The organism is Hoylesella loescheii DSM 19665 = JCM 12249 = ATCC 15930 (assembly GCF_000378085.1).
GTDB classification, from domain to species: Bacteria; Bacteroidota; Bacteroidia; order Bacteroidales; family Bacteroidaceae; genus Prevotella; species Prevotella loescheii.
Window position 1 is genome coordinate 57,672 of record NZ_KB899217.1, and the last position, 103,168, is coordinate 160,839.

The window sequence follows — 103,168 nt, forward strand, 5'->3', positions numbered from 1 at the left end:
TCACCTCGTTCGACGAGAAGCTATACTCGCTACCCGGACTGAAAGTGAAGGTGAACAACAAGGAATACGAGGCTAACATCTTGGCCCTTAAAGTGGTTACGATGGACGTAGACACGTTGCATCCCAACCAGTTCTTCCCCCCGAAAGACGTACAAAACAACCCGTTCTCGTGGACCGAAGAGCCTTGGGCGTCCATTTTCTACCTTAGCGTGCTGATGTTGCTGCTCGCCGCACTCGGTGTCTACCTCCTTGTGAGGCTCAAACAAAACAAGCCGGTTATCACCCGCATACGTATTGTGAAGAAAATACTGCCCCACCAGAAAGCCATGACGGCCATCGAGCGCATAAAAGCTGAGAAGATGACCGCGTCGGAAAACCAGAAGGAGTATTACACTCAACTAACCGACGCCCTGAGGCAATATATCAACGAGCGTTTTGGCTTTAACGCCATGGAAATGACTAGTGCCGAGATCATCGAACACCTGAACGCCAACGGCAATCAGGAAATGATGAACGAGCTGAAGGAGATCTTCCAGACCGCCGACTTGGTGAAATTCGCCAAGTATGCCACGCTGATCAATGAGAACGACCTCAACTTGGTGAACGCCATCGAGTTCATCGACAAGACCAAGATTGAAAACCAACCCGACACGGAACGCATCGTACCCGAGCTAACCGAGGCCGACAAGCGAACCAAACAAACGCGCGTGGTGCTCAAAACAGTGATTTGGGCCATCGCCGTATGCGTAGTAGCCATCATGGTTTACATCGTGTATAGCCTCTACGACGTGCTGGGTTAACAAACCTTCAAGGATAAATACCATTATGGAATTTGCAAACAAAGAATATTTCCTGCTGCTTGCGCTCCTAGTGCCTTATATATTTTGGTACTTCATCTATAAGAAAAGGGGCGAGCCCACCTTGCGCATGAGCGACACCAGGGCATACCGCTACGCACCAAAAAGCTGGCGAACGCGACTGATGAACTTGCCCGTGCTACTTAGGTGCGCCACTTTTGTGCTGGCTGTCATCATCTTGGCCCGTCCGCAGACATACACCTCGTGGGGCAACAAGCAAGTAGAGGGTATCGACATCATGCTAGCCATGGACGTTTCTACGTCAATGCTGGCCGAAGACCTCACGCCTAACCGTATGGAAGCTGCCAAAGAGGTGGCTGCGGAGTTTATTGCCGACAGACCAAACGACAACATCGGACTCACAATCTTTGCTGGAGAGGCGTTCACCCAGTGTCCAATGACCACCGATCACACGTCTTTGCTCAACATGTTGCAGACCGTCAGGACCGACATTGCAGCCAAAGGGCTCATCCAAGACGGTACGGCTATCGGCATGGGACTCGCCAACGCCGTGTCGCGACTTAAAGACAGCAAGGCCAAAAGCAAGGTGGTGATACTGCTTACTGATGGTTCGAACAACATGGGAGACCTCTCGCCAATGACCAGCGCTAACATCGCCAAGAGCCTAGGCATAAGGGTGTACACCATTGGTGTGGGAACTAACAAGGTTGCTCGTTACCCTATGCCCGTAGCGGGAGGCGTACAATACGTCAATATGCCTGTGGAAATAGATACCAAGGTGCTGAAAGACATTGCAGCCAGCACCGACGGAAACTTCTATCGTGCAACAAACAACCAAGAGTTGAAGCAGATTTACAAGGACATCGACAAATTGGAGAAGTCGAAGATGAGTGTAAAGAAGTTCTCTAAGCTCTACGAGGCCTACCAGCCTTTTGCCATTTTGGCCATCATTACACTGCTTACCGAGATCTTGTTGCGCACCACCGTGCTCAGACGAATACCTTAAAGATAGGCGAAAGAGTGGAAGAGTAAAAAGGTGAAAGAGTGAAAAGGTGAAATAATGGCTTCGCTTAAAGCCTGGCCAACTCGTTAACTTGTCAACTTGTGAACATGCAAACTTCTGAACTTGCGACCTTGTCAACTCGTCAACTTGTGAACTTGTAAACTCACCTACTTGCAACCTTGTCAACAGACAAAAACCATTTTAATTGGAAAAGAAATGTTTAGATTCGAAGACCCTATATACCTATGGTTGCTGCTGCTAGTGCCGGCGTTGGCATTGGTAGTCCTTTTGGGCCACCGCAAAAAAAGAAAGCAGCTTAAAGCCTTTGGCGACCCCGAACAGCTTAAAGACCTCATGCCCGATGTTTCCACATATCGCCCGTGGGTGAAGTTGGGCTTAGCCATCACTGCCTTCGCCCTTTTGGTGGTGATGCTGGCACGTCCACAGATGGGTACGAAGATAACCCACGACAAGCGAAACGGCATCGAGGCTGTTATCGCCGTAGACATCAGCAACTCGATGATGGCACAAGACGTGGTGCCTTCACGTTTAGAGAAAAGCAAACTACTCATCGAGAATCTCGTGGATCACTTTACACACGACCGCATCGGATTGGTGGTGTTCGCAGGAGATGCCTTTGTGCAATTACCCATTACCACCGACTACGTTTCAGCTAAAATGTTCTTGCAAAACATCGACCCCGCTCTCATCGCCACACAAGGTACTGACATCGCCAAGGCCATTAACCTTTCAATGCGTAGCTTTAGCCAACAAAAAGGCATTGGCAAAGCGGTTATCGTGATTACCGATGGCGAAGACCACGAAGGAGGTGCACTCGAAGCGGCCAAAGCTGCCAACGAGCGAGGCATTCGCGTGTTTATCCTAGGCATCGGTAGCACCAAGGGTTCGCCCATTCCTTTGGCCGAAGGTGGCTATCTAGCCGACCGCAGCGGACAGACGGTGCTCACCGCGCTAAACGAAAGCATGTGTAAACAAATTGCACAAGCCGGAAATGGCACCTACATCCACGTAGATAACACCAACGATGCCCAAGAAAAGCTGAACAACGAATTGGCTAAACTGCAACGTGCAGACACACAAGCCGTGATATATAGCGAGTATGGCGAGCAATTCCAAGCAGTGTGTATCATCGTTATCATCTTGCTCATTGCCGAAATACTGATGCTTGACATCAAAAATCCAAAGCTACGCAACATCCAACTCTTTGGTTCGAAGAAGGCTGCAACCATGTTATTGCTGCTCATCGTGCCCACATTGGCCTTCGCACAAAACGACAGGCACTTCATTCGAACGGGAAACAAGCTCTATCGCGACCAAAACTACCCCAAGGCCGAAGTGGAATATCGCAAGGCTATTTCACAAAACGGCAGCAATCCACACGCCGTTTACAACCTGGGATGTGCGCTGATGATGCAGCAAAAAGACTCGGCAGCTATCGTGCAGCTAGAAAACGCGGGCAAGATGGAAACCAACAAAACACGTAAGGCTATGGCCTACCACAACATTGGCACCATCTGTCAAAGGCATCAACTATACGGTGATGCCATCAAAGCCTACGAAGAAGCCTTGCGCAACAATCCCAACGACAACGAAACACGTTACAACCTTGCCCTATGCAAAAGGTTGAACAAGAACAACAAGGACCAACAGAAGCAACAACAAAAACAAGAACAAAAACAAGAACAGCAAAAAGAGCAAAAAGAGAAAGAAAAGCAACAGCCCAAACCTAAGGAGCAAATGAGCAAGGAAAATGCCGAACAGTTGCTCAACGCTACCATTCAAGATGAAAAAGCCACACAGCAAAGGCTGAAAAAGGCTATGCAACAGCCGTCGAGAAGAACGGTTGAAAAGAATTGGTAACGACATTGGTAACCTCACTCACCCAACAAAACAATTGGTTCTATGAAGCGAATGAAAAGACATATCCTACTGATGGTGGCCTTGGCCTACGCCATGCTCGGGGTAGCACAACGCCTAACGGTGTCAGCTCCCTCGAAAGTGGCCGCCGGAGAGAACTTCCGAATAGCCTATACCATCAACACACAAGACGTGGCGGACTTCAAGGCGGGTAACATCCCTTCTGCTATCGAGGTGATAGCAGGCCCTTATACCTCGTCGCAATCGAGCTACCAAATGACGAACGGACACACAAGCTCCAGCTCGTCAATAACATACACCTACACACTTTACGCCACAAAAAATGGCACTTACACCATTTCACCGGCTAAGGCAGTGGTACATGGTAAGACGATTACGTCGCCCGCACTTAAGATTAACGTAGTAGGAACGGCCAAGCCCACAGCTAGCGGAGCGCCAAAGATGCACGATTACAGCAACGACGAGGATGCCGTGCGGGCTGCCGGCAGCAAAATATCGGGTAACGACCTGTTTATTAAGGTGAGCGCAAGCAAAAGAAGGGTTCGCGAACAAGAACCCGTGCTACTCTCTTACAAGGTGTACAGCCTCGTAGAGCTAACCCAACTCAACGGTAAGATGCCCGACCTCAACGGCTTTCACACCCAAGAGGTAAAGCTACCCACGCAAAAAAGCTTCCATTTGGAAAGACTTAACGGCAAAAACTACAAGTGCGTTACGTGGAGCCAATATGTGATGTATCCGCAGATGAGCGGCGAACTGAAAATACCCAGCATCAAGTTCGATGGCATTGTGGTGCAAAGAAACCGCAGTGTAGACCCCTTCGAGGCCATCTTCAATGGTGGCTCTGGCTATGTTGAACTAAAAAAGGAGATCGAAGCACCAGGCCTTACCTTACAAGTAGACCCATTACCCACACGCCCTGAAAACTTCTCGGGCGGCGTGGGCAACTTCACCATTTCGGCGCAGCTCAACAAGAAAGAAGCCAAAACAGGCGAACCGCTCAACCTACGCATTGTGGTTAGCGGCTCGGGAAACCTCAAACTGCTCAAGGCACCTATCGTAAACTTCCCCAAAAGTTTCGATAAGTACGATGTGAAGGTAACCGATAAGACCCACCTTACCACCAACGGTATTGAGGGAAACATGATTTACGACTTCCTTGCCGTGCCGCAGCAGATTGGGAAATACGACATTCCGCCCACAGAGTTCGTGTTCTACGACACCAAGAAACAGCAATACCGCACCATTCGCACCCAACGCTTCAGCTTGAAAATAGAAAAGGGCACGGGTACGAGTTCTGAAATGAGTAAGTTTGAAGAAGAACAGAACAAAGACATACGCCCCATCATGCAAGGTCCTGCCGTAATGATGAAGGCAAAACGCATGTTCTTCACTTCGGCCTTGTGGTTCATACTGCTATTCGTTATCGTTGCCGTTACCGTGGCAATCTTTGTCGTACTTCGTCAAAGACAAGAAATCTATTCCGACTCGCGTCGACTTCGCGGTTCGAAAGCCAACAAGGTGGCCACACGCCGTCTGAAACTCGCAGGCAAACTGATGGAAGAGTGTCGCCAGAACGAATTCTACGACGAGGTGCTACATGCCCTTTGGGGATATGTTAGCGACAAGTTAGGTATCTCGGCAGAACAGTTAACGCGCCAGAATATCGCCGAAACGCTGAACCGTAGAATGGTAAATGCCGAAACGGTAGACAGCTTTATCGCCGCTATCGACGAATGCGAGTACGAACGATATGCACCAGGCGACTCGCAAGGTAACATGAGTAAGACCTACGACATGGCCGTCAAGGCTATTATGGACATTGAAGCCACTATGAAATCGAACAAGAAAGCCTCCGCCCTTGTGCTGCTCGCATTGGCAATGAGCACATTGCCTTTGGCCACAAACGCAGCCACCAAGACCTCGGCCGACCAAGAATACAAGCGCGGAAACTATCCGCAAGCCATCGCCGACTATAAGTCGTTGCTGAAAAAAACGCCCTCGGCCGAGGTGTATTACAACCTGGGCAATGCTTATTTCCGCTCGGATAGCATTCCACAGGCCATCTTGGCTTACGAAAGAGCCGCACTTATCAATCCCGGAAACAGCTATATCAGGTTTAACCTGCAATTCGCGCGGGGCAAAACCATCGACAAGGTGGCCGAACCCGATGAGATGTTCTTCATCAGTTGGTTTCGTTCTGCGGCCAATTTGGCCACGGTAGACGGATGGGCCACTATGGTCTTGTTCTCGGCGGCATTGCTTGGCTGCTGCATCCTGCTGTATTTCTTTAGTTCGCGCATACTCGTTCGCAAGGTAGGCTTTGGCTGCGCAATAGCCTTTGCCATACTTTTCGTACTGTCTAACATCTTTGCCCTGTACCAAAAAGATGCGCTTATCAGTAAGGAAGGGGCAATCATCATGGCGCCAGCAGCCAACCTTAAAAAGACCCCCATACGTTCGGGAGCCGATGAAGCGGTGCTGCACGAAGGCACAAGGGTAGACATTGCCGACCGCTCCATTAAAGGTTGGCTCGGTGTTAAGCTTGCCGACGGTCGCGAAGGATGGATTGAAGAAAACACGGTGGAAGAGATATAAGGCTATAACAAGTCGCCTAACAAAACTCCGCAACACCGAACCCAACATCTCGCAAAGCACGATTTGTTGTGCCACATACACCTTATTATATATAAGGAGTACGTGGGCGAGATAATAAGAGCGGGCCTATTAGATATGAGCGACACACCTATTTATATATAAGGAGTGTATAAACTTCGCATAAATGCGCTTCGGGATTTCAGGGTTTCTAGTGTCTATCGCTTTCAATCCTAAGCCCAAAACTTGCCGTCTTACATTATACAGGATGTGTTCGAGGGCTGAAATAGTTCAAAACTCATGAGCATGCAAACGCACAAGCTCACCGATATGAGCCGTAAGGAGCATGCCACCAAAGCCCATATTCGCAGAGGACATGCCCTCGTCATCAACAACAGAACAACAGTAAAAAGGAAGAATGAACCTCACCCACATATTGGAACTAGACCGAATGGTGCTTGCCTGGTTCAACGGGAGCAACTCGCTCTTCGTCGATTCCTTGGCAACGACTCTCACTTCGGGCTTCACGTGGATACCGCTCTACGTGATACTCATCTATGTTATCATCAAGAACAACGACACCATGCCGCAAATATTCCTCACCATCGGATGCGCCGTGCTTGCCGTTGTGGTGGTGAGCGTGTCTGTTGAACTTATCATCAAGCCGCTCGTTGGCCGATGGCGACCCAGCAACGACCCGCTCATTAAGCACACCATCAAGATTGTTAACGGTATGCGCGGTGGCCAATACGGCTTTTTCTCTGCGCATGCCGCCAACACTTTCTCGCTGGCCGTGTATCTTAGTCTGCTTATCAAGAGCCGTCCCTTGGCCGTTATGCTCTGCCTTTGGTCGGCCGTTAACTGCTGGACGCGCCTCTATCTCGGTCTCCATTACCCACTCGACATCCTCTTCGGACTACTTTGGGGCACAATCGTGGGTTGGTCAGCATACACACTTTACCGCCGTTGGGGCAAGCCTTTAGAACTTCCCCGCACACAAGTAACACCCCAAACCACCCCAACAGCCTACCTCAAAGCTGATGTTGGCAAGGTGTTACTCACCATGGCACTGTGGATTTGCGCCATCATCATACACTGCTTATTCAACGCATAACAATGAACACAAAACACATCAGGATAAAAGATTACAACTACGACTTGCCCGACAAGCGCATTGCGAAATTCCCCTTGCCCGAACGCGACAAGAGCAAACTACTTGTTTACAACCATGGCGAGGTTTCGCAAGACGTGTTTAGCAACATCACCCACTATCTTCCACAGGGCGCTCTCATGGTTTTCAACAACACTAAGGTTATTCAGGCCCGCCTGCATTTCAGAAAAGAGACGGGCTCGCTTATCGAAATATTCCTCCTCGAACCAGCTTTGCCCGCCGATTACGAACAAATGTTCCAAACAACGGGTGCATGTTCGTGGTATTGTCTGGTAGGAAATCTCAAGAAATGGAAGGGCGGACCGCTAACAACTACGGTCGAGATGCCTGGCCAACCATCTGTGCAACTCAGCGCCGAGCGCGATATGTCGTGCGAAACGGCACTGAAAATAGACTTCAAATGGACAGGCGATGACAAGCTCTCGTTTGCCGAATTAATCGATAAAGTGGGCGAACTGCCCATCCCACCCTATCTTAATCGTAACACGCAAGAGAGCGACAAGACCACCTACCAAACGGTCTACTCCAAGATTAAGGGCTCGGTGGCTGCCCCAACGGCTGGCTTACACTTCACCCAAAAGGTTCTAGCCGACATCGACCAGCACGGCATCGACCGCGAAGAGCTTACCCTACACGTTGGTGCAGGCACCTTCAAACCCGTAAAAAGCGAAGAGATTGAGGGGCATGCCATGCACACCGAATATGTGTGCATACGCCGATCCACACTCGAAAAGTTGCTACAACACAACTGCGAGGCTGTGGCCGTGGGTACAACCAGCGTGCGAACCCTCGAAAGTCTTTATTATATGGGGTGCAAGGTGAAAGCCAATCCCAACGTTTCCCTTGATCAATTGCACGTTAACCAATGGGAACCCTACGCGTCAACAACCACAACCATCACGCCCGCAGAGGCCATTGGCGAACTAATTGCCTACATGGACCGCAACAATTTGCCGTCGCTCCATTCCAGCACGCAAATAATTATCGCGCCCGGCTACCAATATAAAATCGTGAAACGCCTCATCACCAACTTCCACCAACCGCAAAGCACACTGCTTCTGCTGGTTAGCGCATTTGTGGGAGGCGATTGGAAAAGCATCTATCGCTATGCACTCGACAACGATTTCAGGTTTTTAAGCTACGGCGATAGTAGCATTCTCATTCCCTAGCAACGTGTTCTAAAACTTTTCGAGAAACAAGAAAAGAACCTGCTTAGCAGATTTATGCCGAAGTAGAGGCATTTTAGAACACGCCAAACAACAAACAGTAAGACAATGAAAAAAGGAGATAAAGTAAGATTTCTAAGCGAAACGGGCGGCGGTATCGTGGCTGGTTTCCAAGGAAAAAACATCGTGCTGGTACAAGATGCCGATGGTTTCGAGATACCCATGAGCATCAACGAGGTGGTGGTTGTAGACGAAGAGCTAGACCGCAAGCAAGGCCGAACATCTACCGTAACCAACGATAAGAAAACGAACACCACGCAACAAGACACCTCTGGCAAGCAGTCTATCAAGGCTTTGCTAAGTGGCGGATACGAAAATGAGGGCACCGATAACGAAACGGAACACGAGACAGATCCTGCCGACAGCGAGATAACCTTCCGCAAGCCCGTTGAAGAGCGTGTAGGAGGAAACAGTTTGAACGTGTATTTGGCTTTCGTGCCCGAAGATGCCCGACAGCTGAGCCACACCAAGATGGCTGTAGAACTGGTAAACGACAGCAACTATTATCTGCGTTACACCTTCGCCACAGCCGAAGGAGAGAGTTGGTCATTGCGCAATGAGGGCGAAATGGAACCCAACACCAAGGTTACGCTCGAAACCATTGCCGCCGAAGACTATAATAGCCTTGAACAGGCGGCCTTCCAAGCCATTGCGTTCAAAAAACAAAAAAGCTATGTGCGCAAGTCCGCCATTGACGTAAAGCTGCACATCGAGCCACTAAAACTCTTCAAGCAACACCTCTTTGCCGAAACGCCTTTCTACAACGAGCCGGCCATGCTCTATACCATCGTCGAGGGCGACGAGCCTGCCGAAGCACCCGTTAGTAAGATTGACGCCAACAAATTGAAAACAGAAATGCTTTCTAAGTCTGCCATACAGAAGATAAAACAAGATGCGCGACAGGCTAAAGGCAACGTTTCTGCGACAGGCAAACATGCCCATGGCGACCGCAAAGCTAACGAGCCGCTAGTGATTGACCTACATGCCCACGAGATTTTAGAAACCACGCAGGGCATGGATTCATTGGATATTCTTCAATATCAGCTTGAAGTCTTCCGCCGAACGCTTAAAGAGCATGCCAACGAACGTGGTCTCAAAATCGTGTTTATCCATGGCAAGGGCGAAGGGGTACTGCGAAAGGCCATCATCAACGAACTGAACAGACACTTTAGAGGCTGTACATATCAAGACGCTTCGTTCCAAGAATATGGGTATGGAGCAACGCTGGTAAAGATTGGGTAAAGGTGAAAAGTGAAAGGGTGAAAAAGTAAAAGGATGAAAAGGTGTAAGGGTGAAAAGATGAAAAGATGGCTAACGCCCATTAAAGATGAAAGAGTGAAAAGGTGAAAAGATGGCTAACGCCTTTTTATTATGAATGAGTGAAAGGGTGGTTGATGTTCCAAACTTCATTGCAACTCATAAACTTAGAAGCTTATAAACTCAAAAACTTACAGGCTATTGGCTTAACTCCATAACTCCTTAACTCCTCAAAAAGGACTCTTTAACTCCTCAAAAATAAATTATGCAATACGGATATATCAAAGTGGCGGCAGCTATTCCAGCTGTAAAGGTGGCCGACTGCCATTTCAACGCCAAACAAACAGAACAGCAAATCAGGCTAGCCAATGAACAGGGGGCAGAAATCGTGGTATTTCCAGAGCTTGGCATCACGGGCTACACTTGTCAAGACCTCTTCACGCAGCAACTACTCATCGAGCAAGCCGAACAAGCCGTTGGCTCGCTACTCGAAAAAACGCAGACGCTAGACATCATTGCGGTGGTTGGCGTGCCTGTTGCCGTAGATAGCATCTTGCTCAATTGCGCCGTGGTTTTTCAGAGGGGGCGCATCCTTGGCATCGTCCCCAAGACCTATCTACCCAATTATAGCGAGTTCTACGAAAAAAGATGGTTCGCCTCCACCCATCATCTCAACGACACTTCCATTCTTTACGCTGGGCAGCAAACACTACTCACGGCGCAAAGTCAAATCTTCGTTACCGCCGATGGTGTGAAATTCGGCGTCGAAATATGCGAAGACGTGTGGGCGCCCAATCCTCCTGGCACCTATTTGGCGCTTGCTGGGGCCGACATTGTTTGTAACCTCTCGGCCAGCGACGAGCTTATCGGCAAGCACACCTACCTTAAAAGTCTGCTTGCACAGCAAAGTGCGCGTACAATGGCAGGCTATGTGTACAGCGGATGCGGGTTCGGCGAAAGCACACAAGACGTGGTTTACGGTGGCAATGCCTTGATTTACGAAAACGGGAAGCTGCTGGCGCAAAGCAAACGCTTCGATTTCGAGCCTCAAATTGTTATCTCCGAGATAGACATCTTTAAGCTTCGTGCCGAGCGCCGCACCAATAGCACCTACGTTAACGCCCAACACGGACACACCGCCTTCCTGCATACGGCCCAAGAACCCCTCATCAACAAGCCTTTCAACCTGCAACGCACCATCGACCCCTTGCCTTTCGTGCCGCAAGACGAGCAGATGCACGACAGCTGCGAAGAGATTTTCAACATCCAAGTGTCGGGGTTGGCACAACGTCTTAAACACATCCACGCCTCAAAAGTTGTGTTGGGCATCAGTGGTGGATTAGACTCCACGCTCGCCCTGCTGGTATGTGTGCGCACGTTCGACAAGCTTGGTCTTCCACGCGAGGGCATCATCGGCGTAACCATGCCAGGCTTTGGCACCACCAACCGCACCTACCGAAACGCCATCAACCTGATGCGCGAACTAGGGATAACCATCCGCGAGATTAGCATTGCCAAGAGCGTAACCCAACATTTCGAAGACATTGGTCACGACATAGCCGTGCACGATGTGGTTTATGAAAACGGACAGGCACGCGAACGCACACAAATTCTTATGGATTTGGGTAACAAGCTTGGTGGAATTGTTGTGGGAACGGGCGACCTTTCCGAACTGGCATTGGGCTGGGCCACCTACAATGGCGACCACATGAGCATGTATGCCGTAAACGTAAGCATACCCAAGACCCTCATCAAGCATCTTGTTCGACACGTTGCACAAACCATGCATAACGAATCTGCCTGCCAAACGCTCTACGACATCATAGACACGCCCATCTCGCCCGAGCTTATCCCAGCCGACGAAGCAGGCAACATCAAGCAGAAAACCGAAGATCTCGTTGGCCCATACGAGCTACACGACTTCTTCATCTACCATTTTTTGCGCCATGGTTTCACGCCTCAACGCCTCTATATCATGGCTCGCCATGCATTCGCATCACCACAACAACGTGCCAAGCACTATTCCGACGACGAGATAAAACACTGGCTAAGGGTTTTCCTCCGTCGTTTCTTCACCCAGCAGTTCAAGCGTTCGTGCCTGCCCGATGGACCGAAAGTGGGTAGCGTTAGCCTTAGTCCTCGTGGCGATTGGCGAATGCCCAGCGATGCAACGGCCAAAATGTGGCTTGACGAATGCGAGAAGCTATAAACAATAACTTTGTACACAAGAGGAGTGTTTATCTTGGTTTTGCATCACAAAGATAATAAACTCCTCTCAATTTATAAAAATATTAAAAGTCAAGACGACTTCATCATCTATTATAATTGACATAGAAAACATCTAATAACGATGAAACAACTTTTGGGAATATTATTATGCATGATGCTGGCTTTGCCTCAGCAATCATTTGCACAACAGCATTCAACTACTTCTAAAAAAACACGCGAAATGAAAATGTACGGGCGCGTGGTAGACAGTTTTACAAGCCTTGCTATCGTCGATAGTAAGATAACCTTGATGGCTCCTGATAGCACGGTGGTTGATTCTTGTTCCACACAGACTTGGAACAGGAATGCCATTCACCCAGAAGCCTATTTCTTTATGACACCCAAGGTATCCGAAGGCAAATATATCATCAAGGTGGAAAATCCCAAATACGAAACCACTTACTACAATCTTGAGATTAGCTTCAAGACTCGTGCAACGGTGATCGACTTGAAAGACCTTACCCTGAAACGAAAACGAATGGAAGATGTAGAACATAACTTGGGCGAAGTAGTGGTGAAGAGTACCAAAATCAAAATGATTAACAAAGGCGACACCATTGTCTTTAATGCCGAGGCCTTCAACCTTCCCGAAGGTAGTATGCTCGATGCGCTCATTCGACAACTGCCTGGAGCAACGATGAACAGCAATGGTGAGATATTCATCAATGGCCGTAAACTCGATTACCTCACACTCAACGGAAAGGATTTCTTCAAGGGTAACAACAAACAACTCATCGAAAACCTGCCCAATTACACTGTAAAAGACCTCAAAGTGTTTGAAAAGAGCACCGAAAAGAGCCAAGCTATGGGCATTGACGTAGAGAAAAAAGACTACGTGATGGATATTCAACTGAAGAAACAATACGAAAAAAACTTCATCGGTAATGCCGACATTGCGGGTGGAACCAATAGTAGATACGCCCTCAAGTTGTTCGGCTTGTATTTTACACCACGCATACAAGTCTCTACCTTTGCCAATATCAACAACGTAAACGAAGACCGAAAACCAGGCGAGAAGGGCGACTGGAATCCTACCAAGTTGCCAAAAGGACAAGTAACCCGAAAGACCATCGGCCTCAACCTTGCCAACAGTAACGAGAAGAACACGGTAAATAATAGTCTATCGACAAGTGTTTCATGGCTCAGCACCCATAACATCACACACACGGCAGCTGAATCTTTCTTGGGTACTGCTAACAACAACTTTACACGACGCATTAACAATAGTACCACCAAGAATACTATTTATGAACTAAATGATCTGTTTCGTGTCGATAAGTCATACCAACTTATGGCTATGCTGTGGTTGAATTATAACAAGTTTGATAACTTCAGTACAGACAAGTCTGCCGTTTTCCAGACAGACCCCAAGAGTTTAGGGTCAACAGAAGCTATCCTTGACTCTGCTTTTACGCTTCCCCTTCCACAACTCTCCACCTATAAAGGCATAAATAGGCAATTATCTCAAACGCTCGGCAATGGTCATACACTCAGTTCAGCATTGGATATATACTTGGGAAAGCCTTTAAAATCGGGTGACAGAATAGGAGTTCAAGTCAAAAGCACATACGAAAACATCAAGAATTATAACTTCAGCAAATACCAATTAGACTATCTTCAGGAGGCGGGAAAGAAAGATTCTCGCAATCGATATGATAAATCACCTTCTTATATCTATTCATATACTTTTAATCCTCAGTACATATTTGTTCTCCCCTCAGGCTTTAACATCATCACCGGGTATGAATACAGGCAAGCTGGCAATTATCGAAACAACAATAAATATCGATTAGACCGCTTGCAAGAGTGGAAAAATGAAGATCATAGTATTGGAAGTTTGCCTTCTACGCGAGATTCCCTCTTACGTTCGTTAGACCTCAATAATAGTTATACAGGCTACTATATGAGTAAACAACATATGGGAGTACTTGGTGTACATTATATGAAAAGAAAAGGAAAAAACTCCTTTACATTTGGCGTATTTACGCCTCTAGGCTATAAAAAAGAACAATTGGATTATAGAAGTGAACCGGTAACAAAAGCCATTTCTCAGAGTAATTGGATCAAACAAATAAACTTTTCAGGTCAATTGATTCATAATGAATATGAATTTATGGCGTGGGGTAATTCGACAACCACTACTCCCGATATGTATTCTTTGATTGATCGCCGCGACGACTCCAACCCTTTAGCCATCTCATTGGGAAATCCGAACTTAAAAAATGGCAGACAGAGTTCATTGGGAATAAGATTTAGCGATAAGCATAATAGACGATACAATTTACCTTCCATCTACTTCGGTATTCAAGAAACGCACAATGCCGTGGCAAACGGGTTCATCTACGACCCACAAACGGGGGTATATACTTATAAACCCGAGAACGTAAACGGCAACTGGTCAGCACATAGCGAAATTTATTATAATGTTCCGTTGGATAGCATGAAATACTTCAACTTATTCACCGAAACAGAATATAACTACGACCACAATGTAGACTTGACGGGAGTTGCAGGACAAACGAGTAGCGTATTGAGCAAAGTGAATAACCACACTACCCGCCAATACCTGGAGGTGAAATACCAAAAAGAAACCTTAAGCTTGAGTTTGATGGGACAACTCTCATGGCGAAACGTCAATAGTACCCGTAAGGGCTTTACACCCTTCAACACCTACGACTACGAATATGGCTTCATCGGTTCGTATAGTATGAAAACGGGATTGGAAATGGGAATGGACCTCAAGATGTTTAGCCGAAGAGGCTATGCTGATGAGCAGATTAATACCAACAACTTGATGTGCAATGCATACGTTACTCAAAGCTTCATGAAAGGTAGATTTGCCGTGAAACTCGAAGCGTTCGACCTTTTCCATCAACTTAAGAGCGTAGATTATCAAGTGAACGGTCAAGGAAAGAGCGAGATACGCTACAACACAATCCCCCACTACATCATGCTACATGCTATTTATAAGATGAATGTGGGAGGTAAGAAATAGGGATACCTCACCCACTTACCTATTTCCTTTATATTCAATAGCGCATCAGTGATTTAGACACGACCTCCGGCTGGTAAACTATTTCATACAACCTGAGTTCGGCATTGTTGTAGGACATCCGAATTTGCTCTTAAAAAGAGAATCTTATAAATTCGCACTTGCTACTTTATACATAAAGCGTTAAACAATGTTGCCCCATGCTTTATTTCAAACACTTTTCTTATTTTTGCATCAAATATAACATATCCGCAATTTAGCTCTTGAGCTTCATAACCTATTATAAATCGAAAATATAATTCATGAATCGCCTACTAATAAATACACCAATTACTGCAAATTGGGATTCTGATACAAATATTGATAAAAAAACTATTATGGATGCCGACAATATTCTTCGCTCAAGTCAGGCAGACATCGCATATCCTTATAATGGAATTGTTTATCAAACATCAGATATTTTGCAGATATATTATTTAAATACCAAAGACATCAAAGTCCTCTATAAAAACCTTAATATACTTGATTATCTTTACAATCAGCCAATGTATGGAGGTGCCGTATTTGTAAATAGTAATAAATATATTGATGCGGGCATCGAAAATGAAAGACATTATGGATGGGGGAATGAATATTATGACTGCTATAATAGATTCACCAACCTTGGATACAATGTATATAGGGTTAATGCTCATTTATTCCATTTATATCATCCGAGAAAAGAAAATAGTTCTTTCCGCCCAAAAACATTTCACTATATATCTTCCAATGAATTATTTAGAATATCAAATAGCTCTAAATAAGAGCTACTGAATAACATTAAATCATTTAAATACGAATATTTTTAAAAGTTAGTGTTGATTATGAATATACTTGAAACTAACCATCTCACTTTTAACTACAGAAATCATTCTGTATTAGAAGACATTAACTTGAAGATTCCTGAGGGTTCCATTTATGGATACTTAGGCAAGAATGGGGAGGGTAAATCTACTACGATAAAGATACTTTTAGGATTGGAGCAAACTAAAACGAATACGATATTCTTCAATAAAAAAGAATTCAATTCCAACAGATCGTATATCCTTCAAAATATAGGATGCCTGGTAGAACAACCATTCTTCTATGCAGATTTGAGTGCCTATGAGAATCTAAACTATCTGGATATGCTATATCATTGTGGACAAAAGCGCATTAAAGAGGTTTTAGAACTTGTGAATTTGACTAAAGATAAAGACAAAAAAGTTAGAAAATATTCTACAGGAATGAAACAACGCTTGGGAATTGCGATGGCAATGTTCCATAATCCGAAATTACTCATTCTTGACGAACCACTCAATGGCCTAGATCCGCAAGGTGTTTATGAAATGAGAGAGCTAATGCTCAAACTTCAAAGCGAAGGAAAAACGATTTTCATATCAGGACATATCTTAGCAGAACTGGAGAAAATATGCACACATATTGGAGTATTAAATAACAAAAGATTATTGTTTCAAGGAGAAATTAACAGTCTACTCAATCAGAAAAAGCTTTCATATTTAATATATACTGACCAGCCGGAACGAGGCATGGAGATATGTAAAGAGCACTTGATTCCCGTAAATAGGATTTCTGACAGAACGTTTGTCATAGAAATAGAACAAGATGGCTCTTTTGACAGTTTTAGAAATTTAATGCAACAAAACAATATTCAAATTATATTTGCAGATAAATGCCAAGAAAAATTGGAGTCTGTATTCCTTCATCTAATAAAAACCGACTTATGAAACCAGTATCATTCTTTACCATTCTTAAAAGTGAACACTATAAATTAAGATTTAATATTGCCATTTGGCTCTTCTTGTTATTTCCTTTTTTCATTACTTTATGTATTGATGTATATATCTTGTTTAAACATGCTGATGCTGTCAATAATCCGGCAATAACTTTTGATTATAATCCTTGGGTATGGTTATTGGGTAGATACATCTTTGAATTCTATGCTCTGCTTTATCCAATTCTTGCTGCCGTTTTGAGTTATTCTTTATGCGATGTAGAATATAAGAATTATGGATTTAGACTTCTTTTTACAAGACCTATGAGCAAGGTGACAGTTTATTCGAGCAAAATTGTCTTCCTTTTGGAGATTATCTTTATTTCTTCCCTTATAGGTTATCTTACTTTCCTTCTGTCTGGTTTTGCTCTGGATAAGTTATTACCTGGATATAAATTCTCCAGTTATAATGTTAATACCCTAATGGTTTCATATTTCTTGTATTTGTTTATAGCCCTTTCTGCTGTTTCATTTATACAATATAATCTTAGTTTGATTTTTAAGAGTTTTGTTTTACCTATTGGGTTTGCTGGCTTCATGACGATCTTTGGTATTATTGCTCAAAATAAAGATTATATCTATCTTATACCCTATAGTACATTGTGGAGATTAAACTATGGTTTTTATAACGGGACAATAAGCTTTTCGAAAGGCGAATACGTAAACATAGCATTTGTGCTATTCTTTATCATTATCTCATTTTTTGTATTTATAAGGAAAAAATAAAAGATACACCTGCTGCAAAAAAGAACCAAACAATTGAAGTCGCCTTGACTTTTAATGTTTCTATAATTTGAGAGGGGGTTATAGTCTTTGTGCTGTAAAGCGAAGACAAACACTCCTCTTCATGTACGAAATACTAGACAAGGATACGATAATATTAAAATTCTAACCCATTTTTCTGTTGCAAAACGCAGTTAAATCTTGAAAAATGATATAAACTTATTAATTTATAAACTTGCTAACTCATAAACTTACCAAATTATAAACTCACCAACCTATGTCCACTTTTAGCAAATTCTTAACATTACGAGTGCCATTTTTGTCCGTCTGTCACCCGTCCAGTCGCAAATAATCAATTCTCTCGAGTGTTGGTTTTAATACAAAACGGAACATTGTGTATAACCGAAGGAAAAACATTTGATGGCGCTTTAAAGTACATCTTACACAAGATGACGTGCTATTTGTCGCAAAATGCAAGACTATCCGTTGCTAATTGCAAGTTTAGATACGCCCAAATGCAGGGTATATTGCGACTTAAAGCTTTTCCGTTCAATTGAGAACGCGTGCCGAACAAGGTGAAAAAGGCACTTTATGGAATGTTTTTTAGTGGCAAAAAGCAGGTAATTGGGATTGGAAAAGACATGAGCCAGCAGCAAACTAGAAAGGCTAATTAGTGCTAAATACAGGTGGTATGTTCAGAAATGGACTAAAAAAGAAACGCGTAAGGCCCAAATGTGGCTCGACGAATGCGAGAAGCTATAAGCTGCATAAGGATTTTCGGTAATTCAAACAAGCACAACAGTCGCCAACACACACGTATATTCGGGATGAGGCATCATGCCCTTTAAGTAGGGCTTACATGCAACATGCACCTCTAATGCCAATACTTCCCGCACCTATACATTGGCTGTCATGGATTGTTTGTTATCCTAAACAGATGAATATAAAGGTAAACGTTGCAGGGGTACACATTCATAAGTCCCTGCAACGTTTACCTTTCATCGTTTCACCAAGTAGTTTCCTCGCACCAACATACCTGCTTCCATGAGGCCATTAACAAGCGCTTACAATGAGCTTGATAAGAAAGCGGTTTGTTACAGTTAAGATGGAATCCTACTCCATATCATCTGGAACATTGTTACAGCTAAGTTGGAACATCATTCCATGTCACATGGAACATCAGTCCCAATCGTAAAACACCCCATTAGGGTTAAAAAACAGTGAATTAAAAGCTTATTATGCGTGTTGCGTTAACGATGAAAACGCACAGCCTTACCTTTGGAAATAGCGTGCCATTAACCAAAGAACACCCCAGGCGTTAAACCTTTTGGGGGGAGGTAATGATGCTAACTACCACATATTGACTGTCGTAATAGATATTTGTTGTATGTTGGTTCTAGTTAGAAAAGATAGCCTGTTGCTCTCAAGGCCATACTCTTCCGCTAGCAACCGCAAAAGCCATAGCATTTTATTTTTCGCTTATCATGGTTGCGGTTCTCAATGATTAGGAAAGCCACAATATAATTATAGTCGCGTTTGGCAGAAAAACGGGTGCCGGATATTTTAACCGTCAACTTATAATCCTTGTTCACATACAGATAGTTTTCATCGTTATTGGCCACAAGCGAAAACTTTTCTAGCTTGCCATTTACCATCACATACGCGTTTTCCGCCGAGTCATTAGTCAGTACATACCGATCTTTCTCCACATCATCAAGACTCTTGTAGAACGTACAAAGTCCGCCATCAATCTCCGCGGGAAGTGAATCTAAGTAACCAATTTCAATCCCCACCCTTCCTTTCTTCGTTGCAAAGCTGTCGACAAAAGCCCATGCGACAAGACAAACAATAAAAAGCACTCTTAATTTGCACATAACTACACCCTAAAAATGATAAACAAACAAACCAATAAGCCAAACAGATAGCTGAAAAACTTAGAAACGCACAAACCTATAAACTAAAAAACAACTCATAGACTCACCCACACAGGCAAACTATGGCTCTATTAAGAGATCGTCTTTCGTCACCAATTTCAGCGTTGTCTTTTCTCCTTTAATCACGGCACGATACATACCATCCCGCTTAACGCATATCAGCACCAACTGTTTAGCATCCTTGTTTTGGCATCTATCCGCTTCTATCACGCAATCGAACCTATTCGCTTGCAGCGTCTCAGCAATGGCGCGGTCGTCTTTTGTGCCTAAATAAGACTTCCTTTCATCACCTCCTTCATCTCTATTTGCAAGATTATCAACCAAAAAGTATCGCAATTGGTCATCGTAAACATACACCTTGTGCCAACACTCGTACACTTTGCGAAGCCAATCGCTAACTGTAAGCGAAGTGATACTGTCTGTGGGGACGGATTTTTTCTTGGTCGTGAGGTCGCATACGTAAATATACGCTGTTGCATAGAGCTTCACCCACTTCGGAATCTTGAATATCCTACGCATCTTAAGGATGGTTTTTTCTCCCATTCGCTGAAATTCCCCAGTGTTCCACGTTTGTGCCGAAACACCTATTGTAAACAAAACAAGCAACAATAAGATTATCCTTTTCATACGCCAATCTATTTCGTTTTATGCGTTAATTCCATAAAAGAAGCTTCACTACAACAGTATTGAAAAACCAATGCTATGCCATTGCGCCATTATAAACCAACCAACGCAGTGGATTAGCTCTTAAGGCATATTCTAAAAATTCCCCGCAAAAGGTTCAATCGTTGTTCCTTGTATTGCTCTTCACTGTCTTTTTGCTTTTATCTGGCATCTTTCGCTTACTCTTTCAGTCGCATAGTCCACGATGCTCCTTCAAGAAGTAAGCAAAACCTGCTCAGCTAAAAGCTAAAATACAGCAAAGGTAATTTTTAGAACCTGCCTTAAAAAGGCACGCGCGCACCAAACACCCGCTTTACATTCTCATTGGTTTGGCGGGCTATTTCGTCGGTGGTTGTGGCATAGGCACTGGCCATTACCTCCACAACATGGGTGAGATAACTGCTCTCGTTGCGCTTGCCTCGCATGGGAACAGGGGCCATATAAGGGCCATCGGTTTCGAGAACGATGCGCGAAAGGGGAATATGGGGTAACACGCTAGGCAAGTTAGACTTCTTAAAGGTAAGTACGCCACCAATGCCTAGCACAAACTTGTCGAACTGCAAAAAGGCATCGGCCTCGCGTTCGTTACCCGTAAAGCAATGGAAAACACCACCAGGCAGTTGGCTTTCGTACTTTTTGATGATGTGCACCATCTCGTTTTGCCCCTTCCTACAATGAATCATCAAGGGCAAACCATATTCTGCCGACCAGCGCACTTGCTCCTCGAAGGCTTCAAGTTGTTGCTTTTCGAACTCGCGACTCCAATAAAAGTCTAGTCCAACTTCACCAATGGCGATGAAAGGATGCGGCATATCAAACCGCCGTTTCATACGTTTCAGCACCTCGGCATAGTCGGCCTTCACCTCTTCCGGATGCAAACCCATCATCGCAAAAGCATAATTGGGGTAGCGTTGAGCCAGCAAGAGGGCCGCATCGCCACTTGGTTCGTCGATGGCAGGAATAAAAACCTTGCTCACTCCCGCCGCTTTTGCGCGCGCAATAACCTCGTCAAGGTCGTCGCGATAGTCATCCACGTCTAGGTGGATGTGCGTGTCTATTATTTCTGTTGTCATGTTCTCGTTTACAATCTGTTGGCTTTTGCCCTGTTACAAAGGCTCAAAAGCACTTTCTCCCCATAACGATGGGGAGAAAAACCGCCAACATACAAGCACCGAAAGCGAACTAACCCAATCCTTTTGCATTGGGATAGCAGTCCGTTCGGGTCTTAGGCTCACGCTAAAAACTGGGCAAAGCCACATTGAACAGTGGCACAGCGTTTATAGAAGCAGCCTTTAACGAGAAATAGTTAATACAGATGTTCCTCGTTGCGGCGGTAATAATATATCACCCCCAGCTTTCTACATTCGGCGAAACGCACTTCGGGCGGTTCGTGTTCGAAATGTTTCTCGATTTGATTCCACAAGTCGAGGATGATGTTATCTGTTTCCGGGCGCAGCGTGTGCAACTTATCTACCGTCTTGTTTGTTCGGGCTTGCAGTGCCTTTTGCTGCTTATAGGTCTCCATAAAGATGTCGTAGTGTGTGGAAACCATCCCGATAGAGGGGTTGTAGATAGGTCTTCCGCCCTGATTGATGCGCTCTTTTTCGCCCTCAATCACCCGTTTACCATATTCGGCCAACCCTTCTTGGGTTTTGAGATTGGGTAGTGATGTAGCCTGCTCGCTAAGTCCGTAGAGTTTTAGGGCCGACTTCTTTATCTCTCCGCGCTCTACGCTCATGAAGAGCACTTGCAAAAAATGACTTACATACATCACGGCATTGCGCTGCACGCGGTCAATCTTGCCCGTTTGCCTAGCCTGCGCCGTTAGCGAGGTTCGGTATTGTTGGGCCGCAGTAAGCAGTCGATCGTAGGCGGGTCGAGCCCTGTTAATTACGCTCCAATCGATAAATCGATTTCTTGCCGCATACACACTCTCGTTTTCGAGAAGCATTTTCAGCGCCTTAAGGCGGGCGGCATCTGTCTTAGGTAGTCGTCGGTATGGCATGGTATTGCTATTTTATGGTGTGTTCTGAAAGTTATTTTCACGTCATGGCAATGATCATTCGGCTTAACGGAAACGTTATCGGGCCTCGGCACAAGGCCGTTTTTCAGGTTTCAGGACCCACCGAAGGTAAGATGTCTAGTATTTTCTGTTCATCATTTTCGAGGCATAGTTAATGAGGTTTACTTTTCTTTCTGCTGGCACGTTCACCTCGTCGAGGTATCGTTTGCCACATTCGAAGTAATGTTCTATTCGTCGTTCGGCCATCTTATCAATACCCATGTCGTTATAAAGATGGGTGATGGCCGCTATCTTTTCTTGCACATTGCACTGTTCTTGGCTAACCCATCGTTGCAATTCGGCACGTTGCGAGGCGTCGGCCTTATTGAAAGCGTTAATCAGCATGTAGGTTTTCTTGTTGCATACGATATCGCCCCCGATGGTCTTTCCAAACACCTTGCTGTCGCCGTACACGTCTAGGAAATCGTCTTGCAGCTGAAAAGCCAGACCGATTTGTTCGCCAAACTTATACAACAGGTCGGCATCTTGCTGCGGAGCATCGGCCAACAGCGCGCCCATTTTCATGCCACAAGCCAATAATACGCTGGTTTTGAGGCGTATCATTTCGATATACTCGTCTTCAGTTACATCGTTGCGATGTTCGAAATCCATATCGTATTGTTGCCCCTCGCCTATCTCGAGTGCCGTCTCGGTGAAGAGTTCCATCACGGGTTTCAGTTTCGAGGAATCGCATTGTGCCACAAGTTGATAAGCCAGAACCAACATCGAGTCGCCCGAAAGTATGGCCGTGTTGGCGTCCCAACGTTTGTGCACGGTGGGCATACCACGTCGCAGGGCTGCATTGTCCATCAAGTCGTCGTGCAGAAGCGTGTAATTATGATAGGTTTCCAGTCCGCAAGCGGGTGCAAGAATGCTCTCGGGGTTGTCCTTAAACAAGTTATAAGCCAGCAAGGCAAGTGTGGGCCTGATACGTTTTCCCCCGATAGAGAGCACGTAACGTATCGGTTCGTATAGCGATTGCGGCTTGCGATTGAAAGGCAAGTCCTCAATGTAGTCGTTAATTTTACTGAGAATGATATCGTCTGTCAACATACTGACTTCATTTTAAAGTTTAAATACGATGGGGATGGCAAAGAGTGTGCGACATGGTTTGCCTTTTTCTAGGCCTGGCTTCCATTTTGGCATGTGACTGATAACACGCAAGGCTTCGGCATCCAGTTCTTCGTTTACGCCCCGCACAACCTTTTGGTCGGTAATGGTTCCATCGACATTGACGATGAACGACACCATCACAATACCCTGAACACCCTGCTCTTGGGCTGCGGGTGGATAGCGCAACGTGCGTTGCAACCACTTCATAAACTCCACGATACCTCCTGGATACTCGGGCATTTGCCTTGCAATGCGTGGTGCATTGTCGGCAGCAATCGGTTCGGGAACAGGCTGCTCGATGGCCGTGGTTGGCGTTTCGTTCTGTTGCACAGTAGCTTCGGCGCCCTCTTTTTCCTCATCGTTGCGTTCGTTCAGCTTGTCGGGGATAGCTACGGGCGTATCTACTGCCTTTATTTTCGTAGTGATTGAGGGTGCAGCAGTGGGTGTTGCGGCGGCCACCATCTCGCTCTTCTCCACGTCGGGCAATATTTCCATCTCCTCGAAGAAGTCGTCGGGCACGTCGTCGTCAAAACTAAAAGTGCGCGAATTGCTGTTATACTCCAGCGCCACGAACAGGAACGAGAGCACTACAACGAGCCCAAGCAGATAATTGGTTGCGCGCTTGTTCTCCAAATTGGCACTATACGTCTTCTTTATCTCCACCTTATAGATGCTGATGTATCAATCTTTGAGCTTTCATGGTGAATGAAACTCAATTCACCTACAAATATAATGATTTAATTGGAAAAAGATGTAACTTTGTAGATAAAATGGAAAGAAGTTGATGAAAAAAGTTATTTTCGCCCTCGTATTGTTCTTTAAAGCGGGTGAAATGGCGGCGCAAGAGAGCCAAACGGCCTACAATTTCTTGCGATTGCCTGTGAGTGCGCATGCCGCTGCATTAGGTGGCGACAACGTTACGCTCATTAACGACGACGCTTGGTTGATGTTCAATAATCCCGCGTTGCTGTCGTCGGTGAGCGACAAGACGCTTGCATTGAACTACATGAACTTCATGCGGGGCGTTAACATGGCTGGTGTGGCCTACAACAGGGTGATAAAAGAGCGCGCTTCGGCTGCCCTTTCGGTTAATTATGTTGACTACGGAAAGATGCGTTACACCACTGCCGAGAACCAAGACTTGGGTGAATTTGCCGCAAGAGACATCGCCGCGACGGCCTATTTCTCGTATATGCTTACCGACCGACTGGCTGGCGGTATTGCGGCAAAAGTGTTGTCGTCGAGCATCGGGAACTATCATTCGATTGGTGTAGGCGTAGATCTAGGCCTGAACTATTACGACCCCGACCGCGAATTGTCGTTATCGGTGGTGGCCAAAAACCTTGGCGGACAGCTCAAAGCCTACGAAGACGACTACGAAGCCATGCCATTGGACGTACAGATGGGCGTTAGCAAACGCTTGCAACACACGCCTTTCCGACTGTCGGCTACGTTGGTAGACCTCAACCATTGGCACTATGCACTGATGAAGCATTTTGTTTTCGGCCTAGACGTAGAGCTATCGCAAAACATTTGGGTGGGAGCAGGATATAGTTTGCGCCGTGCCAACGAGATGAAAGTGGGCGATGCCGAGAACGCCAGCAGTCATGGGGCGGGTCTGTCGCTTGGTGCAGGCTTGCAGTTAGAACGCTTTAAGCTGAACCTGGCTTACGGCAAGTACCACGTTTCCAGTTCATCGGTGGTGCTTAACGTTTCGTTTGCATTGTGATTCATGAGTTTATGAGGGGGCGAGTTTGTAAGAACGCGAGGGCGTTAGCTCGTCAGTTTATCAGTTCATGCTTAGCGCTCACACAGAAAGGGAACACCGAAAGGCACTTGCACCCTCACCACTACAGAAGCCCAAAGGCATCATACACCTTATTATATAGCAAAAAAAGATAATCGAATAACAGCAAAGAATGAAGAAAATAACCATCGCCATCGACGGATTTTCGTCGTGTGGAAAGAGCACCATGGCCAAAATGCTGGCCAAAGAAGTGGGCTATATCTATGTAGACACTGGCGCAATGTATCGCGCCGTAACCCTTTTTGCCATGCGAAACGGCATGATTGCGCCCAATGGCGACGTTAACCGTGATGCGCTAAAAGCGAAAATGGACGCGCTGCACGTAGAGTTTAAACTGAATCCACAAACGGGAAAGGCCGAAACTTACCTCAACGGCGAGAACGTGGAGCACGAAATTAGGGGCATGGAGGTATCGGCTCACGTGAGTGCCATTGCGGCAATAGACTTTGTTCGCACGGCTCTTGTGGCCCAGCAACAACGTATGGGACACGATAAAGGTATCGTGATGGATGGGCGCGACATTGGCACGGTGGTGTTTCCAGATGCCGAATTGAAAGTGTTTGTCACTGCTTCGGCCGAGGTTAGGGCACAACGCCGCTTCGACGAGCTTGTGGGCAAGGGCATGAAAGCCAACTACGACGAAATTCTTCACAACGTTCAAGAGCGCGATTACATTGATAGTCATCGTGAAGTAAGCCCCTTACGCAAAGCAGAAGATGCCATCGAACTGGACAATGGACAACTAACCATCGCCGAACAACTGCAATGGCTGATGGACAAGTTTAGAGAAACAACGGAAAGTGCATAGTAACAAGAGGGGAAAGGGGTAAGAAGTGCCCCCACAGGAGGCAAGAAATTGAGCCAAACGCTTGTGAGTTTTTGAGTTGACGTGTTTGTAAGTTTATGAATTGCAAAGATGTTCGAAACATCAAACACCTTGTCACCCCTACGTCCCCAAAGGGCGTTAGCCATCCTTTCACCCTTTCACTCTTTCACCTCTAATAGGCGTTAGCCATATTTTCACCCTTTCACCTTTTCACTTTTTCACCCTTCCCCCTTTTCGCTTTTTCATCCTTTCGCCCGTCGCAACATCGTGGAAAAGTATCCAAAAAAGAATTAATAAATATAAGAAACCACGATTTTTGCCACAATAAAGTTTGTTCTTTCGAAATTCTTCCCTATCTTTGCAACGACAAGTTTAGGTCACAGGGATACCAACTGTAAGTTTTCCCCCTGTAAATTAATAATGAATATCCTAATTGTCAGTAAAAATAGATTATAAATTTTGAGTTAATTACTGTTTTTGGAGGAGATTCTTCGCGATGAAGGGGCTCCTTTTTTCATGCCCTTTGGCTAACGCCACCTTACCCCCGCACATATTTTTTACGTGAGTTCGGGATAAGAGACGAAACTTTTTGAGTAAGATTTTACGCACACTTTCTTGATAAGAAGCTCTCTGTTTTGAACAAGGCTAGGGTGTGAGAAATAACTATTATGTCACCCACTGGGCAGTAGTTAGCGCAACGGCTCTTGTCTATATGCACCCGATTGACTGTTGTGAACCCAACGTGTTCTTTGAAATTAGCACCGACAACCTTAATTCAGCATAAGGATTTTTCCCGTCAACAGAAGGGATTATTAACAACAAAAGCGACCAACTAATATCAGGATACATCACACCTTTTATCACGCCATATCAGTACAAGTCGTTTGTAGTGCCACTACAAGCGAGTTGTAGCGCCACTACAACTTAATTGTAGCATGACTACAAAAGGTTTGTAGTCGCCGTACAAGCAGTTTTGTAGCCACCGTACAAACAGCTTTGTACGACAGAATTAACGACAAAACGCCAAACAAAAGCATTGACGGCGTATAGGAAAAGATGTGATAAAGCCTGCAAAATGTAAAACAAAAGCCACAAGCACAAGGCGTTATGGGCAAACCCATCACTTGAGTTTGCACATTATTCCCTCCCTGCAACCCCAACACATAAAAAAAGCACAGCCTGCAACATGCTGCAGACTGTGCCTCTTATGTTATGTTTTGGGCCTAGGCCCTACATTCTATCTTATTGTGCGCGTTCGATGTAAGCCACCACGTCGCCCTTGTTTACCTTGCTACCTTGCTTGGCATTGATTTCAACCAGCTTGCCACCCAATGCGGCAGGCACGGTAACAATCTCGCCCCAAGTGGCAACAATGTAGCAGAACACTTCGCCTTCCTTATACTCCTTACCGATGTAAGGCTCTACGGTAGGTGCACATTCGCCGTCGCCATTGAACTCCCAGAAGAGCTGTCCCTTAACAGGAGCCACCAACGCATCGGCCTTAGCGTGCTTAAAGGCTGCTAGTTCTTCAACCGACAACTTGCTGCCCATCTTGGCATCCTTAGCCTTTTGCAGGTCGGCCAAGAAGTTCTTCTTAGCCTGTCCACTCTTATAGTTGCGGTATTGTTCAGGGTGCATAGCCAGTTCGAATAGTTCTTCGTTGTCTTGACCATACTCCCAGCCGTTCTCGTCCATTTCTTTCTTGAACTCTTCGAGGTTGTTTGGCAGCAGCGTATGTGGGTCGGCATCGGTAAATTCGAAACCTTTTTCCTTGGCCAAGGCCACCAACTCGGGTGCGATTTCTCCAGGAATCTTGCCACTCTTGCCAAGAATCATACCCCACATGGCATCGTCCATCATCACGAAACGTCCCTTGCCCTGCTCCATTGTAAGGAGGTTCATCAGCGCAATGTTCTTCACATACTGCGAGAAAGGCGTTACGAGGGGAGGATAACCCACACGTGGCCATACGTATTCTACCTCGTTGAAGAGGTTGATAAGCATGTCGTCGGTAGACAATTCAGGTTCGCCCTTCTTCGCACGAATGCTATTGATGGTGCTATGTATACCTGCAAGGTCGGCCATCATACTGCCCATCATACCGCCAGGCAGACCGCAGCCAAGGAGCAACGAGCTCATCAGCTTGTTGGAAGGATTGATAAAGTAGCCCAACCACTCGTCGATGAACTCTTGGGTCAATGCGCGCGCCTTCATATAAGCGCTCATATTGATTTCAGGAACATCGAAACCTTCGTTCTTCAGCATGCTTTGCACCGAGATAACGTCGGGATGAACCTTACCCCAAGACAATGGTTCGATGGCCGTATCGATGATATCGGCACCGTTGTTGCACACTTCCAATACCGAAGCCATCGACAAACCGGGGCCAGTATGTCCGTGATACTCGATGATTATTTCAGGATGCTTGTCCTTAATAGCCTTCGTTAGCTGTCCCAACAACGCTGGCTGACCGATGCCTGCCATGTCTTTAAGACATATTTCCTTAGCTCCTGCCTCTATAAGTTGATCGGCAATGCCGCTATAATATTCCAGCGTGTGCACGGGCGAAGTGGTAATACAGAGCGTTCCTTGTGGAGTCATGCCTGCTTCTGCTGCCCATTTGATGCTGGGGATGATGTTACGAACGTCGTTCAGGCCATCGAAAATACGGGGGATATCCACACCCTGGGCGTGCTTCACCTTGTACATCAGCGCACGAACATCGTCGGGCACAGGATACATACGCAAGGCGTTCAGTCCACGGTCTAGCATGTGGGTCTTTATTCCCACCTCGTTGAAAGGCTTACAGAAGGCCCGAACGCCCTCGTTGGGGTTTTCGCCGGCCAGCAGGTTCACTTGTTCGAATGCACCGCCGTTAGTTTCAACACGCGAGAAACATCCCATCTCAATGATCACGGGAGCAATACGCTCCAACTGGTCTTTGCGTGGCTGAAACTTCCCAGAGCTCTGCCACATGTCTCGATATACGAGGCTGAATTGTATTTTCTTTTTCATAAGTTGCTTATACCAATACTATAAAGGATAATATAGCGGTGCAAAATTAGATAAAAAAAATCAAATACGGCCCATAGATTTGAAGTTTTTGCAGATAGTTAGCATTGCTTGGTTGGCGAAAGGGGATGACAAGTGTGCACACCATCTTATACATCGGCTTGTTGACAACTGTTGAGGCACCTCAAAAAAGCAGCGCGAACAAGTGTTAAAAAGGGATAAGAGCAAGAAGGTTCATCATTTATTCTTTAATTTTGTAGCCTAGAATGCGAAGAAAATCGTTAATTGCCCTGTTGCTGTTTGCCGTCATTTTTGTGACGGCAGGGGTTTATACACCCTTCGTGCAACGAAAAAAGACGTCTAAGACGGCCGCTGAAAGGCAGGCCGACTCCATTCGGCGCGACTCGTTGGCACGCATTGCCAACGACACTACACGCATGGATTCGCTACAACGAGCCATCTATCGCCACAACAAACAAGTGGACGACTCCATCCGTCTTGACTCGATTAACCGACAAAAGAAGAACGGTATCGATGCGCCCGTGGTTTATTCGGGTAACGATTCGCTGGTTTACAACGCCGATACGAAGATGGCTTACCTCTATGGTACGGCCAAAGTGAAGTACGAAAACATGGACCTGGCCAGCGAACGCATACGTATCAGCACCGACAGTAGCGTGGTTCATGCCACTGGTGCACCTGATAGCACCGAGAAAGGGGGCATAAAAGGCAAGCCCGTATTTAACATGGGGTCCGACAAATACAGTAGCGACACCATGGCCTTTAACTTCAAATCGAAGAAAGGGCTTATCAAAGAAGTGCACACACAGCAGCAAGAGGGTTTTCTTTTCGGTCAAAAGGCCAAGCGCGATGCCAACGGAGACATCTATCTTCAACACGGACGATACACCACTTGCGATAAAGATTGTCCCGACTTTTACATCGCTCTCTCTCGTGCAAAAGTGCGTCCGGGTAAGGATGTGACGTTCGGGCCCGCCTATTTGGTGGTGGCCGACGTGCCGTTACCCCTTGCCATACCCTACGGTTTCTTCCCTTTCACTAAGAAATTCAGTAGCGGCTTCATCATGCCTACTTACGGCGACGAGAGCGAACGCGGGTTTTATCTACGCGATATGGGTTATTATTTCGCCCTCGGCGACAAGTGGGACTTGAAGCTTCTCGGAGAAATCTACACCAAAGGTTCGTGGGGTTTCTCGGCCGCAACAAACTATCGCAAGCGCTATCGCTATAACGGCAGCTTCTATTTTAGCTACCAAAACACCAAGACGGGCGACAAAGGGCTACCCGATTACTCGTCGCAAACCAGCTTTAAGTTGCAATGGAGTCACCGACAAGACCCAAAAGCCAACCCTTTCAGCGACCTTTCGGGAAGTGTTAACTTTGCCTCCACCAGCTACGAGCGCAACAACATGAACAGCCTTTACAACCCGCAAGCGCTTACACAGAGTACCCGAACATCGTCGGTAAGTTGGAGTACGCGCTTTTCGAGCATCGGACTAACGCTCAGCGCAACGGGAAACCTATCGCAAAACATGCGCGACTCGAGCATCGCCCTTACCCTACCCGACCTCAATATCTCGATTGCACGCTTCAATCCCTTTAAGCGCAAGCACGCCGCAGGTAAGGAACGGTGGTACGAAAAGATTGCGGTGAGCTACACAGGACAATTAAGTAACTCGATAAACACGAAAGAAGACCGCCTGTTACGTTCGAATTTGGTAAAGGATTGGCGTAACGGAATGATGCACAACATACCTGTTAGCGGGTCGTTTACCCTCTTCAACTATCTCAGTCTTAACCCCTCGCTGTCGTTTACCGACCGTATGTACACCAATAAGATCAACCGCTCGTGGGACATCGCTCAGCAAACAGAACGTCGCGACACAACTTACGGCTTCCATAACGTGTACGATTGGCGCATGAGTGTTTCGGCCAACACCAAGCTTTACGGCTTTTGGACACCCAGCCGAAAGCTGTTTGGCGATAAGATAGTGGCCATTCGCCACGTCATCACCCCACAAGTGAGTTTCAGTTACGCACCCGATTTCGGTTCAGCGCGTTACGGATACTACGCCACTTACCAAAAGACAGATGCGGCGGGTAACGTTTCGCTCGTTGAATACTCACCTTTCGAGGGTTCACTCTTCGGTGTACCCGGACGGGGAAAGACTGGAAGCGTTTCGTTCGACATTGGAAACAACCTCGAAATGAAACTACGCTCCGACAAAGACTCAACTGGATTTAAGAAGATAAGCCTCATCGACGAACTAGGAGCATCGATGTCGTACAACATGGCAGCAGAAAGCAGACCGTGGAGTGACCTTAGTATGCGTCTAAGATTAAAGTGGTGGAAGAACTATACCTTCAGTATGAACGCCGTGTTTGCCACCTATGCCTACGAGTTAGATAAGGACGGAAACCCATACGTGGGAACGCATACCGAATGGGGACGCGGTAGGTTCGGCCGATTCCAAGGCATGTCGCAAAACATTTCGTTTACTCTTACGCCCGAAAAGCTGGCTAAGCTGTTCGGCAAAAAGACGAAAGAAGACGACGATAAGAAACGAAACAAAAACGACGAAGGGCCAGACACGAACATAGAGAGTAACATTGACGACGACATGATTGAGGGACAACGTGGCGCAAGCAACCCTAACAATGGCGGAAAGACCGAAACCGACGAAGACGGATACATGAAATTCTCGATGCCGTGGTCGCTAACCTTTGGTTATGGAGTAACGATGAGCGAGAACACCGACCGTTCTAAGTTCAACTACAAAACCATGCGCTACCCCTATAAGTTTACCCAAACGCTCAACATGAGCGGTAATATACGCCTGAGCGAGGGCTGGAACATCAGCTTCTCATCGGGTTACGACTTCGAAAACAAGAAGATATCCATGACCACGGCCTCGCTACAACGCGACCTTCACTGTTTCAGCATGAGCTGTTCGGTGGTTTTGGCCCCATATACCAGCTATAATTTCACCTTCCGATGCAATGCTTCCACGCTTACCGATGCCCTTAAATACGACAAGCGTAGCGGCTATGGCAACGCTGTGCAATGGTATTAAGCTGGGTTAACAGCAGCAACTAAACATACAAAGATGAAGAAAATAACGCGCGCTATACACCAGCCTTACAAGCGACGCGATGCCTACGATGCTCTAAGCATGCCCGTTTACAACGCCGTGGCCTACGAGTTTGACAATGCACAAACAATGTCCGACGTGTTTTGCGGTCACATCGCAGCTCCCGATTACTCGCGAGTGAGCAACCCAACAGTTGAAAACTTCGAACATCGAGTGAAAGGTATCACTGGAGCTACAGATGTTATAGCTTTCAATTCGGGCATGGCAGCCATAAGCGCGGTATTTATCTCACTGGCCGAACAGGGTAAGAACATCGTCAGTTCGCATCACATGTTCGGCAATACCTACTCTCTGCTTACCTCTACGCTCAAGCGTTTCGGTGTGGAAGCGCGCCTTTGCGACCTCACTAAGCCTGCCGAAGTGGAACGCTTGTTAGACAATAACACTTGTTGCGTGTATTTAGAGATAATGTCCAACCCACAATTGGAAGTGGCAGACATACCCGTATTGGCTGCACTAGCCCACCAACGAGGCATACCTTTGATTGCCGACACCACACTTATTCCCTTTACAGAGTTCTCGGCAAAGACTCTCGGCGTGGACGCCGAAGTGGTTTCTAGCACCAAATACATTAGTGGCGGGGCAACGTCTTTGGGCGGATTGGTAATTGATTACGGCACATACGAGCGCTTGGGACGCACCCTTCGTGGTGAATTGCTCTTTAATTTCGGCGCCTACATGACCCCACAAGCGGCCTATCTGCAAACAATTGGCCTGGAAGTGCTCGATGCACGCTATCGCATACAAGCAGCAAACGCTCTCGAATTGGCACGTCGCATGCAGACATTACCGCAGATTAAGCGAGTAAACTACGTGGGACTGCCCGACAATCCCTATCACGAGCTGGCGAAAAGACAATTTGGCAACACGGCTGGCGCAATGATAACCATCGATTTGGAGAGTAAAGAGGCATGCTTCGATATGATTAACAAGCTTAAACTCATTCATCGCGCCACCAACCTTTTCGACAATCGCACACTCGCTATTCATCCTGCTAGCACCATTTACGGTTCGTACTCGGCCAAAGAACGCCAAGAAATGGACGTATTGGACACAACTATCCGACTTAGCATTGGATTAGAAGACGTGGACGACTTGATGGAAGACATCAGACAAGCGTTGGACTAACTCGTTGGTAAAGGAGTCAGAAGGTTACGATTGAGGTGTTAAGCCAGATGCCTAGCTGCAATATTCAATGCTTCTGCTAGTAAACTAGAAAGGCTAAAAAAGACAAGTAAAACTTGCTAACTCATTAGTCCACAAACATAATTATTAATTCATAACGACAACAACAAAGCATATCACTCCCCTCTCCTCTTGGAGAAGCACTGGGGGTGAGGCCGATAATCATTATGCAAAACTACAACTTCGACCAAATAATCGACCGCAAAGGAAGCGGCTGTATCAAGCACGATACCCTAAAACCACGTTGGGGACGCGACGACCTTTTACCCCTTTGGGTGGCCGATATGGATTTTGCCACGCCACCTTTTATCGTCGATGCCTTGCGCAAACGACTGGAACATCCCATCTTCGGCTACACCGCTACACCCGATGAGCTATGGCAATGCATCATCGATTGGCAACAACGCCTGCACCAATGGCAGGTGCAACGCGAATGGCTAACCTTCATTCCCGGCATTGTTAAGGGCATTGGCTTCGTGGTTAATGTGTTTACGCAGCCTGGCGAAAAGGTCATTATACAGCCACCCGTGTACCATCCGTTCCGCCTTACGCCACTAGCCAACGGACGCGAAGTGGTACTTAACCCTCTAAAACGCAATGTCGACGGCTATTACGAGATGGATTTCGACAACCTTGAGGCCGTATGCGACGAGCAATGCAAGGTCTTTGTGCTGTGCAACCCTCACAATCCAGCGGGTCAAACATGGTCTAAAGCCACGCTGCAACGCCTTGCCGACTTCTGTTACGAACACAACCTCATCGTGATTAGCGATGAGATACACGCCGACATGCCTTTGTTTGATAACCGCCACACACCCTTTGCCACCGTGAGCGACCGTGCAGCAGACATTTCCATCACCTTTGGCGCACCCTCTAAAACCTTCAACATAGCAGGCATTGTCAGTTCGTTTGCCATCGTTCCCAATGCGCAATTGCGCACCAAATTCTTCCGTTGGCTCTCGGCAAACGAGTTAGACGCCCCCACCATCTTTGCTCCCATAGCCACCATTGCGGCCTATACGCAAGGCGACGAATGGCGCAAGCAGATGTTGAAATATATTGAAGGCAACGTGCTTTTCGTAGAAGAGTATTGCAAAAAGCATATTCCTGGGGTTAAACCGCTACGTCCGCAAGCCAGTTTCTTAGTGTGGCTCGACTTCACCGAACTGAAACTGAACCACGCACAATTGCTAGACCTATGCGTAGACAAGGCCTGTTTGGCCATGAACGATGGTGAAATGTTTGGCCCTGGTGGTGAATCGCACATGCGATTAAATGTGGGTACAACTCGCGCCATACTTCAACAGGCTATGGAACAATTGGCCGTGGCCGTGCATAACATTTAGAAAACCATCCTAAAAAAGGTACAGATACAAAAGTGGAGAGTTGCCAACGCAACCCTCCACTTTTCTATATCAACCCTTAACACGTCACCCTTTGCGCATAAAGTGCTTACGTTCTTCGGGCGAAAACTTCTCGATGGCATAGCGCAACATGGTTCGTGGCATCTCCAATCGATGTTTTTCCACAAACAAGCGAAGTCTTTCCACATCGCGTTTGCCTGCTTCGCGCAACATCCAACCGATAGCCTTGTGCATCAAGTCGTGCTTATGCCCCATCATTTTCTCAGCCATGGCGTAAGTATCGTCTAGTTGTTCTTGCCTGATAAAGGCATAAGTAGACACCATCGCGATGCGATTATCCCATAACAAAGGGCTTTCGGCTAGTCGATAGAGCAAGTCGCGGGGCTTGTCTAGCAAGTAGGTGCCGATGGTTTCCCATGCGGCGAGGTCCACGAGGTCCCAATTGTTGATGTATTGGGTATTGCTTAAATAGAAATCCACAAGCTCCTTGCGTTTCGTTTCATCGCCTTTATTAAACTGAATGGTCAGAATAAACAAAGCGCAAAGGCGCACTTCGTGCCACTCCGACTGAATAAGCCGTTGCAAATCGACCTTTTCCACGCCAGCATGAGCCTTAGCCACACGGCGTGTTTCAGGTACAGTAACCCCCAAAAAGCGGTCGTTCTCGCCGTATTGTCCCTTTCCTGTCTTGAAAAAATAGCTCAAATGCGCAGCCTTCTCTGCGCTCCCAAGGGCCTTCAATTCGCTGGTAATGGTGCCTGTTATGTTCATCGTGTGCGTGTATTTGGTTCACTATCTGGGTGAAAACATACAACAAAGTTAACGCATAAAACGCTAAATCACGAACATGGTTGGTTTTAAATAATCCCTCAGATCGTTTTTTAGGTTTTATTCATCCTGTCTTCTGTATATGTTTTCCCAATGTTTACCCCTTGTTATGGCGCTTGTCAACAGGCAAAACAGCGTTAAACATACACCCAAAGACTGGCAATACGCCGATTTTTAGCTATCTTTGCAACCATGAACATCGAAGAATTGCAGGGAAAAAAGATAGCCGTTCTGCTCTCGGGAGGGGTAGATAGCTCGGTGGTGGTGTACGAGTTTAACCGACTTGGACTGCATCCCGACTGCTTTTACATCAAGATTGGGCCCGAAGAAGTTGAAGAATGGGATTGCGCTTCAGAAGAAGACTTGGAGATGGCTACTGCAGTGGCCAAGCGTTTTGGCTGCAAACTAGAGGTGGTTGACTGTCATAAGGAGTATTGGGAACAAGTTACGCGCTACACGATGGATAAGGTGAAGGCGGGATTTACACCTAACCCCGACGTGATGTGCAACCGATTGATTAAGTTTGGCGCGTTTCATGAGAAGCGCGGACACGAATACGACCTCATCGCAACGGGACATTATGCCCAAACGGAATGGATTGATGGCAAGAAATGGCTGGTTACGAGTCCCGACCCAGTGAAAGACCAGACCGACTTCCTTGCGCAAATATACGATTGGCAACTGCAAAAGGCCATCTTTCCCATTGGTCATTACCAAAAGGGAGAGGTGAGAGAGATTGCCGAACGCGAACATCTTATCAACGCCAAACGTAAAGATAGCCAAGGCATTTGTTTTCTTGGCAAGATTAATTATAATGATTACATCCGCCGTTTTCTTGGCGAAAACCCAGGCGAAGTGCTGGAACTGGAAACGGAAAAGAAGATCGGCATGCACCGCGGACTGTGGTTTCACACCATTGGTCAGCGTCACGGACTAGGCTTTGGCGGTGGTCCTTGGTATGCGGTAAAGAAAGATGTAGAACGTAACGTGCTGTTCGTAAGCAAGGGTTACGAACCTGCCACAGCTTATAAGCAAGACTTTAAGGTGCGCGACTTACACCTATTGACAGCTCCCCTCGATGGTCTTGACGTTACTTTTAAGATTAGGCACACGCCCGAATATCATCGCGCACAGCTCGAACCACTGCCCGATGGTGGCTATATCGTGCATGCCGAAACGCCAATGCAAGGTGTTGCGCCCGGTCAGTTCTGCGTTATCTACGATAAAGAACACCATCGCTGCTTCGGCTCTGCTGAAATAGCATGGTGAGTTTATGAGTTTTTGAGTTTCTAAGTTTTTGAGTTTGGGGTGACGTTGTGATGGAAATGCTTACGCAAAGAGATGGTAAGCGTGGTGAGTTTATAAGGTTGTGAGCTTCTAAATTCGTGAGTTTCGGAGTGAAAACCTTTTTAGTTCGCGTGGATGTAAGGTTATGAGAACTAGGGCTCGTAAGGTTATCAGCCTTTAATTTAATGAGCCTGAAACCATACAAGTGTTGAAACAGCAAGGCATATCACTCCCCTCTCCCCTTGGAGAGGGGCTGGGGGTGAGGCTTTAATACGCCTCCCTATACTTGCCTTCGTCCTTATCTTCAAGCATGTTAAGGTACGATTGGTAGCGACTTTGGGCAATATAATGGTCGTTTAAGGCCTGCAACACCGCGCAACCTGGTTCGTGCGTGTGCGTGCAGTTGTTAAAACGGCAATCTTTGGAAAACGCAAATATCTCTTTGAAATAGCTGCTTAGCTCGGTGCGTTCGATGTCGAACGTGCCAAAGCCTTTGATACCTGGTGTGTCGATAACCCACCCACTCTCGGGCAATTCCAACATTTCGCTGAACGTGGTGGTATGCATTCCCGCGTTGTGAGCATTCGATATTTCGGCCGTTTTCAGGTTTGCCGTGGGCAAAAGGCGGTTAATCAGGGTAGACTTCCCCACCCCGCTATTGCCACTTAAAAGCGAAATGCGACCTTTAAGCAAAGCGCGCACCTCGTCAACACCTGCTCCCGTCTCGGCCGAAATGGCCAAACAGTGGTAACCAACCGTCTCGTAGAGGTTTATCACCATCTGTTGGTAGCGCATTTCGTCGTCGTCAAGCAAGTCGGTTTTATTAAACACCAGCACAACAGGTATGCGATAGGCCTCGGCCGAGGCCAAAAAGCGGTCGATAAAGGTTGTGGAGGTTTGCGGTCGGTTAATGGTTACGATGAGCAAAGCCTGATCGATGTTTGCAGCAAGAATGTGACTCTGCTTCGAAAGATTAGACGACTTGCGTATGATATAGTTCTTACGGTCATCAATCGCCGAGATAAAGGCCGTGCCCTCTTGGTTGGTTACAAGCTGAACACGGTCGCCCACCGCCACAGGGGATGTGCTACGTATGCCTTTAAGCCTGAAATTGCCCTTTATCTTACTGTCGACAATCCGCCCATCGTCGGTTTTCACCGTGTACCAACTGCCCGTATTCTTTATTACCAGTCCTTGCATGTTGTGCCTTTGGCGCGGTATTAAACCGTCATTATCTCCTTATTCTTGGCTTCAAGCAGTTCGTCAATCTTCTTGATGAACTTATCGTGCAGCTTTTGGAGTTTATCTTCGGCGTCTTTTTCGTTGTCTTCCGACAATCCGTCCTTGATGGCCTTCTTCAGTTTATCCTTTATTTCGGCACGCACATTACGCACTTCAATCTTGGTTTTCTCACCAATCTTGTTGCATTGCTTGGCCAGTTCGCGACGGCGTTCTTCGGTTGGCTGCGGTATTCCAAGGCGAATCACCTCGCCATTGTTCTCGGGTGTGATGCCCACATCACTGTCCATAATGGCCTTTTCAATGTCGCGAATGGCTTTCTTATCAAAGGGTTTGATGGCGATGGTACGTGCATCGGGTGCCGAAACGTTAGCCACTTGGTTCAGCGGAACGGTCATTCCGTACGATTCAACACGCACGCCATCGAGTATAGCCACGTTGGCTCTACCGGCACGAACACGCGACAATTGCTCTTCAAGATACATCGCCGCCATCTCCATGCGGTCTTGCGCATCCTGTAATGCTTCATTTACGTCTATCATAATACTTGGTTCTTAATTGTTTTAAAGCACAAATTTAGAGAATTATCGCCAATAACCCAAATTGTTTGACCCAAAAAAGCGGTTCAACACACGTTTTCTAGCATAACGCTTGTTTTTCGCTCGCATGTACAATATATATAGGCTGTGCACGTTTAAAAAGAAATTTAAGACCGAAACAGGACATGCAAACAGGTTATCAGGCCGTTATCGACAAATATTATCCGCACAACGATGAGCTGCGACACATTTTATTGACCCACAGCCGAAGTGTGGCCGACTTGGCTTTGGCCTTGGCTAAGCGCCTTCCCGAACAAGACCTCGACCTTCAATTCATTGAAGAGGCGGCCATGTTGCACGACATTGGTATCGTGCGTTGCGATGCACCGTCCATCCATTGCCATGGAACGGAGCCCTATATAGCCCACGGACGCCAAGGAGCAGAGATGCTTCGGGCCGAAGGAATGCCACGCCATGCCCGCGTTTGCGAACGACATACGGGCGCAGGCATCACTCGGCAATCCATCGAAGCACAGCAATTGCCCCTACCCTTGCAAGATTTCTTGCCCGAAACGCTCGAAGAACAGCTGATTTGTTATGCCGACAAGTTTTTCAGCAAAACCAAACTCGACCGCCAAAAGACAGTGGAACAGGCCGAGAAGAGCCTCGCCAAGTTTGGCGAAGATGGTCTAGTACGCTTCCGCGCATGGGTGGAAAGGTTTGGAGAACCGCCAATTGTGGTCCCTGCGACATAGGTTTTGAACTTTCGGCATATAGGTATCTCCACTGTTTTAATGCGTGTATAGGAACGAGCACACGTAAGGAGACACCATAAAAGCATCGTAGCTTATCCCGAATTTCCGTAACGCTTAATACTAGCTTGGCACGATCTAGGCAGTTCATTCCACAGCTTATCATCACCACTAACTCACCCTTCCGCCCTCCAAACGCCATCTTTCATTCTCCACCCGATAAGCTCTTGTAGTGAGCTTTTTCAGCTCCCGCCTTGTTATAGCTAAGTTGGACTCCTGTTCCGGATAAGTTGGAACAGGGTTCCAATTCAACTGGAACAGCATTCCAGTTAACATGGAACAGCCGTCCAAATGATATATAACACGGCGGTTAATGTAATTATGCATCATCAGGACTTAGCAAGCGCATTTTCAGAACGATGAAAATGCGAACGAGGGAGGGGTTTATTGGCAAGTTAGAGATTAGGTTACCATGCCTTTAAAACAAGACTAGGCAAGTAACGAAATGGCAATCTCGCCAACTCATACTACGCTGCGGTTGGCATAACGATTGTGCTTTATCGCGAACTGGCGTATTTTTCTATCTCACGATATTATTCTTCGAACATGGAGAAAGCTTTGATTTAACCTTTCTATTCATCTTTCCGAAACTCCCCAGAACCTTATGCAATACAGGAGAAGGTGACAGGAGCAGAGGCATAAAAAGAAAAGAACCTAGCATCACGCTAGGTTCTCTCTCAAAGAAAATTGATGACTAAATATATAACTTTTTGACAATATAAAATATGCTACTCCATTGTTTGCAGCCAGCTTTTCGGTTTTCATTCAGCCTATTGCCTACTGCTGGGGCTTTATCACCAATTTAATACAAGCGTGAAGTTACTTGTAAAACTTCAACTTCTCTATGCCGAAGTTCAACGACACTTCTTCTTTCGTATCGCGCAAGTTCAGCGGATTCTTGTCAGTATCATAAAGTTTTTCCACTTCTACACGACCAGTTCTCTTGCCTTCTCTTACCAAAGTCTCGAACAAAGGTATCTCAAAGACATACTCTTTCTTAAATCCGTCGTTCTCGTTTTTCCTATCAAACACCACGGTAATTTTCTCTCCACTCTTATAATTAGGGATATTATGTCGTGTACGCTTGCTCCAGTAATCGAAAAAGAACTCTGTGCGCTGCTTAGGGTTATCTCCTACCTGTATAAAACCTCTGCCTGCATTGAGCTTCCTACCCGACAAGGCCTTCAGTTCGTCTAAAACAATCAGGTCAAAGCTTATTTTCGAGAATTCGCCAGCATAGGGATCGTTCTTGGTGTACTTAGAATAGATCACCGTTTTAAATGTGCGGTTCGTCCCAAGTTCCTTCAATTTGTAGGCAATAGGCACTCCAGGGTTTTCAGTACTTAAGCGTGCGCCTTCCCCGATGAACTTCTTCACATCCTCCAAGCTGATTGCAGCCAACGAACCTAGCCTGGCATCGCCACCCAAGACACGTCCTTTGATGGTGGATTCTTTAAGTAAGTCGTTGTAAGCAGCCTCTGCTTTGGCGCCAATCTTTCCGCCCAACACAGACGCTTGCAGCTTAGCTTCGGCCTCTTTCTTAGTCATGTTAGTCTCAATACCCAAAAGCAAGATGCGCCCATACTTCACAGAAGAGACAAATAAAGGCTTTTCTGCTCCGAATTCCCTTTTGTATTCAAACTCTTTAGCAAAGAAATCCGATGGATTTTTGGGTAAGTCGATGCTCAGTTCATAGAAAACCTGCTGCACTTTCACAAGAAAACGGTTCTTTTCCTTATCAAAACTGAAACCAGCACTTGCCTCTACGCTGTTGGCAACACCCTTATAGTTGCCACCCATAGCCATTTTAAGGTGCGCTTTGTCGTAAACCTCCTCGATAGAATAGGTGAGATTAGCCCCAGGAGCATTGAAACCACGACTAAGTAAGTCGTTAATGGCCTTTCTAACGCTTGACAGCGAGGGGTGCTCAACCTTTATTGTGGGGTCGGAACTGCCAGGAAGGTCGGTTGAAAGTACAATTGGAGCGCGCTCGGTTTCAATGGGGTCATACTCTCCTTCAACCACACTCTTCGCCCGAAGCAGTGCACCAGGATAGAAAACGTTCTTATCATCCGAGAAAAGAAGTTGTTCTTCGAACTCTTTTGCTTGTTCATAGAACTCCTTATTTGAACCTGCTCTTGTATTTATTAAGGCATATTCGAAGGATGCAGGTTTGGGATCGGCCACTTTTCTCTCCGAGAAGGGGTCGATTTGTTTCACCGATGGCATGGTACGTACATACGAATTAATTGCTGTTTGGAAAGTTCCATTCCCTGTGTTTGTTCCCAAATCCCCGTCTTTATCATTGCCACAGGCACATACGAGGACTGAAAACATAATCATTAGTTCTTTTCTTACTGTTAACTTCTTCATTGTGTTTTGTTGATTAGTTACTATTTTTCAAATCAATAAGTGATTCGTGTCTGTCAATGTATTAATCAAAAACCCTAGTAAAGCTTGCTTCTTTGCTTCTATCATTATATTTTTTTTAACATTAATGAGTGTTTTACTGCGAACAATCCGATAAGAATTTACGGGAAAGAAGACATCCTCTAAAAGTTCCCAATGTGGTATTATCCTATCGCATTATTAATGATTTAGAATTGAAGCGCAATGTTCACTGCTCTTAGATAAGCCTTTAAAGGAATGCAGAACATCATTGCTTACTCTTTTTCCGCCACTACTCACTACCCCCGAAAGCATAATTGACAACTGCCAAAAAGAAAAAGGAAGCCTCAAAATCTCTCCAATACCAGTTAGCCCTATATAGTTATCTCCATCCCCAGACATACATTTTAACGCCAGCGACGATGGTCGTTCGCATGCATTTTCCTATCTTTGTAACAATAAACCACAATCATAAAACTGTAACAAAGATGCAATATTTCGAAATCGCCGTTAAGCTGATAACGGGCATGATAGGTATTCTGGTCTTTCTGCGCATTGCAGGTAAGGCGCAGATGGGTGCTTAACTAACGATGTGATAATGCTTTTTACAAACGACGAAAGGAGAAAACCAAACGGCACAAGGCAAAGAACGATAAGACTCGGCATAACTTTGTGCACGCTTACATTGGCGTTCGCTACAGCTTTTGCCCAGCAAGCAGATAGCGTTTCGCGATGGGGTGTAAGCCTTTCGGCCATGAAAGGGAAGGTGGTGGCTACCGACCAATACGTGAAAAAATGGCTGAAACGAGGCGACAACCTTTCTCTGGCCCTCGAATTGATGCGCGCACCGCTGCCCCAAGACAGCGATGCCTTTGCCGCCGACTATGGCAATCCCACTTTCGCTTTCGGCTTGCGCTACACCTTTAACAATGCGGTAAGACTTCATCGCGATGCGGATGCCGACTGGGGACAGATTGTGCCCGTGGCCTACGATTCGCCCTTGGGCAACACCCTCTCGCTCTACACCACCTTCTATCGACCCCTTCATCGCTCACGAACATGGGAAACGGCCTATTCGCTCAGTGGTGGCGTGGGCTTTTCATCGTCTATATATAATAAGGAGAACGCCATCGACAACGAGTTTATCGGGTCGCATGTCTCCATCTATTTTGCTGCGGGACTGCACCAAACCCTGCACGTCGCACCGCAATGGGGGCTGCGGGCCTCGTTAGAGTTTGTGCACCACAGCAACGGGGCTCTGTATCGGCCTAACAAGGGCAGCAACACCGTGGGCGCATCGTTAGCTTTGCTGTACACGCCTTACTACGAACAAACGTTGCGCGCAGAGCAAACGCTTCGCAAAAAGCCATTCGAACGGGGCATGTACCTCAACTTCACGGCTGGCTTTGGGGCGAAAACATTGCTCGAAGACTGGCTATTAACGCAGTTTGGCACACCACCCGACCACCCCGACTACCGCACAGAACACTTTCGCATCTATCCCGCCTATTCGATACAGGCCGATTTGATGTGGCGATATGCACGGCGTTGGTCGTCGGGTCTGGGCGTAGACGCGTTCTACGGAACATACGCACGACGCATAGAAGAACTTGACCAACAGGCGGGATCCACACTTCGCCACTCGCCTTTTTCACTAGGCTTGGCCGCCAAACACGAGGCCCACTATGGCCGTTTGTCGTTAGCCGTATCGCTCGGCGTGTACCTCTATCGCCGAATGGGTGCCAATGCCAAGATTAACGAGACACCTTATTACGAACGAATAGGCTTGCATTACGCCCTGCCTTGGCTCAATGGGCTAACCGTAGGCATGAACGTAAAGGCCCATAAAACAAAAGCCGACCTTACGGAGCTAGTTGTCAGCATGCCCATACGGCTGTAAGCAAGGAATACGAAAAAAGCATTTGCACCATAACAGCAAAGCATATAACTCCCCCTCTCCCCTTGAAGAGGGGGCGAGGTGAGGCAGATTGCGGGCGGAGGTATGGTCGATTACCATATTTCCCCCTTTTGTTTGGCGCATACCCAATTTATACTTACATTTGCATAACAAAAACAACAAAAACATCATGACATTATATCCCAAATTGATAAAAGACGCCCTAGCAACCGTAATGTATGCTGGCACGAAAAAGAATATCATCGAGAGCGGTATGCTTGCCGACGACGTGCACATCGATGGCATGAAGGTAAGCTTCACGTTGCTCTTCCCCAAGGAAACCGACCCTTTCTTAAAGTCGACCATCAAGTCGGCCGAGGCGGCCATACACTATCACGTAAGCCCAGAGGTAGAGGTAGAAATAAAGACCGAATTTGCTTCTAAGCCTCGCCCCGAAGTGGGTAAGCTACTGCCACAGGTAAAAAACATCGTTGCCGTTAGTTCGGGTAAGGGTGGCGTGGGCAAAAGCACCGTGTCGGCAAACTTGGCCATTGCTCTTGCCCGATTGGGTTACAAGGTGGGCCTATTGGATGCCGACATCTTCGGTCCGTCAATGCCTAAGATGTTCAACGTTGAGCAAGCGCGCCCATACGCTTCAAAGGTAGACGGTCGCGATCTTATCGAACCCATCGAGCAATATGGCGTTAAGCTGCTTAGCATTGGCTTTTTCGTAAACGCCGAGACAGCCACCTTGTGGCGCGGAAGCATGGCCAGCAACGCCTTGAAACAACTTATCGCCGACGCCGACTGGGGAGAACTGGACTATTTTATACTCGACACGCCACCGGGAACGAGCGACATACACCTCACCTTGCTGCAAACGCTGGCCATTACGGGTGCGGTTATCGTTAGTACGCCACAAAGCGTGGCCTTGGCAGATGCTCGAAAAGGCATCGACATGTACCGAAACGAGAAGGTGAACGTGCCTATATTGGGACTAGTAGAGAACATGGCGTGGTTCACACCTGCCGAATTGCCCCAAAACAAGTATTACATCTTTGGCAAAGAGGGCGTTAAACAACTGGCAGATGAAATGAATACGCCCCTATTGGCACAAATTCCACTGGTGCAAAGTATCTGTGAAAACGGCGACAAAGGCACACCCGCAGCCCTAGATGCCGACACCATGACGGGTCAGGCCTTTATCAACTTGGCGCAAGCGGTGGTTACGGTGACCAACAGACGTAACAAAGAGCAGGCTCCGACCAAGATTGTTGAAGTGAAAAATAGTTGAACGAAAGACACGTTAATAACAAAACACGCCAGCCAGGTTTAACTGGTCATGGCGTGTTTTGTTATCATGTAAATAGAAAGCATTGCGTTAACAAGCACCTAATATATGTTTGTTTAATTAGCGAACCCTACCGCATGTCCCGTAAAAAGTATCGGTTTAGGCATTAATTACCTTCAAATGGTGAAGCACATAGTTAGGGCTAGGTCAGTACAAGTTAGCTTGTAGTGCGACTACAAGACGTCTGTAGCGTGACTACAAGAGGCTTGTAGTTTGGCTACAAAGCGTTAGTAGTGTGACTACAAAAGGCTTGTAGCGGCAGTACAAAAGCCTTTGTACTGTTTAGTAGGCCACTAACTAGGTGAGTTCTAGCCCAAGCGCGTTACGCAGATTGTCTATCGCGGGATTGGCCTTGAGCATGTTTTCGTAAATCTCTTTTTTGGAAAGGATGCGTTTCATCTCTTCCACCTTGGCCAAGCGAATGTGAAGCCGTAGCTGCCCGTTGTGCAAATATTTGGCCAGCCCTCCCTCAATTCGGGTCTTAATATTGTTAACCTCCTCCAAAACAATCTCGTTATCGGCCAACACCTCTATGTTAGGAAACTCGGTGATACGAGGCGACATGTTCTTCATTCTCGTTGCAATGGCAATCATAGCTTGTGGCATGCGGTTGCAAAGCGCCATCCACTGCAGTTCGAGGTCTTCTTGCGAGAACACGTTGTTCTCCTCTTTATTGGTAATCTCGTCTTCTTTAACGTATCCAGGCTTTTCAGGACCACGCTTAAGATCGGCAAACGACGTGCCCACCTTACCCAATTTGAGTTTTCCAAGGGGCATAGCCGTGCGCAGTGGAGTAGTTTCTTGCTCGTTCGCCTTAGGCATTTCAACTGCGGGTTGAGAAGGATAAGGCGTTGTTTTCGCTTCAGTGGCGTTGGCCAAAGCCGTTTCGGGGCGCGTTGCCATAGGTGTGCGCACCAGTGGTTTCTCCCCACCGACCACCTGTTGAGCCGGTTTAGGTTGGGGAGTGGCAAGTTTTCTGAACAGGGATTTTAAGCTCTTGGGGCTACGCCCCGCAGCAGGTTCGTCGTCGGGTTGTGTCACCTGCGCCACCTGTATAAGCGTAAGCTCTACCAACAAGCGCTTGTTGCTACTCGCCCGATAATGTATGTCGCACTGGTTCATAACCTGCAAGGCCTTGTAAAGGAACTTTGTGGGGCATTTTTGTGCCTGTTCCTTAAAACGTTCGCGTTGACGTGCACTCACTTCCAGCAGTGGCAGGGTGCTCTCGTCTTTTGCCATCAGCACGTTGCGCACGTGCGTAGCCAGTCCGTTTACAAGATTTCCGGCATCAAAGCCCTTGGCAATGATGTCGTTGACCAGCACCATTATGTCACTCACCTTGTTTTCTAAGGCAAGGTCGATGATGTTAAAGTAATTATCGCTGTCAAGCACGTTGAGGTCGGCAATTACACTATCGTAGGTAAGGTTGCCTTGTGCGAAGCTGGCAGCTTGGTCGAATATGGAGAGCGCATCACGCATACCGCCATCCGCTTTCTCGGCAATCACGGCCAAGGCCTCCTCTTCGTAGGCAACACCTTCATTCTCGGCAACACGCTTTAGATGGTCGATGATGCCGGGAACGGTCATTCGCTCGAAGTCGTAGATTTGACAACGCGACAGGATAGTTGGTAAAATCTTGTGCTTCTCGGTGGTGGCCAAGATGAAAATGACGTGTGCGGGTGGCTCTTCAAGTGTTTTAAGGAAAGCATTAAAGGCCGCCGTGGAAAGCATGTGCACCTCATCGATGATGAAAACCTTATATTTGCCCACCTGCGGAGGTATTCGTGTCTGGTCCATCAGTGTCTTGATGTTTTCCACCGAGTTGTTACTGGCCGCGTCTAGTTCGAAAATGTTGTACGAACGTTGGTCGTTAAAGGCCTGACAACTTTCGCAATGGTTGCAAGCTTCACCCGTTTCGGTGGGCGTAAGACAATTTATGGCCTTGGCAAAGATGCGTGCGCAGGTGGTTTTCCCCACTCCTCGCGGACCGCAAAAGAGGTATGCGTGCGCCAATTTTCCACTTTTCACCGCGTTTTTCAGCGTGGTGGTAAGGGCCGATTGCCCCACCACCGAGTCGAAAGACACGGGGCGGTATTTGCGCGCCGATACGATATATTCTCCCATAAGTGATACTTTGTATTTCGTTATGTGTGTGGTGTGGCATTGGGGGACATGCCCCTCGCCGTATGGGTGTGGTATTTTGTAACCTGTCTTGCAAAGTTACGCATTATTTTTGGCTTTTCTTTTGCTTCACACTTTTTTATTGTTTCTGTCTTTTTTGCGCTTTGCTGGTGTTGTGTCGCTTGCCCATCTAAAGCAGGGTTATGAGCACTCGTAGAACGCAGATATAGCGTGTGCATTGGCCTAAAACACACTTACTTTTGCAATATTTACATAATAAGTGGGCTTGCGGTGCGTGGCGATTGAAAAAAAAGTTGTAAGTTTGCAACAGATAACAAAGCTACAATGAACAGCAAATGGAGTGAAGTGGGCAGGATGATTAACCACTACCGTTACCTTATCGTAGTGGTGGTGGGCGTGCTTATCGTTGGTTTCGTCGACGATAACAGCTTCATGCGCCGTTTGCAGTATGAGCTCCAGATAAGCGACTTAAAAAAACAGATAAAGGAATATAACGAACGCCACAGCACAGACACCGAACGGCTTCGCCAATTGAAGCGCGATCCCAAGGCCATCGAGAAGATAGCTCGCGAACGCTACTTTATGAAAGCCGACGATGAAGACATCTACGTGCTGAGCGACGATGAGAAACCTACACAAGAGCAAGATGAAACAACTGAATAGATTCCAATCCATCCTCTTCGCCATAGGTGGCATGCTGATGGTGATTGGTGCGGGTTGCTTTGCATTTATGTGGCAACAGCAAGTGGTATGCTGGCTTTTCCTTGCGGGGGCAAGCATGTTCACCCTGATGCAATCAATGCAAACCTACGAGGGTAGCAACTTTGTGATACGCCGACTAAAACGCATTCAAGCAGTGGCCAATATTTTCTTTATGCTTGCGGGCATACTGATGGTAGACACGGCCTACATGTTTTTCCGTCCACTTTTCAACAGTTCCATCGCCTACATAGACTTTTTGTATAACAAGTGGGTTGTGTTGCTGCTCATAGCAGCCTTCTTGGAGATTTACAGCATGCATCGTATAGACTCTGAGATGAAAAAAGACAAGAGCCAATAAGTGGCAAACAAACTTACACCTCTTTTATATATACCCGCGCAAAAGACTACATTTGGCAAATATAATATTTCTCAAAAAATACTTAAAAGTCGGCATGTTTGGATTAAATTGCATGAAAATAATTCGATAGCCCACAAAAGCGTATTATCTTTGTGTGACAAGACAGAAACACTCAACTTATGAATAAACTTCTATATACATTGCTCGCGTTGGCGTTGCTCACATCGTGCGGAAGCAGCTACAATATCGAAGGCACTTCTAACATTTCTACCCTTGATGGCCGAAAACTATACCTGAAAGTGCTAAAAGATAACGAATTCAAGAAGTTAGACTCGTGCGACGTGGTGCATGGCAAGTTCGGCTTCTCGGGTTCGCTAGACTCTGTGCGCATCGCCAACATCTTTATGGACGAAGAAAGCGTGCTGCCGCTGGTGCTTGAAAGTGGCAACATCGTGGTGAAACTAGACGACGCGCAGCAAAATGTATCGGGAACACCCCTCAACGACAAACTGTTTAAGTTCTTTAACAAGTACAACCAACTGAAAAACCAAGAACAAGAACTGGTGCATAAGCACGACCAAGCCATCATGAACGGTAGCAATATGGACGTGGTTAGCGCCCGATTGAACAGCGAAGCTGAGCGTCTGTCTGTACTTGAAGACAAACTTATCACCTCGTTCGTATGCGAAAACTTCGACAATGTATTAGGTCCTGGCGTCTTTTTCATGGTCACCATCGGTTACGATTACCCCGAACTAACACCTTGGATTGAAGATATCATGAGCAAAGCCACCGACAAATTTAAGAACGACGCTTACGTGAAAGACTATTATGCCAAGGCACAAGAAAACCAGCAGATAATGAACGGCATGAAAGACATTCCGGTGTCTGCCACCACGCCCACAGCTGGTATGCCACAGGCGACGCCTGCGCCCACACCAAGCGACTTGGCTAAGCCCGCAAAAAAATGAGAAAACTAATTTACGGTGCAACGATTGTGAACGAGGGAAGGAGCTTTAAAGGCAATCTGACCCTCAACAACGACCTTATCGAAAGCGTGGTTGAAGGCGACGTTTTGCCCGAAGAGCACTTCGACCAACGACTGGATGCTACGGGATGTTTGGTTCTGCCAGGCGTGATAGACGACCACGTGCACTTTCGCGAACCAGGTTTAACGGCCAAAGCCGACCTCGAAAGCGAGAGTCGCGCTGCTGCATACGGTGGCGTAACGACGTTTTTCGAGATGCCCAACACCGTTCCGCAAACCACCACACTCGAAGCGCTGAACCAAAAACTGGAACTTGCGCAAAGCAAGAGCCATGTTAATTATAGCTTCTTCTTTGGAGCCACCAACCAAAACGCCCATTTTTTTGAGCGTTTAGATACCAAACGCGTGCCAGGCATTAAGCTTTTTATGGGCGCTAGCACAGGAAACATGCTTGTAGACAGGCTCGAAACGCTTGAAAACATCTTTAAGCATGCACCGCTACCCATCATGACGCACTGCGAAGACACGCAACTCATCAACCAAAACATGGCCGAGGCCAAACGTTTGTATGGCGACGACCCTGCTGTGGAGCATCATCCAACGATTAGAAGCACTGAGGCTTGCTACCATTCGTCGGCCTTAGCCGTGGAGTTAGCCACCAAATACGGGGCGCAACTGCATGTGGCACACCTCACAACAGCACGAGAATTATCACTTTTTGGCAGAGATCCGCGTATCACAGCCGAAGCGGTGATTGCCCACCTGTGGTTCTGCGATGACGATTATCGCACGCTTGGCACCCAGATAAAATGCAACCCTGCCGTAAAAACTCGTTCCGACCGCGACGCTTTGCGAGCAGCACTAACGGATGGGCGTATCTCTGTGGTGGCCACCGACCATGCGCCGCACCTCGTTTCCGACAAATTGGGGGGCTGCGCCAAAGCTGCTTCGGGCATGCCGATGGTGCAATTTTCACTACCTGCTATGCTCGAGCTCTGCGAGAAAGGTGTATTGACGGTGGAAAGGGTGGTAGAACTGATGTGCCATGCACCTGCACGCCTATTCGCCATTAACAAACGTGGATTTATTAGGCCTGGCTATAAAGCCGACTTAGCCATCGTACGCCGCAGCGAACCATGGACCGTAACCAAGGATTGCATACAGAGCAAGTGTCAATGGAGTCCCATGGAGGGCGAACAATTTCACTGGCGAGTGGTACGAACTATTTGCAACGGACATCTGCTACTGGATGAAGACGGCACGTTCGACACCCATTATCGCGGTGAAGAGGTTGCTTTTTGCCATTAAAAGGGGAAAGGGTGAAAAGGTGAAAGAATGAAAGGATGGGAAAAGTGAAAGGATGAAAAGATGGGAAAGGTGAAAAAATGAAAGGGTGAAAAGGTGGAAAGGTGAAAAAATGGCTAACGCCAACTATTCATTTGGCTTAACTCCATAACTCCTTAACTCCATAACTCCTTAGATCCTTAACCCCCTCAAAGATACAGAATGATTTTAAAATACAAGGTCAACGACATACGTCCTTACATCAGCTGGCTGTACTTTTACCACACATGGGGCATGAGTGGTAAGCCTGCAGACGAGAAAGAGAAGTTGCGTAAAGACGCAGAAGAGATGCTCGACATGATGGAAACGCGTTATAGTACACATGCCGTGTTCGAACTTTTCGATGCCAATAGCGACGGCGACGACCTTCTTTTGGGCGACATGCGCTTGCCCCTACTACGTCAGCAGAAGCAAAAAAGCGCAGGCGCACCAAACCTTTGCCTCGCCGACTTTGTGCGACCGCTGTCCAGTGGCATAAAAGATAAGGTGGGCGCATTTGCCACGACGGTAGACGCAGGCATTGAACACGACTTCAAAAACGACGACTACAAGCAGATGATGGCCAAGGTTTTGGGCGAACGATTGGCCGAAGCAACGGCCGAACGCATGCACGAGGAGGTGCGGAAACATTATTGGGGTTATGCGCCCAACGAGCAATTCGAACCACAAGAGTTGCTTAATGAGCCCTATCAAGGCATCCGTCCGGCCATTGGCTACCCCTCGCTGCCCGATACAAGCGTCAATTTCTTGCTCAACGAGCTTATCGATATGGGCGCTATCGGCATACATCTCACACCCACAGGCATGATGCAGCCCCACGCTAGTGTGTCGGGTCTGATGTTTGCACATCCCCAATCGAAGTATTTCGATCTGGGAAAGATAGGCGAAGACCAACTGGCCGACTACGCAAAACGCCGCGGTGTGCCATTAAACATGATTAAAAGGTTTGTGCAATAAGCGCAGATCAGGGGCGTAAAAACAACATTTAGCAAGTGATTTCAAGAATACTCATACCTCTATTATTAGCCATCCTCTTGCCCGACCTCTACATTGAGCGACGCAATTGGAAAAGCAAACGCAAGGCGAAATGGCCTTTGCGCATACTCAGATGGGCGCTTAGCCTAGGCATGGTGGTGTTTACCATCATGATGGCAGATGCCAAAAACTTCATCCCCGACAGTGTTGAGATGCTCAATATCTACCTCATTTGCCTGGGATTATTGGTCGTACCCAAGTTTGTTTACGTGGGTTGCGCCATCATTGGGCGCGTGTTTGCCCGACTCAGACATTCAACCACCAACTGGGGAAAGGCCGTTGGCTACCTATTGGCTGGCATTTGCCTTTACGTTTTTGCTTATGGCTGGATATTCGGAGCCAATAAACTGAACGTAAATCACGTGGAAATATACTCGCCCGACCTGCCCGAAGGCTTCGATGGCTATCGTATCGTGCAGTTTACAGATGCCCATGTGGGTAGTTTCACTGGCAGTCATGTCCACCTTTTGGAACGTGCCGTCGACACAATCATGGCTCAACAGGCAGATGCCATCGTGTTCACAGGCGACTTGCAGAACGTGCAGCCCTCCGAACTCTATCCCGTTCGCGAACTGTTAAGCCGTCTGAGCGCTCGCGATGGCGTGTTTTCGGTGCTGGGCAACCACGATTACAGCATGTATTTCAATGGTCCTGAGGCCGTAAAGATCGCTAACGAACGCGAAATGATTACGCGCCAGCGACAGTTTGGCTGGGATTTGCTACTCAACGAACATCGTGTGATACGTCGCGAAGCCGACTCAATCGTTATCGCAGGTACTGAAAACGACGGCAAAGCACCATTCCCTTCGCGCGCCGACTTGCCAAAGGCACTCAAAGGCGTAAGCAAAAGCGCCTTCGTGGTGATGCTTCAGCACGACCCCTCGGCTTGGGAACGCAATATTTTACCACATAGCCACGCACAACTAACCCTCTCGGGGCATACCCATGGCGGTCAAATAAGTCTCTTCGGACTGCGCCCCACTCGCTTTAGCTATAAGCAAGACAAGGGATTATATACCCAAGGGCAACGCTCGCTCTTCGTTTCATCTGGTCTGGGCGGTGTTGTTCCCTTCCGTTTTGGTGTTCCGCCCGAAGTGGTGGTTATCACCTTACGGCGTGGAAAGGTGGCTGAGAGGTAGTAAAAGGGGTGTTTTGAGAAGTTAAGGAGTAAAGGAGTTATGGAGTTAAGCCAAATGAATAGGTGGCGTTAGTCATTTTTTCAACTTTTCACCTTTTCACCCTTTCACCTTTAGAGGTTATGGAGTAAAGGAGTTAAGGCAAATGAATAGGTGGCATTAGCCATTTTTTCACTCTTTCACCTTTTCACCCTTTCACCTTTAGGGGTTATGGAGTTAAGGAGTTAAGGCAAATGCTTTGTTACAAATATCCTTGCAAACTCGTTAACTGATCAATACGAACGATGATAATAAATCAATCAGTAAGGCAAGTAACCACCCTCACACTCTGGAGAGGCGTTGAAGGTTAGGCTATGCTTTTCGTCAATAATAAACAACAATGACAATTCTCTATCGCATCTACCAATTGTTTGTGGCCATCCCCCTAATAGTCTTGGCCACGGTGCTAACAGCCCTCGTCACCATCGTGGGATGCTTCATTGGCAACGGACACTTTTGGGGATATTACCCAGGAAAGTGTTGGTCGTGGTTTATTATTCGTATTTTGTTCCTGCCCATCAAGGTTGAAGGGCGTGAGAATTTACAGCCAGGGCAGTCGTATGTGTTTGCTGCCAACCATCAAGGTGCGTTCGACATCTTCATGATTTACGGCTTTTTGGGGCGTAACTTCAAGTGGATGATGAAACAATCGCTACGCAAGATACCGCTCGTGGGCAAGGCTTGCGAAGCCGCACACCATATTTTCGTAGACAAGCGTAGTGCTGCAAAGATAAAGAAATCTATCGACCAAGCCCGCCACACCTTACATAACGGCATGTCGCTGGTTATCTTTCCCGAAGGTGCACGCACCTTTACGGGGCATCTCGGCGTGTTTAAGCGTGGTGCTTTTATGCTGGCCGACGAACTGCAACTACCCATCGTACCTGTTACCATTAATGGTTCGTTCGATGTGATGCCTCGAACACGCGACCTCAAATGGGTGCATTGGCATCGATTAAAACTCACCATACACGCCCCGATAATGCCAATTGGACAAGGAGCAGACAATACGAAGTTCTTGGAAGAACAGAGTTACGAGGTGATTATGGGTTCGCTGGTACCCGAATATCAGGGATTTGTACCTAACCCCGACCAATAATCGCACCCAAGCAACCAAAAAATACGCACATATAGCATTGCACTTCTGAGAAATAGCCTTACCTTTGCATAAGTAGAACCAACACAGTTACACGGCATGAACACAAGCGACAGCATCGTTATCATACCCACATACAACGAAAAAGAAAACATCGAAAAGATTATTCGAGCCGTCTTCGCGCTTGAAAAATGTTTCCATATCCTCGTTATCGACGACGGCAGCCCCGACGGTACGGCAGCAATTGTTCGCCAACTGATGGACAGCGAGTTTGCCGACCGCCTGTTTATGCTCGAGCGTAAAGGCAAGTTGGGACTGGGAACCGCCTACATCACAGGCTTCAAATGGGCCTTAGAACGCGATTACCAATATGTTTTCGAGATGGATGCCGACTTCAGTCACGACCCTGCCGACCTGCCTCGCCTATACGCTGCATGCCACGACGAGGGCTACGACGTGGCCATTGGTTCACGCTATGTTAGCGGTGTGAACGTTGTTAACTGGCCCATCGGTCGTGTACTGATGAGCTATTTCGCCTCCAAATACGTGCGTTTCGTCACTGGCTTTAAAGTTCACGACACCACAGCAGGCTTCAAATGTTATCGCCGACGCGTGCTTCAGACCATCCCGCTTGATGAAGTGCGTTTCAAGGGCTATGGTTTCCAAATCGAAATGAAGTACACCGCCTATAAGATAGGGTTTAAAATTAAAGAGGTTCCTGTGATTTTCGTCAACCGTCGCGAAGGAACAAGCAAGATGAGTGGTGGCATCTTTGGCGAAGCTTTCTTTGGCGTTATGCGGTTAAGGCTCGATGGCTGGCTACGAAAATATCCCGAAATAAAACAATAAATACACCCGAATGTGGATGAAAAGGAGTGGAAAGCATTGGTGGCTTCCACTCCTTTTCATGGCATTATGAGTTTGCAAGATTATGAGTTCGTGAGTTTTTTAAGTTCACCAGTTACTAAGTCTGTAAGTGCTCAATACAATATTATGCAGTCACAACCCATAAACAGACGAACATTTATCCACAAACGCAGGAACGCTTAAATACATAAGCCCACGCAGTTAAGAACTCACAAACACATAAACTCACCACATCAGCCTCTCAAAAAATCGCATATTGATGAACCTACAACAAATATACGCAGGACAACCACAAGCTGCCGCGCTCGACAAGGCCCTTGCCGATGCTGCTGTTCGCCGTATTTTCCTCCAAGGGATGGTAGCTTCTGCTGCACCTGTTTTCTTCTCGGGCATGGCACAACGCCACCCGCAAACCATCCTTTTCGTATTGCAAGATGCCGACGAAGCTGGTTATTTCTATCAAGACTTGGTGCAACTGATGGGTCAGAACAATGTGCTTTTCTTCCCATCATCATATAGGCGTGCCGTGAAATACGGTCAGCGCGACGCAGCTAACGAAATATTGCGCACCGAAGTGTTGGCTCGCCTTGCAGCAGAGAGGCCAACTTACGTGGTTTGCGCTCCCGATGCGCTGAGCGAATTGGTTGTTTCAAAGCAACGATTAGACGAACGAACGCTGCGACTAAGCGTTGGGCAAACCATCGATACGGTGCAAATGGTGAAAAGCCTGCGTTCTTTCGACTTCCACGAAGTGGACTATGTGTATGAACCTGGACAATTCGCCGTACGCGGTAGCATCGTAGATATCTACTCGTACAGTCACGAATTGCCTTTCCGTATCGACTTCTTCGGCGACGAAATCGATACTATCCGCACCTTCGATGTCGAAAATCAGCTATCGAAAGACAAACGCGAGGCCGTTGAGATTGTTCCCGAACTGGCACGCCAATCCAACGAAAAGGTGTCGTTCTTAACGCTTTTGCCCCCCGATGCCCTACTTGTGATGAAAGATTTTGGCTATGTTCGCGACACCATCGAACGTATCTACGACGAGGGTTTTGCGCATCAGGCCTTAGAAGCACAACTTGATGGCGCCACCGAAGTGGAACAACAGCAGATACGCACAGCCATGCAGAAAGAGTTGCAGCTGCTTACGGCTGGCCAATTTGCCCACGATGCTGCTACCTTTCGCCACATTTACATCGGCAGCAAACCTGCCGATGAGGTTCAAGCCACCATTACCTTTCACTTCTCGGTTCAACCCCTGTTTCACAAAAACTTCGACTTGCTGCGTCAAACGCTCGAAGACTATCAGCTACAAGGCTATCAATTGGTGCTTCTGGCCGATAGTAAGAAGCAACAAGAACGCCTTCGCGACATCCTTTCAGCCGAACAAAAGTCGGCCGCTCCACTGCAAATGGAGGTGGCAGGCGACTTCACCCTACATGCAGGATACGTGGATAACGACCTTCGCATCTGCTTCTTCACCGACCATCAGATATTCGACCGCTTTCACAAATACAACCTCAAAAGCGACCGCGCACGTGCTGGTAAGCTGGCGTTAACGATGAAAGAACTGCAAGAAATGGAACCAGGCGACTTCATCGTGCATGTAGACTTCGGTATTGGTAAGTTTGGCGGACTGGTTCGTGTGCCTACTGGCAACTCGTATCAAGAGATGATACGCATCGTTTACCAAAACAACGACAAGGTAGACGTATCCATCCATTCCTTATATAAGATTTCGCGCTATCGTAAAGGTACAGCCACCGAGCAGCCAAGACTGTCGACATTAGGCACGGGAGCATGGGAACGACTGAAAGAAAAAACCAAGAAGCGCATCAAAGACATTGCGCGCGACCTGATTAAGCTCTATGCCAAACGGCGCACCGAACGCGGATTTGCCTTCAGTCACGATTCTTTCATGCAACACGAACTAGAAGCTAGTTTCCTTTACGACGACACCCCCGACCAGTTGAAAGCCACAACCGAGGTGAAGGCCGACATGGAACGCGCCCGCCCCATGGACCGTTTGGTGTGTGGCGACGTAGGTTTCGGCAAGACAGAGGTGGCTATACGCGCCGCGTTTAAGGCTGCATGCGACTCCAAACAAGTTGCCGTGATGGTGCCCACAACGGTTTTGGCCTTCCAACATTTCAAAACTTTCAGCAAACGACTTGAGAATCTACCCGTAAGGGTCGACTATCTGTCGCGCGCTCGTTCGGCTAAACAAACCCGACAAGTGCTCGACGACCTCGCGGCAGGTAAGATTGACATCATCATTGGCACGCACAAGCTTATCGGAAAGACCGTAAAATGGCACGACTTGGGTTTGCTCATCATCGACGAAGAGCAAAAGTTCGGCGTGTCTACTAAGGAAAAGCTGCGCACACTTAAAACCAATGTCGACACCCTCACCATGTCGGCCACGCCCATTCCGCGTACGTTGCAGTTTTCGTTGATGGGTGCACGCGACATGAGCGTGATGCGAACACCGCCCCCCAACCGTCATCCCATACATACGGAGATAGCTACTTTCGACGGGGCATTCATCGCCGAGGCCATCAACTTTGAGATGAGCCGCAACGGACAGGTGTATTTCGTGAACGACCGCATATCAAACCTGCCCGAGTTAGCCAACATCATACGCAAGCATGTGCCTGATTGTCGCGTGGTTATAGCGCATGGACAGATGAAGCCAGAGGACTTAGAGAATGCACTTATCGACTTCATGAACCACGAATACGACGTGTTGCTATCCACATCGATTATCGAAAACGGCATCGACATTTCTAACGCCAACACCATTATCATTAACCACGCCCACAAAGTGGGACTAAGCGACCTCCATCAGATGCGCGGCCGTGTGGGCCGAAGCAACCGCAAGGCTTTCTGTTATTTGCTCGCACCTCCCCTATCGGCCTTAACACCCGACGCCCGACGTCGTATGGAAGCCCTCGAAACCTTCTCCGACCTAGGCAGCGGCTTTAACATCGCCATGCAAGACCTTGACATTCGCGGTGCAGGAAACTTGCTCGGAGCCGAACAAAGTGGTTTTATGGAAGACTTGGGTTATGAAACTTACCAGAAAATTCTATCTCAAGCCGTCACCGAACTACGTAACGACGAGTTCGCCGACCTATATGCCGAAAGCATCGAGCAGGGAGAAGAGGTGGGAGGCGACCAGTTTGTGGAAGACTGCGCACTAGAAAGCGACCTCGAAATGTATTTCCCCGACAACTATGTGCCAGGAAGTAGCGAGCGCATGTTGCTTTATCGCGAGCTCGACAATATCGAGAGCGACGACGAACTAGATGCCTATCGCAACAGGCTTATCGACCGCTTCGGTCCTGTTCCGCCACAAGGCGAAGAGCTCATGCAGGTGGTAGCCTTGCGAAGAATTGGCAAACGACTAGGTTGCGAGAAAATTATGCTGAAACAAGGGCGCATGCTCATGCAGTTTGTTAGCAATCCCAACAGTGCTTACTACCGGTCGAAGGCTTTCGACAACGTGCTTACTTACATCGCCAACAACCCGCGCCGATGCGACTTAAAGGAAATAAAAGGCCGCCGAATGATGCATGTTTCGGACGTGCCAACGGTAGGCGACGCAGTGAAAGTGTTGCGCACCATCGAAAACAAGCCTGCTCCCACAGCGAAGTAAGACGATGCTCATACAACATACACCTTATATATATAGGACGCGAGTGTACCATATCCAACCCGCTAACAACATCCATGGCGCACCTTCACTGCGCCAACAAACATAAAGAAGACAGCAATAATGACAATCAATCACACCAACAACAAGCAGAACGGCGAGTTCGTGGCCTTTGAAGGCGAAGAAAAACTGGGCTATCTCTCCTACGATTGGGTAGATGCCAACCACTTCGCCATCATGCATACTGTGGTTTCGCCCGAATATAAGGGCAAGGGCATCGGCAAAATATTGCTCGATGCAGCCGCCGATTACGCCCGTAAAAACAACAAAAAGATACAAGACGTATGTTCTTTCGTCACCGTGCAGTTCGCCAGAAGCGATAGGTACGATGACGTAAAGACATAAGAGAGTGTAGCCCAGGCGAGGACCTTAGCCTTTATCCTTATTTATGCCTTAGTTACAAAAAGGACTCTGCTGCTAAGTCGTGTGAATGGATCTTGGTGTTATTAAAGCTCCTTACCATGTTTTAATTTTCATTTCTTGCATTAACTTTTATCTATGCAAGAAAGAAAAACAAGCATAGCAAGGGATAAAAGCTATGCTTGTTGAAATTCATGCTCGTTCAAGCCTGTGTCGTGTATAGATGTATAAGCCTGCAACCACGCAAATTATTGAGTATACCACATAGGGAGACATCGGCAATAGACCACCTGAACACATCGTAACATAGAGCAATAGGGCTGTAACACCTACAGAAGCTATATCAAGATAGTTTCGTAACAATGTTGCATTCTGCTCTGTTTGTACAACTGAACCTATATAATTCATTTTGTAGGGATCCTTGATATACCTGCGTAGGATAGCATAAATTAAGCAGGAAACGAGAGGAAGGACAAGAATAAACTGTTGCGCGCCATAGTTGGTAACATGTCCAAGAATGTCCCAGTGCAAAATTATAGATGATTTGTTTAGAACAATAAAAATTGCTACACCTAAGTTTGCAATTAAGAACAATATGGCTATTAAATTTAAAATCTTTGTAGTCTTCATCTTTGATATTCTTTTTGGGAAATGATATCCAGTGTTAACTGAATTAAGTTGGTTCAATCGGGAGATCTTTTAAAGTGATGTCAAGAATACAATTAAGTGTATTTCAAGAAAAATCAATATGTTTTTACATGCAGCAGTACACTTAAATGTGGTTAAAAGTGTAAGCGTTGCGGGAGGTTGAATCAATATTTTACTCATATTTAAAATATGTTGTTGTTCATTCCATTTCGCTTTGGGTGGAGCTATTAGTTTTTTGAAGTGGATTTATACTGTAGGATGTTCAAAACTTTCTAAATGCAAAAATCGTCTTTTTTGAGTGAAGTTGTTCTTTTTAAACGCGATTTTTAATCTTCTTTAACTGTAGCTTGTGCCTATTGGAGGGTTTAGAGCTTTTTAATGGAATTCAAAATCGTGTGCTTTTATCCGCTTAACTTGTGAATGGTGTTACTTTCACCCTTTCACGTTTTCACCTTTAAAAGCCTTTCTTTGCTACATTGATTTCTTGGTTTGCACATATGTAAGCCTGCCTATGCAAAGTTCAAAACTAGGGAAACGTATTTCTTCTTTGGGTAAAATAATGTCTGTATTGCATGCTTTATTACAATATTTTTCTTATATTTGCACATTGTAAACATTACAATAACAATGAACAAGAGAAGCTTTTGGTATCGCACTTTCGACCTTTACTATGATGGTTTCAGAAGCATGACACTGGGTAAGAAGTTGTGGTTGGTGATTCTCATCAAGCTCTTCATCATGTTTGCCATACTCAAAGTGTTTTTCTTCCCCAACTTCTTAAAGGCTAATGCACCCAAGGGAGAGGAAGCCGACTACGTGTCGCGCACGCTCGATCAACGCCAAAGATAACAAGGGGCACCGCAGACACGGGAAATTGGGCATGCCATAAACAGGCAGACGGAATACCCGAAAAAGGCGAACCACACAACAAGAGAAACAAAATAACATTAAAATAAACTATGTTCAATCAACTATTTCTAGACATTTCAACGGGTACAATAGACTGGTCGCGCGCGCAATTCGCCCTCACGGCCATGTACCATTGGCTCTTTGTGCCACTAACACTTGGCCTTGCCATCATCATGGGCATCGCCGAGACCTGCTATTATCGCACGAAGAAGCAATTTTGGAAAGATGTGGCGCACTTCTGGCAGAAGCTTTTCGGCATCAACTTTGCCATGGGCGTGGCCACAGGTATTATCCTCGAGTTTCAGTTTGGCACCAATTGGAGCAACTATTCTTGGTTTGTTGGCGACATCTTTGGTGCACCCTTGGCCATCGAAGGCATTGTGGCCTTCTTTATGGAAAGCACCTTTGTGGCCGTAATGTTCTTTGGATGGAAAAAGGTTTCGCCTGGTTTCCACCTCGCTTCAACATGGCTTACGGGTATCGGAGCCACCATTTCGGCTTGGTGGATATTAGTGGCCAACGCTTGGATGCAATATCCCGTGGGCTGCGAGTTCAACCCCGACACCATGCGCAACGAGATGGTGAGTTTCACCGACGTTGCCCTGTCGCCCTTCGCAATAGATAAGTTCTGCCACACCGTAACCTCTTCGTGGATTGTTGGCGCTGTTTTCGTGGTGGCCGTTAGTGCCTATTATCTGCTAAAGAAGCGCGAAATGGAGCTGGCTAAGCAAAGTATGAAGATTGCCGCTAGCGTTGGGTTCGTCGCTTCGTTGCTGGCTGCAATGACGGGCGACACCTCTGCCTACCTCGTTGGTAAGGTCCAGCCAATGAAACTGGCTGCTATGGAAGCTCTCTACAAAGGTGGCGAAAGTCAAAATCTCACGGCTGTGGCTTGGGTAAACCCCTTCGAAACGCCTAATTGCCGTGAAAGCAAAGAGCACGCGCTTTGCGTTTCCATCCCCTACGGTCTTTCGCTGTTGGCTACACACAGTCTTCACGGCTTCGTTCCTGGCGTTAACGACCTGCTTGATGGCTACGTAAAGGCCGACGGAACACGCGAACCATCGGTGAAAGAGAAGATGGTGATGGGTAAGGCGGCCGTTAACGCACTCATGGTTTACCGCAAAGCCAAAAAGGCAGGCTACGAAGCAACCGCCCAAAAGGCATTGCCTGTGATCAAGGCCAATATGAAATACTTTGGATATGGCTATGTTGACAAGGAGGAACAGGTAATACCCAACATTCCCCTTACCTTTTGGTCGTTCCGTGTAATGGTTGGCTTGGGTACGTTCTTCGTGCTTTTCTTTGCCGTTCTCACGTTCGTTTGCTACCGCAAAGATGTGTCGCGCTATCGTTGGCTACTCATTTTGGGCGTATGCACTCTGCCAATGGGCTACATTGCCTCTGAAGCAGGATGGGTTTTAGCCGAATTAGGTCGCCAGCCTTGGACCATCCAAGACATGCTACCCACATGGGTGGCCGTGAGCGATGTTAAGCCTGCCTCCATCGCAACAACCTTCTTCCTCTTCTTGGGCTTGTTCACCACGCTGCTCGTGGTTGAAATAAGCATCCTGGTTAAACAGATAAAGAAAGGTCCCGAGTACGGAAAATAAACGCTAACCCCATATTCGGCCATTAAGATAAACGCTCTTTTGCCCTTGCCTGTAGCCTTTGGCGCACACACACCGATGGGTAACGAGCTTGCAGAAAACCGGCACAGCCTGCCCCAATGCACTGCGTTTGCAAAACCTGCACTGGCGAATGGCGTGCTGAAAACCTGCAAAAGCCGAACAAAAAGAAAAGAAATAAACTCATGTCATACGAATTTTTGCAACATTATTGGTGGTTCTTGGTGTCGCTCCTAGGCGCGTTGCTCGTGTTCCTGATGTTTGTTCAGGGAGCCAACACCCTAATATTCACCCTCGGCAAAACCGAGAACGAACGTCGGTTGGTGGTCAATTCCACTGGTCGAAAGTGGGAATTCACCTTCACCACATTGGTGGTGTTCGGTGGAGGCTTCTTTGCTTCGTTCCCCTTATTTTACAGCACCAGCTTCGGCGGAGCCTATTGGCTTTGGATGATCATACTTTTCTCGTTTGTTATACAAGCCGTTAGCTACGAGTTCCAAAACAAGCTGGGCAACATGCTGGGTGCTCGCACCTTCCAAACGTTCCTCATCATCAATGGCGTTCTTGGTCCGGTGCTCTTGGGTGGCGCAGTAGCCACGTTCTTCAATGGGTCTAACTTCATTGTAGACAAAGGCAACATCACCACCATGGCACAACCCGTTATCAGCCGTTGGGCCAATGCCAGTCATGGACTCGATGCCCTACTCGACCTCTGGAACGTGGTTCTAGGTGTGGCCGTGTTCTTCTTGGCACGCGTATTGGGCTTGCTATACATTATCAATAACGTAGCCCACGCCCCCGTAGTTACCCGTGCCCGCAAGCAATTGCGCCTTTGCACGGTGGTGTTCTTGGCTTTCTTCTTAAGCTTTTTGGTACACCTGATGTTGAAAGACGGCTATGCTTACGATCCGCAAACAGGCATCATCTCTATGCAGCCCTTAAAATATCTGCACAACCTCACCACGATGTGGTACCTCACCATCGTGCTCTTAGTGGGCGTAGCCTCACTGCTCTACGGCATTGTACGCACCCTTCGCGATGCCAACTTTAATCGAGGCATCTGGTTTGGTGGTGTAGGTGTGGTGTTGGTAGTGTTGGTTTTGCTGCTTTGTGCAGGCTGGAACAACACGGCCTACTATCCTTCTAACACCGACTTGCAAAGCTCGTTAACCATCGTCAACAGCTCTGGCAGCAAGTTTACGCTAACGGCCATGTCGGTAGTGTCGCTTCTTATCCCCTTCGTATTGGCCTATATCTTTGTCGCTTGGCGTGCCATCGACCGCAAGCCTCTTACCGAAGAGGAGATTATGAATGGCGAAGGCTATTAAAGGAAGATGGTGATGTGTGAGTTTTTGAGGTTATAAGTGGGTGAGTTTATGAGGTGCAGAGGTGGTGAGTTTATAAGTTTGTGAGTTCGTGAGCTGTTGTGCTTAACAGTTAATGAGCAATGAATGCTGAAAGCTATGAGTCCAAAACTTATCAAGTTGTAAACTCAAAACATCACAAACTCATAAACTTACCACCGCAAAAACTCAACAAACTTATAAACTCACCACCTCATAAACTCAAATACTCACAAACTCACCCACTTATAAACTCACAAACTCACCACCTCAAAAACTTATAAACCCTGTACCTCACAAACTCAACAACTAAAAACCTCACAAACTTACAGATATGAAAAAAATATTGTTCGCCTTACTGCTCGCCATGTTCAACATGGTGGCCATGGCCCAAACGCAGGCCGATACGATTCGGCATCAAGTGCTGTTCGAAACCAATATGGGTACTATCCGTGTGGTTTTGTACAACGAAACACCCAAACACCGCGACAATTTCTTACGCTTAGTGAAGTCGGGGTATTACAATGGCACCCTTTTCCATCGTGTAATCGAGAACTTTATGATACAAGGTGGCGACTCAACTTCACGTCATGCGGCCTTTGGTGAACCTGCTGGCGGCTATGCACCAGACTACACCGTGCCTGCCGAAATTGTATTCCCGATGTATTACCACAAACGCGGAGCGTTGGCTGCTGCACGCGAAGGCGACGATGTGAACCCCAAGTGGGAATCGTCGTCTGCCCAATTCTACATCGTTTACGGCAAGCGCATGACCGATTATCAGCTTGATGCCGTGCAAGCGAAGTTAGATTTGAAAACCAATGGCAATGTAAAGCTGACGCCCGAACAACGCGAAACCTACTTTAAAAAAGGTGGAACGCCACACCTCGACGGAACTTATACGGTGTTTGGAGAAGTAGTTGAGGGCATGGATGTGGTAGAAAAGATACAGAAAACACCCTGCGACGACAACAACAGGCCTTTCGAAGATATGAAAATTATCAAAGCTGTTGTGGTGAAGTAATTGCATACGCTCTACCATTATCCCATTGTTACTACCCCCATCCTAGGGATATTGCATTTAAAATAAGGGATGCAACTTGCCTTAAAGTGGGATATTGATATTTTAAAGCGGGATGTTGCAAGGTGAAATATTGCCTAGCAGCATCCCGTTTTTCATGTTTTCAACTAGCAAACATTGCTCTAGTTCGGAATAAGATACCATTTGTTTTGAACAAGACTAAAGCATAATGGCACCCACATACCATATTCTATGGACATGTCCAGATACTAAACAAGATTCGGAATTAAGCACCATATACTTGAACTAGCCTAGATGCAACAACATCTATTATGCCATCTACCGCGCAGCAGTTGGTATAAATAGCATCTTCTCGTATCTTCGCCTTGTCTAAAACGTATGGCGCCTCATCTCGATCACGCTTATTAGATATGAGTTTGGGATAACATCAAACTTATAACAGCCGATGTTTATGTTCATGCCATTGGCCCATCTACCGCGTAGTGGTTGGTCTGTTGGTAGGGCAGGGTTGCGAACGAAGTGAGCTACCCTGTCTAAGTGATGTTTACAATCCCACAAGGCCGTAGGTCTTGGTCTTTTTCCCATTGTTTAGTTTGTATGGAGATATTGATTGTTTATGGGTGCAATTTAACATGCAGGAAAAGGAAAGGGTGTCGATAAAGAGGCGGAATAATAGGCAGAAGAAGAGAACGTTGCGCCCATTCATCATCTAGAAGCATTCATCGGAAACAAACTAAGACCTACACCCTTGTTTGCTCTCTGCGCTACTTAGACAGGTTAGGTCGCTTTGGTTTCCAATCCAGCCCTAACAAAAGACCAACCGCTACGCGGTAGTTGGCGCAACATCCCTCACACATACATAAGTGATGAGGAGTTGTTGGTTAACTCAAACAAGCCAAAATAAGCATTCTGTTTACTGCTGGAAAGCATTGATTATGCGTTATTTAATGAAGTCGGGTGCTACATAACAAAAGTGCGGGTGCTACAAAACTTCATCTGGAACGCCATTCCAGATAACATGGAACACCATTCCAGATAAGATGGAACACGATTCCAGATAACATGGAACAGCATTCCAGTTGATATGGAACAAACCGAGAATTTAAAAAGCATGCCTTGAGGGCTTAATTTTCGCTTTTCAAACACAAAACGATCAGCACGTAACTGACTTAAACAAGCAAGACATTAGGCACGAAAGAAAAAATCAAATAAGTAAAAAGCTGTGTGCCCAATTAGATTAACGGCATACCGGCGGCTTCGCAGAGGGCACGCATTTCATCACTCCAAATGCTGGCTTGTATCTCGCCTACATGCGCCTTTTGCAACAAAACCATACACAACCGACTTTGTCCGATACCGCCACCGATGCACAAGGGCAACTTGCCCGACAGTAACTGACGATGGAAATACAGTTCCGTACGGTTCTGCTGACCCATTATTTCAAGTTGGTGCAATAAGGCTTCGGCATTCACACGAATACCCATCGAAGACAGTTCTACCGAGCGCCCCAACACGGGATACCATATTAAGATGTCCCCATTAAGCCCCATGTGCCCGTCTTCGGCCTGTGTCGACCAGTCATCATAGTCGGGTGCGCGACCATCATGTCGTTCCCCGTCACTCAGTTTACCACCAATACCCACGATAAACACCGCCCCATACTTCTCGCAAATGGCTTCTTCGCGCTCTTTCGGCGTGAGATGGGGGTACATCTGCAACAATTCTTCGCTGTGCACAAAATGTATTTCGGGTGGAAGGAAGGGTTGGAGGGTGGGATAGGTTTCGCAAGTGAGATACTCGGTACGCAATATCGCCGCGTAAATACGGCGCACGGTCTGCTTCAAAAAGCTAAGCGTGCGTTGCTCGGGGGTAATAACCATCTCCCAATCCCATTGATCTACGTACAGCGAATGCAAGTTATCCAACTCTTCGTCGGCGCGAATGGCGTTCATATCGGTGTAAATGCCATAGCCTGGCTTTATCTTATATTCGGCCAGCGTTAGGCGTTTCCACTTAGCCAGTGAATGTACCACCTCGGCTCGAGCATCTCCTAAGTCCTTGATGGGGAACGTAACGGGGCGTTCGATGCCGTTAAGGTCGTCGTTAATGCCCAAACCTTGCATCACGAAAAGCGGTGCCGTAACTCGGCGCAAACGCAGTTCGGTGGAGAGGTTTTGCTGAAAAAAGTCCTTTATCAGCTTTATTGCCTGTTCTGTTCTCACCTTGTCAAGGAGGGCATGGTAATGTTCTGGCCGTATCAATGTGCTCATAGGTCGAAATGTTATTTTGTTGTACAAAGGTAGCAAAATAAACAACAAATGGGCAAAACACGGAAAATAATATCACAATTTGATGTAAAATAAGGTATTTATACGTCATTTAGTCATCATTATTGGTCATTTCCTGCGCATTATAAAATCAAGATATAGCACACACCTTTGTAGCTTACCCAATAAATTGCGCCCTATATTGGTGTTAATCCCAATAAAGTTAAGGCTGTGCAAAACCATACTTTTCGTTGCACCACATTTGCTCAAACCAACAAAAATGCTTACTTTTGCATCGCAATAAACAATAAAGGCCTCGTAGTTCAGCTGAATAGAACGCAGGATTCCGGTTCCTGAAGTCGTGGGTTTGAATCCCGCCGGGGTCACAAAAGGGGAATGCTAGGGCGTTCCCTTTTTAAATTTGCAAATTGGCCTTTTCAACAAATATACGCGGTATGTTAAAAACAATAACGAAACGAAGACACAAACAACTTTGTGAAAGAAGTTCTGATATTGCTAAACTACACTACTAAAAGACTATCATAACAGTAAACAAACAAAGCAAATGAAAAGACTCTTACTCTCCCTAACTTTATCGGTTTTTGCCATTTCCACATCTTGCAAAAACGAGGAAACCGTTTATATATGCACAGGTCCAAAGGCTGAAGTGTATCATGCAAGAAAAAACTGTCGCGGTTTAAATAGGTGCAGTGGCAGCATCAAAACGGTTTCGCTGTCTAAAGCCGTGCAAATGGGCAGGCGCGCCTGTAAGATTTGCTGGTAAAACGCAACGCGATTAAAGTATATCTACCACTTAACTAAAATCATACTAAGCGTTTAAAAGCATCGGCAAATATTGAAAATGCTTCGCACTGCAATTTGGTATACTCACATTATTTTCCTAATTTTGTAATCGAAGCAGGCGATGCGCAAACTGTTTATCAGTCAATCGCTCTATTGAAGTACGGCAGTCGTAACTTAGCATATTGGCGTAAGCCGTGTGTCTTATATAAATAAGGAGTGGAATATGGAATACAGCGCAGAAGAGAAACTGGAATGGTCCATCTACTTTATTCATGAATTCGGAAAGAGGTATGGGCTAACGATGAAGCAAGCCTTTGGATATTTGCAACGGTTCAAAGGCATTGATTTCATCGATAAACATTATAGCTATGCTCATACACAATCGTTCGAAACAATGTTGGACGACATTTCACAATATTGCCGCAGAATGGGAGGAGAATTACAATGAAGCTTTATCATGGCACTACAAGTGAATTCGACGAGATAGATCTCTCGAAATCGAAACCAAACAAAGACTTTGGACGTGGTTTTTATTTATCTGCCGAATTAGAACAGGCAAAAGACTTTGCCCAAACACGCGCTCTTTTGTTAGGAGGTTCACCCGTAATAGTGAGTTATGAGTTTGACGAAAGGTTGCTCACTTCAAACGAGCTAAAAGTTAAAACCTTTGGGGATTATACGGAAGAGTGGGCAAATTTTATCCTCGCAAATAGAAACAACACTTCAAACACGCTCATTCACAATTACGATATTGTAATTGGTCCTATCGCAAATGACCGTGTAGGTCTTCAGTTAGTTAGGTTTACCAACCGCGACATTGACATGCCCACACTCATTAGAAGGCTAAAATTCATGAAAGGTAAGACTATTCAGTATTACTTTGGTACGGAACTCGCCATTAAACATCTGAAACGATTATGAACGAAAAAGAAGAGATGAAGGCATACTTGGTGAAAGAACTAGCCTTGATGCTGATTGAAAACAACAAGGACATTTCAATTGAGGAGGCTCTGACCACAATTTTCAACTCCGAAACATACGAAAAGCTGATGAGCGATGCTACAAAGCTGTATTATCAAAGCCCAGGATACGTGTTCTCGTTTCTGAATAACGAACTGAAAACAGGAAAGATGGCATGAGCCAAACGGAGTAACCTGCATTGTCCGTTCGACATTCAGTTAAATAAAAAAGAACATAGTAAGTATTGTATCGTTATGCAATAGTATCTACAAACACTCACACAGAGGCACAGAGAATGCAGAGAAATATAGGCAGTTGTTGTCGAAAACAATTATTTGAAGTTTCTCTCAAGTAGTTCGCAACGCCTTCAAAGTGCTTTTATGAAGACAAGTTTCGAATAAGGCAGTACCAAAACAGACTTGATGGTTATGATCCAAACACAACAATATCCTTTGCCTTTATCATTAAAAGAAATAGTGCTTTTGTTTCGCCTTTTTGAAACATTTCGTATCTTTGCATAACCAACTGCTGGCCCTAGGTCTAGTTCTTGGCGACGGCCAAAGGTGCGCAGCAACCCTTTTTATCCAACAAAGCAAAAGTCAACTTTACATTAACAATAACAAAAACATAAACCCATACGAACGGCTAAGCAACGCGCATTGTCTCTCGACATGACGAAACAGACGAAGGACAGCCACAACAGGCGACCCACCCAATAAGAAAGGAACGCCTATGCACAAGCCAAACCATGCGGACTAAACCAACGCCAAGACCGCGCGGTTCGTTCAAACTTAAAACCAAACATGGAAATAACAGAAAGATTTATCAATTATACCAAGTTCGATACACAGTCGGACGACAGCTCGGAGTCGGTTCCGAGTACCCCGAAACAACTCGTTTTCGCCGAATATTTGAAAAAGGAGATGGAACGAGAAGGCCTAAGCGACGTGGAGATGGACGACATGGGCTATCTCTATGGCACGCTGAAAGCCAACTGCAAAAAGAAAATTCCAACCATCGGATTTATCTCACACTACGACACTAGCCCCGATAGCAGCGGCAAAGACGTTAAGGCACGCATCGTGAAAAACTACGATGGAGGCGACATCGAACTGTCACCTGGCATCGTTTCGTCGCCAACAAAGTTCCCCGAACTAAAAAACCACGTGGGCGAAGACCTCATCGTGACCGACGGCACCACGCTTCTTGGAGCCGACGACAAGGCTGGAATAGCCGAGATTATGCAGGCTGTATGCTGGTTGCGCGACCATAACGAAGTGAAACATGGTGACATTCGCGTGGCCTTTAACCCCGACGAGGAGATTGGTAAAGGTGCACACAACTTCGATGTAGAGAGGTTTGGCTGCGAATGGGCATACACAATCGATGGCGGAGACCTTGGAGAACTGGAGTACGAGAACTTTAACGCCGCTGGCGCAAAGGTAAACATCAAGGGCGTTAGCGTGCATCCGGGTTACGCCAAAGGAAAAATGATTAATGCAAACAGATTGGCTTGCGAGTTCTGTAACATGCTTCCAGACGACCAAACACCTGAAACGACCGAGGGATATGAGGGCTTTTACCACCTCATTGGCATGCAGACCAGCACCGAAACAGCCAAACTGAACTTCATTATACGCGACCACGACCGCGACAAGTTCGAAGATCGCAAGGCGTTTTTTGAGAAATGCGCCCGCACCATGAACGAAAAATACGGCGAAGGAACGGTTGAAGTGGTGCTAAACGACCAATATTACAACATGAAGGAGAAAATAGACCCCAACATGCACGTAATAGACATCGTTTTGCAAGCCATGATGCAGAGTGGCGTTTCGCCCAAAGTGAAGCCCATACGCGGTGGAACGGATGGTGCGCAACTAAGCTACAAGGGACTGCCTTGCCCAAACATATTCGCTGGAGGTGTAAACTTCCACGGACCTTACGAGTTTGTTTCGGTGCAAGTTATGGAGAAAGCCATGAACGTTATCGTTAAGATATGCGAGATTGTGGCCGACTATAACGATTGAAAAGTCCAATCAACACGCCATAACAGCGCACAAACCCTAGCTGGCTAAAAGGCATAACTAAGCTAGAAATGAACTTAGAGACATTCCAAAACGCGCTATAAGCAAAACCAAATACGGGGCGAACGTTCTTTAAGAGAGCGTTCGCCCCTCAACATTTTATATCTTTAAAGAGCAGCTTATCCAGTATTTTTTGCTATATTTGCCAAATACAATGTGGGGCGAAAGCGACCTATCGCCTACGCCACACATACAAACACAACCCTCTAACCCAACAAAACAGCACCCTATGGCCGCACTCGTTTCAGTTCTTCCCATCGTTCTGCTCTTCGTCTTGATGCTTGGTTTCAAGATGGCAGGCCACCGCAGCGCCTTTGTCAGCTTGCTCGCTACGGCAGCTATTGCCGTATTTCTCGCACCAGCCATGAACTTCGCACCCGAGGGTTTCACACAAATGGGCGTGGCATGGGCTTTTGTTGAGGGGGCGCTCAAAGCCGTTTTCCCCATCCTCATCATCATTTTGATGGCGCTTTTTAGCTATAACGTACTGGTGGAAAGCAAGCAAATAGAAGTTATCAAGGCCCAATTCACCTCGTTTTCCGACGATGATGGCGTAACCGTGTTGGTGCTCGTGTGGGGCTTTGGCGGACTTCTTGAGGGCATGGCAGGCTTCGGAACGGCCGTGGCCATTCCCACAGCGATACTTATTTCGTTAGGTTATAAACCATTGTTCAGCGCCTTGGTATCGCTCATCGCCAACACCGTGCCCACAGGTTTCGGTGCAGTGGGCGTGCCTGTGATAACCTTAGCCAACGAGATTGCACCTGGTGGAGCTGCCTCGCAAGAACTTATCTCGCAGCTATCGGTATATGCCGTGATGCAATTATCCTTGCTTTACCTCGTTCTCCCCTTTATCATCCTCACGCTAACCAACCGCAGTCGGGGTGCAATACTTAAAAACCTGCGACTCGCGCTGTGGGTGGGTGCTGTGTCGTTAGGGTCGCAATACCTCGTGGCACGTTATCTCGGAGCCGAGACGCCAGCCATTATCGGCTCGTTATCAGCCATCGTGGCCATCGTGATTTACGCCAAACTGTTTGCACCGAAGAAAAAAGCAGAAAACAAAAAGGCATACACCGCCAGTCAAACACTTAGGGCTTGGGCAGTGTACGCCTTCATCTTATTGTTCATTCTACTTTCAGGGCCACTCTTTCCACCCATCAACGCCTTCTTAAAGTCTACATTGGTGTCGCGCATCGCTCTGCCCATACACGCTCCAGGCACAGCTTTCTCGTTCGCTTGGATAGGTAACGCGGGCCTCATGCTATTCTTAGGCACGGTATTGGGTGGCTTAGTGCAAGGTCTTTCACCTCGGCAGCTACTTGTTTCGCTAGCTCGCACGGTGGTAAACCTGCGCAAAACCACGGTCACCATTATCTCACTCGTGGCCTTAGCAGCCATAATGAATTATGCAGGCATGATACTTGTCATCGCCGACACGCTTGCCAACATCACGGGCAAGGCCTATCCGCTGTTCGCTCCGTTAATTGGTGCTATCGGAACGTTCGTTACGGGCAGCGACACTTCTTCGAACATACTCTTCGCCAAGCTGCAAGCCAACGTGGCAACGCAACTTCATCATGCCGACCCTAATTGGATTGTGGCCTCTAATACCACAGGTGCTACGGGCGGTAAGATGATTTCGCCACAAAGCATTGCCATCGCAACGGCCGCTTGCGATATGCAAGGCAAGGACGGAGAGATACTGAAATCGGCCCTACCTTATGCCGCCTTGTACATCATTATTGGTGGACTGATGGTGATATTTGCGGGCTAATTGGGAGCAAACGATTAGGCGGATAGACTGGTTAACCAGTCTATCCGCCTAATTATCCAATCGTTAAATTGCCCACTTATCAACTAGTCAACCTGTAAACTTGCACACTTGCCAACTAGTTAACTCATAAATATCCCTCATCCTCCATACTCCGCAAAACGCTTTTCTGCCATTTCTGCATACTTTGTATTGGGCATTCCGTAGTTGGCGAAGGGGTGAATGCTGATGCCGCCACGAGGTGTGAACAACCCAACGACCTCAATATACTTTGGATTCATTAGTTTAATGAGGTCTTTCATGATAATATTTACGCAGTCTTCGTGGAAATCGCCGTGGTTGCGAAAGCTGAAAAGGTAGAGCTTTAAGCTCTTACTCTCCACCATTCGCACGTTAGGCACGTACGATATACGTATCTCGGCAAAGTCGGGTTGCCCCGTAATGGGGCATAATGAGGTAAATTCAGGGCAATTAAACCTTACCCAATAATCGTTCTCAGGATGTTTGTTTTCAAACGTTTCCAACACTTCGGGCGCATAATCCATGCTATATTTCGTGTTGTTTCCCAACAATTTTAAGCCCTCGGTTTCTCTTTTCTTATCCATTTCGTTATCTTTCTTGGGTTTATAAGTTTATAAGTTGTTAAGTTGGTGAGTCTTAGAAACCATATCATTCACAAGTTCATAAACTAAAAGCCCAAAAGCTTATCAACTTAAAAACTCATTAACTCATTAACTAACAAACTAATCAACTCAAAAACTCACAAACTAATCAACTCAAAAACTCACCAACTTAAAAGCTCATCAACTCACAAACTAAATGCTAAACACACGCCAGATGCTGTAATTCACATCGTTGTCGTAGGTGTCAACTTGCTCGTGTCGTTTCACATAACGTACCACGCGGATGGTCAACGGCAACACAACAATCTCGTAAGCGGTCTTCAAAATCACCTGCCAAAGCATCAACCAAGGCAACTCTTCGGTGGGAACAACGCCCCACAAAGCTAGCGGAAAGAAGATGATTGAATCTACCGACTCGCCGAAAATGGTGCTAACCACTGCACGCAACGAGAAGTTTTTGCCTCCCGAAGACAGCTTCATCTTGCTCATGATGTAGGCGTTGACAAACGATCCACAAACGAAAGCCAAGAAAGAAGCGAACGCTATGCGGGGCGCCAACCCGAAAACGGCATGAAAACCCTCGTCGTTGGTCCAATAAGGTGCACCTGGAATGGCGTCGCAAATGGCTCCCAGCGATACGAAGAAGAAGTTCATGGCAAAGCCCGTCCATATCAATAGGCGCGCCTTTTTATATCCCCACACTTCGCATACGCAGTCGTTGATGATATACGACACAGGGAATACAATCAAACCACCCGTCAAACTGATTGAGCCAAACGCTATTTGCTTTGTTTCTAACACGTTTGCCGCTATCAGACAAACGCAAAAGAGTATGCTGAAAAGCATGAACAGCACACTCACTTTATTATCCTTGTTGTTCATAATTCTTGTTTTTAAAGAGGTTTACCAAGCACTCTATACATTTTTTTCGTCTGCAAAGGTACTACTTTTTTCGCGTTTCCTTTTCTTATTCGCTGGTTTTTATTAATTTTGGAAGCCGTTAAACAAGTCGGTAAGTTAATTACGCCACGCGTTAACGACTTAACTTGCAGACGCATTAAACACCTATATAAAGACGGGAAAGCCCGTAGAGGCAAACATCCCACTTATCTATTCACAAATGACATTCAATGATGGTTAAACTATTCTTATGCTCCTATTTTGCCGCTGTTTCGTCTTTCACGCCCCAATTTGTAGGTGGCGACTTGAAGGGTAAAAAGTTGGCGTTCATCCCTACCGCAAGTTTGTTCGAAGAATATACCGACTACGTAGACGAAGCCAAAGAGGCTTTCGAGAATTTGGGACTAAATATTGAAGTGTTGGACGTGAGTAGCGCGCCCAAGGATTTAATCGAACGCACACTGCAAAGTTGCGACTTGATTTATGTTTCGGGCGGAAACACGTTTTACCTACTACAAGAACTGGAAAAGAGTGGTGCAAAAACCATTATACTTGAGCAAGTGAAAGGAGGCAAACCCTACATTGGCGAGTCGGCCGGCTCAATCATTTTAGCCCCCAACACTTCGTATGCAAAAGACATGGATGAAGCCGAAAAGGCTGCACCACAATTAAATTCGTTCGAAGGTTTGGGACTGGTAGACTTCTATCCGCTCCCCCATTACAAGAGTTTCCCTTTCGAAGAAGTTACCGAAAAAATGCTTGTCAAATATGCCAAGCTGGGGTTAAAACCCATCACCAACCAGCAGGCGTTGTTTGTAAACGGTAACCAAACCACGCTTATAGAGGTTAAGCAATAGGCCAAAAGGCTGAATTTGGCGAATAAAAGGCGTTAGATTGCAACGTACATGTTTACGAACCTACACGCCCAACACCATTCTAAACATGGTAGCCACGTGCTTACCATGCAAGCAAAACGTCCACTTCACCCGTTTGGGCTAAACAAAAATCAGGCGTGATGTACCTTAAAGGTATTTCACGCCTGCTTTCATTCTATTTCTTTTCAACCAGTCCGCCTGCCGAAACCTTTGTGGTGGTGTCGACAATATCTATTAGCGAACATTCAAAAGGTAGTTCAACAGCGAGGTGCGCCGCCCATTGCGCCACCGCTTTCTGGGCCTTATCCAGTCCCTTTGGTGCATATCTGTTGCCAAAAACTTTCGTTCCGAACAGGCATTCGAACCAGGTGCAGGCCGCCGTATAACGTCCCAACACCAGGTCGAGGTGGAAACCGTCACGGTTAAGATGGTCGCCAACAAACGAAGTACGGGCGTTTTGAATGGCCGTGCCCACGGGAACAAAGAGGCTAAACTGTGCGTTTTCTTTCTTCAAGCGTTGTGCACCCTCAACGATGGCACGATACATCTTGTCCTGATTGCGGTCGTAGTTGGCAAATCCGCCATGCGTTGAGTTCTGTGCGTATGCCCAAGTAACGTGCCATATCAGCTTAGTGGTGGCGGGAACACGCGCCCGAACGTAGGCGATAAGACTGTCTAAATGGGGTTGGAAACTGCTGTACATACCCGAAAGCTGACTAACCTGCTGCAAGCTAACGTAATCCCACTGTTCGTCGCGCAGAGCCTTATCGAGCGTATAGTTGGCCGTACGGGTCATTTTACCGTCTATTCCTATCTTGCGATAGTTGTAGTCGGGCTTGTCTTTACGTGCATTGCCCCAATGTCTTTCTAGCGAACAACCGCCAATATACATGTTACCGATAACCATTTGGTGCCCAGTGGCAGCTGCCAACTCAAAGAGGTTCTGCTCAATGGCATCTTCCGAGAAGCTGTTTCCAATGGCCAACAACTTCAAGGGTTTGCCTGCAAAGGCCACCTGAACACACAACACGAACACCAACGGCAGCACGAAAGCCAGCCCACGACTAATAGTCGCCAAACATTTTCTCTGCATATTATCTTTATTATGGGTTAAGCAACTTCTATATTAACCTATTTCGCCAACTTCAACCGCAAACTATTGAGCACCACACTTACGCTAGAAAAGGCCATAAGGGCACTTGCCCACATAGGCGTTATCTGGAAATCGATGTCGAAAAGATGGAGCACACCTGCCGCAAGGGGGATGCACACCACATTATATATAAAGGCCCAAAACAGGTTTTGCCCAATCATGGCCGTTGTTTTCTTGCTTAGGCGTATGGCTTGGGGCAGTCGGCGCAGGTCGTCGCCCATCAAAGTGGCCTGCGCAGCATCCATTGCCACATCCGTTCCACGCCCCATCGCGATACCCACATCAGCCAAAGCCAAGGCTTGGGTGTCGTTGATGCCATCGCCAACCATGGCCACCCGCTTGCCCTCGGCTTGTAGTTGGCGCACCATGTTTTCCTTATCTTGTGGCAAAACCTTACTTCGATAATGCCCAATACCAGCCTTCTCGGCCCAGTAACGCGCAGCCTCATCCTTATCGCCACTCATCATATACACCGCAATACCCATGTTTTGCAATTCGGCCATGGCCTCTTCGGCATGCGGTTTAAGGCTCTCGCGCATTTCAAGCGGCAGGTCGTCGGCCTTGGTAAAGTCGATGTTTTGGTTGGGAATGGTCAGCGTTCCCGTCTTATCTATCACCATAGCGTTCACCCCTTTAAGACTTTCAAGTGCCGCTGCATCCTTTATCAGCACGTTCATTTGTGCTGCCTTGCCAATAGCCACCATCAAAGCGGTGGGCGTGGCCAAGCCCATAGCACACGGACAAGCGATAACCAGCACGGCAACAGCCGAAATAATGGCTTGCGGAAGAGCTGCATTCCCGCCCAACAGCCACCACAAAAGGAAGGTGAGAAGGGCTATCAAGGCCACCACGGGCACAAAAACACGTGCCACACGGTCTACTACACGCTGCACGGGAGCTTTGCTACCTTGGGCCTCTTGCACCATTTTGATGATTTGGGCCAAGGCCGTATGCTCGCCAATCTGCTGCGCTTTAAACCTAAACTTGCCTTGCGACACCACCGTTCCTGCCAGCACTTTCGCGCCCTTTTGTTTCAAAGCGGGGGTTGGTTCGCCAGTTATCATGCTCTCGTCTATGTATGCGCCATCGGCCGTCATAAAGCTTTCGGCCATGGTAACAACGCCATCGACAGGCACTTTCTCGCCAGCACGAACCTCCAACACATCGCCCACGGCAATGGTGGCAATGGGCACGTCGCGCATTTCGTCGCCATCGATAAGGCGAGCGGTCTTGGGTGCGAGTCCCATTAGTTGCCTAATGCTTCCCGCCGTCTCGTTTTTGGCGCGCTCTTCAAGTAGTCTGCCAGTGAGAACGAACGTGATAATCATCACCGAAGCATCAAAATAGGTATGCCAAACAATGCCTCGCGCGCCCCATACGGCATCGCCCCAAAAGGTGTTGAAAGTGCTAAAAAGGAAAGCAATGCTTGTAGAGAGGGCCACAAGCGAATCCATATTGGCCGATCCATGACGCAGTTGGCGCCACGCGCGAGAGAAAAACTCACCGCCACAAACCACGAAGTTGGCTAAGGCCAGAAGTAAAGCCACTTGGTTGTTCATGGATTTTCCACCCAAGTTAAGCCATCCCATAGACACGCACATGCACAAAAGGGCAAAGCCCCACGAAAGAGCTGTGCGACGTTTAAGCCGTTGCAGTTCGCGACGCTCTATGGCTTCTGCCGAGCGATTGGTTTCTATCACGAGGTCGTAGCCGATGGCGTTGATTTCGTTTTTCATCCTTTCGAGACTTATCTCCTCAGGATTATACTCCACCAAGGCCGTTCGGCCAGGCAAATTCACTGCCGCACTCTTTATGCCTGGCAACGAATTAAGTTTCTTTTCCACATTGGCAGAACAGGCTGAACAAGCCATGCCCACCACGGGGATTGTTCGTTTTTCCATTGTTTGTTGATTTTAAAAGCCTCGCCCCCAACCCCTCACCAAGGGGAGAGGGGAGTAATATGTGTTATTATTTTTGTCGATAGCCCACGAGTTTATAGGTTGACACGGGCGTTTGCCACAATGCAACCGAGCTATCGGCTTAACTACTAAAGGTGAAAAAGTGAAAAGGGGAAAAGGTGAAAAAGTGAAAGAGTGAAAAGGTGAAAAAATGACTAACGTCACCTATTCATTTGGCTTAACTCCTTAACTTAAACATCAGTTGACAAGTTTACGAGTAAACTGGTTGACAAGGTCGTTATCCACGCTGCAACAAAGCATCTGGCTTAACTTCTTTACTCAAACATCAGTTGACAAATTTACGAGTAAACTGGTTGACAAGGTCGTTATCCACGCTGCAACAAAGCATTTGGCTTAACTTCTTAACTCAAACATCAGTTGACAAGTTTACGAGTAAACTGGTTGATAAGGACGTTATCCACGCTGCAACAAAGCATCTGGCTTAACTTCTTAACTCAAACATCAGTTGACAAGTTTACGAGTAAACTGGTTGACAAGGACGTTATCCGCACTGCAACAAAGCATCTGGCTTAACTTCTTAACTCAAACATCAGTTGACAAGTTTACGAGTAAACTGGTTGACAAGGTCGTTATCCGCACTGCAACAAAGCATTTGGCTTAACTCCTTCACTCCATAACTCCTTAACTCCTCAACCCTTACTCCTCACCCCCTTCTTTGCTCTAACAAGATGCTAACAATACGGTCGGCACTGCGTCCGTCCCATCGGTCGGGTATCGACGCGTGTTTCCATTGTCCTGTTTGCAGGGTGTCTAGGGCCTCGGCCAATGCCTCTGGGTCTTCGCCCACCAGCACATTGGTGCCTTGTTTCACCGTTTCTACATGCTCGGTATAACTGTTCAGCGTGATACAAGGCACGCCATTGAACGTCGCTTCTTCGGCCACGTTACCCGAATCGGTAACAATGCCCTTAGCATGGGCTGTGAGATAGCCAAACTCAAGATACGAAAGGGGCTCTACCACATGCACATTGGCTGCACCACCCAATTGTTCCAAGCACTGCTTAACAGCCTCGGCAGCGGCTCCGCGCAAAGGTGCAACCACGGGCGTATGTACCGATGCCGCTGCAATCTGCCTAACCATGGCTAAGAGATTGGGCCTGTTGGCGATGAGCACCTTGCGGTTAAGCGTGAAAACGAGATATTCGCCATCGTTCAGTTGCAAGTTGGAGAGCAACGCAGGGCACACCAAGCGTCCATGATTAAAGCGCAAGGTGTCCATCAGGATGTTGCCCACCATGTATATTTTAGACAGCTCCGCCCCTTCGCGTGTGGCGATGCTGTTACTTCCCATGCCAGCCGTGAAAAGCAAATCGCTTAGTCCGTCGATAACCAATCGGTTTATTTCCTTGGGCATATCGATGTCGAAGCTACGCGTTCCTGCCACCAAATGGGCCAGCAAAACACCCTTTTTCTTGGTTACGATGGCAGTGGCGAGGGTCGAAGCGAGGTCGTCTACCACGATAACCACGTCTGTGGCGTGGTCTTGTAGATACCTTTCGAAGGCCGACATCACTTGTCCTGTCAGCTCGTTCAGGTTCTCGCAGTCTACACCGAGGAACACTTGCGGCCGTGCAAGCTGCAAATCGTTGAAGAGCGAGCCTTCAAGCGTAGGGTCGTCTTCACGTCCCGCATACACCAATTGATAGTTAATGTCTCTACCCTGCCCTTTGGCTTTCTCTATTGAATGTACGATGGGTGCCACCTTCATGAAGTTGGGGCGCGCACCCGCTACGATACAGATGTTCATTTTCGTGTAATTTATTTAGCACAAAGGTACAACTATTTGGCGGAAAAGGTGCAATATAAGGTAAGGTTTATTGAAAGAACCTTTGCGTTAAAGCTGGTTCTTAAAATGGCTTTCGATGTGTTTTGGGCTTATATGAGCAGATTTGCAAGACGTTAAGAATGCGTCTATTGCGCGTTTTTTCACTTCTGATGCAGTACAAATGGCCTTGTACTGCCACTACAAGCCGCTTGTAGCCCCACTACCGACCACTTGTAGTGCCACTACAACTCACTTGTAGTCACCCTACAAAAGGCTTGTAGTCACCCTACAAAAGCCCTTGTACTCCGCCAAAGACTAAAATCAAGACGTACAAGAGTAAACCTTCGTTTTTTGAAAGCTTAGAAAGGTTAGCACAGGCGTTAAGCAGGTGCTAAAATTAATCTCGTTGTAATTTTTGAACAAATCGTTAATCTTTCGGTCAATCTCGCATGTTTTAAAATAAGAATTGTTTATCTTTGCAACATGTCTAACAAATAAAACGAACGCGAGTAACTGATGAAAAAGCTACTAATATTTCTAATCCTTGCCCTTGGCATAAACCTATCCGCTATAGCGCGAGGGCTAAAAGAGGCGGCTTACCTTAAATATGAGAGCACGTTTCGAGGTTTGTCACTTGAAAGCACACCCAACACAGGGGTTAATGCGCAAAACGCTGATGGCAGTAATCTTACCTATCGCACGAGCAAAATTGAACGTGTTGCCAACGAACAGCGACAAAACGCCTCGTGCGACACCACCGTATCAAGTTTCAGAAGCCGAAGGATAGACAGCGGCTTTAAGTTTTTTGTTGAGAGTGCGTATGCCGCAGGAACCGACGACGAACCATTTTCGCGCTGGGAAATAGGCGGAAGCGCGGGCTATCAGTTGTCGCCTCGCTTCTATTTGGGCGCTGGCGCCAACCTCATTTATCTCAATTCGCAGAAGCAAGTGGGGCTGCCTGTGTTTGTCGATTTTCGTGTTAACGTCCTCAACCGCGCCATTTCGCCCATTGCCGGAATAAAAACGGGCTGGTCATTTATTGGCGATCTGAATGGATTTTACCTTAATCCCTATACGGGATGTCGCTTCGGGCTGAACAATAAGTTGGCCCTGCACGTGGCTGTGGGCTACGAATTGCAAAGGGCGAGCATCACTTACAACGACTACACCAGTCCATTCATACAAACAAAGTATGCTTCGTTAGAGGCCTTTAAGGTGCAATTTGGTGTCGAATTCTAAACAACAGCACCGCCCCACCCCGTTGCAAGGCAGGCCATGCCGCGTTGTTAGAACCGCAAGACTTATCACAGAAGGCGAGAAATACGTTTACTTAACAGCCAGACTTTACAGATAAAGTAGGCAAGTTTGTGTTGAAACACTAAGGGCGATGTACGTCGACTTACGTCCTCTATAACCTTATATAAGGTGGGCCAGCAATAAAATGCAGTACAAGCGACATTATTTAGGACACAAAACTGCGGACGAATAGGCAATATTTATTAATTTTGCAAACAACTAACAAACTTAACATGAAGAAGATATTATTGTTTTTGGTCCTGATGCTTGGTGCATCTACGACAACCTTCGCACAAGCGACGAAAGACGCGGTGTACCTGAAAAACGGTAGCGTTATCTACGGACAGGTGGTAGATGTGAGACCCGAAAAACAGGTAAAAATAAAAACGGCAGACGGAAACTTGCTTGTTTACGAGATGAACGACGTTGAACGCATCGAGAAAGTAGAGGCTGAGACGAAAGAAAACAAGCCCGAACGTAAGTCATCGTTCAGAACACGTAAGATTGCCAAGGGCTTTAAGGGATTTGTTGAAGACTCTTACTCGTTTGGCACAGACGGCATTTACTATTGGAGAGGCGGACTAAACGTTAGCTTAGGCTACCAAATATCGCCTTACTTGTTCGTTGGTGGGGGTGTCGGCACTGAATATTACGGCGAGCCCGAGGTGTTTACCTTTCCCCTATTTGCCGACGTACGCGTGAACTTTATCAATGGTCCCGTTACGCCTTTCTTTGGTACGAAGGCAGGCCATACCGTCAATAGCCATTTCGCAGGCTTTTATTTCAACCCCATGGTTGGCTGTCGCGTTGGCCTTACCAATAAGCTAGCCTTGCATGCAGCTATTGGTTATGCGCTACAAAATGCCGACGACGATTACAATGTGCCGAATGACGTTTACTACTATGGCGCGAAAAAATATAGTAAAGGCGTTTCCTCCATCTCGGCAATTAAGATTCAGTTTGGCTTCGAGTTCTAAAAAGAAAGCTAGATAAAGGGCATTAGGCGCTGTGCCCAATGTCTTTCATCGCAAAAACCGCGTATAACCAGGTTGGTTGTACGCGGTTTTTACGTTGTGTATTATAAGCTTTCGCCTAGTTGGCCGTATCTTATAAACAACCCGCTTGGCACAATCTCGCTTCATTCCACATTGCTGAGGATATGGTCGCGACATTCTTCCATCAGCCATTTGGGGGTACTGGTTGCCCCACAGATACCCACCGTCTTGGCATTAGCAAACCAATCGAGGTTTATCTCCTCTGCATTTTCCACATGATAACTGTTGGGGTTTACGGCTTTACACTCGTTATAGAGCACCTTTCCATTGCTGCTCTTTCGCCCACTCACAAAAATGATCACATCATGTTGGGTTGCAAAGCGCGCAATGTTGGGCATACGGTTGGCCACCTGTCGGCAAATGGTGTCGAAACTACGAAAAACAGCCGTGGGACTGATGTGCGATTGTATGTATTCGATGATGCGATGGAACTCGTCAAGGCTCTTCGTGGTTTGCGAATAGAGGTAGATGTCGCGATTGAAATCGAGCTTTGGCACCTCGTCGAAATGCTCTATCACGATGGCTTGACTGCGCGTCTGCCCCACAAGACCAAGAACCTCGGCGTGTCCGTTCTTCCCAAAGATCACGATTTGTGCATCGGGGTTGGCGTCGAACTGCTTCTTGATGCGGTTTTGCAGCTGTAACACCACGGGACAAGTGGCATCTATGATCTCGATATTGTTGCGACGGGCCAGTTCGTAGGTTTCGGGTGGCTCGCCATGTGCACGCAACAGCACCTTCACATCGTGCAACTCGCGAAGCTGTTCGTGGTTAATGGTGGTCATGCCCATGGCCGTTAGGCGTTCCACTTCCATGCCATTGTGCACAATATCTCCTAAGCAGTACATCTTTTTGCCTGCTGCCAATTCCTCTTCGGCCTTTTTAATGGCCGTGGTAACACCGAAACAAAATCCGCTACCGCTGTCTATTTCTACCTGAATCATTTCACATTAACGGTTATCACCACCTTGGCCTGCTTGGGGTCGTTGGTAATCATGAGCACGCGCGGTGCTGCCTTAACACTCTTAAGCTGCTTTTCGTCGGCCGTTATCTTAAGCTTGGCTATATCGCCAGGCAAGATGCGGGTTTTGTTAAGCGACAGTTTCAGACCCGCTGTGAACATTTGCAGCGAACTAATCTCTAAGATGCTATGCCCTGTGTTGGCAATGTCGATCTCCGCTTTCTTCACTTTTCGACCATAGATGTTACCGAGATCTACCTTCGTTGCAGAGAGTTTGATTTGCGGCGCATTGTGAAGGGCTTTCTGAGAGAGTTCGTTAAAGCCGGGAAGCAGTACTGCCGACACGCTGATTTCTTTATCGGCCGACACCTTATCGCCAGGGAACATACCCAGATAGATGTTGGTTTGGGTTAGTCCGAAGTGGCGAAGCTCATGCGAATCGAGCGTAATGGAGGCCACACCGCTACGCCCCGACATGATGGTTGAGGGCGAAACCTCGGCTTGGAGGTAGGGAGGCAGGTGCATCAGAACAGGTTGCACGGGTTTGCCCGAATTGTTCATGATGTGTATCTTCTGCACAGGGCGGTCGCCACGGTTCACGTCGTCGAACTCGATATTGTTCTTTTCTACCAGCACATCACCAAGGGTGAAGGGGTAAGCACCCGAAAAATCTTTCACTTCATCAACCACTACGCCCTTCAAAGTGAGTATCAGCGGTTCTTTTGCAGTAGCCGTATAGAGGCCAATTTGCTTGTTGAAGTGACCCATCTGGGCCGCATCGTAGGTGGCTTTCACCTTAAACACCTGCCCTGCGGGTATCTCTTTCTTGGGATAATCTACCTCGGTGCATCCACAACTCTTGCGAACGGTGGTGATGCTCAGAGGTTTTCCACCTTTGTTTTTTACTTCGAAGACAGCGGTTACTGGTGTTCGATAGAGCACTTGTCCGCAATCGATGGCCTTGTGCACAGCTTCCATACGCTGAGCAGAGGCCGAAAGGCAGCCCATGGAAAGGAAGAGGGCAGCCAAAATACTGTTGTTCATTATTATCGTTATTTTATTTTATCGTTAAAGTTTGAGCCTTGGTGCGTGCCATATATGCCGGACTGTAAGCGCACTGCACGGTGCACGTGCCCGTTGTGAACGTTCCGAGGCGGTCTATATAGAAGGTACTCTCTACCACATGAGTACCCTTTCGCATCATATCAGCATAATAATAGGTGGCGTTATCTCGTGGCGAGCAGTAGAATCCGCCACGATAGCCAGTTAGTTGATTTACTGGTTCCATGCAAGCGGCACGCTTATCTACCACCTGAACGAAGTCGTAATCGCGGTCGGCAGTGATGGTTATGCGTACCTTTACCTTGCTTCCCACCTTCAATTCGCCATCGTAGAGCAGTTCGCGCTTAACACTTAGGCCCATAGAAGCATCGGCAATGTCGGTTGTGCGCTGCGTAAACTGGGCGTAAACAGAACCCCACGACGTGCCGGGGGCAGTCTTCTCTACGGTGAAGGTATTGAGGTTGGCCCCCGTCATCGTGGTCTTTACGTAGCCCATACCAGCCGAGGCGTTGGGCGTTTCGAGGCGTTTGCCATCCACAGAGAGTTTCGCGGGTGAGTCGGCAGCGGCCTGCAACACTTGAATATTGCCGTTAAGGAAGGCGTAAACGGCATTCACGCTGTTGATGGGCGTATCCCAAACCTGCGTGCGTTTCTGCTGTAACAGCCATCGTTTCATCTCGTCGAGGGTGGTCGTGTCGTTGGGTTCGAGCGCCTGAATGGCCTCAATGGCCGCCACTTGGGTGGGTATCTTGTAGTCGAACCAGCTGTAATAGGCCTTTCGGGTGTCGTAGTATCGGCCCATCTCTTCGGTAAACACGCTGTACTCGCGAATGCTTTGCAAATACTCTTTACCCATCTGTGCGTAGCCGTTCTTGGCCAAAATAACGGCTGCAACAGCCTTGCCGTAGATGGTGAACGCAGCTGGCTGCTTGGCCAAGTGGTTGATAAGGTAGGCACGATCTTCCTTAACGTCTTTGTAATACGTATTATCTACCAACGAACTGACATAAAGATAGCGCACCGCCCATTCGCTAGGGCGCAGGTTCTTCTCACCTCGCTTCTCGCGTTTCTTCATTGCTTCGACTTCTTCTGTTACCCGTTTACCCATGAAAGCAAATGCCCTTTCTAGGTTTCGGTTCATGTCGGTGCGCCCGCCCGTTAGCGTTTGCAGACGCGTTACCATCTCGGCAACAGTCAAAGTGACGTAACTACTGCCTGGCATACCAGGGAACCAGCTCCACGATCCATCACCAAGCTGTAACTCACGCAACTTGTTTGTGGCTTGGTTAAGGCGATACGTGATGCCGTTTTCATCGAAGAAGCGCGTCAATTCTTGGCGTTGACGGGTTTCGTTCTTGCCGTCCCACACCCAAGGCGTTTCTTTCAGCACCAACGTTTTCAGTTCTTCGTTCTTCTCAAGTTCGCTTACCATCGAGCCTTCACCATTGTTTTCCTGTTTCCACAGTTCGATGGTGCTCTTTATTACGGGAGCTTGCTTGAGCAGATAACGACCCAAACTGTTTACGTAGAACGAGGTGGCTAAGGATATGGCATCGTTTTCGTAGACGCGACTCATATACGGTAGGGTTTGCACCATCATCCAAGCCGGGTTGTTGGTGTATTCGACAGTGAGGCGATTATCGGCCCTATTCACGGCAAAAAGCTTGCGCAGGTCGATATTGAGTGTGCCTGGACGATGCTGCGTAAAGGCTTTCGAGTTGGTGACAAGCTCGGTATCGCCCAGCAGGGGCAGATAGTGTTGCTCACCATCGCTAAATCCCTTGCCCGTAACCGATATGCGACATACCCAAACTTTTACGCCAGCGGTATAAAACTTGGTGCCCTCTTGCAGATTGAGCAAGAAGCTAACGTTGGTGGTTTGGCCAGCATTCGCCGTGCAAGTCTTTGTCTCGGTATAGAATGTTTTGCCCGTTTCGGGGTCTACGATCTCAATCAGAGCCGTTCCTGTCAACGCCTTTTCGGAGGTGTTGATTACGCGAGCGGTTATCCAGCCCTTATCGCCCAGTCGCATAAAGCGTGGCATATTGGGTTGTACCATCATCTTCTTGGTGGCCACAGCCTCATTTTCCACGATCACGTTGTTCATTTCCTTGTCGGTGGCCAAGCCCATAAAGCGCCATGTGGTGACACTTTCGGGCAGCGTGAACTTGATGGCCACGTCGCCATTGGCATCGGAAGTGAGAGCAGGATAGAAGAAAGCGGTCTCGTTCAAATTCTCTCGAATGGTGGGTTTATCGGTTGAGCTAGACTCAGTTTTACCTCCTGAAGCCTCCTCAGCATCTTTTACCTTCATCACTTCATTGGCTGATTCGGCTACAATAGATTCTTTTGCAGCAATCGAAGCTAAACCTCTTACATTAGCAACACTGCCCGTATAGCTGCTCTTTTTGTAACCAGACACAACAACTTCTTCCAGTCTATCCGCGCCTTTGAGCCCAAACATCGTGGTGGAATAATATGTCCAATCGAGGCACGAAGTGTCAAACTGATAAAATCTTAAGGCGTTTACGGGTAGCGAACGCAAAGGGCTGCGCGACGCAACTTCGTAAGAGCGCAAGCTCCATGCCCACTGCCAACGTACGCCAGGCACACCAAAGGAATAACCAAGATTAAATCCCCATCTATGACCAACGATTTGATCGAGTGACTTATCATAGAGCGTAGCCATCAATTGGGCATTGGCAGGCTTGCCGTCGGGATGTTTCAGCGTCAAGGTCCATTCTTCTTTCTGGCCAGGAGTTAGCTTATTCCTGAACGTCTTCCACTCGGCCAGCAATCGTTTGTCAGGTGTAGCCCTTCTGATCGTTAGGGTTTGGTCGTAGCAATGATCGTCTTTCACCCAAGCATAGCTAATGGTTATGCCGTCTCCATACTCGGGTTTGTAAGTATAGGGGATGGTGATGAGCGAATCGCTGATCACGGTTGTGCCTTTTTCGAGCACCTTATCACCCGAATATATCGCGTAAAGCACGTAGGTATCCTTCAACGAAGTGCCCACTTGCACATACACGGGACTGCCATCGAGATTGAATTTCGACGACGTTTGGTAAGCCCATATCTTCGAGTCAACCACGGGTCGACGATCGTTCATACTGAAAAGCACGAGCTCTTGGTCAACAGTATCGGTCTCACAGATAGCCACTAGTCGGTGCTTACCTGATGACAAGGCCGCAGCATTGAAAGCGATGGGCGTATTGGCCTTAACTGTTTGGGCGCTCGACTCATTATCTATATAGTAGCGAACATTGCCTGGGATTTCTGCTCCAGATGCATTTCTGAAATTGAAAAGCATGCTCTTGAGGCTGTCTTTCTCGCTTCTTTCGGGCAAATCACAACTCAGTGCCGTGAGTTTGCTACCTAATGGCAACGACATAGAACCCAATCGGGTTTCTCCGCCTTGGTCTACAACGGTGGCCGTAACCTCGAAGTTGTAGAAGCCGGGACGTTTCTTACCTGCAGGAAGGGTCATGGGGATGCTCACACGGAAAGCTCCGTCGGTATCGGTCACCGTGCTTTCACGGGCTATTTCGTCAGGAGAATCGTCGTCGTCCCTACTCCACCACCACCAAAAAGCAGGGTTGCGCTTGACCGTATAGGTAACTTTTGCCCCCTGAACAGGTACACCTGCAAAACTCTTGGCATGTCCCGTAACCACCACGGTGTCACCTGGAGCATACTTCTCCTTCACCTCGGGGAAGGAAACTTCAAAGGTCGGGCGCTTGTATTCCTCAACTCTGAACGACACATCGCCACTTGCTCTGGCCGATGTACGAATCTTATACGTACCCGTAAGTCTGTTAGTGGGTAACGTAAATTGTGTGGAGAACTTGCCAAAGGCATCTGTAACAACCTCTTTTTCTGCTACAACTTCCCAATTTGCATCGTGAAGTTTGAGCTTTAGGCTTTGTCCTGACGCAGCCTTACGCTCCAAGTCAGGTCCGCGAAGTACCCAAATGCCCGCCACCTCCACGGTTTGGCCAGGTCGATAGATGCTTCGGTCGGTGAATAGGTGTAACCTGGGGCTTGTCTTGTCTGTCGGGTAATAGTTATAATAGGTATCATAAGCGGCTTCGTTGAAGTAAACATCGTCTTTGGTGAATACGTAAATGCTGCGTGGCGTATTATCATCAAAGTAGTGTTCAAGCTCTCCATTGGCTCCGCAAGTATACACTTCTGTCTTTTCCTTCTCTTCATCATCATCGTAAAACCTTAACCGCACCTTCGCATTTGGCACGGGGTGACCCGTCGTGGCATTCAAAACAGCGATACGAACATGGTCATCTGGCAACTCTTGTAACACAGGTACGAGGTTGGTTACATTTAAAAGCACTCGCCGTGTGCGTACATTTTTATTGTCGGGGATAATCTCCAGCATGTACATACCGATGGGCAAGCCCTCCAATTCCAATGAATCGTTGGAGAAAGCGTAGTTTGGCACGCCAACAAACTTGCGCTCACGGGTAGCACTTGGCACTGCTTTCATTTTGCTTCGCAGGCTAGCCAGCACGCGAGGCTCTTCCACATCCCCTTCAAAATCACCATTCACGTTCAGTCGCCACACTTTCATGGTTATCGTCTTGATGTTGCGTACACTCGAAAGGTACACCTGTTGGGGTTTTTGCGGCAATATCATGTGGCGCACGCGCATGTTGAAAGTAGGGTTTACGCGTTCATTATAGGTATTGCGCAAGGTGTTCATGTTCTGCCATGATCCCCATTTCGATAAGGCGTAATTGATATACTCCAGTTCTTTCTCGGTGCTTACGTCGGACGCCGAACGCATCATATTAGCGCGCACGATGGCTAACTCGCCCGCTTCGGGTAAGTCGGCATATACGTTAATGAAAGAATCGAGCTTGTGAACGACACGCGACTTGTAGAACAAGAATCCTTTCTCATCATCGTCGTCTTCGTCTTCACCGTCAAAACTGAAACGAAAACCCCTGTTAAACATCATGCTAGCAACGATGCAAGCTGCTCGCCTGTTGCCAGCCTTTGAGTAGAAGTCGTATATTAAGCGGTAGTTTCCTGCGGCCATAGCCAGCACATGCAGTAGGTCGTTGTTGAAAATGCGGGCGTCAACGCCTGGTTTCAGCATCGGTTCGTAACCCTTGGCCTGCGTTTTGGCCAAGAGTTCGGGATTTTGCAACGACAAGTCGAAAAACGCTTGTGCCGTTTTGCCGTCCCTATCTCTCAAATTGTAATCGCTGAGATATAGCTGCGCCAAAGCCGATTGATATACGGCAGCCAACACAGGTTCCGTATTTCGCACCGCCAACTCTTCCGCTTCTATCCGTTTCACCTCACTCAAAAGCGAGTCGGGAGAGATAGATGACTGCAAAGCACCCTTGCAAACAGAGGCTTTAAGCAACGATCCGTATTGTTTATCGGCCTTTGCACGCTTCTCTATCTGCTGTAAAACGCCCAAAGCTGTCTTAGGCAAATCTTTCGCCATTGCCACATCAAACTGCTTCCAAAGTGCGTCGTAGCTGTCAGCCAAAGCCGATTGACAGACCATTAGTAATAAGGCTAATGCCCAAAAAGCAACTTTTCTCATACGTCTTTCTATTGTTTTGGAGTCCGCTTTTATAGAAGTTAGGGCCCAAAGATACACAACTTTTACGTTGGTAAATGCACCCAACCACGCCCAATCCGAGCTTGCGCAATTAATGCAAAAGTAAAAAATAATCGCCAAAAAGCAAAACTTTACTTCCCCGAAATTGAGCCTTAAACGAATAATATGGAGGTTACGACATGTTTTCGTAATTAAATAACTAACTTTGTGCGAAAGAAAAAGATAATCAATAAGCAATATGAAGCGATTTAATTATGTTCTTATTAGTGCGCTCGCCGCCATTATGCTGGCCTGCGGAACATCGAGTCAAGTGCCCATTACAGGGCGTAAACACTCGCTACTTGTATCCGACGCACAAATACTTAGCCTCAGCAAGCAAGAATATGCCAAGTTTCTGAGCAGTGCCCGACTATCGTCTAACGCTGCCAACACGGCTATGGTGAAACGCGTGGGCCAACGTTTGGCACGCGCCGTAGAAACCTATTTGGTGAACAACGGCTACCAAGACGAGATAAGGAACTTTGAATGGGAGTTTAACCTGGTGGCCGACAAGCAGGTAAATGCTTTCTGCATGCCGGGCGGAAAGATTGTGGTTTACGAAGGATTGTTACCCGTAGCGCAAAACGAAGCTTCGTTGGCCATTGTGTTAGGGCATGAAATCGCCCACGCCGTAGCCAAACATTCGGCCGAACAGATGTCGAAAAAGATACGTCAAGCATACGGAACTCAGATTGGCGGAAGCATTCTTGGCGCCATCGGAGGCCAAACCATGGGCGGACTGGCGCAAGTGGCAGCTGGCCAATATTTCACTTTTAAGAACCTGAAATACTCGCGCGACAACGAGTCGGAGGCCGATCACATGGGCCTTATCTTCGCTGCCATGGCTGGTTACGACCCCTCGGTGGCTGTTAGTTTCTGGCAACGCATGGCTCAAAAGTCGGGTGGAGGCAATGGTTCCGACCTGTTTAGCGATCACCCTTCAGATGCTAAGCGCATCGCCGCCATACAAAAGCTGTTGCCCGAGGCCATGGCTTACTACAAGGCTGCTGGCAACACGCGCACCAACACACAAGCAACGCCTAGCTCAAAACCCGCCAACACTCAACCCGCCACCCAAAATAAGAGTGCGAAAAGCGTGTCGGCATCAAGTCTATATCGCAAAACGAAGAGCAAATAACGTAAACTCTAAAACATACCGAACGAAGAAATGAAGAAGTTTTGCCTCGACCTCACCGTCGTTGCCGTTGAGCGGATGAACGACCGCTACGTACTCATCAGGCTCACACACGCCGAAACTTTACCACCAATGAAGCCAGGACAGTTTGTCGAAGTGCGTGTAGACCACTCGCCACAAACCTTTCTGCGCCGTCCCATCTCCATCAACTACGTAAACACAGAGCGCAACGAGATGGGCCTCTTAGTGGCAACTGTGGGTCACGGCACACACCAAATGGCGACGTTGAAGGCTGGCGAAACACTTAATTGCGTGTTTCCGTTAGGCAATCCTTTCACCCTTCCCACATCACCCAACAAGCGTTTCTTGCTCGTTGGCGGTGGTGTTGGCGTGGCGCCGATGCTCTTTTTGGGGCAGAAAATCAAGGAAATGGGTGCGCAACCCACATTCTTGCTGGGCGCACGCACAGCAGCCGACTTGCTGGAGATGGACCTTTTCGAACGCGCAGGTCGTGTTTTGGTAACCACCGAAGATGGTTCGGCAGGCGAAAAAGGTTTCGTTACCAACCATTCGGTGTTACAAAACGAGACGTTCGACATGATTTCCACCTGTGGACCCAAACCCATGATGATGGCCGTGGCACGTTATGCCCGCGAAAAGGGCATCGCATGCGAGGTGTCGCTCGAAAACCTGATGGCCTGCGGTATAGGCGCATGCCTCTGTTGCGTGGAAAAAACGGTAGAGGGAAACCTCTGCGCATGTACAGAAGGACCAGTGTTTAACATTCAAAAACTGCTTTGGTAATGGCCATTCTCACTACAAATATCGGCAAGTTGTCGATGAAAAACCCTGTGATGACAGCTTCGGGCACCTTCGGTTATGGCTTGGAGTTCGAAGATTTTATGCCGCTAGATGGCATTGGTGGTATCATCGTGAAGGGAACAACCCTTCATCCGCGACAAGGAAACGACTATCCGCGTATGGCCGAAACGCCACAGGGCATGCTCAACTGTGTGGGATTGCAGAACAAAGGCGTTGATTATTTCGCCGAACACATCTATCCCAAAATCAAGGACATAGACACCCGCATGATTGTGAACGTGAGTGGCAACACGCCCGAAGATTATGCGGAGTGCGCTGCACGTGTAGACGCACTTGAAAACATACCTGCCATCGAGCTGAACATTTCGTGTCCCAACGTGAAAGAGGGTGGCATGGCCTTCGGAACAACCTGTGCAGGAGCGGCTAGCGTGGTGCGGGCAGTGCGCGAACGCTATCGAAAGACGCTCATTGTGAAGCTTTCGCCCAACGTAACCGATATTGCGGAGATTGCCCGAGCTGTAGAAGCGGAGGGTGCCGACAGTGTGTCGCTCATCAATACGCTCATGGGTATGGCTATCGACGTTGAACGTCGGCAGTCGGTTTTAAGCATCAACACGGGTGGTTTAAGCGGTCCGGCCGTTAAGCCTGTGGCCTTGCGCATGGTGTGGCAAGTGGCAAAGGCGGTGAAAATACCTATCATCGGACTGGGCGGCATCTGCAATGCCACCGACGCCATCGAGTTTATGATGGCTGGCGCATCGGCTATACAAATTGGTACAGCCAACTTTCTCGACCCAACAGTCACCATTAAGGTGCGCGATGGCATAAACGAATGGCTCGATAATCATGGCGTGAAAGACGTTAAGGAGATTATTGGGGTGGTGAAGTAGAAAGCGAAAGGCGAGTCTGAACAACTCGCATCAAGAAGGTTTAGCACGTAAAGCCTACACTAGCCTTTATCTATCGCACCCAGATTTACTCGCGCGCGCCCTTCATACAACAAACCATAATCGTGCTTTTCAACTAAATTCCTCACAGAGACATTAGTGGTCGAAAAGCGAAGAATAAGCGTCCATAATACGCTTTTTCATCGCTTGTAGCACGTCTTTTCATCGCCCGCCAAGTTCCAACTATGTTGTACGGCGATTCCATATCATCTGGAACAGGGTTCCATATCAACTGGAACAAGGTTCCATGTTATCTGGAACAAGATTCCACATCATCTGGAACAAAGCCTCTTGCCTTTAACAGCAACACAAGATCATAACTCGTTGAATATCAGAGATGAGTTTTCGCATACCAATTAGTATTCATTCTGATTTGAAAAGCAAGCATCCAATAAATGATTTAAGGCGTGTTCTAGAAGTCACCTCAGACAAATTAAGTCCGCTTCAAGGTTTTCTAGAACACGCCTTAAAAGCTAAATGCCATTCGCGTGCATGCGTTCGCATTCAGCTTTTACGCAAGTTCGGGATAAAAGACGATGCTTTTTGAGCAAGATTAGATAAAAAACGAATGACAATATCATCAACTACTGCGTAGCGGTAGTTGGCATAACGAGTTTCTCTTACCCTGAACTCGCATTCAGATTTTAGACACGAACTTGCGTCATTTACGACTTAACAAACTAACGGAGCAGTCGCCTTTGAGTTTCTCCAAATATTTACGCCAGCCTCATGGGTGGTCATAGGCGAGCTGCTTAGTCAACTCATCAACTTGTAAATCTCGCAAATGGCGCAACGAAAACCTCCACCCACGTCCCCTATTGGAGCGTGGGTGGAGGTAAGGCTGTTTTTGTTTGGCACAGCTTTTATGCCAAAATGCTATTGTATTTTAAAGAGTTCTTTTATTCCGCCGATGCTACCCAGCAAGTTTGTAGCCTCGTAAGGCAGGTAAACCGTCTTGGTTTGATCGCCTTGAGCCAACTCTCGCATCATGGCAATGTACTTCTGTGCGAGCAGATAATTTGCGGGATTGGTACTTTGTCCCACAGCTTCCGTAATCTTCTCGATAGCAATTGCCTCGGCCTCGGCCTTGCGAATACGTGCCTGTGCTTCACCTTCGGCAAAGAGAATGGCTTGCTGTTTAGCGGCTTCGGCCCGGTTGATGGTCGAGGTTTTCTCACCTTCCGACTGCAAAATAACGGCTTGTTTCTCTCCCTCGCTGGTAAGAATGGTGGCACGTTTGTTACGTTCGGCTTGCATTTGCTTCTCCATGGCCTGAAGAACGCTCGTCGGCGGGATGATGTCTTGCAACTCAACGCGATTCACCTTGATACCCCACTTGTTTGTCGCATCGTCTAACACCGAGCGAAGTTTGGTGTTGATGGTGTCGCGCGAGGTGAGCGTCTGGTCCAATTCCATTTCTCCGATGATGTTACGCAGCGTGGTTTGGGTAAGCTTCTCAATGGCATTGGGAAGGTTGTTGATTTCGTAAACAGCCTTGAAGGGGTCTACTATCTGGAAGTAGAGCAAGGCATTGATTTGCATTTGAATGTTATCTTTGGTGATAACGTTCTGCTTGTCAAAGTCGTACACTTGCTCACGAAGGTCGATCGTGCTCGAATACAAATAGCGACGGTTGGTCATCGTCACGATGGTTTTCGCACTATCTACAAAGGGGATGATAATGTTGATACCCGGTTTGAGTATTGCACGAAACTTACCCAAGCGTTCGATGATTTTCGTTTCCGACTGGGGTATAATGACAAGTGACTTCTTTACGAAGAGAAGCGCCAGCAATACAGCGACGGCAATAAGAATAAATTCAATATGTTCTCCCATTGTTAATTGTTGTTTTAGGGTTATTTAATTAAGATGATTGTTAGGATGAATGAAGGCATGGCGTTGTTCTTAGTCTCCACTTTCTGGGTATTAACGCGAGCCAACACCACTATAATCGGCTCAAAGGCTAGTCGAACAGCCCGCTTAATGCACGTTCCCCATTTGTGATAACAGGTTGGTGCAATTGGTTTTAAACACGCTCTACCGTGGCCACGATGCTTTCCATCTTGACGATGCGCACCTTTTCTCCTCTTTTAATTAGCGATCCATCGGCCGAAACGGCACGCCATTCGTCGCCATCAACCTTTACATAGCCGCTGCGTTGTGGCTGTACCTCTTCTATTACCACGCCTTCGCGCCCTTCAAGAGCGTCGGCATTGCTCTTCCGTTCTTCTTCTCCGCGGTGCAGGTACTTCATGGCCACAGGCCTAACGGCGAAGATAGATAAGATGGAGAAACAAGCGAAGCAAACCACTTGCGCCAAAAACGGGAAGCCAAGCCAGCTGCCCACCATTGAAAAAAGGGCTCCGATGGCAAAGCAGAGGATGTAAAACGTGCCAGAGGCCATTTCCATTATCAGGCATAAAAGGCTTATTATCAGCCAAAACAGCCATTGGTTTGAGGTTAAATATTCTAACATCTTTGTGGTATTTTGATTGTGTTTTCAAAGTTAAGAAATAATCGACAAACCACAAAAGAAAAGAACCAATATTTGAACTTTAATTTTAAAGTCATTCTATAAATCATCTTTTGTTGCCGACCACATACAAAATTGTGCACACAGATCTAACGTTTCCAATAGCTTACAATGGGTTAAAGACTGCCAACAGCATATTCCACATTTGCCATTTCACGAACAAAATCTCTCAACAAACTATCAAATTACACCTTGGACCATGCTAAATCCACATCCTAAACGTATGTAAAAACATTTAAACAAACAAGCAAAAACGTTAAAAGAAAATAGTCTTTATAGCACGTATAGTATGTATTCGTTTTTTTTTATTAATTTCGCATGCAATATATTATTCATCCAAATAAACTATAAAAACAATGAACAAACTCAACTTATTGGGCAAAGCCCTATTTGTATGCCTAACATTCTTATTAATCGTACCACAAAATGCACATGCAAGGGCAAGAATTCCCGTTGGAACACGCGACGTTATCGACGTGGTATACAACATTCCTGCGGAAGACAGCATCATTATCGATGGTAAAAATGTAAACCTGGCACGCATGCACAAAGAGTTCAACATCGCCTATTTTCTACCCCTATGGGTGACGGAAGAGCCCAAACTGGTGCTGTACGATGCTCCCACAGAAACCTACTACGAAATGACAACCCCCAAATCTCAGGCTTTTTTGAAAGAATATCTTAAAGAAAAGAAACTCAACGAGGACGAACTGTTGAAGCTAGGTTTCTATACACGCTACGGCGGAAAGCTTGTTTTTCTGCCTATCTTAGCCTTAATGATATGGGGTGCGATACCTTCACGCAAGAAAGACGAGAAGATAGAACCAACAAAATTATAAATTCAAAGTAATGGAAACATCACAACTCATCATCATGGGCGCCATTGTTCTGGCAGCCCTAGTTATCAGTCAAGTGTACAAACGCTTTGTTAGCCAAAAGGCACTAGACCCTGCACAGGCTGACAACGAAGCTCAAAAGCTTAGCGACAACGACCTGGACGTACTGGTAAACGCCGACTTTGGCGTTTGCATTCAGCATCTTGACGATAAGAAGGTGTTAGGTGCGAACTACATTTATCACTTGCCCGACATGAAAGAACACATGAAAAATGCTGGCAAGGATGTGCTGAAAAGCGCATTGACACTGGGTACGGTGAAGTACACCACAGTGCAAGTGCCCATGCCGCTGTTGCTTACCGAAGATGGTTTGCATCTCTTTGAACTTGATGTTGAAGAAAAGGTGAAACGCCACTTGATGTTCGACAATTCGCGAATGGAAAATGCTACACTCACGCCTTTTGCAAACGACCGTGTTCCACAAGAACTGGGCGACAGCGCAAAATTCTATAAGCTGCAGGTACCTAGCGAAGAAGGCGTGCGCGAAATAACGCTCTGCACCGTGCTTTATCCCACACAGCAGAAGTACATTGCTTATAATAAGTATCGCCGATTGTTGGCTTACGCTGTTGGTAAGAAATTCTTTAAGGCTTTGGAAGAGAAATATCCAAACCTGAAAGCCTAAGTAAGAGAAGAGTGGATGAGTGGACAAGTTAACGAGTTGAGAAGTCGGCGAGTAGACAAGTTAATCTGTTTACAAGTTGACGAGTGATAAGTTAACAAGCCAATATCCCTAAAGCATACGGGTTGACAAGGTTATTCGTAGCCTTGCCAACCCGTTTTTCATTCGCCATCGTTATCTATTCTGGTCCCTGCCATGGCCAAATTGTCCATCAACACCATGGCTGCCATGGCCTCGACGATGGGTACAGCACGCGGAACAACACACGAATCGTGACGCCCACGGGCAGCGAACGTGGTGGGCGTTCCGTCTACTTCGATGGTGTCTTGCTCCATCAGCACCGTGGCCACAGGCTTAAACGCCACGCGAAAAAAGATATCTTGTCCATTGCTGATGCCTCCTTGGATGCCTCCGCTATGGTTGGTGAGGGTAGAAACTTGGCCCTCGTCGGACACAAAAACATCGTTCACCTCACTGCCTTTATGACCTACTAGGTCGAACCCATCGCCTATCTCAAAGCCCTTTGCAGCGTTTATGCTCAACATGGCATAACCCAATCGGGCGTGAAGCTTGTCAAACTCGGGTTCGCCAACACCCACAGGGCAGCCCTTAATCACGCATGTTACCACGCCGCCAATGGTGTCGCCCGCGTTCTTCGTTTCCAAAATAAGTTGCGCCATACGCTCGGCCTGCTCCTCATCGGGGCATCGCACATCGTTGTTTTCAGTGTTCGAGAGGTCGTATAGCCGATAATCTTTCTCCAAGGCAATATCTCCCACCTGCGACACGTATGCCGAAATGGTAACGCCCATTTGCCTAAGTGCCAGCTTAGCCAATGCTCCACCCACCACGCGCGCCAAAGTTATGCGAGCCGACGAACGACCTCCGCCACGATGGTCGCGTAGTCCGTACTTATTATAATAGGTGTAATCGGCATGCGACGGACGAAAAAGCCCACGCATGTTGTCGTAGTCTTTAGAGTGCTGGTTGGCGTTTCGCACCACAAAACCAATGGGCGTGCCTGTGCTTTTGCCTTCGAACACACCGCTAAGCAGCTCCACCTGGTCGGCCTCATTACGACTCGTGGTGAGCTTGCTTTGACCCGGCCGACGCCGATTAAGCTCCGACTGGATAAAGTCTACATCTATATCGATGCCCGCAGGCATACCATCTACCACGCCTCCGATGGCAGGCCCATGGCTTTCGCCAAAGGTGGTGAGGGCGAAAAGATTTCCAAATGTGTTGCGCATAATCGTTATGTGGGATGAGGTTTGTGAGTTTATGAATACGCGAGCTTATCAATCTCTGAGTCAATCAGTTTTAGAAGTTGTAACGCTTATAAGGTTGGAAGCTTATAAAGCTTATTACGCGCCTCTCAAACAATATGCGCGCCAACTTACCATTTGCAGAAGTGACCGCAGAAAAAGCAGTGCATGAGCTAAGCGCCCTACAACTCAAAAACTAAAAAACTAAAGAACTAAACAACTCAAATACAAACAAATGGCGAACACACGGCAGCACCAAACGCAGCCATCATGTGTTCGCCATTGTATATATAAATACGAAGTGCAGATGCAGCGAAGTGCTTAATGATGTCCGCAACCACCGCCATGGTGGCCATGTCCACATCCGCAGCTATGGCCGTGACCATCGCCTTCGCCATCGCCATGATGATGATCGCAACCGCCACCACAGCCTCCGCAACCGCCTTCACCGCTAATATGACTCAGCATTTGCTGAATTTCCTCATTCGTTGCTTCGCGATTTTCCACTATTTCGCCCTTAAACAGCAGGTCTAGTCCTGCAAGCGGGTGGTTCAAGTCCATCTTCACGGTGTCGTCCGTCACGTCTAACACGCGCCCGGTAAATCGGTTTCCGTCTTCGTTTTGCAACGGCACAATGGCGTCTTTATAGATATTGTCGTGATCGAAGTGTCCATTAATGGTGAAAATCTCCTTGTTCAGGTCGAGCACGCGTTCGTCAAGACGTTCGCCGTAAGCCTCTTCGCTTTCGATGTTCAGGGTGAACTGTTCGCCCTTGGGCAGGTCTTCCACACCGTTTTCGAAGGCGTCGAGGGTGATGCCAAACCCTGTAATAAACACGAAGGGGCGATCGGCTGGTGCCTCTTCGATGAGCGTTTCCTTACCGTCGGTCACCGAATAGAGCTTGTAAGCCACGGCAATAAACTTGTTGTTTTCTTTTTCCATTGTTATATTTTACTTTTTATCTTTTCCTTATAATCCTGATGCCAATGCACGTTATGCCACAAATCGCGAACTTCGCACTCGGCATTACATGCAAAGTTACAAAAAAGTTTCTGTTTAGACGCAATCTCCACTATTTTCCGTAACTTTGCTTTCGCTAGGCCAACACAAGCCATGAGAATTGCCTTTTCTGAGCAAGGCCCTGCCACTTCAACATCACATACACCCACACAAACGATGAAAAGGATATTGACATTTGCCATTTTCGCCCTTCTGTGCATACAACATGTCGGTGCACAACGGCCCAACTATGCCAAGATGTCGGGCGAACTGCGGCAACTGTACGTAGAAAATCGAGCCGAGCAACAGGCTTCAACCCGCGCAAACGAGCCCGATAGCCGCGCCGTTTGTGCCTTCGTACGCATCGAAGGCGATGCCGAGGCGGTGTTCAAAACCCACGGTTGCAAGTCGTTAGCTAGCATTGGCAATATCCACATTGTGAATATCCCCCTTAACAGACTTGCCCAACTATCACAATCGAAACAGGTTAACCGTATCGAAGCAGGCCATAGCAACAGCATACTAACGGATAGCACGGCCAAGGTGCTAAACGCCTGGCCAGCATACCAAGGCCTATCGCTGCCGCAAGCCTACACGGGCAAGGGCGTGGTGGCGGGTGTTCAAGACATCGGGTTCGACCTAACACACCCCAATTTCTGCGATTCAACGGGTCAAACGTTACGCATCAAGGCCTTGTGGGACCAACTTTCTACCGACACCATCGGCTCTACGCTACCCGTAGGACGCGACTATACCACACCAAACGACCTGCTTAACCTGCGCCACACACGTGATGGTAAACAAGAAACGCATGGCACCCACACGCTGGGCATTGCTGCTGGCAGTGGCTTTAAAAGCCCTTATCGAGGCATGGCGTGGGAAAGCGACATCTGCCTGGTATCCAACATGACAAGCGAAAACAAGAATTTGGTGGACAAAAAAGACCTACATAAATATACCACAGCAACAGACGCGCTGGGCTTTAAATACATCTTCGACTATGCCAAGCGCCATAATCAGCCTTGCGTGGTTTCGTTTAGCGAGGGTTCTAGCTTTCGTTTCGACAGCGACACACAACTTTACCATGCCTTTCTAGATAGCCTTCAAGGTCCGGGACGCATCATCGTGGCCGCGGCAGGCAATGAAGGCGGACGGGCAAGTTACCTTAGAAAACCATTAGGAACCGACTCGGCTGGCACTTGCATTAAAGATTCGAACGGACGAATACGCGTCTCGGCCAAGAGCAAAGCACATTTCCTGATTAGGCTGCGATTTCATCGTGTGGGCACATTAACCACATACGACATCGATACCCGTACCTTAATTACCTCCAAAGATTCGCTGCTGGTAGACACGCTGACATTTGGAAAGCTAAGTTACGAAATACAAGCGGTGGCCTATCCGTCTGATAACGCTGGTGCATTGGCCTACGAGATGTATCTGCGAGCATTGGGTTCGAACACCTACGTGCCACCAACGGCACTTATATTAATAGGTGCGAAGGCCGATGTAGAACTATTTCGGGGTACAGGCACATGGGAAACGAACAAACGCGAGCCTGCACTCTTAGGCGGAAACGATAGCCACACCATCCTATCTCCTGCCAGCGCGCCCTCTGTTATAGCCGTTGGGGCAACCTCGTATCGAACCTACATCACCAATTATAAGGGTGAAAAGAAGTTTTCGTTTCAAGGAACAGGAGGGAAAAGAGCACCCTACTCGTCCAAAGGGCCAACAGCCGACGGCCGAACTAAACCCGACTTGATGGCTCCCGGCAGCAACATCATCTCCTCATACAATAGCTTTTACATTGCCAGTAACCCCAACAAAAGCGACGTGCAATGGGATGTGGAGCACTTCGAACACAATGGCCGCATCTATCCGTGGAACTGCAACACGGGCACATCTATGGCTGCGCCAGCCGCAGCAGGAGCTATCGCCCTGTGGTTGCAGGCCAAACCCACACTAACTACCAGCGAAGTGCTCGATGTGGTAGCACAAACGGGCATCCGCCACACCACCTCCCTGCCCCACCCCAACAACCAATATGGCTACGGACAGATTGACGTTTATCGCGGTTTGCTCCATATTCTGGGCATCACCAAGGTGCAAGGCATCGACCAACACCAACCACAAGGCGTATCGATAGCCCCTGGAAGCAATGGCGAACTGCACATAACGTTCGCCGACGGACAACCTCACACCTGTGCCCTTCGCATCTATTCGCTTTCGGGTTCATTAGTTCTAAGTAGGGCACGCACGCTGTTGGCTGCCCAATCCACCATACGGCTCGGGTCATTAACAGCAGGTGTGTACGTGGTTCAGATACATGCCGACAGCCCCAAACACAGCGGAAGCACGCTCGTTAGGTTTATCGGGAAATAAAGCAGCAGGTGTTTCCATCCCCCAAAACAGCGTTTACGCAAAAAACACCATTTCTAGGTATTGCGCCGTTATTCATTTGTACTTAACTTTGCATCCATAATTAATTACACATTTAAAACTAAGAATTGAAATGAAAAAAACGGTGGTAGTATATGGTTCTTCAACAGGAACCTGCCAAAGCATCGCTGAAACGATTGCAAACAAATTGGGTGCAGAAGCCCTTGACGTAGCTAACTTCAACGCAGACGTTGTTGCCGAGAACGAAAATCTGCTCATTGGAACCTCTACTTGGGGTGCTGGCGAACTGCAAGACGACTGGTACGACGGCGTGAAGGTTCTTAAAGAGGCCAACTTGGCTGGTAAAACAGTGGCCGTATTTGGTTGCGGTGATGCCGAATCTTACTCTGATACGTTCTGCGGAGCAATGGCCGAGCTTTACAATGCCGCTAAAGACAGTGGCGCAAAAATGGTTGGCGAAGTGTCTACCGATGGCTATACCTTCGACGATAGCGAGGCTGTTGTAGATGGTAAGTTCGTGGGATTGGCTCTCGACGACGTGAACGAAGACGATAAGACCGAAGGTCGTATCGACGCATGGCTCGAAGATATCAAAGCTGCATTGTAAATTTCGATTGCAGAGAAATATTTTTGCATGAAGCAAAACCCCGACGGTGGGGTCTGAAAACAGGCCCCACCGCCATATAAAAAGTACAAGACTATGCCGCAGACAGAAATGATTTCAGCCGACATGAAGGTGCTGATGAACCATATATATGAGTATCAGAAAGGCGTGCGACAGATGGTTTTATACACCTTCAACAAGAAATACGAGCAATTTGCCATAGCAAGGCTTGAACGTCAGCACATCGACTACCTGATAAAACCTGTGGGGAAAGATAACCTCAACTTGTTTTTCGGTAAGAAAGAGTGCCTCAACGCCATCAGGATGATGGTTAACCGCCCACTAAACGAGCTCAGCCCAGAAGAGGATTTCATACTTGGAGCAATGCTCGGCTATGACATTTGCCGACAATGCGAACGCTACTGCGAACGCAAAGAGCGCACTTTCAAAGTGGCGCAATGAAAAGAAACATCAACAGAATAAGCCAAATTGAATAAAATCATATAACGATAACTTTTAATCTTGTTCGCTAAATAAAATTCATAATGTTTTTGTATAATATGTGAAGGGGTGTCGGGAGACACCCCTTTATCGTTATATCAGCTCGTAAATACATTGTGGTGCAATGGCATCGTTCATTCCAAGCTCATCCAATTGCACAAGTTCGGGATAAGATACCATTTGTTTCCCAACACATTTAAAAATGCCTTTATCTAGCGCTTTCTTGCCATTGAAGGAGTACAAGCTCATTTGTACTGCCCCTACAAACCTTTTGTAGCCACACTACAAAACGCTTGTAGTCACACTACAACTCACTTGTAGCCACACTACAAAGCACTTGTAGCCACACTACAAACAACTTGTAGCGCAACGGCTTGTAGTGTACTGAGATTAGTTGACACTTTTCGTTGTTAAATACTCCTTTGGTTGACAAGAAAAATCCTTATGTTGTATTTAGGTTGTCATGTCCTTCTCCAAAGTCCAAATTTGGTTTACAGCTGCCATCCGTTTGCAAAGTTAAGCATTGTTTGTTGGCCGTCCAAGTTTGGGCTGGCCTTTTTTGCGTGAATGAAAACAAGGCCATGAAAAACACCGAGGGGGTGCCCTGCGGCAGGGGGCTCGCAGCCCCCGAGAGCAAGAGGTGCT

General features: G+C 47.2%; 78 protein-coding genes, 1 tRNA gene and 2 pseudogenes (1 of these 81 running past the window's edge). 54 read left to right on the plus strand and 27 right to left on the minus strand.

Translation table 11 applies throughout. From position 1 onward, the window contains the following. The 12 genes from F453_RS0109230 to F453_RS0109285 all read left to right on the plus strand — a co-directional run. Positions 1-800: the 3' portion of a hypothetical protein gene (locus tag F453_RS0109230; protein WP_018967766.1), read on the plus strand. It extends 280 nt beyond the left edge of the window; the window shows 800 of its 1,080 coding nt (coding positions 281-1,080); its start codon lies off the left edge, out of view; its stop codon occupies positions 798-800. 25 nt (positions 801-825) lie between these two features. Next, on the plus strand, positions 826-1,824 hold the full coding sequence (locus tag F453_RS0109235) for a vWA domain-containing protein (protein WP_018967767.1): 999 nt from the start codon (positions 826-828) through the stop codon (positions 1,822-1,824). A 213-nt stretch (positions 1,825-2,037) separates the two neighbouring features. Further along, positions 2,038-3,702 (plus strand): VWA domain-containing protein, encoded by a 1,665-nt coding sequence (locus tag F453_RS0109240; protein WP_018967768.1) that lies wholly within the window; start codon positions 2,038-2,040, stop codon positions 3,700-3,702. A 42-nt stretch (positions 3,703-3,744) separates the two neighbouring features. After that, the gene (locus F453_RS0109245; RefSeq protein WP_018967769.1) at positions 3,745-6,318 is read left to right on the plus strand and encodes a BatD family protein; all 2,574 of its coding nucleotides are present in this window, start codon (positions 3,745-3,747) and stop codon (positions 6,316-6,318) included. 415 nt (positions 6,319-6,733) lie between these two features. Then, on the plus strand, positions 6,734-7,429 hold the full coding sequence (locus tag F453_RS0109250; protein ID WP_018967770.1) for a phosphatase PAP2 family protein: 696 nt from the start codon (positions 6,734-6,736) through the stop codon (positions 7,427-7,429). A gap of 2 nt (positions 7,430-7,431) precedes the next feature. Next, a complete protein-coding gene (locus F453_RS0109255) occupies positions 7,432-8,655 on the plus strand; it encodes an S-adenosylmethionine:tRNA ribosyltransferase-isomerase (RefSeq protein ID WP_018967771.1) in 1,224 nt (407 codons plus the stop codon). Positions 8,656-8,760: 105 nt separating this feature from the next. Continuing rightward, complete coding sequence (locus F453_RS0109260; protein WP_018967772.1) at positions 8,761-9,954, plus strand: DUF2027 domain-containing protein; 1,194 nt, start codon at positions 8,761-8,763, stop codon at positions 9,952-9,954. Between the two features lie 280 nt (positions 9,955-10,234). Further along, entirely contained in the window at positions 10,235-12,178 is a 1,944-nt protein-coding gene (locus F453_RS0109265; protein ID WP_018967773.1) for an NAD(+) synthase, read from the plus strand. A 141-nt stretch (positions 12,179-12,319) separates the two neighbouring features. After that, on the plus strand, positions 12,320-15,232 hold the full coding sequence (locus F453_RS0109270) for a hypothetical protein (protein ID WP_026292535.1): 2,913 nt from the start codon (positions 12,320-12,322) through the stop codon (positions 15,230-15,232). A gap of 299 nt (positions 15,233-15,531) precedes the next feature. Continuing rightward, positions 15,532-16,032 (plus strand): galactosyltransferase-related protein, encoded by a 501-nt coding sequence (locus tag F453_RS15700; protein ID WP_148295823.1) that lies wholly within the window; start codon positions 15,532-15,534, stop codon positions 16,030-16,032. Positions 16,033-16,092: 60 nt separating this feature from the next. Beyond that, positions 16,093-16,995, plus strand: coding sequence for an ATP-binding cassette domain-containing protein (locus tag F453_RS0109280; protein WP_018967776.1), 903 nt, complete (start codon positions 16,093-16,095; stop codon positions 16,993-16,995). Next, positions 16,992-17,768, plus strand: coding sequence for an ABC transporter permease (locus tag F453_RS0109285; RefSeq protein ID WP_018967777.1), 777 nt, complete (start codon positions 16,992-16,994; stop codon positions 17,766-17,768). The genes F453_RS0109280 and F453_RS0109285 overlap by 4 nt, the downstream gene beginning before the upstream one ends. Before the next feature lie 1,439 nt (positions 17,769-19,207). On the opposite strand, the gene F453_RS0109295 is transcribed toward F453_RS0109285, so the two are convergent. From F453_RS0109295 to F453_RS0109320, 6 genes are all read right to left on the minus strand, one after another. Beyond that, on the minus strand, positions 19,208-19,639 hold the full coding sequence (locus F453_RS0109295) for a hypothetical protein (RefSeq protein ID WP_018967778.1): 432 nt from the start codon (positions 19,637-19,639) through the stop codon (positions 19,208-19,210). Positions 19,640-19,759: 120 nt separating this feature from the next. Next, positions 19,760-20,326 carry a hypothetical protein gene (locus F453_RS0109300; protein WP_018967779.1) on the minus strand — a complete coding sequence of 189 codons (567 nt, stop codon included), beginning with the start codon at positions 20,324-20,326 and terminating at the stop codon, positions 19,760-19,762. A gap of 317 nt (positions 20,327-20,643) precedes the next feature. Then, on the minus strand, positions 20,644-21,435 hold the full coding sequence (locus F453_RS0109305; RefSeq protein ID WP_018967780.1) for a TatD family hydrolase: 792 nt from the start codon (positions 21,433-21,435) through the stop codon (positions 20,644-20,646). Between the two features lie 233 nt (positions 21,436-21,668). Then, entirely contained in the window at positions 21,669-22,367 is a 699-nt protein-coding gene (locus tag F453_RS0109310) for a hypothetical protein (protein ID WP_009236201.1), read from the minus strand. Positions 22,368-22,502: 135 nt separating this feature from the next. Further along, entirely contained in the window at positions 22,503-23,477 is a 975-nt protein-coding gene (locus F453_RS0109315; protein WP_018967781.1) for a polyprenyl synthetase family protein, read from the minus strand. A 12-nt stretch (positions 23,478-23,489) separates the two neighbouring features. Then, complete coding sequence (locus F453_RS0109320; RefSeq protein WP_009236203.1) at positions 23,490-24,200, minus strand: energy transducer TonB; 711 nt, start codon at positions 24,198-24,200, stop codon at positions 23,490-23,492. 121 nt (positions 24,201-24,321) lie between these two features. On the opposite strand from F453_RS0109320, the gene porQ reads away from it, so the two are divergent. Both porQ and cmk read left to right on the plus strand, forming a co-directional pair. Next, positions 24,322-25,266 (plus strand): type IX secretion system protein PorQ, encoded by a 945-nt coding sequence (gene porQ / locus F453_RS0109325; RefSeq protein ID WP_009236204.1) that lies wholly within the window; start codon positions 24,322-24,324, stop codon positions 25,264-25,266. Positions 25,267-25,456: 190 nt separating this feature from the next. Next, positions 25,457-26,152 (plus strand): (d)CMP kinase, encoded by a 696-nt coding sequence (cmk, locus tag F453_RS0109330; RefSeq protein WP_018967782.1) that lies wholly within the window; start codon positions 25,457-25,459, stop codon positions 26,150-26,152. Between the two features lie 1,260 nt (positions 26,153-27,412). On the opposite strand, the gene F453_RS0109335 is transcribed toward cmk, so the two are convergent. After that, positions 27,413-29,185, minus strand: a complete 1,773-nt coding sequence (locus F453_RS0109335; RefSeq protein WP_018967783.1) for a hydroxymethylglutaryl-CoA lyase-like TIM-barrel protein — start codon at positions 29,183-29,185, stop codon at positions 27,413-27,415. Between the two features lie 263 nt (positions 29,186-29,448). Between F453_RS0109335 and F453_RS0109340 the strand changes: the two genes are divergently transcribed. The 3 genes from F453_RS0109340 (at position 29,449) to F453_RS0109350 (ending at position 34,886) form a co-directional block, all read left to right on the plus strand. After that, complete coding sequence (locus F453_RS0109340; RefSeq protein WP_018967784.1) at positions 29,449-32,277, plus strand: putative LPS assembly protein LptD; 2,829 nt, start codon at positions 29,449-29,451, stop codon at positions 32,275-32,277. A gap of 33 nt (positions 32,278-32,310) precedes the next feature. Further along, on the plus strand, positions 32,311-33,483 hold the full coding sequence (locus F453_RS0109345; RefSeq protein WP_018967785.1) for a trans-sulfuration enzyme family protein: 1,173 nt from the start codon (positions 32,311-32,313) through the stop codon (positions 33,481-33,483). A gap of 224 nt (positions 33,484-33,707) precedes the next feature. Continuing rightward, a complete protein-coding gene (locus tag F453_RS0109350) occupies positions 33,708-34,886 on the plus strand; it encodes a MalY/PatB family protein (protein ID WP_018967786.1) in 1,179 nt (392 codons plus the stop codon). Between the two features lie 84 nt (positions 34,887-34,970). Here F453_RS0109350 and F453_RS0109355 read toward each other — a convergent pair whose 3' ends face one another. Then, positions 34,971-35,675 (minus strand): DNA alkylation repair protein, encoded by a 705-nt coding sequence (locus F453_RS0109355; protein ID WP_018967787.1) that lies wholly within the window; start codon positions 35,673-35,675, stop codon positions 34,971-34,973. 249 nt (positions 35,676-35,924) lie between these two features. Here F453_RS0109355 and mnmA point away from each other — a divergent pair, with 249 nt between their 5' ends. Continuing rightward, positions 35,925-37,001 carry a tRNA 2-thiouridine(34) synthase MnmA gene (gene mnmA, locus F453_RS0109360; RefSeq protein WP_018967788.1) on the plus strand — a complete coding sequence of 359 codons (1,077 nt, stop codon included), beginning with the start codon at positions 35,925-35,927 and terminating at the stop codon, positions 36,999-37,001. A gap of 285 nt (positions 37,002-37,286) precedes the next feature. Here the strand turns inward: mnmA and rsgA are convergent, their stop codons facing one another. Together rsgA and frr are read right to left on the minus strand one after the other, a co-directional pair. Continuing rightward, entirely contained in the window at positions 37,287-38,219 is a 933-nt protein-coding gene (rsgA, locus tag F453_RS0109365; protein ID WP_009236213.1) for a ribosome small subunit-dependent GTPase A, read from the minus strand. Between the two features lie 20 nt (positions 38,220-38,239). Continuing rightward, the gene (gene frr, locus F453_RS0109370) at positions 38,240-38,800 is read right to left on the minus strand and encodes a ribosome recycling factor (RefSeq protein ID WP_009236214.1); all 561 of its coding nucleotides are present in this window, start codon (positions 38,798-38,800) and stop codon (positions 38,240-38,242) included. 182 nt (positions 38,801-38,982) lie between these two features. Between frr and F453_RS0109375 the strand changes: the two genes are divergently transcribed. Then, positions 38,983-39,552: an HD domain-containing protein gene (locus F453_RS0109375; protein ID WP_018967789.1), complete on the plus strand. Its 570-nt coding sequence runs from the start codon at positions 38,983-38,985 to the stop codon at positions 39,550-39,552. Between the two features lie 168 nt (positions 39,553-39,720). On the opposite strand, the gene F453_RS16250 is transcribed toward F453_RS0109375, so the two are convergent. Together F453_RS16250 and F453_RS0109380 are read right to left on the minus strand one after the other, a co-directional pair. Continuing rightward, on the minus strand, positions 39,721-39,939 hold the full coding sequence (locus F453_RS16250) for a hypothetical protein (RefSeq protein ID WP_081619152.1): 219 nt from the start codon (positions 39,937-39,939) through the stop codon (positions 39,721-39,723). A 489-nt stretch (positions 39,940-40,428) separates the two neighbouring features. After that, positions 40,429-41,982 carry a thiol-activated cytolysin family protein gene (locus tag F453_RS0109380; protein ID WP_018967790.1) on the minus strand — a complete coding sequence of 518 codons (1,554 nt, stop codon included), beginning with the start codon at positions 41,980-41,982 and terminating at the stop codon, positions 40,429-40,431. A 449-nt stretch (positions 41,983-42,431) separates the two neighbouring features. On the opposite strand from F453_RS0109380, the pseudogene F453_RS16255 reads away from it, so the two are divergent. The 3 genes and pseudogenes from F453_RS16255 to F453_RS0109395 all read left to right on the plus strand — a co-directional run. Then, positions 42,432-42,572, plus strand: a pseudogene (locus tag F453_RS16255) (DUF421 domain-containing protein); the annotation flags it as partial. 23 nt (positions 42,573-42,595) lie between these two features. Continuing rightward, entirely contained in the window at positions 42,596-43,897 is a 1,302-nt protein-coding gene (locus tag F453_RS0109390; protein WP_018967792.1) for an acyloxyacyl hydrolase, read from the plus strand. A 187-nt stretch (positions 43,898-44,084) separates the two neighbouring features. After that, the gene (locus F453_RS0109395; RefSeq protein WP_018967793.1) at positions 44,085-45,188 is read left to right on the plus strand and encodes an Mrp/NBP35 family ATP-binding protein; all 1,104 of its coding nucleotides are present in this window, start codon (positions 44,085-44,087) and stop codon (positions 45,186-45,188) included. A 354-nt stretch (positions 45,189-45,542) separates the two neighbouring features. Here F453_RS0109395 and F453_RS0109400 read toward each other — a convergent pair whose 3' ends face one another. Next, the gene (locus tag F453_RS0109400) at positions 45,543-47,369 is read right to left on the minus strand and encodes a DNA polymerase III subunit gamma/tau (protein WP_018967794.1); all 1,827 of its coding nucleotides are present in this window, start codon (positions 47,367-47,369) and stop codon (positions 45,543-45,545) included. Between the two features lie 342 nt (positions 47,370-47,711). Between F453_RS0109400 and F453_RS0109405 the strand changes: the two genes are divergently transcribed. From F453_RS0109405 to F453_RS0109450, 10 genes and pseudogenes are all read left to right on the plus strand, one after another. Continuing rightward, positions 47,712-48,050 (plus strand): FtsB family cell division protein, encoded by a 339-nt coding sequence (locus F453_RS0109405; protein WP_009236224.1) that lies wholly within the window; start codon positions 47,712-47,714, stop codon positions 48,048-48,050. Beyond that, positions 48,034-48,447, plus strand: coding sequence for a hypothetical protein (locus F453_RS0109410; protein ID WP_018967796.1), 414 nt, complete (start codon positions 48,034-48,036; stop codon positions 48,445-48,447). Before F453_RS0109405 ends, F453_RS0109410 begins: the two co-directional genes overlap by 17 nt. 179 nt (positions 48,448-48,626) lie before the next feature. Beyond that, positions 48,627-49,418 (plus strand): DUF4369 domain-containing protein, encoded by a 792-nt coding sequence (locus F453_RS0109415; protein ID WP_018967797.1) that lies wholly within the window; start codon positions 48,627-48,629, stop codon positions 49,416-49,418. Next, on the plus strand, positions 49,415-50,743 hold the full coding sequence (locus F453_RS0109420) for a dihydroorotase (RefSeq protein ID WP_018967798.1): 1,329 nt from the start codon (positions 49,415-49,417) through the stop codon (positions 50,741-50,743). Before F453_RS0109415 ends, F453_RS0109420 begins: the two co-directional genes overlap by 4 nt. 198 nt (positions 50,744-50,941) lie before the next feature. Continuing rightward, a complete protein-coding gene (locus F453_RS0109425) occupies positions 50,942-51,736 on the plus strand; it encodes a vitamin B12 dependent-methionine synthase activation domain-containing protein (protein ID WP_018967799.1) in 795 nt (264 codons plus the stop codon). A 35-nt stretch (positions 51,737-51,771) separates the two neighbouring features. Beyond that, positions 51,772-52,953, plus strand: a complete 1,182-nt coding sequence (locus F453_RS0109430; RefSeq protein ID WP_026292537.1) for a metallophosphoesterase — start codon at positions 51,772-51,774, stop codon at positions 52,951-52,953. Positions 52,954-53,329: 376 nt separating this feature from the next. Continuing rightward, positions 53,330-54,088, plus strand: a complete 759-nt coding sequence (locus tag F453_RS0109435; RefSeq protein WP_018967801.1) for a lysophospholipid acyltransferase family protein — start codon at positions 53,330-53,332, stop codon at positions 54,086-54,088. A gap of 96 nt (positions 54,089-54,184) precedes the next feature. Then, positions 54,185-54,934: a polyprenol monophosphomannose synthase gene (locus F453_RS0109440; protein WP_018967802.1), complete on the plus strand. Its 750-nt coding sequence runs from the start codon at positions 54,185-54,187 to the stop codon at positions 54,932-54,934. A gap of 277 nt (positions 54,935-55,211) precedes the next feature. Beyond that, the gene (mfd, locus tag F453_RS0109445; protein WP_018967803.1) at positions 55,212-58,616 is read left to right on the plus strand and encodes a transcription-repair coupling factor; all 3,405 of its coding nucleotides are present in this window, start codon (positions 55,212-55,214) and stop codon (positions 58,614-58,616) included. A gap of 96 nt (positions 58,617-58,712) precedes the next feature. After that, a pseudogene (locus F453_RS0109450) lies at positions 58,713-59,018 on the plus strand (GNAT family N-acetyltransferase); the annotation flags it as partial. A gap of 207 nt (positions 59,019-59,225) precedes the next feature. On the opposite strand, the gene F453_RS15330 reads toward F453_RS0109450, so the two are convergent. Further along, a complete protein-coding gene (locus F453_RS15330; RefSeq protein ID WP_018967805.1) occupies positions 59,226-59,663 on the minus strand; it encodes a hypothetical protein in 438 nt (145 codons plus the stop codon). 645 nt (positions 59,664-60,308) lie between these two features. Between F453_RS15330 and F453_RS0109460 the strand changes: the two genes are divergently transcribed. From F453_RS0109460 to F453_RS0109475, 4 genes are all read left to right on the plus strand, one after another. Beyond that, complete coding sequence (locus tag F453_RS0109460) at positions 60,309-60,530, plus strand: DUF4492 domain-containing protein (protein WP_018967806.1); 222 nt, start codon at positions 60,309-60,311, stop codon at positions 60,528-60,530. Positions 60,531-60,640: 110 nt separating this feature from the next. Then, positions 60,641-62,203, plus strand: a complete 1,563-nt coding sequence (locus tag F453_RS0109465; protein WP_018967807.1) for a cytochrome ubiquinol oxidase subunit I — start codon at positions 60,641-60,643, stop codon at positions 62,201-62,203. Positions 62,204-62,403: 200 nt separating this feature from the next. Continuing rightward, positions 62,404-63,546, plus strand: a complete 1,143-nt coding sequence (locus tag F453_RS0109470; RefSeq protein WP_026292538.1) for a cytochrome d ubiquinol oxidase subunit II — start codon at positions 62,404-62,406, stop codon at positions 63,544-63,546. A 349-nt stretch (positions 63,547-63,895) separates the two neighbouring features. Further along, positions 63,896-64,585 carry a peptidylprolyl isomerase gene (locus tag F453_RS0109475; protein WP_018967809.1) on the plus strand — a complete coding sequence of 230 codons (690 nt, stop codon included), beginning with the start codon at positions 63,896-63,898 and terminating at the stop codon, positions 64,583-64,585. 1,250 nt (positions 64,586-65,835) lie between these two features. Here the strand turns inward: F453_RS0109475 and asnA are convergent. Further along, complete coding sequence (gene asnA, locus F453_RS0109480; RefSeq protein ID WP_018967810.1) at positions 65,836-66,873, minus strand: aspartate--ammonia ligase; 1,038 nt, start codon at positions 66,871-66,873, stop codon at positions 65,836-65,838. Positions 66,874-67,182: 309 nt separating this feature from the next. On the opposite strand from asnA, the gene F453_RS0109485 reads away from it, so the two are divergent. From F453_RS0109485 to F453_RS0109515, 7 genes are all read left to right on the plus strand, one after another. Beyond that, positions 67,183-67,256, plus strand: a tRNA-Arg gene (locus F453_RS0109485). 179 nt (positions 67,257-67,435) lie between these two features. Beyond that, positions 67,436-67,654: a hypothetical protein gene (locus tag F453_RS15710; RefSeq protein ID WP_148295822.1), complete on the plus strand. Its 219-nt coding sequence runs from the start codon at positions 67,436-67,438 to the stop codon at positions 67,652-67,654. Between the two features lie 243 nt (positions 67,655-67,897). Beyond that, positions 67,898-68,122 carry a DUF3791 domain-containing protein gene (locus F453_RS0109490; protein ID WP_018967811.1) on the plus strand — a complete coding sequence of 75 codons (225 nt, stop codon included), beginning with the start codon at positions 67,898-67,900 and terminating at the stop codon, positions 68,120-68,122. Beyond that, positions 68,119-68,595: a DUF3990 domain-containing protein gene (locus F453_RS0109495; RefSeq protein ID WP_018967812.1), complete on the plus strand. Its 477-nt coding sequence runs from the start codon at positions 68,119-68,121 to the stop codon at positions 68,593-68,595. The genes F453_RS0109490 and F453_RS0109495 overlap by 4 nt, the downstream gene beginning before the upstream one ends. Further along, positions 68,592-68,813 carry a hypothetical protein gene (locus F453_RS0109500; protein WP_018967813.1) on the plus strand — a complete coding sequence of 74 codons (222 nt, stop codon included), beginning with the start codon at positions 68,592-68,594 and terminating at the stop codon, positions 68,811-68,813. Before F453_RS0109495 ends, F453_RS0109500 begins: the two co-directional genes overlap by 4 nt. 624 nt (positions 68,814-69,437) lie before the next feature. Beyond that, the gene (gene pepT / locus F453_RS0109510) at positions 69,438-70,661 is read left to right on the plus strand and encodes a peptidase T (protein WP_018967815.1); all 1,224 of its coding nucleotides are present in this window, start codon (positions 69,438-69,440) and stop codon (positions 70,659-70,661) included. 286 nt (positions 70,662-70,947) lie between these two features. Next, positions 70,948-72,495 (plus strand): L-lactate permease, encoded by a 1,548-nt coding sequence (locus tag F453_RS0109515; protein ID WP_025790023.1) that lies wholly within the window; start codon positions 70,948-70,950, stop codon positions 72,493-72,495. Between the two features lie 137 nt (positions 72,496-72,632). On the opposite strand, the gene queF is transcribed toward F453_RS0109515, so the two are convergent. Both queF and F453_RS0109525 read right to left on the minus strand, forming a co-directional pair. Continuing rightward, complete coding sequence (gene queF, locus F453_RS0109520) at positions 72,633-73,097, minus strand: preQ(1) synthase (protein ID WP_018967817.1); 465 nt, start codon at positions 73,095-73,097, stop codon at positions 72,633-72,635. Positions 73,098-73,307: 210 nt separating this feature from the next. After that, the gene (locus F453_RS0109525; RefSeq protein ID WP_018967818.1) at positions 73,308-73,997 is read right to left on the minus strand and encodes a queuosine precursor transporter; all 690 of its coding nucleotides are present in this window, start codon (positions 73,995-73,997) and stop codon (positions 73,308-73,310) included. A gap of 248 nt (positions 73,998-74,245) precedes the next feature. On the opposite strand from F453_RS0109525, the gene F453_RS0109530 reads away from it, so the two are divergent. Beyond that, positions 74,246-74,872: a Type 1 glutamine amidotransferase-like domain-containing protein gene (locus F453_RS0109530; RefSeq protein ID WP_018967819.1), complete on the plus strand. Its 627-nt coding sequence runs from the start codon at positions 74,246-74,248 to the stop codon at positions 74,870-74,872. A gap of 193 nt (positions 74,873-75,065) precedes the next feature. Here F453_RS0109530 and F453_RS0109535 read toward each other — a convergent pair whose 3' ends face one another. From F453_RS0109535 to F453_RS0109545, 3 genes are all read right to left on the minus strand, one after another. Then, positions 75,066-75,983, minus strand: coding sequence for a DUF4886 domain-containing protein (locus F453_RS0109535; RefSeq protein WP_018967820.1), 918 nt, complete (start codon positions 75,981-75,983; stop codon positions 75,066-75,068). Positions 75,984-76,021: 38 nt separating this feature from the next. Beyond that, positions 76,022-77,944: a heavy metal translocating P-type ATPase gene (locus F453_RS0109540; protein ID WP_018967821.1), complete on the minus strand. Its 1,923-nt coding sequence runs from the start codon at positions 77,942-77,944 to the stop codon at positions 76,022-76,024. A 721-nt stretch (positions 77,945-78,665) separates the two neighbouring features. After that, positions 78,666-79,769 carry a UDP-N-acetyl glucosamine 2-epimerase gene (locus tag F453_RS0109545; protein WP_018967822.1) on the minus strand — a complete coding sequence of 368 codons (1,104 nt, stop codon included), beginning with the start codon at positions 79,767-79,769 and terminating at the stop codon, positions 78,666-78,668. 534 nt (positions 79,770-80,303) lie between these two features. Here F453_RS0109545 and F453_RS0109550 point away from each other — a divergent pair. Both F453_RS0109550 and F453_RS0109555 read left to right on the plus strand, forming a co-directional pair. Continuing rightward, a complete protein-coding gene (locus tag F453_RS0109550) occupies positions 80,304-81,026 on the plus strand; it encodes a hypothetical protein (protein WP_018967823.1) in 723 nt (240 codons plus the stop codon). Positions 81,027-81,316: 290 nt separating this feature from the next. Then, positions 81,317-82,060, plus strand: a complete 744-nt coding sequence (locus tag F453_RS0109555; RefSeq protein WP_018967824.1) for a hypothetical protein — start codon at positions 81,317-81,319, stop codon at positions 82,058-82,060. A gap of 161 nt (positions 82,061-82,221) precedes the next feature. Here the strand turns inward: F453_RS0109555 and F453_RS0109560 are convergent, their stop codons facing one another. The 3 genes from F453_RS0109560 to F453_RS0109570 are packed head-to-tail and all read right to left on the minus strand — an operon-like array spanning position 82,222 to position 89,739. Continuing rightward, positions 82,222-83,082 carry a 4-hydroxy-3-methylbut-2-enyl diphosphate reductase gene (locus F453_RS0109560; protein WP_018967825.1) on the minus strand — a complete coding sequence of 287 codons (861 nt, stop codon included), beginning with the start codon at positions 83,080-83,082 and terminating at the stop codon, positions 82,222-82,224. Further along, positions 83,079-84,143 (minus strand): DUF1573 domain-containing protein, encoded by a 1,065-nt coding sequence (locus tag F453_RS0109565; protein WP_018967826.1) that lies wholly within the window; start codon positions 84,141-84,143, stop codon positions 83,079-83,081. Before F453_RS0109565 ends, F453_RS0109560 begins: the two co-directional genes overlap by 4 nt. A 13-nt stretch (positions 84,144-84,156) precedes the next feature. Next, a complete protein-coding gene (locus tag F453_RS0109570; protein WP_025790184.1) occupies positions 84,157-89,739 on the minus strand; it encodes an MG2 domain-containing protein in 5,583 nt (1,860 codons plus the stop codon). 256 nt (positions 89,740-89,995) lie between these two features. On the opposite strand from F453_RS0109570, the gene F453_RS0109575 reads away from it, so the two are divergent. The 3 genes from F453_RS0109575 to F453_RS0109585 are packed head-to-tail and all read left to right on the plus strand — an operon-like array spanning position 89,996 to position 92,643. After that, positions 89,996-90,934: a M48 family metallopeptidase gene (locus F453_RS0109575; protein ID WP_018967828.1), complete on the plus strand. Its 939-nt coding sequence runs from the start codon at positions 89,996-89,998 to the stop codon at positions 90,932-90,934. 30 nt (positions 90,935-90,964) lie between these two features. Further along, positions 90,965-91,735, plus strand: a complete 771-nt coding sequence (locus F453_RS0109580; protein ID WP_025790183.1) for a dihydroorotate dehydrogenase electron transfer subunit — start codon at positions 90,965-90,967, stop codon at positions 91,733-91,735. Continuing rightward, positions 91,735-92,643, plus strand: a complete 909-nt coding sequence (locus F453_RS0109585) for a dihydroorotate dehydrogenase (RefSeq protein WP_018967830.1) — start codon at positions 91,735-91,737, stop codon at positions 92,641-92,643. Before F453_RS0109580 ends, F453_RS0109585 begins: the two co-directional genes overlap by 1 nt. Before the next feature lie 933 nt (positions 92,644-93,576). On the opposite strand, the gene F453_RS0109590 is transcribed toward F453_RS0109585, so the two are convergent. Next, complete coding sequence (locus tag F453_RS0109590) at positions 93,577-94,536, minus strand: SPFH domain-containing protein (protein ID WP_009236266.1); 960 nt, start codon at positions 94,534-94,536, stop codon at positions 93,577-93,579. Between the two features lie 190 nt (positions 94,537-94,726). Then, positions 94,727-95,176 carry an NfeD family protein gene (locus F453_RS0109595; protein WP_009236267.1) on the minus strand — a complete coding sequence of 150 codons (450 nt, stop codon included), beginning with the start codon at positions 95,174-95,176 and terminating at the stop codon, positions 94,727-94,729. Positions 95,177-95,589: 413 nt separating this feature from the next. Between F453_RS0109595 and F453_RS0109600 the strand changes: the two genes are divergently transcribed. Continuing rightward, positions 95,590-96,072: a hypothetical protein gene (locus F453_RS0109600; RefSeq protein WP_009236268.1), complete on the plus strand. Its 483-nt coding sequence runs from the start codon at positions 95,590-95,592 to the stop codon at positions 96,070-96,072. 10 nt (positions 96,073-96,082) lie between these two features. Continuing rightward, positions 96,083-96,754: a hypothetical protein gene (locus F453_RS0109605; RefSeq protein WP_018967832.1), complete on the plus strand. Its 672-nt coding sequence runs from the start codon at positions 96,083-96,085 to the stop codon at positions 96,752-96,754. A gap of 158 nt (positions 96,755-96,912) precedes the next feature. On the opposite strand, the gene aroC is transcribed toward F453_RS0109605, so the two are convergent. Continuing rightward, positions 96,913-98,001, minus strand: coding sequence for a chorismate synthase (gene aroC, locus F453_RS0109610; RefSeq protein ID WP_018967833.1), 1,089 nt, complete (start codon positions 97,999-98,001; stop codon positions 96,913-96,915). A 336-nt stretch (positions 98,002-98,337) separates the two neighbouring features. Further along, entirely contained in the window at positions 98,338-98,958 is a 621-nt protein-coding gene (locus F453_RS0109615) for an FKBP-type peptidyl-prolyl cis-trans isomerase (protein ID WP_018967834.1), read from the minus strand. Positions 98,959-99,192: 234 nt separating this feature from the next. Here F453_RS0109615 and F453_RS0109625 point away from each other — a divergent pair, with 234 nt between their 5' ends. From F453_RS0109625 to F453_RS0109635, 3 genes are all read left to right on the plus strand, one after another. Further along, a complete protein-coding gene (locus tag F453_RS0109625) occupies positions 99,193-101,400 on the plus strand; it encodes a S8 family serine peptidase (RefSeq protein ID WP_033404258.1) in 2,208 nt (735 codons plus the stop codon). Between the two features lie 130 nt (positions 101,401-101,530). After that, complete coding sequence (gene fldA, locus F453_RS0109630) at positions 101,531-102,025, plus strand: flavodoxin FldA (protein WP_018967837.1); 495 nt, start codon at positions 101,531-101,533, stop codon at positions 102,023-102,025. A 93-nt stretch (positions 102,026-102,118) separates the two neighbouring features. Further along, complete coding sequence (locus tag F453_RS0109635) at positions 102,119-102,484, plus strand: DUF2023 family protein (RefSeq protein ID WP_009236275.1); 366 nt, start codon at positions 102,119-102,121, stop codon at positions 102,482-102,484. Positions 102,485-103,168: the final 684 nt, after the last annotated feature.

Coding starts and splice junctions, on each gene's coding strand:
- F453_RS0109235 (WP_018967767.1), top strand. CDS start 826: ATGGAATTTGCAAACAAAGAATATTTCCTGCTGCTTGCGCTCCTAGTG.
- F453_RS0109240 (WP_018967768.1), top strand. CDS start 2,038: ATGTTTAGATTCGAAGACCCTATATACCTATGGTTGCTGCTGCTAGTG.
- F453_RS0109245 (WP_018967769.1), top strand. CDS start 3,745: ATGAAGCGAATGAAAAGACATATCCTACTGATGGTGGCCTTGGCCTAC.
- F453_RS0109250 (WP_018967770.1), top strand. CDS start 6,734: ATGAACCTCACCCACATATTGGAACTAGACCGAATGGTGCTTGCCTGG.
- F453_RS0109255 (WP_018967771.1), top strand. CDS start 7,432: ATGAACACAAAACACATCAGGATAAAAGATTACAACTACGACTTGCCC.
- F453_RS0109260 (WP_018967772.1), top strand. CDS start 8,761: ATGAAAAAAGGAGATAAAGTAAGATTTCTAAGCGAAACGGGCGGCGGT.
- F453_RS0109265 (WP_018967773.1), top strand. CDS start 10,235: ATGCAATACGGATATATCAAAGTGGCGGCAGCTATTCCAGCTGTAAAG.
- F453_RS0109270 (WP_026292535.1), top strand. CDS start 12,320: ATGAAACAACTTTTGGGAATATTATTATGCATGATGCTGGCTTTGCCT.
- F453_RS15700 (WP_148295823.1), top strand. CDS start 15,532: ATGAATCGCCTACTAATAAATACACCAATTACTGCAAATTGGGATTCT.
- F453_RS0109280 (WP_018967776.1), top strand. CDS start 16,093: ATGAATATACTTGAAACTAACCATCTCACTTTTAACTACAGAAATCAT.
- F453_RS0109285 (WP_018967777.1), top strand. CDS start 16,992: ATGAAACCAGTATCATTCTTTACCATTCTTAAAAGTGAACACTATAAA.
- F453_RS0109295 (WP_018967778.1), bottom strand. CDS start 19,639: ATGTGCAAATTAAGAGTGCTTTTTATTGTTTGTCTTGTCGCATGGGCT.
- F453_RS0109300 (WP_018967779.1), bottom strand. CDS start 20,326: ATGAAAAGGATAATCTTATTGTTGCTTGTTTTGTTTACAATAGGTGTT.
- F453_RS0109305 (WP_018967780.1), bottom strand. CDS start 21,435: ATGACAACAGAAATAATAGACACGCACATCCACCTAGACGTGGATGAC.
- F453_RS0109310 (WP_009236201.1), bottom strand. CDS start 22,367: ATGCCATACCGACGACTACCTAAGACAGATGCCGCCCGCCTTAAGGCG.
- F453_RS0109315 (WP_018967781.1), bottom strand. CDS start 23,477: ATGTTGACAGACGATATCATTCTCAGTAAAATTAACGACTACATTGAG.
- porQ (WP_009236204.1), top strand. CDS start 24,322: ATGAAAAAAGTTATTTTCGCCCTCGTATTGTTCTTTAAAGCGGGTGAA.
- cmk (WP_018967782.1), top strand. CDS start 25,457: ATGAAGAAAATAACCATCGCCATCGACGGATTTTCGTCGTGTGGAAAG.
- F453_RS0109335 (WP_018967783.1), bottom strand. CDS start 29,185: ATGAAAAAGAAAATACAATTCAGCCTCGTATATCGAGACATGTGGCAG.
- F453_RS0109340 (WP_018967784.1), top strand. CDS start 29,449: ATGCGAAGAAAATCGTTAATTGCCCTGTTGCTGTTTGCCGTCATTTTT.
- F453_RS0109345 (WP_018967785.1), top strand. CDS start 32,311: ATGAAGAAAATAACGCGCGCTATACACCAGCCTTACAAGCGACGCGAT.
- F453_RS0109350 (WP_018967786.1), top strand. CDS start 33,708: ATGCAAAACTACAACTTCGACCAAATAATCGACCGCAAAGGAAGCGGC.
- F453_RS0109355 (WP_018967787.1), bottom strand. CDS start 35,675: ATGAACATAACAGGCACCATTACCAGCGAATTGAAGGCCCTTGGGAGC.
- mnmA (WP_018967788.1), top strand. CDS start 35,925: ATGAACATCGAAGAATTGCAGGGAAAAAAGATAGCCGTTCTGCTCTCG.
- rsgA (WP_009236213.1), bottom strand. CDS start 38,219: ATGCAAGGACTGGTAATAAAGAATACGGGCAGTTGGTACACGGTGAAA.
- frr (WP_009236214.1), bottom strand. CDS start 38,800: ATGATAGACGTAAATGAAGCATTACAGGATGCGCAAGACCGCATGGAG.
- F453_RS0109375 (WP_018967789.1), top strand. CDS start 38,983: ATGCAAACAGGTTATCAGGCCGTTATCGACAAATATTATCCGCACAAC.
- F453_RS16250 (WP_081619152.1), bottom strand. CDS start 39,939: ATGATGCATAATTACATTAACCGCCGTGTTATATATCATTTGGACGGC.
- F453_RS0109380 (WP_018967790.1), bottom strand. CDS start 41,982: ATGAAGAAGTTAACAGTAAGAAAAGAACTAATGATTATGTTTTCAGTC.
- F453_RS0109390 (WP_018967792.1), top strand. CDS start 42,596: ATGCTTTTTACAAACGACGAAAGGAGAAAACCAAACGGCACAAGGCAA.
- F453_RS0109395 (WP_018967793.1), top strand. CDS start 44,085: ATGACATTATATCCCAAATTGATAAAAGACGCCCTAGCAACCGTAATG.
- F453_RS0109400 (WP_018967794.1), bottom strand. CDS start 47,369: ATGGGAGAATATATCGTATCGGCGCGCAAATACCGCCCCGTGTCTTTC.
- F453_RS0109405 (WP_009236224.1), top strand. CDS start 47,712: ATGAACAGCAAATGGAGTGAAGTGGGCAGGATGATTAACCACTACCGT.
- F453_RS0109410 (WP_018967796.1), top strand. CDS start 48,034: ATGAAACAACTGAATAGATTCCAATCCATCCTCTTCGCCATAGGTGGC.
- F453_RS0109415 (WP_018967797.1), top strand. CDS start 48,627: ATGAATAAACTTCTATATACATTGCTCGCGTTGGCGTTGCTCACATCG.
- F453_RS0109420 (WP_018967798.1), top strand. CDS start 49,415: ATGAGAAAACTAATTTACGGTGCAACGATTGTGAACGAGGGAAGGAGC.
- F453_RS0109425 (WP_018967799.1), top strand. CDS start 50,942: ATGATTTTAAAATACAAGGTCAACGACATACGTCCTTACATCAGCTGG.
- F453_RS0109435 (WP_018967801.1), top strand. CDS start 53,330: ATGACAATTCTCTATCGCATCTACCAATTGTTTGTGGCCATCCCCCTA.
- F453_RS0109440 (WP_018967802.1), top strand. CDS start 54,185: ATGAACACAAGCGACAGCATCGTTATCATACCCACATACAACGAAAAA.
- mfd (WP_018967803.1), top strand. CDS start 55,212: ATGAACCTACAACAAATATACGCAGGACAACCACAAGCTGCCGCGCTC.
- F453_RS15330 (WP_018967805.1), bottom strand. CDS start 59,663: ATGAAGACTACAAAGATTTTAAATTTAATAGCCATATTGTTCTTAATT.
- F453_RS0109460 (WP_018967806.1), top strand. CDS start 60,309: ATGAACAAGAGAAGCTTTTGGTATCGCACTTTCGACCTTTACTATGAT.
- F453_RS0109465 (WP_018967807.1), top strand. CDS start 60,641: ATGTTCAATCAACTATTTCTAGACATTTCAACGGGTACAATAGACTGG.
- F453_RS0109470 (WP_026292538.1), top strand. CDS start 62,404: ATGTCATACGAATTTTTGCAACATTATTGGTGGTTCTTGGTGTCGCTC.
- F453_RS0109475 (WP_018967809.1), top strand. CDS start 63,896: ATGAAAAAAATATTGTTCGCCTTACTGCTCGCCATGTTCAACATGGTG.
- asnA (WP_018967810.1), bottom strand. CDS start 66,873: ATGAGCACATTGATACGGCCAGAACATTACCATGCCCTCCTTGACAAG.
- F453_RS15710 (WP_148295822.1), top strand. CDS start 67,436: ATGAAAAGACTCTTACTCTCCCTAACTTTATCGGTTTTTGCCATTTCC.
- F453_RS0109490 (WP_018967811.1), top strand. CDS start 67,898: ATGGAATACAGCGCAGAAGAGAAACTGGAATGGTCCATCTACTTTATT.
- F453_RS0109495 (WP_018967812.1), top strand. CDS start 68,119: ATGAAGCTTTATCATGGCACTACAAGTGAATTCGACGAGATAGATCTC.
- F453_RS0109500 (WP_018967813.1), top strand. CDS start 68,592: ATGAACGAAAAAGAAGAGATGAAGGCATACTTGGTGAAAGAACTAGCC.
- pepT (WP_018967815.1), top strand. CDS start 69,438: ATGGAAATAACAGAAAGATTTATCAATTATACCAAGTTCGATACACAG.
- F453_RS0109515 (WP_025790023.1), top strand. CDS start 70,948: ATGGCCGCACTCGTTTCAGTTCTTCCCATCGTTCTGCTCTTCGTCTTG.
- queF (WP_018967817.1), bottom strand. CDS start 73,097: ATGGATAAGAAAAGAGAAACCGAGGGCTTAAAATTGTTGGGAAACAAC.
- F453_RS0109525 (WP_018967818.1), bottom strand. CDS start 73,997: ATGAACAACAAGGATAATAAAGTGAGTGTGCTGTTCATGCTTTTCAGC.
- F453_RS0109530 (WP_018967819.1), top strand. CDS start 74,246: ATGATGGTTAAACTATTCTTATGCTCCTATTTTGCCGCTGTTTCGTCT.
- F453_RS0109535 (WP_018967820.1), bottom strand. CDS start 75,983: ATGCAGAGAAAATGTTTGGCGACTATTAGTCGTGGGCTGGCTTTCGTG.
- F453_RS0109540 (WP_018967821.1), bottom strand. CDS start 77,944: ATGGAAAAACGAACAATCCCCGTGGTGGGCATGGCTTGTTCAGCCTGT.
- F453_RS0109545 (WP_018967822.1), bottom strand. CDS start 79,769: ATGAACATCTGTATCGTAGCGGGTGCGCGCCCCAACTTCATGAAGGTG.
- F453_RS0109550 (WP_018967823.1), top strand. CDS start 80,304: ATGAAAAAGCTACTAATATTTCTAATCCTTGCCCTTGGCATAAACCTA.
- F453_RS0109555 (WP_018967824.1), top strand. CDS start 81,317: ATGAAGAAGATATTATTGTTTTTGGTCCTGATGCTTGGTGCATCTACG.
- F453_RS0109560 (WP_018967825.1), bottom strand. CDS start 83,082: ATGATTCAGGTAGAAATAGACAGCGGTAGCGGATTTTGTTTCGGTGTT.
- F453_RS0109565 (WP_018967826.1), bottom strand. CDS start 84,143: ATGAACAACAGTATTTTGGCTGCCCTCTTCCTTTCCATGGGCTGCCTT.
- F453_RS0109570 (WP_025790184.1), bottom strand. CDS start 89,739: ATGAGAAAAGTTGCTTTTTGGGCATTAGCCTTATTACTAATGGTCTGT.
- F453_RS0109575 (WP_018967828.1), top strand. CDS start 89,996: ATGAAGCGATTTAATTATGTTCTTATTAGTGCGCTCGCCGCCATTATG.
- F453_RS0109580 (WP_025790183.1), top strand. CDS start 90,965: ATGAAGAAGTTTTGCCTCGACCTCACCGTCGTTGCCGTTGAGCGGATG.
- F453_RS0109585 (WP_018967830.1), top strand. CDS start 91,735: ATGGCCATTCTCACTACAAATATCGGCAAGTTGTCGATGAAAAACCCT.
- F453_RS0109590 (WP_009236266.1), bottom strand. CDS start 94,536: ATGGGAGAACATATTGAATTTATTCTTATTGCCGTCGCTGTATTGCTG.
- F453_RS0109595 (WP_009236267.1), bottom strand. CDS start 95,176: ATGTTAGAATATTTAACCTCAAACCAATGGCTGTTTTGGCTGATAATA.
- F453_RS0109600 (WP_009236268.1), top strand. CDS start 95,590: ATGAACAAACTCAACTTATTGGGCAAAGCCCTATTTGTATGCCTAACA.
- F453_RS0109605 (WP_018967832.1), top strand. CDS start 96,083: ATGGAAACATCACAACTCATCATCATGGGCGCCATTGTTCTGGCAGCC.
- aroC (WP_018967833.1), bottom strand. CDS start 98,001: ATGCGCAACACATTTGGAAATCTTTTCGCCCTCACCACCTTTGGCGAA.
- F453_RS0109615 (WP_018967834.1), bottom strand. CDS start 98,958: ATGGAAAAAGAAAACAACAAGTTTATTGCCGTGGCTTACAAGCTCTAT.
- F453_RS0109625 (WP_033404258.1), top strand. CDS start 99,193: ATGAAAAGGATATTGACATTTGCCATTTTCGCCCTTCTGTGCATACAA.
- fldA (WP_018967837.1), top strand. CDS start 101,531: ATGAAAAAAACGGTGGTAGTATATGGTTCTTCAACAGGAACCTGCCAA.
- F453_RS0109635 (WP_009236275.1), top strand. CDS start 102,119: ATGCCGCAGACAGAAATGATTTCAGCCGACATGAAGGTGCTGATGAAC.